The organism is Anoxybacillus sp. LAT27 (assembly GCF_022030075.1).
Lineage (GTDB): Bacteria > Bacillota > Bacilli > Bacillales > Anoxybacillaceae > Anoxybacillus > Anoxybacillus kestanbolensis.
Genome location: NZ_JAIWYK010000063.1, coordinates 1 through 95,064, shown reverse-complemented (window position 1 = coordinate 95,064; position 95,064 = coordinate 1). Strand labels below are relative to the sequence as shown.

104 protein-coding genes, 1 pseudogene and 1 riboswitch are annotated in these 95,064 nt (G+C 43.3%); of the genes and pseudogenes, 81 read left to right on the top strand and 24 right to left on the bottom strand.

Going from position 1 to position 95,064, the window contains the following annotated elements; all coding sequences use genetic code 11:
* The coding region (locus LD028_RS04500; protein WP_237811074.1) for a transposase at nt 1-211 on the top strand (211 nt) is incomplete at its 5' end.
* Nucleotides 212-313: 102 nt separating this feature from the next.
* On the opposite strand, the gene LD028_RS04495 is transcribed toward LD028_RS04500, so the two are convergent.
* On the bottom strand, nt 314-931 hold the full coding sequence (locus tag LD028_RS04495) for a hypothetical protein (RefSeq protein WP_370642767.1): 618 nt from the start codon (nt 929-931) through the stop codon (nt 314-316).
* 101 nt (nt 932-1,032) lie between these two features.
* Nucleotides 1,033-1,692, bottom strand: a complete 660-nt coding sequence (phoU, locus tag LD028_RS04490) for a phosphate signaling complex protein PhoU (protein ID WP_006321631.1) — start codon at nt 1,690-1,692, stop codon at nt 1,033-1,035.
* Between the two features lie 139 nt (nt 1,693-1,831).
* Nucleotides 1,832-1,876: riboswitch (PreQ1 riboswitch) on the top strand.
* A gap of 76 nt (nt 1,877-1,952) precedes the next feature.
* Here phoU and queC point away from each other — a divergent pair.
* From queC to LD028_RS04455, 7 genes and pseudogenes are all read left to right on the top strand, one after another.
* On the top strand, nt 1,953-2,618 hold the full coding sequence (queC, locus tag LD028_RS04485; RefSeq protein ID WP_077429833.1) for a 7-cyano-7-deazaguanine synthase QueC: 666 nt from the start codon (nt 1,953-1,955) through the stop codon (nt 2,616-2,618).
* Complete coding sequence (queD, locus tag LD028_RS04480) at nt 2,615-3,052, top strand: 6-carboxytetrahydropterin synthase QueD (protein WP_006321633.1); 438 nt, start codon at nt 2,615-2,617, stop codon at nt 3,050-3,052. Before queC ends, queD begins: the two co-directional genes overlap by 4 nt.
* Entirely contained in the window at nt 3,052-3,774 is a 723-nt protein-coding gene (gene queE / locus LD028_RS04475) for a 7-carboxy-7-deazaguanine synthase QueE (protein ID WP_237811073.1), read from the top strand. Before queD ends, queE begins: the two co-directional genes overlap by 1 nt.
* An 18-nt stretch (nt 3,775-3,792) precedes the next feature.
* Nucleotides 3,793-3,960, top strand: a complete 168-nt coding sequence (locus LD028_RS04470; RefSeq protein ID WP_370642766.1) for a tunnelling fold family protein — start codon at nt 3,793-3,795, stop codon at nt 3,958-3,960.
* 178 nt (nt 3,961-4,138) lie between these two features.
* A complete protein-coding gene (locus LD028_RS04465) occupies nt 4,139-4,294 on the top strand; it encodes a hypothetical protein (protein ID WP_237811072.1) in 156 nt (51 codons plus the stop codon).
* A gap of 127 nt (nt 4,295-4,421) precedes the next feature.
* Nucleotides 4,422-4,751 (top strand): annotated as a pseudogene (queF, locus tag LD028_RS04460) (preQ(1) synthase); the annotation flags it as partial.
* A gap of 117 nt (nt 4,752-4,868) precedes the next feature.
* A complete protein-coding gene (locus LD028_RS04455; protein WP_035020359.1) occupies nt 4,869-5,558 on the top strand; it encodes an oxidoreductase in 690 nt (229 codons plus the stop codon).
* 15 nt (nt 5,559-5,573) lie between these two features.
* Here the strand turns inward: LD028_RS04455 and LD028_RS04450 are convergent, their stop codons facing one another.
* On the bottom strand, nt 5,574-5,750 hold the full coding sequence (locus LD028_RS04450) for a YkvS family protein (RefSeq protein ID WP_003396733.1): 177 nt from the start codon (nt 5,748-5,750) through the stop codon (nt 5,574-5,576).
* 88 nt (nt 5,751-5,838) lie between these two features.
* Nucleotides 5,839-6,198: a hypothetical protein gene (locus LD028_RS04445; protein WP_237811071.1), complete on the bottom strand. Its 360-nt coding sequence runs from the start codon at nt 6,196-6,198 to the stop codon at nt 5,839-5,841.
* Between the two features lie 148 nt (nt 6,199-6,346).
* Here LD028_RS04445 and LD028_RS04440 point away from each other — a divergent pair, with 148 nt between their 5' ends.
* On the top strand, nt 6,347-6,541 hold the full coding sequence (locus LD028_RS04440) for a hypothetical protein (protein ID WP_035020361.1): 195 nt from the start codon (nt 6,347-6,349) through the stop codon (nt 6,539-6,541).
* Here the strand turns inward: LD028_RS04440 and LD028_RS04435 are convergent.
* Nucleotides 6,468-6,992 (bottom strand): sigma-70 family RNA polymerase sigma factor, encoded by a 525-nt coding sequence (locus LD028_RS04435; protein WP_237811070.1) that lies wholly within the window; start codon nt 6,990-6,992, stop codon nt 6,468-6,470. The genes LD028_RS04440 and LD028_RS04435 overlap by 74 nt on opposite strands.
* 256 nt (nt 6,993-7,248) lie before the next feature.
* Between LD028_RS04435 and LD028_RS04430 the strand changes: the two genes are divergently transcribed.
* Both LD028_RS04430 and LD028_RS04425 read left to right on the top strand, forming a co-directional pair.
* The gene (locus tag LD028_RS04430; RefSeq protein ID WP_237811069.1) at nt 7,249-7,491 is read left to right on the top strand and encodes a YueH family protein; all 243 of its coding nucleotides are present in this window, start codon (nt 7,249-7,251) and stop codon (nt 7,489-7,491) included.
* Nucleotides 7,492-7,509: 18 nt separating this feature from the next.
* A complete protein-coding gene (locus LD028_RS04425) occupies nt 7,510-8,763 on the top strand; it encodes an ATP-binding protein (protein WP_237811068.1) in 1,254 nt (417 codons plus the stop codon).
* Between the two features lie 12 nt (nt 8,764-8,775).
* Here LD028_RS04425 and LD028_RS04420 read toward each other — a convergent pair whose 3' ends face one another.
* Entirely contained in the window at nt 8,776-9,378 is a 603-nt protein-coding gene (locus tag LD028_RS04420) for a nitroreductase family protein (RefSeq protein ID WP_237811067.1), read from the bottom strand.
* Between the two features lie 116 nt (nt 9,379-9,494).
* On the opposite strand from LD028_RS04420, the gene LD028_RS04415 reads away from it, so the two are divergent.
* From LD028_RS04415 to LD028_RS04395, 5 genes are all read left to right on the top strand, one after another.
* Nucleotides 9,495-9,803 carry a winged helix-turn-helix transcriptional regulator gene (locus LD028_RS04415; RefSeq protein WP_006321642.1) on the top strand — a complete coding sequence of 103 codons (309 nt, stop codon included), beginning with the start codon at nt 9,495-9,497 and terminating at the stop codon, nt 9,801-9,803.
* 57 nt (nt 9,804-9,860) lie between these two features.
* Nucleotides 9,861-10,064: a DUF1659 domain-containing protein gene (locus LD028_RS04410; RefSeq protein WP_004891408.1), complete on the top strand. Its 204-nt coding sequence runs from the start codon at nt 9,861-9,863 to the stop codon at nt 10,062-10,064.
* Between the two features lie 12 nt (nt 10,065-10,076).
* Nucleotides 10,077-10,292: a DUF2922 domain-containing protein gene (locus tag LD028_RS04405; RefSeq protein WP_237811065.1), complete on the top strand. Its 216-nt coding sequence runs from the start codon at nt 10,077-10,079 to the stop codon at nt 10,290-10,292.
* A 66-nt stretch (nt 10,293-10,358) separates the two neighbouring features.
* Nucleotides 10,359-10,502 (top strand): YvrJ family protein, encoded by a 144-nt coding sequence (locus tag LD028_RS04400; RefSeq protein WP_009361115.1) that lies wholly within the window; start codon nt 10,359-10,361, stop codon nt 10,500-10,502.
* 81 nt (nt 10,503-10,583) lie between these two features.
* On the top strand, nt 10,584-11,876 hold the full coding sequence (locus tag LD028_RS04395; RefSeq protein WP_237811064.1) for a globin-coupled sensor protein: 1,293 nt from the start codon (nt 10,584-10,586) through the stop codon (nt 11,874-11,876).
* Between the two features lies 1 nt (nt 11,877).
* On the opposite strand, the gene LD028_RS04390 is transcribed toward LD028_RS04395, so the two are convergent.
* Nucleotides 11,878-12,042: a hypothetical protein gene (locus tag LD028_RS04390; protein WP_237811063.1), complete on the bottom strand. Its 165-nt coding sequence runs from the start codon at nt 12,040-12,042 to the stop codon at nt 11,878-11,880.
* 112 nt (nt 12,043-12,154) lie between these two features.
* Here LD028_RS04390 and LD028_RS04385 point away from each other — a divergent pair, with 112 nt between their 5' ends.
* The 7 genes from LD028_RS04385 to mnhG are packed head-to-tail and all read left to right on the top strand — an operon-like array spanning nt 12,155 to nt 17,840.
* Nucleotides 12,155-14,539 carry a Na+/H+ antiporter subunit A gene (locus tag LD028_RS04385; protein WP_237811062.1) on the top strand — a complete coding sequence of 795 codons (2,385 nt, stop codon included), beginning with the start codon at nt 12,155-12,157 and terminating at the stop codon, nt 14,537-14,539.
* Complete coding sequence (locus tag LD028_RS04380; RefSeq protein ID WP_006321648.1) at nt 14,536-14,958, top strand: Na(+)/H(+) antiporter subunit B; 423 nt, start codon at nt 14,536-14,538, stop codon at nt 14,956-14,958. The genes LD028_RS04385 and LD028_RS04380 overlap by 4 nt, the downstream gene beginning before the upstream one ends.
* Nucleotides 14,958-15,290, top strand: coding sequence for a Na(+)/H(+) antiporter subunit C (locus LD028_RS04375; RefSeq protein WP_237811061.1), 333 nt, complete (start codon nt 14,958-14,960; stop codon nt 15,288-15,290). The genes LD028_RS04380 and LD028_RS04375 overlap by 1 nt, the downstream gene beginning before the upstream one ends.
* Nucleotides 15,283-16,755 carry a Na+/H+ antiporter subunit D gene (locus tag LD028_RS04370; protein WP_237811060.1) on the top strand — a complete coding sequence of 491 codons (1,473 nt, stop codon included), beginning with the start codon at nt 15,283-15,285 and terminating at the stop codon, nt 16,753-16,755. The genes LD028_RS04375 and LD028_RS04370 overlap by 8 nt, the downstream gene beginning before the upstream one ends.
* 5 nt (nt 16,756-16,760) lie before the next feature.
* Nucleotides 16,761-17,237 (top strand): Na+/H+ antiporter subunit E, encoded by a 477-nt coding sequence (locus tag LD028_RS04365; protein WP_171700778.1) that lies wholly within the window; start codon nt 16,761-16,763, stop codon nt 17,235-17,237.
* Nucleotides 17,234-17,509 carry a Na(+)/H(+) antiporter subunit F1 gene (locus tag LD028_RS04360; RefSeq protein WP_237811059.1) on the top strand — a complete coding sequence of 92 codons (276 nt, stop codon included), beginning with the start codon at nt 17,234-17,236 and terminating at the stop codon, nt 17,507-17,509. Before LD028_RS04365 ends, LD028_RS04360 begins: the two co-directional genes overlap by 4 nt.
* Nucleotides 17,493-17,840, top strand: a complete 348-nt coding sequence (gene mnhG, locus LD028_RS04355) for a monovalent cation/H(+) antiporter subunit G (protein WP_006321653.1) — start codon at nt 17,493-17,495, stop codon at nt 17,838-17,840. Before LD028_RS04360 ends, mnhG begins: the two co-directional genes overlap by 17 nt.
* Nucleotides 17,841-17,853: 13 nt before the next feature.
* Here the strand turns inward: mnhG and LD028_RS04350 are convergent, their stop codons facing one another.
* The gene (locus tag LD028_RS04350) at nt 17,854-18,615 is read right to left on the bottom strand and encodes an alpha/beta fold hydrolase (protein WP_237811057.1); all 762 of its coding nucleotides are present in this window, start codon (nt 18,613-18,615) and stop codon (nt 17,854-17,856) included.
* Between the two features lie 171 nt (nt 18,616-18,786).
* Between LD028_RS04350 and LD028_RS04345 the strand changes: the two genes are divergently transcribed.
* On the top strand, nt 18,787-19,824 hold the full coding sequence (locus LD028_RS04345; RefSeq protein ID WP_237811055.1) for a C40 family peptidase: 1,038 nt from the start codon (nt 18,787-18,789) through the stop codon (nt 19,822-19,824).
* An 11-nt stretch (nt 19,825-19,835) separates the two neighbouring features.
* Here LD028_RS04345 and LD028_RS04340 read toward each other — a convergent pair whose 3' ends face one another.
* Nucleotides 19,836-20,639, bottom strand: coding sequence for an HAD family hydrolase (locus tag LD028_RS04340; protein ID WP_237811053.1), 804 nt, complete (start codon nt 20,637-20,639; stop codon nt 19,836-19,838).
* A 193-nt stretch (nt 20,640-20,832) separates the two neighbouring features.
* Here LD028_RS04340 and glcT point away from each other — a divergent pair, with 193 nt between their 5' ends.
* From glcT to LD028_RS04295, 9 genes are all read left to right on the top strand, one after another.
* Nucleotides 20,833-21,678: a glucose PTS transporter transcription antiterminator GlcT gene (glcT, locus tag LD028_RS04335; RefSeq protein WP_006321658.1), complete on the top strand. Its 846-nt coding sequence runs from the start codon at nt 20,833-20,835 to the stop codon at nt 21,676-21,678.
* Nucleotides 21,679-21,923: 245 nt separating this feature from the next.
* Nucleotides 21,924-23,936: a glucose-specific PTS transporter subunit IIBC gene (gene ptsG / locus LD028_RS04330; RefSeq protein ID WP_237811052.1), complete on the top strand. Its 2,013-nt coding sequence runs from the start codon at nt 21,924-21,926 to the stop codon at nt 23,934-23,936.
* Nucleotides 23,937-24,019: 83 nt separating this feature from the next.
* Nucleotides 24,020-24,292 (top strand): phosphocarrier protein HPr, encoded by a 273-nt coding sequence (locus LD028_RS04325; RefSeq protein ID WP_006321660.1) that lies wholly within the window; start codon nt 24,020-24,022, stop codon nt 24,290-24,292.
* Nucleotides 24,292-26,007, top strand: a complete 1,716-nt coding sequence (ptsP, locus tag LD028_RS04320; protein ID WP_237811051.1) for a phosphoenolpyruvate--protein phosphotransferase — start codon at nt 24,292-24,294, stop codon at nt 26,005-26,007. Before LD028_RS04325 ends, ptsP begins: the two co-directional genes overlap by 1 nt.
* Nucleotides 26,008-26,148: 141 nt before the next feature.
* Entirely contained in the window at nt 26,149-28,128 is a 1,980-nt protein-coding gene (locus LD028_RS04315; RefSeq protein ID WP_237811050.1) for a methyl-accepting chemotaxis protein, read from the top strand.
* 125 nt (nt 28,129-28,253) lie between these two features.
* On the top strand, nt 28,254-29,498 hold the full coding sequence (locus LD028_RS04310) for a sensor histidine kinase (RefSeq protein WP_237811049.1): 1,245 nt from the start codon (nt 28,254-28,256) through the stop codon (nt 29,496-29,498).
* Entirely contained in the window at nt 29,495-30,778 is a 1,284-nt protein-coding gene (locus LD028_RS04305) for a GGDEF domain-containing response regulator (protein ID WP_237811048.1), read from the top strand. The genes LD028_RS04310 and LD028_RS04305 overlap by 4 nt, the downstream gene beginning before the upstream one ends.
* A 4-nt stretch (nt 30,779-30,782) precedes the next feature.
* A complete protein-coding gene (locus LD028_RS04300; protein WP_237811046.1) occupies nt 30,783-31,550 on the top strand; it encodes an SDR family oxidoreductase in 768 nt (255 codons plus the stop codon).
* A 15-nt stretch (nt 31,551-31,565) separates the two neighbouring features.
* Nucleotides 31,566-32,432 (top strand): NAD(P)-dependent oxidoreductase, encoded by an 867-nt coding sequence (locus LD028_RS04295; RefSeq protein WP_237811045.1) that lies wholly within the window; start codon nt 31,566-31,568, stop codon nt 32,430-32,432.
* A 9-nt stretch (nt 32,433-32,441) separates the two neighbouring features.
* Here the strand turns inward: LD028_RS04295 and LD028_RS04290 are convergent, their stop codons facing one another.
* From LD028_RS04290 to LD028_RS04280, 3 genes are all read right to left on the bottom strand, one after another.
* Nucleotides 32,442-33,593, bottom strand: coding sequence for an aminotransferase A (locus LD028_RS04290; RefSeq protein ID WP_237811044.1), 1,152 nt, complete (start codon nt 33,591-33,593; stop codon nt 32,442-32,444).
* A 112-nt stretch (nt 33,594-33,705) separates the two neighbouring features.
* Nucleotides 33,706-33,945 (bottom strand): IDEAL domain-containing protein, encoded by a 240-nt coding sequence (locus tag LD028_RS04285; RefSeq protein ID WP_237811043.1) that lies wholly within the window; start codon nt 33,943-33,945, stop codon nt 33,706-33,708.
* A 281-nt stretch (nt 33,946-34,226) separates the two neighbouring features.
* The gene (locus LD028_RS04280; RefSeq protein WP_012575481.1) at nt 34,227-34,376 is read right to left on the bottom strand and encodes a hypothetical protein; all 150 of its coding nucleotides are present in this window, start codon (nt 34,374-34,376) and stop codon (nt 34,227-34,229) included.
* A gap of 179 nt (nt 34,377-34,555) precedes the next feature.
* Between LD028_RS04280 and LD028_RS04275 the strand changes: the two genes are divergently transcribed.
* Complete coding sequence (locus LD028_RS04275) at nt 34,556-35,812, top strand: ATP-binding protein (protein WP_237811042.1); 1,257 nt, start codon at nt 34,556-34,558, stop codon at nt 35,810-35,812.
* Here the strand turns inward: LD028_RS04275 and LD028_RS04270 are convergent.
* Complete coding sequence (locus LD028_RS04270) at nt 35,809-36,390, bottom strand: TetR/AcrR family transcriptional regulator (protein WP_237811041.1); 582 nt, start codon at nt 36,388-36,390, stop codon at nt 35,809-35,811. The two genes, LD028_RS04275 and LD028_RS04270, sit on opposite strands and share 4 nt — an antisense overlap.
* A 146-nt stretch (nt 36,391-36,536) precedes the next feature.
* Between LD028_RS04270 and LD028_RS04265 the strand changes: the two genes are divergently transcribed.
* From LD028_RS04265 to LD028_RS04210, 12 genes are all read left to right on the top strand, one after another.
* A complete protein-coding gene (locus LD028_RS04265) occupies nt 36,537-37,175 on the top strand; it encodes a glycoside hydrolase domain-containing protein (RefSeq protein ID WP_237811040.1) in 639 nt (212 codons plus the stop codon).
* Between the two features lie 70 nt (nt 37,176-37,245).
* Nucleotides 37,246-38,151 carry a chemotaxis protein gene (locus LD028_RS04260; protein ID WP_237811039.1) on the top strand — a complete coding sequence of 302 codons (906 nt, stop codon included), beginning with the start codon at nt 37,246-37,248 and terminating at the stop codon, nt 38,149-38,151.
* 16 nt (nt 38,152-38,167) lie between these two features.
* Nucleotides 38,168-39,778: a diguanylate cyclase gene (locus LD028_RS04255; RefSeq protein ID WP_237811038.1), complete on the top strand. Its 1,611-nt coding sequence runs from the start codon at nt 38,168-38,170 to the stop codon at nt 39,776-39,778.
* Between the two features lie 2 nt (nt 39,779-39,780).
* Nucleotides 39,781-40,821: a HEAT repeat domain-containing protein gene (locus tag LD028_RS04250; protein WP_237811037.1), complete on the top strand. Its 1,041-nt coding sequence runs from the start codon at nt 39,781-39,783 to the stop codon at nt 40,819-40,821.
* A complete protein-coding gene (locus LD028_RS04245; RefSeq protein WP_237811036.1) occupies nt 40,814-42,199 on the top strand; it encodes a glycosyltransferase family 2 protein in 1,386 nt (461 codons plus the stop codon). The genes LD028_RS04250 and LD028_RS04245 overlap by 8 nt, the downstream gene beginning before the upstream one ends.
* Entirely contained in the window at nt 42,196-45,390 is a 3,195-nt protein-coding gene (locus LD028_RS04240) for a hypothetical protein (RefSeq protein ID WP_237811035.1), read from the top strand. Before LD028_RS04245 ends, LD028_RS04240 begins: the two co-directional genes overlap by 4 nt.
* Entirely contained in the window at nt 45,390-45,764 is a 375-nt protein-coding gene (locus LD028_RS04235) for a response regulator transcription factor (protein WP_006321266.1), read from the top strand. The genes LD028_RS04240 and LD028_RS04235 overlap by 1 nt, the downstream gene beginning before the upstream one ends.
* Nucleotides 45,748-48,636: an ATP-binding protein gene (locus tag LD028_RS04230; RefSeq protein ID WP_237811034.1), complete on the top strand. Its 2,889-nt coding sequence runs from the start codon at nt 45,748-45,750 to the stop codon at nt 48,634-48,636. Before LD028_RS04235 ends, LD028_RS04230 begins: the two co-directional genes overlap by 17 nt.
* Nucleotides 48,637-48,713: 77 nt before the next feature.
* A complete protein-coding gene (locus LD028_RS04225; protein ID WP_237811033.1) occupies nt 48,714-50,180 on the top strand; it encodes a spore germination protein in 1,467 nt (488 codons plus the stop codon).
* The gene (locus LD028_RS04220; RefSeq protein ID WP_237811032.1) at nt 50,177-51,277 is read left to right on the top strand and encodes a GerAB/ArcD/ProY family transporter; all 1,101 of its coding nucleotides are present in this window, start codon (nt 50,177-50,179) and stop codon (nt 51,275-51,277) included. The genes LD028_RS04225 and LD028_RS04220 overlap by 4 nt, the downstream gene beginning before the upstream one ends.
* Nucleotides 51,274-52,386, top strand: coding sequence for a Ger(x)C family spore germination protein (locus LD028_RS04215; protein WP_237811031.1), 1,113 nt, complete (start codon nt 51,274-51,276; stop codon nt 52,384-52,386). The genes LD028_RS04220 and LD028_RS04215 overlap by 4 nt, the downstream gene beginning before the upstream one ends.
* Nucleotides 52,387-52,479: 93 nt before the next feature.
* Nucleotides 52,480-54,057 (top strand): putative bifunctional diguanylate cyclase/phosphodiesterase, encoded by a 1,578-nt coding sequence (locus LD028_RS04210; protein ID WP_237811030.1) that lies wholly within the window; start codon nt 52,480-52,482, stop codon nt 54,055-54,057.
* Nucleotides 54,058-54,288: 231 nt separating this feature from the next.
* Here LD028_RS04210 and LD028_RS04205 read toward each other — a convergent pair whose 3' ends face one another.
* The gene (locus LD028_RS04205; protein ID WP_006321275.1) at nt 54,289-54,729 is read right to left on the bottom strand and encodes a YkyB family protein; all 441 of its coding nucleotides are present in this window, start codon (nt 54,727-54,729) and stop codon (nt 54,289-54,291) included.
* A 111-nt stretch (nt 54,730-54,840) separates the two neighbouring features.
* Between LD028_RS04205 and LD028_RS04200 the strand changes: the two genes are divergently transcribed.
* Genes LD028_RS04200 through crcB form a run of 4 tightly spaced genes read left to right on the top strand, consistent with a single transcriptional unit; the run spans nt 54,841 to nt 59,169 of the window.
* The gene (locus tag LD028_RS04200; RefSeq protein WP_237811029.1) at nt 54,841-56,352 is read left to right on the top strand and encodes a Ppx/GppA family phosphatase; all 1,512 of its coding nucleotides are present in this window, start codon (nt 54,841-54,843) and stop codon (nt 56,350-56,352) included.
* Between the two features lie 2 nt (nt 56,353-56,354).
* Complete coding sequence (locus LD028_RS04195) at nt 56,355-58,442, top strand: RNA degradosome polyphosphate kinase (RefSeq protein ID WP_255706424.1); 2,088 nt, start codon at nt 56,355-56,357, stop codon at nt 58,440-58,442.
* A gap of 11 nt (nt 58,443-58,453) precedes the next feature.
* The gene (locus LD028_RS04190; protein WP_237811028.1) at nt 58,454-58,840 is read left to right on the top strand and encodes a fluoride efflux transporter FluC; all 387 of its coding nucleotides are present in this window, start codon (nt 58,454-58,456) and stop codon (nt 58,838-58,840) included.
* The gene (crcB, locus tag LD028_RS04185; RefSeq protein ID WP_237811027.1) at nt 58,837-59,169 is read left to right on the top strand and encodes a fluoride efflux transporter CrcB; all 333 of its coding nucleotides are present in this window, start codon (nt 58,837-58,839) and stop codon (nt 59,167-59,169) included. The genes LD028_RS04190 and crcB overlap by 4 nt, the downstream gene beginning before the upstream one ends.
* Here crcB and LD028_RS04180 read toward each other — a convergent pair.
* The gene (locus LD028_RS04180; RefSeq protein WP_004891329.1) at nt 59,164-60,012 is read right to left on the bottom strand and encodes a metallophosphoesterase; all 849 of its coding nucleotides are present in this window, start codon (nt 60,010-60,012) and stop codon (nt 59,164-59,166) included. The two genes, crcB and LD028_RS04180, sit on opposite strands and share 6 nt — an antisense overlap.
* A gap of 145 nt (nt 60,013-60,157) precedes the next feature.
* Here LD028_RS04180 and fadH point away from each other — a divergent pair, with 145 nt between their 5' ends.
* The 9 genes from fadH to LD028_RS04135 all read left to right on the top strand — a co-directional run bounded on the left by fadH (nt 60,158) and on the right by LD028_RS04135 (nt 66,425).
* Nucleotides 60,158-60,913, top strand: a complete 756-nt coding sequence (gene fadH, locus LD028_RS04175) for a 2,4-dienoyl-CoA reductase (RefSeq protein ID WP_237811026.1) — start codon at nt 60,158-60,160, stop codon at nt 60,911-60,913.
* A 99-nt stretch (nt 60,914-61,012) separates the two neighbouring features.
* Nucleotides 61,013-62,221, top strand: coding sequence for an EAL domain-containing protein (locus LD028_RS04170; RefSeq protein WP_077429790.1), 1,209 nt, complete (start codon nt 61,013-61,015; stop codon nt 62,219-62,221).
* Nucleotides 62,222-62,263: 42 nt separating this feature from the next.
* Nucleotides 62,264-62,497 (top strand): hypothetical protein, encoded by a 234-nt coding sequence (locus tag LD028_RS04165; protein ID WP_091704731.1) that lies wholly within the window; start codon nt 62,264-62,266, stop codon nt 62,495-62,497.
* 99 nt (nt 62,498-62,596) lie between these two features.
* On the top strand, nt 62,597-62,836 hold the full coding sequence (locus LD028_RS04160; protein ID WP_003396622.1) for a YkuJ family protein: 240 nt from the start codon (nt 62,597-62,599) through the stop codon (nt 62,834-62,836).
* 61 nt (nt 62,837-62,897) lie between these two features.
* On the top strand, nt 62,898-63,356 hold the full coding sequence (gene cbpB / locus LD028_RS04155) for a cyclic-di-AMP-binding protein CbpB (protein WP_237811025.1): 459 nt from the start codon (nt 62,898-62,900) through the stop codon (nt 63,354-63,356).
* Nucleotides 63,357-63,418: 62 nt separating this feature from the next.
* Complete coding sequence (gene dapD, locus LD028_RS04150) at nt 63,419-64,126, top strand: 2,3,4,5-tetrahydropyridine-2,6-dicarboxylate N-acetyltransferase (protein ID WP_006321308.1); 708 nt, start codon at nt 63,419-63,421, stop codon at nt 64,124-64,126.
* Nucleotides 64,127-64,168: 42 nt separating this feature from the next.
* The gene (locus LD028_RS04145) at nt 64,169-65,299 is read left to right on the top strand and encodes an N-acetyldiaminopimelate deacetylase (protein ID WP_237811024.1); all 1,131 of its coding nucleotides are present in this window, start codon (nt 64,169-64,171) and stop codon (nt 65,297-65,299) included.
* Nucleotides 65,300-65,301: 2 nt separating this feature from the next.
* Nucleotides 65,302-65,760: a TlpA family protein disulfide reductase gene (locus LD028_RS04140; RefSeq protein ID WP_237811023.1), complete on the top strand. Its 459-nt coding sequence runs from the start codon at nt 65,302-65,304 to the stop codon at nt 65,758-65,760.
* Complete coding sequence (locus LD028_RS04135) at nt 65,760-66,425, top strand: potassium channel family protein (protein WP_237811022.1); 666 nt, start codon at nt 65,760-65,762, stop codon at nt 66,423-66,425. Before LD028_RS04140 ends, LD028_RS04135 begins: the two co-directional genes overlap by 1 nt.
* Nucleotides 66,426-66,458: 33 nt before the next feature.
* Here the strand turns inward: LD028_RS04135 and rnjA are convergent, their stop codons facing one another.
* Nucleotides 66,459-68,126 carry a ribonuclease J1 gene (gene rnjA, locus LD028_RS04130; RefSeq protein WP_237811021.1) on the bottom strand — a complete coding sequence of 556 codons (1,668 nt, stop codon included), beginning with the start codon at nt 68,124-68,126 and terminating at the stop codon, nt 66,459-66,461.
* Nucleotides 68,123-68,338, bottom strand: coding sequence for a DNA-dependent RNA polymerase subunit epsilon (locus LD028_RS04125; RefSeq protein WP_006321313.1), 216 nt, complete (start codon nt 68,336-68,338; stop codon nt 68,123-68,125). Before LD028_RS04125 ends, rnjA begins: the two co-directional genes overlap by 4 nt.
* A 649-nt stretch (nt 68,339-68,987) precedes the next feature.
* Between LD028_RS04125 and LD028_RS04120 the strand changes: the two genes are divergently transcribed.
* Nucleotides 68,988-69,881 (top strand): hypothetical protein, encoded by an 894-nt coding sequence (locus LD028_RS04120; RefSeq protein ID WP_237811020.1) that lies wholly within the window; start codon nt 68,988-68,990, stop codon nt 69,879-69,881.
* A 176-nt stretch (nt 69,882-70,057) separates the two neighbouring features.
* A complete protein-coding gene (locus tag LD028_RS04115) occupies nt 70,058-70,834 on the top strand; it encodes a Cof-type HAD-IIB family hydrolase (protein ID WP_077429541.1) in 777 nt (258 codons plus the stop codon).
* 27 nt (nt 70,835-70,861) lie between these two features.
* On the opposite strand, the gene def is transcribed toward LD028_RS04115, so the two are convergent.
* Nucleotides 70,862-71,416, bottom strand: coding sequence for a peptide deformylase (def, locus tag LD028_RS04110; protein WP_237811019.1), 555 nt, complete (start codon nt 71,414-71,416; stop codon nt 70,862-70,864).
* 384 nt (nt 71,417-71,800) lie between these two features.
* Here def and pdhA point away from each other — a divergent pair, with 384 nt between their 5' ends.
* The 5 genes from pdhA to LD028_RS04085 all read left to right on the top strand — a co-directional run bounded on the left by pdhA (nt 71,801) and on the right by LD028_RS04085 (nt 76,949).
* Nucleotides 71,801-72,907 carry a pyruvate dehydrogenase (acetyl-transferring) E1 component subunit alpha gene (gene pdhA, locus LD028_RS04105; protein ID WP_006321318.1) on the top strand — a complete coding sequence of 369 codons (1,107 nt, stop codon included), beginning with the start codon at nt 71,801-71,803 and terminating at the stop codon, nt 72,905-72,907.
* Nucleotides 72,908-72,910: 3 nt separating this feature from the next.
* Nucleotides 72,911-73,888, top strand: a complete 978-nt coding sequence (locus LD028_RS04100; RefSeq protein ID WP_004891307.1) for an alpha-ketoacid dehydrogenase subunit beta — start codon at nt 72,911-72,913, stop codon at nt 73,886-73,888.
* A gap of 48 nt (nt 73,889-73,936) precedes the next feature.
* A complete protein-coding gene (locus LD028_RS04095; protein ID WP_237811018.1) occupies nt 73,937-75,217 on the top strand; it encodes a dihydrolipoamide acetyltransferase family protein in 1,281 nt (426 codons plus the stop codon).
* A 4-nt stretch (nt 75,218-75,221) separates the two neighbouring features.
* Complete coding sequence (gene lpdA / locus LD028_RS04090) at nt 75,222-76,634, top strand: dihydrolipoyl dehydrogenase (RefSeq protein ID WP_237811017.1); 1,413 nt, start codon at nt 75,222-75,224, stop codon at nt 76,632-76,634.
* Between the two features lie 78 nt (nt 76,635-76,712).
* Nucleotides 76,713-76,949 carry a hypothetical protein gene (locus LD028_RS04085; protein ID WP_041638619.1) on the top strand — a complete coding sequence of 79 codons (237 nt, stop codon included), beginning with the start codon at nt 76,713-76,715 and terminating at the stop codon, nt 76,947-76,949.
* On the opposite strand, the gene LD028_RS04080 is transcribed toward LD028_RS04085, so the two are convergent.
* Nucleotides 76,937-77,317 carry a DUF1885 family protein gene (locus tag LD028_RS04080; protein WP_237811015.1) on the bottom strand — a complete coding sequence of 127 codons (381 nt, stop codon included), beginning with the start codon at nt 77,315-77,317 and terminating at the stop codon, nt 76,937-76,939. The genes LD028_RS04085 and LD028_RS04080 overlap by 13 nt on opposite strands.
* Nucleotides 77,318-77,444: 127 nt before the next feature.
* Here LD028_RS04080 and LD028_RS04075 point away from each other — a divergent pair, with 127 nt between their 5' ends.
* Both LD028_RS04075 and LD028_RS04070 read left to right on the top strand, forming a co-directional pair.
* On the top strand, nt 77,445-77,738 hold the full coding sequence (locus LD028_RS04075) for a DUF3055 domain-containing protein (RefSeq protein ID WP_055440226.1): 294 nt from the start codon (nt 77,445-77,447) through the stop codon (nt 77,736-77,738).
* A gap of 132 nt (nt 77,739-77,870) precedes the next feature.
* Entirely contained in the window at nt 77,871-77,984 is a 114-nt protein-coding gene (locus tag LD028_RS04070; RefSeq protein WP_003395198.1) for a GapA-binding peptide SR1P, read from the top strand.
* Between the two features lie 119 nt (nt 77,985-78,103).
* On the opposite strand, the gene LD028_RS04065 is transcribed toward LD028_RS04070, so the two are convergent.
* On the bottom strand, nt 78,104-79,570 hold the full coding sequence (locus LD028_RS04065; protein WP_237811013.1) for an aminotransferase class I/II-fold pyridoxal phosphate-dependent enzyme: 1,467 nt from the start codon (nt 79,568-79,570) through the stop codon (nt 78,104-78,106).
* Nucleotides 79,571-79,756: 186 nt separating this feature from the next.
* Between LD028_RS04065 and LD028_RS04060 the strand changes: the two genes are divergently transcribed.
* The 5 genes from LD028_RS04060 (at nt 79,757) to LD028_RS04040 (ending at nt 83,692) form a co-directional block, all read left to right on the top strand.
* A complete protein-coding gene (locus LD028_RS04060) occupies nt 79,757-80,716 on the top strand; it encodes an NAD(P)H-dependent flavin oxidoreductase (protein ID WP_237811012.1) in 960 nt (319 codons plus the stop codon).
* A 264-nt stretch (nt 80,717-80,980) separates the two neighbouring features.
* Nucleotides 80,981-82,261, top strand: a complete 1,281-nt coding sequence (gene iscB, locus LD028_RS04055; RefSeq protein WP_006321333.1) for an RNA-guided endonuclease IscB — start codon at nt 80,981-80,983, stop codon at nt 82,259-82,261.
* A gap of 60 nt (nt 82,262-82,321) precedes the next feature.
* Nucleotides 82,322-82,591: a UPF0223 family protein gene (locus tag LD028_RS04050; RefSeq protein WP_237811076.1), complete on the top strand. Its 270-nt coding sequence runs from the start codon at nt 82,322-82,324 to the stop codon at nt 82,589-82,591.
* Between the two features lie 79 nt (nt 82,592-82,670).
* Nucleotides 82,671-82,859, top strand: a complete 189-nt coding sequence (locus tag LD028_RS04045; RefSeq protein WP_006321341.1) for a hypothetical protein — start codon at nt 82,671-82,673, stop codon at nt 82,857-82,859.
* Nucleotides 82,860-82,909: 50 nt separating this feature from the next.
* Nucleotides 82,910-83,692, top strand: coding sequence for an inositol monophosphatase family protein (locus tag LD028_RS04040; RefSeq protein ID WP_237811011.1), 783 nt, complete (start codon nt 82,910-82,912; stop codon nt 83,690-83,692).
* On the opposite strand, the gene LD028_RS04035 is transcribed toward LD028_RS04040, so the two are convergent.
* Complete coding sequence (locus LD028_RS04035) at nt 83,693-83,875, bottom strand: DUF5325 family protein (protein WP_237811010.1); 183 nt, start codon at nt 83,873-83,875, stop codon at nt 83,693-83,695.
* A gap of 104 nt (nt 83,876-83,979) precedes the next feature.
* On the opposite strand from LD028_RS04035, the gene typA reads away from it, so the two are divergent.
* The 3 genes from typA to LD028_RS04020 are packed head-to-tail and all read left to right on the top strand — an operon-like array spanning nt 83,980 to nt 86,408.
* On the top strand, nt 83,980-85,815 hold the full coding sequence (gene typA / locus LD028_RS04030; RefSeq protein ID WP_006321348.1) for a translational GTPase TypA: 1,836 nt from the start codon (nt 83,980-83,982) through the stop codon (nt 85,813-85,815).
* 12 nt (nt 85,816-85,827) lie between these two features.
* Entirely contained in the window at nt 85,828-86,130 is a 303-nt protein-coding gene (locus tag LD028_RS04025; RefSeq protein ID WP_006321349.1) for a YlaH-like family protein, read from the top strand.
* On the top strand, nt 86,127-86,408 hold the full coding sequence (locus LD028_RS04020; protein WP_237811009.1) for a hypothetical protein: 282 nt from the start codon (nt 86,127-86,129) through the stop codon (nt 86,406-86,408). The genes LD028_RS04025 and LD028_RS04020 overlap by 4 nt, the downstream gene beginning before the upstream one ends.
* A gap of 29 nt (nt 86,409-86,437) precedes the next feature.
* Here the strand turns inward: LD028_RS04020 and LD028_RS04015 are convergent, their stop codons facing one another.
* The gene (locus LD028_RS04015) at nt 86,438-86,638 is read right to left on the bottom strand and encodes a YlaI family protein (RefSeq protein WP_004891284.1); all 201 of its coding nucleotides are present in this window, start codon (nt 86,636-86,638) and stop codon (nt 86,438-86,440) included.
* Nucleotides 86,639-86,730: 92 nt separating this feature from the next.
* Between LD028_RS04015 and LD028_RS04010 the strand changes: the two genes are divergently transcribed.
* A complete protein-coding gene (locus tag LD028_RS04010; RefSeq protein ID WP_171699736.1) occupies nt 86,731-87,186 on the top strand; it encodes a pyridoxamine 5'-phosphate oxidase family protein in 456 nt (151 codons plus the stop codon).
* A gap of 19 nt (nt 87,187-87,205) precedes the next feature.
* On the opposite strand, the gene LD028_RS04005 is transcribed toward LD028_RS04010, so the two are convergent.
* Nucleotides 87,206-87,790 carry a YhcN/YlaJ family sporulation lipoprotein gene (locus LD028_RS04005; RefSeq protein ID WP_237811008.1) on the bottom strand — a complete coding sequence of 195 codons (585 nt, stop codon included), beginning with the start codon at nt 87,788-87,790 and terminating at the stop codon, nt 87,206-87,208.
* A gap of 109 nt (nt 87,791-87,899) precedes the next feature.
* Between LD028_RS04005 and LD028_RS04000 the strand changes: the two genes are divergently transcribed.
* Nucleotides 87,900-89,231: a PhoH family protein gene (locus LD028_RS04000; RefSeq protein WP_237811007.1), complete on the top strand. Its 1,332-nt coding sequence runs from the start codon at nt 87,900-87,902 to the stop codon at nt 89,229-89,231.
* 23 nt (nt 89,232-89,254) lie between these two features.
* Here LD028_RS04000 and LD028_RS03995 read toward each other — a convergent pair whose 3' ends face one another.
* Entirely contained in the window at nt 89,255-89,749 is a 495-nt protein-coding gene (locus tag LD028_RS03995) for a molybdopterin-binding protein (RefSeq protein ID WP_237811006.1), read from the bottom strand.
* Between the two features lie 140 nt (nt 89,750-89,889).
* Here LD028_RS03995 and LD028_RS03990 point away from each other — a divergent pair, with 140 nt between their 5' ends.
* From LD028_RS03990 to pyc, 3 genes are all read left to right on the top strand, one after another.
* Nucleotides 89,890-90,180, top strand: a complete 291-nt coding sequence (locus LD028_RS03990) for an Fpa/YlaN family protein (protein WP_004891276.1) — start codon at nt 89,890-89,892, stop codon at nt 90,178-90,180.
* Nucleotides 90,181-90,254: 74 nt separating this feature from the next.
* On the top strand, nt 90,255-91,460 hold the full coding sequence (gene ftsW, locus LD028_RS03985) for a putative lipid II flippase FtsW (RefSeq protein ID WP_077429526.1): 1,206 nt from the start codon (nt 90,255-90,257) through the stop codon (nt 91,458-91,460).
* Between the two features lie 64 nt (nt 91,461-91,524).
* Nucleotides 91,525-94,965, top strand: a complete 3,441-nt coding sequence (gene pyc / locus LD028_RS03980) for a pyruvate carboxylase (protein ID WP_237811005.1) — start codon at nt 91,525-91,527, stop codon at nt 94,963-94,965.
* The last annotated feature ends 99 nt before the right edge of the window (nt 94,966-95,064 follow it).

Sequence of the window (95,064 nt, the reverse complement as noted above, 5' to 3'; positions counted from 1 at the left end):
ACACCAAGCCAAAGTGATTGTGGTAGACCCAACATACACATCCCAAACATGTCCAAAATGCGGACATACAGCAAAGGCGAATCGAAATAAGAAAACGCACACGTTCTGTTGCCAAACATGCCAATATACATCAAACGACGACCGAGTTGGTGCGATGAATCTTCAACGAAAAGGAATCGAGTACATCGTTGAAGAAACAACAAAAGCATGACTTTTGTTGTTGGGTAGCTGTCAACCTGCCCTGATGCAACCCCAAGTGAAGGAAGGAGGATAACATCCGCTTGCACTTCTGGGGAGTTGCAAGCCCACGACTTTAGTCGTTGGGTAGTTGACTGACTGCTTCTAGTATTTCAAATACAGCTTGTTTAATGAGAGGAAGATCTGCGATGTCATCTTTCGTGGCCATACGTTGTTCGATGCTGGCGATATCATCTTTTGTAGCCATACGTTGTTCGATGCTGGCGATATCATCTTTCGTAGCCATACGTTGCTCGATGCTGGCGATATCGTCTTTCGTGGCCATACGTTGTTCGATGCTAGTGATATCATCTTTTGTCGCCATGCGTTGTTCGATGCTGGCGATATCATCTTTCGTAGCCATACGTTGTTCGATGCTGGCGATATCGTCTTTTGTCGCCATGCGTTGCTCGATGCTAGTGATATCGTCTTTCGTGGCCATCGTTTGTTCAATATGTTCGATACGCTTGTCCATGGCAGCGATATCGTCTTTTGTGGCCATACGTTGTTCGATGCTGGCGATATCGTCTTTCGTGGCCATGCGTTGCTCGATGCTCGCGATGTCATCTTTCGTAGCCATCGTTTGTTCGATATGCCCGATACGCTTGTCCATGGCGGCGATATCGTCTTTTGTCGCCATGTGTTCGCGCAATGATGCGAGCTCATCGAAAATACGTTTGAGCATATCACCCATGTTTACTCACCTCCCCCCGACACGATTATATCATCATCGACAGGAAAAATCGACGAATGAAAACGTGCCTCAAATCATATAAAGATGAGGCACGTTCAAGTTTAATAATTCAAATCAATACGAATTCCTTTGACGCTATATAAAATATTTTCAGCGATGTTTGTCACATGGTCGCCAGCGCGCTCTAAATTGCGCGTCACAAACGACAATTGCGTAATTTGGTTTGTAAACTCAGGTTTTTCGCTCATTAAGTCGATTAATTCTTGAATAATTTTTCCTTGCAACTCATCTACGCGATCGTCTTCAAGCGCGATGCGTTTCGCTTCTTCAATATCATCGTTATGGAACGCATGAAGCGCATGATCTAACATTTCATTGACGATTGCTGCCATTTCAGGAATGTGAACGATCGGTTTCACGTGTGGCTCTGTGCCGATAAATTTCACCGATTTGGCGATATTAACCGCAATGTCACCAATACGTTCGACATCCGATGAAATTTTGAGGGCGACAATTAACCGCCGTAAGTCAGATGCGACCGGTTGTTGTTTCAAAATCGTCATAATCGCCAGTTCGTTAATTTCTCGTTCAAGCTCGTTAATTTTTTTATCGTTTTCAATAATTTCATCCGCTTTTGCGATATTTTGTGTTTTTAACGCTTCAATCGATTCATGGAGCGCCTGTTGAGAGGCAGATACCATTGTCATTAATTTTTCTCGTAGCTGTTGAAGTGCAGCGTCAAAAGTAGAACGTTTTGTCATGTTGAATCACCTAACTTTTTTGTTGTTATTATATCCTGAAAACCGTTCACAAATAAAGCATAATTTTTTTATAGAATGAATATATGTTTTATGGTATATTGTTAGGCGTACAATTGAAGAAGAATTCTACGCTGCTGGCGTAGGAGAGGTTCTAGAACACCCTCTATAAAAAAACTAGGGATCGCTATGTCCTTAGGGGGTATAGCGTTTTTGTTTTAGAACGCTCTTTCTTCTTACGATGTTAGAAAGGAGAGCGAAAGATGAAAAAGGAAAAAGCAGTTGTTGTTTTCAGCGGTGGCCAAGATAGCACAACGTGTTTATTTTGGGCGAAAAAACATTTTGCTGAAGTGGAAGCGGTGACGTTTGACTATAACCAACGACATCGACTTGAAATTGACGTTGCCGCTTCGATTGCTAAAGAGCTGAATGTACCCCATACGGTGCTTGATATGTCGCTATTAAATCAGCTCGCACCAAATGCGCTTACAAGAAGCGATATAGCAATCGAGCAAAAAGAAGGACAATTGCCGTCCACGTTTGTCGATGGGCGCAATTTATTGTTTTTATCATTTGCGGCGGTGCTGGCAAAACAAAAAGGGGCACGTCATCTCGTGACAGGGGTGTGCGAAACGGATTTTAGCGGCTATCCGGACTGTCGCGACGTATTTATTAAATCGTTAAACGTGACGCTAAATTTAGCGATGGATTACCAATTTGTCATTCATACGCCGCTTATGTGGCTCAATAAAGCGGAAACGTGGAAGCTTGCAGATGAGTTAGGTGCGCTTGAGTTCGTGCGCAATAAGACGCTCACGTGCTATAACGGCATCATCGCTGACGGGTGCGGCGAATGTCCAGCGTGCGTGTTGCGCAAACGCGGTCTTGACCAATATATGAATGAAAAGAAAGGAGCAAATGTGCGATGATTCAACAAATTTATCCGCAAGTCATTCATCCGTTTCGCTATGAGCTAAATAAAGATATGCAAATTGCGGCGGCGCACTTTATTCCACATGAAGCGGCCGGGCAATGTGCGAACATGCACGGACATACGTATTTTATCAACATTACCGTTGCTGGTGACGAGCTGGATGATTCCGGTTTTTTAATTAACTTTCAACAGTTAAAAAAACTCATCCACAATCGTTTTGACCATACGTTAATGAACGATCATACCGATGTATTTAGCAACACGCAGGCGGAACATTTTCCGACGACAGAAGTCGTAGCGCGCAAAATTGCTGAAATCGTGCAACAACATTTAGACACGTTGCCAAACAAACCGACGTGTGTCCAAGTGTTTGTGCGGGAGTCCCCGACAAGCTATGTCGTATATCGTCCGAAAGCAGGGAAACAATAATGGAGCGCATTCCCGTCATTGAAATGTTTGGACCAACGATTCAAGGAGAAGGGATGGTCATCGGACAAAAAACGATGTTCGTGCGCACCGCCGGATGCGATTATCGTTGTCGCTGGTGCGATTCATCGTTTACGTGGGACGGTTCTGCAAAAAATGAAGTAAAGCAAATGACGGCTGAAGACATTTGGCAACAGCTGAAACAACTGGGTGGTGACCGTTTTAACCACGTGACGATTTCTGGAGGTAACCCAGCGTTATTAAAAGGACTTCGTGCTCTTATTTCATTATTAAAAGAACATAACATACGCATCGGCTTAGAAACGCAAGGGAGCGTATGGCAAGATTGGTTTTATGACATTGACGATTTAACGATTTCACCAAAGCCGCCAAGTTCAAATATGAAAACAAATTTTACAATGCTTGATATGATAATGGAACGACTTACAGCGCATCGCGGGCATGTGAGCTTAAAAGTTGTCGTGTTTGACGATGAAGATTTTGCATACGCCAAACATGTGCATCAACGCTATCCAACCGTCCCGTTTTACGTACAAGTCGGAAACGATCACATACACGAAGCGGATGATGTTACGCTTCGCCTTCAATTATTGCAAAAACTTGAATGGCTCGTTGACAAAGTAGTACAGTCTAAAGAGATGAACAACGTCCGCGTCTTGCCACAACTACACACGTTATTATGGGGCAATCGCCGCGGCGTATAAATAAAGGAGGAAGGAATCATGAGAAAAGAAGAGGAATTACAAGGCGTCACACTTCTTGGCAACCAAGGAACGAAATATGTATTTGAATATAGTCCTGACATTTTAGAAGTGTTCGACAACAAACATCCAGATCGCGATTATTTTGTCAAATTTAACTGTCCGGAGTTTACGAGCTTGTGTCAATGAGGGCACACTTCAGTGGTGACACTGTCGGCTAAACCTTGTGAATTCAGGGGAAGAGAAAAAGGATGGGAATTATCTGAATTTTTATGTACAATACAAGCATAGGAAAAACTTTAGTAAAATTTACAAATGTTTGCGTTCTGCATGTCATCGCAATATCCATCGACAAGAGAATTATTATATGAGAATTCAAGAAGAGAATCGTCTTATCCATTTATTAGAACCCTATTTCTCCAACCCTGAGCCAAGCCTTAAAGAAGAAAGGGCAATGTATGCAGCCTTGTTCTTTAAGGAAGGTGCAGAGACTATCGAAATCACTTTATCACGAAGCGAGTAAAGGTAGTGATAAAGGAAGAGAGTAGAGTACACCACGAAGTATCGTGGTGGAAGCGCAAGGGTTCTTATTCGATATCGCAGTCGAATAAGAATAAGATATAGTCCACCTGCTTTATAAAAAGCAGTTGCCTAAAACCGGACAGCCAGATTTTGCTACTATTTACATTAGTTACATTCCTGATAAAAAATGTGTCGAAAGTAAGTCGTTGAAGTTATATTTATTTAGCTTCCGCAATCATGGTGATTTCCATGAAGATTGCGTCAATATTATTATGAACGATTTAATTCGCGTCATGGAGCCGCGCTACATTGAAGTATGGGGCAAATTTACACCGCGCGGCGGCATTTCGATCGACCCGTATTGCAACTGGGGACGCCCAGGAACAAAATATGAACAAATGGCGGAATATCGCCTATTAAACCACGATTTATATCCAGAAAAAGTCGATAATCGTTAATGAGGCTGGCTTATAAGCCAGCCTTAAAAAATTCACAAAAGATAGCTAGTTTTTTTTCGCAAACGGGTATATAATGACAAATTGTTACGAACCTTTTTTCGTTTGGGGGGTCTTCATTTGAGACAGAGAACGGCTCTTGTGATCGGGGCAAGCGGATTAGTCGGAGGAGAACTTCTCCAACGATTGCTTCGTTCAGAGCATTATGAGCGAGTGACGGTGTTTGTTCGAAAGCCGATGGCATGTAAACACGAAAAATTACAACAAGTCATCGTCGATTTTGACCGAATTGAACAATATGAAGAATATTTTCATGTGGACGACGTATTTAGCTGTTTAGGTACGACGATGAAAAAAGCAAAAACAAAACAGCAATTCATTAAAGTCGATTACGAATATACGTTACGTGCCGCAAAACTAGCAGAAAAATGCCATGTTAAAACGTTTTTATTCGTTTCTGCGATCGGCGCGCACCCGCATTCGATGTTTTTTTACAACCGCGTCAAAGGAGAAACGGAAGAGGCGTTGCAGCGACTGACGATTCGCTCGCTTCACATTTTCCGACCATCGTTATTAACAGGAGAGCGACAAGAATTTCGCCTCGGCGAAAAAACAGCGGAATGGCTATGTTCCGGTTTTTCATTTGCATTCGTTGGCAAATGGGAAAAATATAAACCGATTGCAGCTAAGCAAGTGGCGGAAGCGATGTATCGTGCCGCGCTTTCGGAAAAGCAAGGTGTATATATTTACGAATGTAGCGAGATGAAAGGGCAATGTGAACAACAAAGAGGGCTGTCTCATCAACAATAAGCAGCCCTCTTTTCATTACTCAACAATTTTGTAATTTTTATGGTTGACGACCGTCCGTTCTTGCAAGTCGAGTTCTTTATAGTTTTCCATGTACGTTAAATCGACAATGACGGAATTTTCGTTTACTTTTTCAACGATCCCCCGCAACCCATTTTTAAATTCAATGACGTCGCCAATTTGCGCTTTTTTCATTGAAAATCCCCTTTACTTTTGAATTTTTAAACCTTTTTTCTATTTTGCATGATTTTTCCTCGTTCGTAAAGGGCATTTTCAACTATTTTTAACGCTGTGGCCCATACGGCATTGGCATTGGTGGCCACATCGGTGCACCGCAACCGTCTGGCATCATTTGTGGCATCGGCATCGGTTGCATTTGTTGTGGCATCATTTGTGGCATCGGCATCGGCTGCATTTGTTGTGGCATCATTTGCGGCATTGGCATCGGTTGCATTTGTTGTGGCATCATTTGCGGCATCGGCATCGGTTGCATTTGTTGTGGCATCATTTGCCCCATTGGCCACATCGGTCCCATCGGCATACCACAACCGCAATCGCCCGGTATCATTTGTGGCATTTGTTGTGTTTGTTGTGGCAGTTGTTGATCAGCGCGAAACGGGTCATACATATTCCAGTCATTCATTGTCCATCTTCCTTTCTTTCATTTAGAATCCACCAACATTGTATGTGCATTTTTTATAGACGTGTGTCAGTATTACAAAATTAGGCATTCGCACATCGTATTGACATGTATAGTGAAGCGCGTTAAAACAAAGAAAGGAGGGATAACGATGACTGAACAAGAAGCAAAGCAACTGATTGAACAATTGCGCACACGAAACATTCCGCATGCGCTTGTAAAAAAAGAACATTTTTTAACGTTTCGTCATGTGCTCGTCCAACAAGAAGATTTTAAACATTTTCGCGGCGTAGCACAGCGCGGTGGCGATGTCGTGTATTACTACATGGATCAGCCGCGCAGTTGACGTATGGCTTCAACTTTTTTACAGCAGACATGCGCCATTGTTTGACGGCATTGACGGTGACGCCTTCTTCAGCGGCAATTTGTTTGAATGTTTTCCCTTCGATTACATGGCGAACGAGCCATATTTGCTCGCGTGGCGATAAATAAGACAACGCATCCTGAATGAACATGTCCGACAAAAAATCGACATTTTCTGTTAGTACGTAGTCATCTAGCAACGGAACGTATTCGTGTTTCGTTTCTTTCCGTAGCTGTGATACGATGCGCCAACGAATCATTTTAAACGCAAACGTACAAAATGAACCTTTCGTTTCGTCGTATCGTTCATATGCTTCCCAAAGCGCGATCAAACCGATTTGCACATATTCATCGACATGACGACGAATATGTAATTTGCGAATGATGTAAAAAATAAGTGGACGATATTGTTCAACAACCGTTTCAAACGACATATATATCCCTTTCTCAAAGGCGCGCCTTCACGTATTCCGCGGTTACATGTAGCTTATCAAACATGCCTGCGTTGCGCGAAAGAGAAAATAGAAAAAAATGCCCCGTTTATGTTAGGCATACGCAGCGTTTCCCTTAAGGAAATACAGAAAATGAGGGGGAGAAAGAGCGGAAAATGGTGCATTTGCCTAAAAAAATGCTTTGAACAATGGGAATTTTTTGTGTTATGATAATAAAAAATGGAAAGGCTTGAGCAACATGAAAATAAGAAAAACAATGATTGATTCACCATCTTTGCAACAAAACGTGTACATTTACGAAAATAAAAAAGAACAATATATCGTTGTCGCCATTCCTTATTTAGAATGGTCGATCCATGTCACTTATGACGATTTAGCAAATATTGAATTACGCTTGCAACAATCGCTTGCGAACGTATTAGACGAAGAACATGTGTCGCCACTTGCGATGAAGCTCGCGCAATGGATGAGAGAAATGTAAGGAAGGTTTCGTTGCTAGATGAAATACGCTGTTTCCCTGTATGTCGTTGTAAGTATCGCTTGGATTGTATTGACAGACTTTTATGTAGAACGGTTACCGATTCCACCACATATGAAACCGTACGTTCAGACGTTCAAAGGTGCACTTTTTGTTATTTTATCTGCGGTATTTATGTATATCGCTTTAAAAAAACATCGCCAATTAAAACAAATGAGCGAAAGCGAGAAAGAATTGTTAACGCTCATTCATGCGATGCCTGATTTCGTATCATTTAAAGATGGACAAGGCCGTTGGTTAAGGGTTAACGATTTCGGTTTAAAACTGTACGGGCTTGAGCACGTCGATTACAAAGGAAAAACCGATGCCGAGCTTGCGGAATACACTCCTCATTTTCGCGAAGCGTTGCTTTATTGCATTGATTCCGATGAAGAAGCGTGGCGAGCAAAAGCAGTAACGCGCGCAGAAGAATCGTTTCCGATGCCAAACGGTGAAATGAAAACGTTTGACGTCATTAAAGTGCCACTATTTCATGAAAACGGCAAACGCAAAGGACTTGTCGTCATCGGACGCGACATTACACAACAAAAAGTTGCTGAGCAGCTGTTGTTGAAAAAAGAAAAGCTATCGGTTATTGGAGAGTTGGCAGCGGGTATCGCCCATGAAATTCGCAATCCGTTAACGTCCATTAAAGGCTTTTTACAAATGATGAAAGAGACGAAAGAAGTAGACGAACGTTTCGTGCAAATTATGTTAGATGAAATTGAACGTGTCAACCAAATCGTCAGCCAGTTGCTCGTACTTGCGAAACCGCAAATGAAAGCGTATAAACCGCTCGCTTTGCACGATGTGCTCGAATATGTCGTCGGGTTGTTTACGTACGAAGCGATTTTACAAAACGTACAACTAAAATACGAGCCGCGCACGTCCGCCGTCGTATACGGAGATAAAAATGAACTCATCCAAGTGTTTGTGAACGTCGTGAAAAACGCATTAGAAGCGATGCCAAGAGGGGGAGTGCTCACCATCTCCGCCAAAGATGAAGCTGACTGCGTGTATGTCACCGTCGAAGATACAGGAAAAGGTATTGAACAAGAGCGTTTAAAACATATCGGCGAACCGTTTTATACGTTAAAAGAAAAAGGGATGGGGCTTGGCTTGACGATGAGCATGAAAATCATTCATGAACATAAAGGTACGATGCAAATAGAAAGCAAAGTCGGCAAAGGGACGCGGGTTCAGATCGTGTTGCCAACATATAAAGACCCGTCTTAAAACGGGTCTTTTTTACTCCGCCCATGTCGTCAATTCGTTGATTGGCAAACGAGATGACGGATGGGCAGGTGCGCTCGCTTTTCCGATCGTAATTAGCATGACAGGAACGTATCGGTCTGGAATATGGAATGTTTTCATCAATGCTTGTGGGTCAAAACCGCCGATGGCGCATGTGTCGAACCCTTCTGCTTTGGCAGCAAGCATCAATTGCATCGCAGCTAACGATGCGTTTGAGAATGCTGCATCGCGTGCATATTGTGCGTTTGTATAGGCGTTTTCAATTTGCTTGGCAAGCGTCTCTTTGATTTCTTTTGTCATTTTTCCTTGTGCAACGAGCGGATCATACACCGCATCTGTTTTTTTATTCGCTTGTAAATCGCCAAGTACCGCAACGACCGCAGACGTCTCGACGATTTGTTGTTGATTGTAAGCGATCGGAAGGAGCTTTTGTTGCGCTTCTTTTCCGTAGAAGACGACGAAATGCCAATGTTGCAAATTCCAAGCAGAAGGCGCCTTGCCTGCTAACTGCAACAGTTTCGTTAATTGTTCTTTCGAAATTGTTGCAGTTGGATCATATTTTCGAACGGATTGTCGTTGTTCAATAACCGAAAGCATATATATCCTCCTTTTATACATACAAAAATATCTTTACTTACTTTTTATCAGTAACAATATTTATGTTAATTTAGTTACAATAAGTTTGTCAAATTTCATGCATAGGGTGATGATTGATGGAACATTCACACGTCTGTCCGAAAATCGAAGCGGCATTTCAGTTGCTTGGTAAGCGATGGAATGGACTTATTATTCACGTTTTATTTCGCGGACCGCTTCGCTTTAAAGAATTAGCAGAGAGTATTCCAGAAATTAGTCAAAAAATGTTAACGGAACGATTAAAAGAGTTGGAAGAAGAACGCATTGTCGTTCGTCACGTATATCCTGAAAAGCCTGTGCGCATTGAATATGAATTAACGGACAAAGGGAAAGATTTGCACATTGTGATGGAAGCTGTGCAAGCATGGGCAGAAAAATGGATGTAGTCCCTAACCTTTTACGCTCGTCGTTGCGATAGTAATAAGTGAAAGGAGGGGAGAGACATGCTTCAACGTTCTCAACTTCGCTTAACGTTTGAAGTCGGTGTGACAGAAACGGGCAAACCGCTATATAAAAACAAAACGTATACGATTAAACCGAACGCAACGGAAAGCTCGCTCGTCTCTGTGGCCCAAGCGCTTGCCTCTTTGCAAAGCGCTCCGCTCGTTCACGTGTATCGCAACGATGTGCATGTATTAGGTGAATAGGAGGGATAATGAATGAAAACGCTTGAATTGCAGTTTGTGAATGAAGAAGGAAAGACGGTTCGCTTAAGCGTTGATGCCCCGCGCGACGATGTGACAGAAACACAAGTGGCTAGCGTGATGGACGTGATCATTGCAGCAAACGTCTTTTCATCAAGCGGAGGCGACTTGATTGCGAAAAAAGGAGCGCGCCTCATTGATACAACAGTGACAGAATGGACGTTTGCGTAAGCCGTTTAGGTGCCCTCATGTAAAGGGCACCTTATTATGTATATGACAGCGAAAGGGATGAGAAAGATGGAAGCATATTTGTCGCTTCTTTCCGATGTCGGTTTTCCGATTGCGGTCACATTTTATTTACTGCATCGGATTGAAGGAAAATTAGATGCGGTCATCGACTCGATCCGCACGTTAGGCGAACAATGGAAAGCACCCAACTAAATGGGTGTTTTCTTTTTATTTTTTGTCTGATAACATAAACATATATGCAACGTGTTTATATCATTTAAGGAGGGCCAAACATTGTTTAAACGAAAACAAGACGAGCGTGATGTACAACTAGAAGCGATTTTACAAATGGAAGAAGAGCCGATTCGCCTAAACGGTGAAACGATTGAACGGCAGCTCGCGCTTATCGGCATGACGACAAAAGATATCGCGATTTTACGCTATGTTCAGCCATACATCGAAGCAAACATTGCGCGCATCGTTGACGCCTTTTACGGCGCGCTTCAAAAAGAAAGTCACTTACTCTCGATTATTGAACAACATAGCTCGATTGATCGATTGAAGCAAACGTTAACGGTGCACGTAAAAGAAATGTTTCGTGGAAACATTGACGAAGCGTTTATTGAAAAAAGACGTCGTGTCGCCCAAGCGCACGTACGCATCGGGTTAGAGCCGAAATGGTACATCGCTTCATTTCAACATTTACTTGAGGAAATGTGGGAAATCATCGGAGAACATTTTGAACGTTCGGTGTATGTGCGCGCCATCATGAAATCCGTCTCGAAAATGTTAAACGTCGAACAGCAACTTGTTCTCGAGCAATACGAGCGGGAAAATGAGGCCCTTCGTCTACAAATGGAAGCGTTAAAACAACAAATGAAAGAGCAAGTGAAATTGTCGCTACAACAGCTAAGTCATGTGTCAGATGAAGTAAGCGCTTCCGTTTCATCATTAAACGAACAAGCAACGAGCATTTCGCAAGCCGCTCAAGAGGCATCGGCGGTAGCGATGGAGAGCACAGAAAAATCGATGCAAGGAAAACAACAGCTGCAAACGCAAGTCGAAAAGATGGCACAGATGAACGAAAAAATGAAACAAATTGAAATGAATATGGACAAACTACAACAAGCGATGAAAGAAATTGAACATATCGCTTCCCTCGTTACATCGATTGCCGATCAAACGAATATGCTCTCGTTGAACGCGTCCATCGAAGCGGCGCGCGCTGGGGAACACGGGAAAGGATTTGCGGTCGTTGCTAATGAAGTGCGTAAACTCGCTACGCAAACGAAACAATCCGTTGCAGATGTCGCGCGCGTATTAGACGACATTCATCATCATATTATGGCGATGTCGCAATCGCTTGAACAAGCATCGCTTTCGGTGACCGAAAGTACAAATGGAATCGAAGCGGTATATACGTTTTTTGACGAATTTGCATCAGCGCTTGAGAAAATTTGTCAATATAACGTGCGCATTGACGATGAAATGAAAGCATGTGTACAGTCAGTAAGGGAAATTTATGAAGCGATGACCCACGTATCTGCTTCCGCTGACGAGTTGGAAGGGCTAGCAAGCGAACTGTAGGCTATTTTGTTCGCTTCTTCTCCTTTTCTATTTTTCGAATATATTGCCGCGGTTGAAACGGCTCGACATGCCTTTCGTTTACGGTTGCGTAAATGGAAGGCTCTATTTTTTTTGCTTCAGCTTCATAGTCATGGACGATCATGGCTAACATAAAGAAAAGAACCATTACAATTCACCTTCGCTCACTTTTTACTATATATGTTGAAAAAAATGAAACTTTTTATACATACTGTTCGTATAAAAAAGAGGATTGTTATGTTAGAAGGGGGTTGATTGTTTTGCCGACATTACATATCGCGATGTTTGCGCCGTTTTTGCTGGCGTTATTCGTTCCATTTTTGCACAAATTCATTCGTTCGCTTCATGTCGGATGGTTTGTTTTGCCGTTGCCGCTTGCGCTATTTGTCTACTTCCTATCTTATATGGATAACGTGCGTCAATACGATGCAGTGCGCGCAACGTTGCCTTGGATTCCGTCGCTTCATATTTCATTTGACGCATATGTCGACGGATTAAGCTTACTATTCGCATTATTAATTACAGGCATCGGTTCGCTCGTCGTTCTTTATTCGATTTATTATTTACAAAAAGGAAAAGAACCGCTCGGAAACTTTTACGTCTATTTGCTTTTATTTATGGGTGCGATGCTTGGCGTTGTGCTTTCTGATCATTTAATTGCGCTATATATGTTTTGGGAACTGACGTCCATTTCTTCATTTTTATTGATCGCTTATTGGTTTAAACGCGATCGTTCGCGCTATGGGGCGCAAAAATCGATGCTTATTACGATGTTTGGCGGGCTGCTTATGCTCGGGGGATTTGTTGCGCTTGCAATCGCAGGTGGAACGTATAACATTCGTGAGCTTATGCATACACCATTAACGGAACATCCGCTTTTTATCCCCGCTCTTGTCCTTATTTTGTTTGGCGCTTTTACGAAATCAGCGCAATTTCCGTTTTACATTTGGTTGCCTGATGCGATGGAAGCGCCAACGCCTGTCAGCGCCTATTTGCATTCTGCCACAATGGTGAAAGCAGGAATTTATTTAATTGCACGTTTGACACCGATTTTTGCGGTTTCATCTGTTTGGGTTTGGACCATCGCGTTCGTCGGGCTTGTGACGTTATGTTGGGCGTCGTTTTTAGCATCGAAACAAACGGATTTAAAAGCGATTTTAGCGTATTCAACGGTCAGCCAACTCGGTTTAATTACATCGCTTTTAGGGATTGGGGGACTTTCATTTCATTATGATAGCATGGGAGAAAATGTATTTATGGTTGCTGTGTTAGCTGCCATTTTCCATTTATTTAACCATGCGACATTTAAAGGAAGTTTATTCATGGTCGTCGGAATCGTCGACCATGAAACAGGTACGCGCGACATTCGCCGTCTCGGTGGTTTAATGACGATTATGCCGATGACGTTTACGATTGCGCTCATTGGCTCGCTGTCGATGGCAGGGTTGCCACCGTTTAACGGCTTTTTAAGCAAAGAGATGTTTTTTACTGCGATGTTGCGGGCGAAAGACGTTGCTAGCTGGGCGGTTTTGTTGCCTGTCGTTGCATGGATCGCAAGCATATTCACATTTTTATATAGTGTCCTTTTCGTGAGCCGAACGTTTTTCGGGGAATATAAGCCGCATTTATTGAAAAAAGAAGCGCATGAAGCGCCGTTCGGCATGCTTATTGCGCCTATCGTGTTAGCGTTGCTCGTCATTTTCATTGGCTTTGTGCCAAACGTATTGTCCGACTCCGTATTAGCTCCGGCCGTATATGCGGTGTTATATGGATTGTTTGCACCAAATGAAGCGCTTGATGTGCACATTTCTCATTGGCATGGCTTTACGCCAGAGTTGTTTATGACGATCGGCGTGTTATTGTTTGGTTTAGTGTTATATCGTACGTTTCCAAAATGGAAAAAAATATATTATCGTTTATCCGAACGGATGTCGCTTAACTTTTTTTACGATCAATCGTTCGTCTGGATGGAAAGAGGCGCTCGTTCATTTATATCGCGCGTGATGAACGGCTCGATACGCACGTATTTAATGTATATTTTTACATCGCTCGTTGTCTTACTTTTATTTACGATCGGCTGGCATGAACAATGGCACATCGATTTAAGCCGTTTAGCACACGTTCGGGTGTATGAAGTCGTTTTGGCGATAGGGATTTTGGCAGCAACAGTCACAACCGTTATCGCTAAATCACGTTTAACAGCCATTGTTTCATTAGGAGCTGTCGGCTATGCAGTCGCGCTATTTTTCGTATTGTTTCGTGCACCAGATTTAGCATTGACCCAGCTTGTCATTGAAACGATTTCTGTCGCTTTATTTTTACTTTGTTTTTATCATTTGCCAAAATTTACGCAAAAACAAGAAAGCGTTCGCTTTCATTTAGGCAACGCGCTCGTTTCGCTTGCGGTTGGGATCACGATGAGTATCATTGCCTTTTTAGCGTATGCAGGAAAATATTTTGATTCGATTTCACAATATTATGTCGACAACACGTATGAAAAAGCGGCTGGAAAAAATATGGTGAACGTCATTTTAGTCGATTTCCGCGGCTTTGATACGTTGTTTGAAATATGCGTATTAGCTATCGCCGCCTTAGGCATTTATGCGATGGTCAAATTGCGGCTTGCGAAGGAGGAAGAACGATGAAGCGAAACGATGTCATTTTACGAACGACAACCGCGGTCGTCACCCCGATCATCGTCTTGTTTTCCGTCCAGCTCTTTTTTGCAGGCCACTATTATCCAGGTGGTGGATTTATTGGAGGATTAATGACAGCTGGGGCAATCGTATTGTTGCTTTTGGCGTTCGACATTGAAACGGTTCGAAAAATGGTTCCGATTAATTACAAGTGGCTTGTCGCCATCGGATTGTTGTTTGCGGTCGGAACGGGCATGAGCAGCATGTTTCTTGACCGCCCGTTTTTAACGCATGCGTATCAATACGTTCATTTGCCGTTGCTTGATCATACATCGCTTCATACGGCTGTCTTGTTCGACTTAGGGGTATATTTTGTCGTTGTCGGCGTGACGATGATTATCATTGAAACGATAGGAGAGAGCGACTAATGGAATTGCTTATGATTGTCGTCATTGGCTGTTTATTTGCCGCCGCAACATATTTGTTGCTCAGCAAAAGTTTGCTTCGCATCATTATCGGCACAGGCTTGCTTAGCCATGGCGCTCATTTGTTATTGTTGACGATGGGCGGGCTAAAAGTAGGAGCCCCGCCGCTTTTAGGAGAAAAAGCGGAGCGATACGTCGATCCGCTTCCGCAAGCGCTCATTTTAACAGCGATTGTCATTAGCTTTGGCGTTACCGCATTTTTCTTAGTGTTAGCATACCGTTCATACCAAGAAATTGGAACAGACCATATGGAAAGGATGAAGGGAGATGAGTAACCTTCTACTTTTACCCATTCTCATTCCGCTTGTGACAGCAATCGTGCTCATTTTTTTTCCGAAGCACGTCTTTTGGCAACGCGCTGTTTCGTTCATTGCGACAGTTAGTTTAATTGTCGCAAGTAGCACATTGCTTTATCGTGTCCATACAGATGGCATTCAAACGTTAAACATCGGCAATTGGCCCGCGCCATTTGGCATTACGCTCGTATCGGATTCGCTATCTGCTTTGCTTGTGTTGACAACAAGCATCATCGCGCTTGCTTGTTTAGTGTATTCGTTTTATGCGATCGGACATAAACGGGAAACGTTTTATTACTACTCGTTTTTTCAATTTTTAATTGTCGGTGTGAACGGAGCGTTTACGACCGGTGATTTGTTTAACTTGTTCGTCTTTTTTGAAGTGATGCTTATGTCTTCATACGTGTTGCTTGTGCTTGGCGGCACGAAAATTCAATTGCGTGAAACGATTAAATACACGCTTGTGAACGTCATTTCATCTGCATTGTTCGTCGTGGCGGTTGCGTACTTATATGCGGTGACCGGAACGTTAAATATGGCACATTTAGCCGATCGCATTAACGCTTTAGGCTCATCGCCCATTTTAACCGTCATTGCCGTGTTGTTTATTATCGTATTTGGATTAAAAGGCGCCATTTTCCCGCTATATTTTTGGCTTCCCGGTGCATATTATGCCCCGCCGACACCGGTGCTAGCGCTCTTTGGTGGGTTGTTGACGAAAGTAGGCGTATATTCGATTCTCCGTACATTTACACTTTTATTTACGCATGATGCGGCGTATACGCATACGTTGCTCGCTTGGCTTGCGCTCGGGACGATTATCATTGGCGTCATCGGCGCAGTCGCCTACAACGATATGCGCTACATCGTTATTTACAACATTATTGCAGCGGTCGGTGTCATGATTTTTGGCATTTCCATCATGACGCCTGAAAGTTTAGAAGGGACGATTTTTTATTTGTTGCAAGATATGGTCATGAAAGCGATGCTCTTTTTATTCGTTGGCATCATTTTTTCCATTACTCGTTCAAACGACATTCGTTCGTTTTCCGGGCTGATCACATCGTATCCGCTGCTCGGCTGGGCGTTTTTTATCGCGGCATTGTCGCTTGCGGGCATTCCACCATTGAGCGGATTTATCGGCAAGTTGCTCATTGTAAAAGCAAGCTTCGATGCGCAGCTCATCTTTGAAGCGATCGTTATCTTACTGTCGAGTTTGCTTGTGCTATATTCGGTTATGAAAATATTTATGAACGGTTTTTGGGGCGAGAAAAAAGGATTTGAACAAAAGCAAGTAGACGGACGATTGTTTCCGGTGTTGTTTTTACTTGTTTTATCTGTTGCATACGGCATCGGCATCGAATTTGTTCGTCCATTTGTTCTCGACGCAGTAAACGTGTTAGTCGATCCGGGTATGTACATTGAAGCGGTGTTAAAGGAGTAGAGAACATGGCATTTCAAATTTTATTAAACGTCATTTTAGCGTTTGTATGGATGTTTTTAACAGTTTCGTTTGACGGAGCGTCATTTCTTGTCGGGTACATGATCGGGCTGTTTATCATTTTCATCTTGCGTCGCTTTTTCCATTCGCGCTTTTATCTCGTTCCGGTGTTTGTCATCATCAAATTGCTGTTCATTTTTTTCAAAGAGCTCATTTTATCAAACATCGCCGTAGCGAAAGTCGTTATGCAACGTTCGTTAACGATTCAACCTGCCATTTTTGCTTTGCCGACGGAATTAAAAAAAGAGTGGGAAATTACGGTGTTAGCGATGCTCATTACATTAACACCCGGCACGCTCGTTTTAGATGTATCAGATGATGGAAGTACGCTATATATTCACGCGTTAAATAGCCCAGATGTGCACGAAGCAATTGAAAGCATTAAACAATCGTTTGAAAAAACGATTATGGAGGTGAGCAAATGATGTTAAACATCGCTCTCGTCATCTTGTCATTCGCTATGATCGGTTTTTTATATCGCGTCGTTAAAGGCCCAAGCACAGCCGATCGTATTATCGCGCTCGATGCGATGGGCATTACGCTTGCGGGGATCGTTGCGATCGTTTCGATGTTGTTAAATACGAGCGCGTTTTTAGACGTCATTTTGCTTATCGGCATTTTAGCGTTCGTCGGTACGGTCGCATTTGCCAAGTTTTTAGAGAAAGGGGTTGTGATCGAACGTGGGAACGATCGCTAACGCGCTTGTTGTTGTTCTTATTTTGCTTGGGGCGGTACTTACACTTTTATCGGCTGTCGGTGCGATTCGTTTGCCAGATGTATATACCCGCAGCCACGCGATCAGTAAAAGTACAACGCTTGGCATTATGTGCATTTTACTCGGGGCGTTTTTGCATTTTTTAGTGGAAAACAACCACTTTAACTCACGCTTATTGCTTGGCATCGTGTTTATTTTTATGACATCTCCTGTGGCGGCGCATCTTATTAGCCGTGCGGCGTATTACGCGAACGTGGAGCGGTGGGAAGGAACGGTGCGTGACGATTTAAAACAAAAAGCTGGCGGAAAATAACCGTCAGCTTTTCTTAAGCAAAATACGAGCGAATGATCAGGTTAAGCTCTCGATGGTGTTTCGTCGGAATTTGATGTCGTGCCCCGTCCACATAGACGATGCGAACGTTACGGGCGTGTTGTTGAAAAATACGACCATATGCATGGACGTAATAATCGCGAGCGCCGTATATCAATAAAATCGGGCAACGAAGTTCATGTAATCGGTCGGTTGATCGATAATGAAGTCCTTTGACATACATCTCGTACAAATGCTTACGGTCCGATAACCGCACGTAATCGGCGATCATTTTTCGCTCTTTTTTCGTTACACCGTGCGCGTTGCCAAGGATGTTTGCAAGAAGGGAAATTCCATGCCATTTTACCGCATAAATACCCATTAAAAATTCTCCGTACAATAGCGGTGTACATACTTCCGAAAACCCACCGATTAATATAAGTGCTTTCACTTGATGCGGATATTGTAATGCAAAATGTTGGGCGATCGAGCCGCCGTTTGAATAGCCACAAACAATCGCCTCTTTCAGTTCGAGATGATGAAACAACTCATGCAAATCGCTTGCTAATATGTCCATTGTGATTGGCTTATTTCCTTTTCCGCTTTTTCCATTTCCTCTTAAATCGTATGTGACGATTTGAAATGAAGAAGAAAGTTCGCGCTGACGATGAAACGTTACACTTCCCATGCCGGGTGGATGGATAAATACGATCGGCGTCCCACTTCCTATCGCTTCATAGTACAAAGGAACGGAATATTCGACAAATGTATAGGGCATCTCGTATCTTCCTTTCATTTTTATACGAATAGTATGCGAAAAAAGCCCGATCATTTATGCTTATTTCAACTTAATGGAAAAGCAGTATAAAAGTATACGGTTAATAGATTGATAGTTTCATGTTATTATATGGGCAAGGAAGCGCTTCAAAAAAGGAAGGAGTTTGGGACGATGAAAAAAACGATTGTAGCAGGAGCGGTATTATCGACATTATTTTTAGGTGAGAAAGCGGTAGATGCCGCACAATATACAGTAAAATCAGGCGATTCGTTATGGAAAATTGCCCAAACGTTCCGCACATCAGTGAATGAATTAAAAACGTTAAATCGGTTAACGTCAGATACGATTTTTATTGGACAAGTGTTACAAGTACCTGATGCACAAGCAACGGCGGCAACAACACAACCGGCAAGCACAACAACGCAAACAACACAGCCAACAAACGCAACGACATATACGATTCAAAGCGGCGATACGTTATCTACAATTGCTAAAAAATTCAATACAACGGTGATGCGTCTGCTTGAACTGAATCCAACGATTACCGATGTCAACCGCATTTATGTGGGACAAGTATTAAAAGTACCGACAGCAACAAATACCGCAACAAATACACTCGTGTCACCGGCGCCAACGCCAACAACGTCGCAAACATCAGCGCCAACACAGACAAATAGCGCAACAAAACGATATATCGTGCAGCCGGGAGATTCATTATCATCCATTGCGAAAACATTCCAAACGACAGTCAATGATTTACTTGCCCTAAATCCGACGATAACGAACGTTGATTTTATTCGCGTTGGACAAACGATCAACGTACCGCTTTCATGGGAAGAGCGAGCGAATGCGATTATTGAAACAGGGAAAAAATACATGGGAGCGAAATATTTATTCGGTGCACCAACGACGCGCACGGACGTGTTTGACTGCTCGTCATTTACGTACCGCGTATATAGCGAAAACGGCATCACATTGCCGCGTACATCGCGCGAACAAGCGTTGGTCGGTACTGAAGTGCCGCTCGCAAGCGTGCGAAAAGGGGATCTAATCTTCTTTGATACAGATGGCGATGGCGTCATTAACCATGTGTCGATCGTTGCAGATAGCGAAACATTGCTGCATGCCGCAACGAGCACAGGGGTTGCGTTTGCAAATATGAAACCATATTGGGCGCCGCGTGCGGTGAAGGCTGTTCGTTTATTTTAAAAAGATGCCTCTTATGCTTGAGGCATCTTTTCATTTATAGATAACACCGTGTCAATCGCTTCATGAACAGAGGAAACGATGTAACGGGCTTCTTTTTTTACTTGTTCGGGCGCATGCGACATAACGAAACTATGTGGAGTGAGGCGAAACATCGGAATGTCGTTAAATGAATCGCCAAAACAAGCGACTTCTTCCGGTTGAATGTTGAGATGATTCATTAACAACCGAAGCGCCTCGCCTTTACTAATTTGTTTTGGCATAATATCTAAACAGCGCGGTTCAGAAATGAACGTATCGACGTAAGGTGCCCACGTTTCGTTTACGAATCGTTCAAATGAGGCGACGACATGTTCTTCACCGATCACGGTAATTTTTGATGGCAATATGTCACGCCCAATCGCTGCAAGCATATCTCCTTTTTCAACAATATCGAAAAATAATCGTGCTTTCATTTGTTCCATTTGTTCCGTTTTTGTTTCGACAAAGCTCGTTTGTTCGTTACATACGAGCACGATCGCTTCAAGTGTGCGCGCTTGTTCATAAATGGAACGGGCAAGCGCTGGGTCAAATGTGCGCTGATGAAGAAGATGATGGTCGCTTGTGTATACGAATGCCCCGTTTTGGCTAATGCGGTGTGCGTCATGTCCAATGTCTTTTAGCACTTCTAAAATTTCGTTATCCATCCGTCCCGAAGCGACTGCAAAATCGATGCCGCTTGTTATGGCGCGAACGACCGCCTTACGATCTTCTTCTTTTACACGACGGTCATAACCGAGCAACGTTCCGTCTAAATCGGTGACGATAAGTCGAATCATGTTGGCAAACTCCTTCCATTTTATGATGAACAAAAGTTTACTTGAACGAAGGCGTTTATGCAACTAAAATGTTTTTCTGTCAAAAAACATTCACAGCTGTCTTGTCAAAATACGACGTATTTCCATTGACGGAACTTTGTTCGTTTCGTAACATTGAAAGTAATGTAAACGTTTTTAAAGGGGCGAACTAGACGTGGAACAATCGTTTCGCATTGAAAAAGTATTAAACAACAACGTGCTCATTGCCTCGCATCCAACGTACGATGAAGTTGTATTGATCGGCAAAGGCATCGGATTTGGCAAAAAGAAAGGGGACGTCATTGAGCAAAAAGACGTCGAAAAATGGTTTATTTTAAAAAATGAACGGGAACAAGAGCAATATAAAAAATTGTTGCCGCATGTCGATGAAGAATTTATCGGCTTAATGAACGACATCATTCACCACATTCAAAAGCGAACGAACAGCTCGCTGAACGAACATATTCACGTTGCGTTAACGGATCATATTTTGTTTGCGATTAAGCGATTAGAACAAGGGATGGACATTAAAAATCCATTTTTAGTTGAAACGAAAAGTTTATATCCGCTTGAATACGACGTAGCAACGGAAGTCGTCAACATGTTAAATGAACGGTTGCACATTCAACTGCCGGAAGGAGAAATTGGTTTTATTGCTTTACACATTCATAGTGCATTAACAAATCACCAACTGTCCGAAGTGAACCAACATTCACAGCTCATTTCCCGCCTCGTGTCCGTTGTTGAAGAACAGCTCGACATTCGCATTGATCGTGAAAGCATTCATTATTTACGATTTGTTCGCCATTTGCGCTATGCCATTGAGCGCGTGAAAAAAGGCGAAAAAATTGAAGAGCCAAAAAAATTATCAAACATATTGAAAGAGACGTATCCACTATGTTATAATTTGTCGTGGAAGCTCATAAAAATTATGCAGCAAACGTTGCAGCTTCCGGTAGATGAAGCAGAAGCGGTATATTTAACGTTGCACTTGCAACGGCTAACTGGTAAAAGTGAATAAATGGGCACTTATCTTTACGTGTTACTGATTCGATCAGGCATGAGTAAAGAAGGCAAAAAAAGTGGTGTAACGATAAAAGTCGTTACATAGTACCCTTTTTATGTCGTTCTTTGCTTATGCCTTTTTGTTTTCCCTTATTTGCAAATGCTTACATTCGTTAGACGTCTAACAAATCGCTTCATCTACTTTTCGTACATGAAAATAACGTTTGTTGCAAACGTTAACATGATGAAGGAGGGTTTTATATGAAAAAAGCGTTTGGTACGTTGCAAAAAGTTGGTAAAGCGCTTATGCTTCCGGTTGCGATTTTACCAGCTGCGGGGATTTTGCTTGCGTTCGGTAACGCATTACAAAACCCAGCATTAATTGAAAAAATTCCAGCGTTAGAAACAGGCTGGGTCGAAATGGTTGCGAAAGTGATGGAGCAATCGGGTGGTATCGTATTTGCGAACTTACCGCTTTTATTCGCGGTCGGGGTTGCCGTCGGATTAGCTGGCGGTGAAGGTGTTGCTGGTTTGGCGGCGATCATCGGTTACTTAGTGATGAACGTAACGATGAGCGTTATTTTAGGTGTCACATCTGACCAAATCGGAACAGACCCATCGTTTGCGAACGTCTTAGGTATTCCGACGTTGCAAACAGGAGTATTTGGCGGAATTATCGTCGGTATTTTAGCAGCGTATATGTATAACAAATACTTTAACATTGAATTGCCATCTTATTTAGGTTTCTTTGCAGGTAAACGTTTCGTTCCAATTGTCACAGCGGCATCGGCATTAATTCTTGGTATTGCGATGACGTGGTTATGGCCGCCTGTTCAACATGGCTTAAACGCATTTTCACACAACATGATTGATGCGAACCGTACATTAGCTGCATTCATTTTCGGTGTCATCGAGCGCGCATTAATTCCGTTCGGTTTACACCACATTTTCTACTCACCATTCTGGTTTGAGTTCGGTCAATACGTGAACAAAGCAGGTGAACTTGTACGCGGTGACCAACGCATTTTCTTCGAACAAATTAAAGACGGTGCTGAATTAACAGCAGGTACGTTTATGACAGGGAAATTCCCGTTCATGATGTTCGGATTACCAGCTGCAGCGCTTGCGATTTATCATGAAGCGCGCCCAGAAAACAAAAAAGTTGTTGCAGGTATTATGGCATCTGCCGCATTAACATCGTTTTTAACAGGAATTACAGAACCAATTGAGTTTTCATTCTTGTTCGTTGCGCCAGCATTGTTTGCGATTCACACGATTTTCGCAGGACTATCGTTTATGCTTATGCATATGTTAGATGTAAAAATCGGGATGACGTTCTCTGGCGGTGTCATTGACTACTTATTATTCGGTGTGTTACCAGGTCGCACAGCTTGGTGGCTCGTCATTCCAGTCGGTCTTGTGTTTGCGGTCATTTACTACTTCGGATTCCGCTTTGCGATTCGCAAATGGGATTTAGCAACACCAGGTCGTGAAAAAGAGACAGCAGAAACAACAACAACAGCAGACGCAGGCGATCTTCCGCACGAAATTTTAGCGGCGCTTGGCGGAAAAGAAAATATCGCTCATTTAGATGCGTGCATTACACGTTTACGCATATCTGTCAACGACATTCAACATGTTGATAAAGATCGTTTAAAAGCGCTCGGCGCAGCAGGAGTACTAGAAGTTGGTAACAACATTCAAGCGATTTTCGGACCGAAATCAGACATTTTAAAAACACAAATTAAAGACATCATGGAAGGTCGCGTACCGACAAAAGCAGTAGAAAAAGCAAAACCAGTAGTACAAGCGACAGGCGAAACAGAACAAGTCGCATCGCCATTAACAGGAAAAGTCGTTCCGCTTTCTGAAGTGCCAGATCAAGTGTTTTCAACAAAAATGATGGGTGACGGTTTTGCGGTTGAGCCAACAGATGGTACTATCGTATCGCCAGTAGACGGCACGATCGTCAACGTCTTCCCAACAAAACACGCGATCGGCATTCAATCAAAAACAGGTCGTGAAGTGCTCATCCACTTTGGCATTGACACAGTAAAATTAAACGGCCAAGGATTTGAAGCGCTTGTTTCTGAAGGAACAGAAGTGAAAAAAGGACAACCGATTTTAAAAGTCGACCTTGCATATGTGAAACAACATGCGCCTTCTATTGTTACACCGATTATTTTCACAAACTTGCAAGCAGGAGAAACGGTGAACATCACGAAACAAGGAACAGTAACAAAAGGCGAAGACGTTGTCGTCGTTCAAAAATAATTTACTTGCAAAATGCGTCATTTTTCGGTAAAAAAACATAGAGGGTTTTCGCCCTCTATGTTTTCAAAATAAAAAGTGAGGAGATGAACAAAATGCAAAAAACGTTTAAAGTAACTGCAGAATCTGGTATTCATGCCCGTCCAGCAACGATGTTAGTTCAAACAGCAAGCAAATTCGATAGCGATATTCAATTAGAGTACAACGGCAAAAAGGTAAACTTAAAGTCGATTATGGGTGTCATGTCTTTAGGTATTCCACAAGGTGCGCAAATTACAATTTCAGCTGAAGGTAGCGATGCAGCAGACGCGATTAACGCATTAACAGAAACGTTAGCAAAAGAAGGATTAGCGGAGTAATGAAACGATTACAAGGGATTGCTGCATCGAATGGCATTGCCATTGCGAAGGCGTACCGTTTAGAACATCCCGATTTAACGGTTGAAAAACAAACGATTGAAAACCCAGCTGAACAAATTAGTCGCTTTCAACAAGCGCTCGCCAAAGCAAAAGAAGAACTTGAAGTCATTCAAGCGCACGCACTAAAAGAGCTTGGCGAAGATAAAGCAGCCATTTTCTCCGCCCATTTACTCGTACTAAGCGATCCAGAACTCGTCCAAGCCGTTGAACAAAAAATTGAACAAGAACGCGTCAATGCCGAATTTGCGCTCCATGAAGTCGCATCGATGTTTATTGCGATGTTTGAAGCGATGGATAACGAATATATGAAAGAGCGTGCCGCTGACATTCGTGATGTGACAAAGCGCGTGCTTGCTCATTTATTAGGTGTAACCATCTCTAACCCAAGCATGATTACGGAAGAAGTCGTCATTATCGCGGAAGACTTAACGCCGTCTGACACAGCGCAATTAAACCGAAAATATGTGAAAGGTTTTACAACAGACATTGGCGGTCGCACATCGCACTCTGCTATTATGGCGCGCTCGATGGAAATTCCAGCTGTCGTCGGAACGAAAGAAGCGACAGCGGTAATTCAAAACGGCGATATCGTCATTATTGACGGGATTGACGGGGAAGTGATCGTTAACCCAACCGAAGAAACGATTGCCGAATACGAACAAAAACGTGCTGCTTTTGCTGCTCAAAAAGCAGAATGGGCAAAGCTTGTTCATGAAAAAACGACAACAAGCGATGGACATCACGTTGAGCTTGCGGCAAACATCGGAACGCCAAACGATGTCGAAGGCGTGCTTGCAAATGGTGCAGAAGGTATCGGTTTATATCGTACCGAATTTTTATACATGGGCCGCAACGAATTGCCGACAGAAGACGAGCAGTTTGAAGCATATAAAACGGTATTAGAAAAAATGGAAGGAAAACCGGTTGTCGTTCGTACGCTTGATATCGGTGGCGACAAAGAACTGCCATACTTGGACCTTCCAAAAGAAATGAACCCGTTTTTAGGTTTCCGTGCCGTTCGTCTTTGCCTAGATATGCAAGAGATGTTCCGTACGCAACTTCGTGCGTTGTTGCGCGCAAGTGTTTACGGAAATTTAAAAATTATGTTCCCGATGATTGCAACGTTAGACGAATTCCGTCAAGCAAAAGCCATTCTTTTAGAAGAAAAAGAAAAGCTTGTGGCTGAAGGTGTGGCAGTATCAGACGACATCGAAGTCGGGATGATGGTTGAAATTCCAGCTGCTGCTGTACTAGCGGATCAATTTGCGAAAGAAGTCGATTTCTTCAGCATCGGAACGAACGACTTAATTCAATATACGATGGCGTCTGACCGAATGAACGAACGCGTATCGTATTTATATCAACCGTACAACCCAGCTATTTTACGCCTCATTTATAACGTCATTGAAGCGGCGCATAAAGAAGGAAAATGGGTTGGCATGTGTGGAGAAATGGCAGGCGAACAGCTTGCAGTACCGATTTTATTAGCGTTTGGCTTAGATGAATTTAGCATGAGTGCGACATCGATCTTACGTGTTCGCTCTCAATTAAAGAAACTTTCGAAGCAAGAAGCAGAACGAGTGAAAGATCACATTTTATCGCTTGCAACAGCAGAAGAAGTCGTTCGTTTCGTGAAAGAAACGTTTAACTTATAAGAACCGATTGCTTCGGTTCTTTTTTTATGGAAAAAAATCAGTACAAAACGGTCATAGACATCAGAAAGCGAACCTTTTATAATAAAACTACAACTTTATTAATTTTTCGACAACATTCGACACAATGAAGGGGGAGACACCGTGTTTCGTTCATTAACGATGAAACTTACTGGTTTAATGGCATTATTATTAGTGATTGCACTCGTTGCTTCACAAACGGTCAACTACGTGCAAATGGCGTCTGTCATGAAAGATGATGCAAAAGTGCGTGCAGAGTCGCTTGTGACAGAGCTTGTTGACGATATTGAACATAGCTTTGATAGCCAAGAAGATGCGCTAAAGCAATTTAGTGAAACGAAATCGTTTCAAGCGTTTACAAAAACAGAAGATGCTCAACTTTGGCAAGACATCGACGGACAGCTCGCTACGTTTTTAAACATTCATAAAAAAGTGCAATTAGCTTATATCGGCACAGCAAACGGTAACATGTATACGACGCCGGCTGTCGATTTGCCGCCAGATTTTGACCCAACGACGCGTCCGTGGTATAAAGCGGCTGTCGCTTCACCAGATAAAGTCATTTGGACGGAATCGTACGTCGATGCGGTAACAAACGATTATATCGTCACAATTGCTAAAGCGATTGTTGAAAACGGTCAAGTGATCGGGGTCATCGGTTTAGACGTATCGTTAAATACGCTTGCTGAAACGGTGGAGCAATCTCGCGTCGGCTATAACGGCTATCCGGTGTTATTTGACCAAAACAAATTTGCGATCGTTCATCCACAATACAAAGGAAAAGATATGTCCGACCATCCGGTTGTAAAAACGATGTTTGCTAAAGAAAAAGGGGCGTATGAGTACGAACAAGATGGTGAAAAGCGATTGTTGTATTTTGCGACGATTCCAAAGTTGAATTGGAAAGTCGGTGCGGTATATAAAGAAAAAGACTTATTAGCGACGTTAACGACGATCGGAAAAGCATCGTGGACAGTTGTCGTCATTGCAACGATTCTTGCCTCGCTTCTTATTTATGCGGTGTCGCGTTCAATCGTCAAGCCGATTATTCAACTGAATGAGCGTATACAACAAGTGGCGACAGGCGATTTAACGGTGCATGTTGAGCCGAAAGGAAACGACGAAATCGCCCAGCTCACAAGCCACTTTAACGAGATGGTATCACATATGCGCTCGCTCATTGGTGAAGTCGATCGCTCCGTTGCAGAACTTGGCAGTGCTGCAGATCATTTAAGTGCGGTATCAGAAGAAACGATGGCGACGAGCGAACAAGTGACAACGGCAGTGACCGATATTGCAAAAGGGGTATCGGAACAAGCGAGCAATTTAGATGCGATGAACGATCGCATGAACGATTTATCTGAAAAAATGGGTACGGTCACGCAATCGGCAGAGCGTGTGAAACAACTTTCTGACGAAACGAAAGAAGCAAGCTATATGGGCATTGAAAAGTTAAATGTGCTTCAAGCGAAATCAGCGGAATCGCAAAATGAATTGCGCTCCGTTGAAACGGTCATTACTGATTTAGGGGCAAAAATGAACCAAATCGGTGCGATTATTCAAACGATTACTGACATTTCTGCGCAAACGAACTTGTTGGCGTTAAATGCTTCGATTGAAGCCGCGCGCGCAGGAGAGCATGGCAAAGGATTTGCGGTCGTGGCGGAAGAAGTGCGCAAACTTGCAGAACAATCAGCGCAAGCGACAGAACAAATTCGTCAAACGATTACGTCCATTCAAGAACAAGCTGCTCTTGCGACCGAAGCGGTTGACCATACGAAACAAATGAACGACCAGCAACAAGCGGCGGTGAACGAAACAGCTGAATCGTTTATGCATATCGCAACGATGATGGAACAATTAACGTCAGCAATTGAACATATTTTTACACAAATTCACGACGTGAACGAAAATAAAGAACAAATTGTGGCAGCGCTCCAAAACTTAGCGGCGATCTCCGAACAATCGGCAGCATCAGCTGAAGAAGTATCTGCTTCATCCGAAGAACAATTAAAAGCGTTAAGCACCGTCACAGAAGCAGCAGAGCGACTAAACGATATGAGCCGTTCGCTCCAACAATTGATCCATCGTTTCCGTGTATAAAGCTAGGCATCACGCCTGGCTTTTTTACATGTCCACAACAATTTTTCTTGATTTTTTTTTACGTGAGAATTACGATAAATTTAGTATAAAAGACCTATATTTGTTCGTTTTTGGAGGAGAGGACAATGGATCGCTCGCTCATGGCGGCGTTAGAAAGTTTGCGCATTGCGCTTCATGTGACGCGTGTTGCGATCTTTCGCTTACATACAACAGATCAAACGTATATACTGCAACGCATTTACTATATTCAAACGCCTTCTTTACATCTCCTTCCTCGCAATGAACTTGTGCTTCAAACGGAACAAGTCCATTGTTTAGCTCATTTATATGACGGAAATGTATTTGTTGGGCATACAGATGAATTAGATGAAAACGTGCGCACCATTTTTGAAGAACAAAGCATTCAGTCGTTTATGATTGCCCCGATTTTTATTCACGACGAACGGTGGGGGTTTTTAAGCGTTGTCGATTGTGAGCGAAGACGTGTGTTTTCGGCGCATGAACGCGCCATTTTTTGGGCGCTCGCGCGGACGATTGGCGAGTCGATGAAACGGGAACAAGAGCTAACCGAACTGCAACAACTTAAACAAAAGATGGAACAAATGAACGCGACGTTACAGCAAAAAATTGCTGAAGAAGTGCGGAAAAATCGCGAAAAAGATTTTATGTTAATCGAACAATCGCGCTATGCAACGATGGGAGAAATGTTACGAAACATTGCGCATCAATGGCGGCAGCCGTTAAACGTGCTTGGCTTGCTGTTGCAAGATATACAAGAAGCATATGCGTATGGGGAACTGAATGAGGCGTATTTGCGTACGTCCATTCAAAAATGTCTCATTCAAATTCGACATATGTCCCGAACGATTAACGACTTTCGCAATTTTTTTCACCCACATAAAGAGGCAACGTATTTTCGCCCCATTCAAGCAATTCGCCAAGCGTTAAAAATCATTTCAGCAAGTTTAGATCACTACGACATTCATTTGCACGTTCAAAATCGGACGCGAGCGCGTATATATGGTTACCCGAATGAGCTGAGCCAAGTGCTCATTAATTTGTTGACGAATGCGTGCGAACAATTTGTTGCGCGTGACGTAGCACGACGTATCATTTGTGTTCGTACATATGCGAACGACTCATTCATTTACATTCAAGTGAAAGATAACGCAGGTGGCATCGATGAAACGATTCTTCCGCGCATTTTCGAACCGTATGTGACGACGAAGAAAAACGGCACCGGCCTTGGACTATACATGTCAAACATGATCGTCACAAAAATGGGAGGAGATTTGCTCGTTTCATCCTCAAACAAAGGAGCAACATTTACGATTCGCATGCCGCGAAAGGAAGGGGAAAAAGAGAGATGATTGCGGTACAAACAAATGTCAAAGTGTTATATGTCGAAGATGAGCCGGGCGCACGCGACATGTTAACGCGTCTACTTAAGCGGCGCATTCGTGAAGTAAAAGTAGCGAAAAACGGACAAGAAGCGCTCGAACTGTTTACAACATTTCATCCTGATATTGTCATTACAGATATTAAAATGCCGATATTAAACGGATTAGAGTTCATTCGTCGTATTCGTGAAATGGATAAACATGTGCAAATTATTATTACGACCGCGTATGACGATAACGACTTTTTCATTCGCGCGATTGAATATGGCGTCAACCATTTTATTTTAAAACCAATTGACCATGAAAAATTTTTGCAATCGTTGCAACATTCTATTTATCAGCGTCAGCTCGAGCAAGAGCTGGAAAAACAAAAACAATATACGCGCACGATTATCGATTTCCAAGAAAACTTAATATGCATTTTAAATGATGAACGATTGCTTGATTGCAATTTATCGTTTCAACATTTTTTCGGTCAAGAACAACTAAAACAGTTGCGCGCTGGACGAACGCACGTATGCGATTATTTTGTCCACGAACCCGGCTATTTTTATATCAAAGGAGAAAGGCGGTGGATGCGCCCGCTTATCGACCGCACCATTCCGTTTTTGAAAGTGAAAATGTGCAAACAGGCGGAAGAGCACGTATTTTTAGTAAAGGCGACATCGTTTCCAGATGAGCCAAATTCATACTTAGTCGTATTTACCGACATTACGGCGCTTGAAGAAGAAAGTAAACGAAACGAATTTTTAGCGACGAAAGATCCGCTTACAAAAACGTTTAATCGTTTAAAATTTGATGAATTTTTTACACGTGAAATTCATCGAGCGAAACGATATAAACATACGTTTTCCATCATTTTGTTTGACATCGACCATTTTAAAAAAGTGAATGACACGTACGGCCATGACGTCGGTGATCTCGTGCTCGTGCGCATGTGTGAAGCCATTTCGAATCGGTTGCGCGACTGCGATATACTGGCGCGTTGGGGAGGAGAAGAATTTATTATTTTAGCGCCTGCCACGTCACAAACAGGTGCGTATCGTTTAGCAGAAGCGCTTCGCTGTCTTGTAGAAACGGTTCATTTTCCGACAGTCGGGCATATTACATGTAGCTTTGGCGTGTGCGAATACGAACAAGGAATGACAAAAGAGCAAATGGTCAAACGGGCGGATGAAGCGTTATATGAAGCAAAGCGCACAGGAAGGAATCGCGTCGTCGTTAGCGAATGTATATGTCGAGGGGAGTGATGAAATGAAAACAGCGATTGTAGCCGCATCAAGCAAAGGGCTTGGAAAAGCGATTGCGACAAAACTCGTTTCGCAAGGTGTAAACGTCATGCTTGCTAGCCGTGACGAACGAAAGCTACACGATGTTACCGAACAGTTAAATGCGCTCGGAAAAGGAAAAGCAGCATATACGGTAACAGACGTGACGGACAACGCAATGATCGAACGATTAGTCGAAAAAACAGTAGAAACATTTGGCGACGTTCATTTGTTAGTCAATAACGCCGGCGGTCCGCCGACGGGGACGTTTGCGACGCTAACAGACGATGATTGGCAACAGGCGTTTGAGTTAAATTTATTGAGCTACGTGCGAATGATTCGCACAGCATTACCACATTTGAAAAAAACGAAAGGGAAAATCGTCAACATTGCCTCATCGTCCATTAAAGAGCCGATTCCAGGTTTGCTTCTTTCCAATACGTTTCGCCTCGGCATTGTCGGCTTAACGAAAACGCTCGCCCAAGAGCTTGCCCCATACGGTATTCTAATTAATACTGTTGCACCGGGGCGCATTGCGACTGAACGCGTTGCTTACTTAGACGAACAAAATGCGAAAAAGCTCGGCATTCGGAAAGAAGAGCTAGAAGCGCGCATGAAAGCGACCATTCCGCTCGGGCGTTACGGCACGCCAGAAGAATTTGCGAACATCGTCGCCTTTTTATTATCGGATGACAATACGTATATGACCGGTCAATCGCTTTTAGTCGATGGCGGCATGGTCAAAGCGATTTAGAATGGGGAGAGGAACGTGCAAACAATCGGTTTTATCGGGCTTGGTGTCATGGGAAAAAGCATGGCGCGAAACTTGCTTCGGGCAGGTTATCCGCTCGTTGTATATACGCGCACAAAAGAAAAGGCGGAAGATATATTAGCGGAAGGAGCTATATGGAAAGAAACGGTGAAAGACGTTGCCGAAGCGGCGGACGTCGTTATGACGATGGTTGGTGAGCCGCAAGATGTGGAGCACGTATACTTTGGTGATGACGGCATTTTAAAACATGCGAAACGTGGTGCGTATGTCATTGATTTTACGACATCTAAACCGTCGCTTGCGGTGCGCATTTATGAGGCGGCAAAAGAAAAGGGAATATTCGCTCTTGATGCGCCTGTCTCAGGTGGGGACATTGGGGCGCGCGATGGGACGTTGTCCATTATGGTTGGCGGCGATAAAGAAGCGTTTTCCGCATGCATGGCGTTTTTTTCGCATATCGGAAAAAATATCGTTTGGCAAGGAGAAGCAGGGGCAGGGCAACATACGAAAATGTGCAACCAAATTGCGATTGCGACAAATATGATTGGCGTATGTGAAGCGCTTGTGTATGCCGAAAAAGCAGGATTAGACCCCGAACGCGTCTTGCAAAGCATTTCGCAAGGCGCCGCATCGAGCTGGTCGCTGTCTCATCTTGCGCCACGCATGCTTGCTGGCGACTTTGCTCCGGGCTTTTACGTAAAACATTTTATTAAAGATATGGGCATTGCGCTTGCAGAAGCGGAAACGCTCGGTTTATCATTGCCGGGCTTAAAGCTTGCGAAACAGTTGTATGAATCGCTTGCTGAACGGGGAGAAGAACAGAGCGGGACACAAGCGTTATACAAATGGTATAAAGAATGGTAAAAGGTGCTTTTAGCGAGCACCTTTTTTTATGTACGATTCCATGCGATCCAGCCCTTTTTCTAGCTCTTCCATCGAACAAGCGTATGAGATGCGCACGTATCCTTCGCCGTATGTCGAAAACGCACTTCCAGGCACGACCGCGACTTTCGCTTCTTTTGCTAGCTGTAATGCAAAGTCAAAAGATGACTGATGAAACTTTGCAATGGAAGGAAAAATGTAAAACGCTCCGTTCGGTTTTTGGACGTCAAAGTCCATGGCACGAAGGCGATCATATACATATGTCATTCGTTCCGCGTATTGCTTTTTCATATCGTTCGCATCGTTCATTCCGACCGTTAACGCTTCTAGCGCTGCTCGTTGCGCAATGGATGTGGCACATGAAACGTTATATTGGTGCACTTTTACTATATGTTCAACAATCCATTTTCGCGCAAATAAAAACCCGATGCGAAATCCTGTCATCGCATGCGATTTGCTTACGCCGTTAATGACGATCGTTTGATCAGGAAGCCATGTCGCAATCGACTCGTGTTTCCCTGTAAACACAAGTTCGCTATAAATTTCATCGGAAATGACCCAAATTGGTTTGTCTTTTACAAGTGCAGCGATTTGTTTCAGTTCATCGCTCGTTAACGTCATTCCTGTCGGATTAGACGGATACGGCAATACGATGCACCGCGTCCGCTCGGTGATAAGCGGTTCGATGTGCTCGGCTAACAGTTTAAAGCCGGTTTCTCGCGTATCGACATATACAGGTGTTGCCCCACATAAACGAATAATCGGTTCATATCCTGGATATACAGGGGCAGGGAGAATGACTTCTGCTCCTTCCGTTAAAATGGTACGAAACGCAATATCGAGCGCTTGGCTTGCGCCGACGGTAACGATCACTTCATCGGGGGTATAGCGCAGTCCATATTTCGTTTCAACAAAGCGACAAGCGGCTTCACGTAACGGCAAATATCCCGCATTATGCGTATAAGAAGTAAACTGTTCATCAAGCGCCTGTTTTGTCGCTTCTTTAATATGATCGGGGGTCGGAAAATCAGGCTGTCCAATCGTTAATGAAATGATGTCTTTTTCTTGGGCAACGAGATTAAAAAATTGCCGAATGCCAGATAGTTGAATATGTTGCACACGTTCATTCATCGGAAGCATCATCGTCTTTCACCTTTCTTCGTTTTTTTCTATTAAACAATAAAAGGTGAACGTTTCGCAATGTGTTTTGCTGAAAACGTTCACCTTATGTGCTGTCCTGTCGTTTCACAGTCGATCATGCGTGCATACCCTCCAAGTGACGATAACGATCTCGAAGTTCATTGTATTGTGTGGAGAGGGTAAGAAACAGTGCCTTATCCCGTTCCTCAAGCGCTTTGTCGATGTCGCGCATCAACCGATCTCTTTCAAATTGAAACAACGCCTGTTCGATTACGAATTGCGCAGCTTCCTTATAACCGTTAGCGAGATCGTGCGGCTGCGATACGAGTGTCATGTCATTGTATTTTTCAAACATGTTTCATTCCCCCTTAGTGAGAAGAATACTCTCCTCCCTTTTCTACATTATAAAGGTTTTTTTGTAAATTGTAAATAAAATTCCGAAAAATAAAAACAAAAAAATAAAAGCTGACAAACGCCAGCTTTTTAAACATAAGGATGTATAAAATTTCAGATTCATGTCTAGCTCCAAGCGCCATCGGCTCGAGTCGCTCCGTCCCACACTGCGGCGGCGACAGCCTCCTCGGTGGGACTTGTGCGCTCTTCGCCGATAGGCAGGCGCTTTTCGCTTTTCTTATATTAATAACCGTAGTCCCAGTCGATTTCTTCATCGTGCCAAAGAACTGCTTCTGTTTCTTCGTCTACCACTTCTTCAAGTTGTTCTTTTTCTACATCTTCTAAAATCGTGACCGTATGATCTTCTTCAAAAAGAATGGCTAACCCTTTCATGTTGACACCTTCTCTTTTCGTGTTTTTTTTCACAATCATTGTAACGCGCCATATTTGTCCACGTCTATCATGTTCATAAAGCTGTCAATATGTTTATTTTTTCTGAAAATAAAAACGAGTGTAGTCGTCCTTCTTCTTATGTTACAATACATGTGGAACAACCATCATGGAGGCATCACATGTTTATTGCTGTTATTAAACCACTCGTTGTCAATATTACCATTTTATTTTCGCTCATTTTTAATGCGAACTTATTTTTTCCATTCCGAAGAAAAATGGTACTGACATGGAAACAAAAAATGATGTACGGTGTTGTGGCATCGTTCACCGCTATATTGTGTATGATGTATCCGATTCAGCCGTTAGCGGAAACGAATTTCGATTTTCGCATGATCGTCATTTTAGTGACGACGTTATATATTGGAAAAACAGCGGGGTTGCTATGTACATTAACGGTCATCGTCAGTCGTTCCATCATCGGTGGTCCGTTTGCTTTTGCGGGTATTACCGTATCCGTCTTTGCATTTATCGTCGGCATGTTGTTTCGCTCATCTTTTTTTAACGTCAAACGAAAAATATTATATGGGCTTATGATCGTTTTGGTTTACCTTATTTTGTATGTTGCCACGATTATATACGCTGTTCCACCTCTTTCTTGGCGATTTTATATCATCTACTTCGTCTTTTTTATTGCGATGTTTATCGCGCTCGTCTACGTCATTGAACGGCTTATTCAATTTAACGAACAGTTTGACGATATGATTTACGTCGATAAACTAGCGACGGTAAGCGAAATGGCGGCATCGTTCGCTCACGAAATTCGCAATCCACTTACAACGGTGCGCGGGTTTGTCCAATTTTTAAGCCAAGATACGACCGACGAAAACGTAAAAAAATATGCCCCGATCATTTTAGAAGAATTAGATCGAACGAATGAAATTATTACCGAATATTTGTCACTTGCAAAACCGGCGCCATTTCAACTGCAAAAAGTGAACATCGATGACGTTTTACATACGTCCGTTCATTTGTTAAGTCCGCTCGGGACAATGACGAACGTGTCGTTGCAGCTATATACGGAAGGGAAAAGCGATGTGTATGGCGATGAACATTATTTAAAACAAGCGCTATTAAACGTTATGAAAAACGGAATAGAAGCGATTGAATACGGCGGGCTTGTGACGATTTATAAAACAGTCGATGAAAAGGAAAAAGAAGTCATTATTACAATTCGTGATACCGGAAAAGGAATGACGGAAGAGCAGTTGAAAAAAATCGGGTTGCCGTACTATACGACAAAATCGAAAGGGACAGGGCTCGGCAGCATGATTACAGCCCGACTCATTCGCGAAATGGGAGGAACGATTACATACGAAAGCCGATTGAACGTCGGAACGACTGTCACGATCACGTTGCCATTGTATGAAGGGGATTAGTCCCCTTCTTTTTGCATATAGTCGATAAACATTGTAATCGTATCGATCGTAAACGTTGACAACGGTTCATGTAAGTGCGAAAACATCCATAATTTTAATGCTCCGAAATATAATTGAATCGTTATTAAAGCAAGCGCCGCGGAAGGTCGCCCCGTTCGAATGTCCCCGCATCGTTTTCCTTCTTCAAATAACTGTGTCAGCATATCGATGAATGAAGTGAGCGGAAGCGATTGTTTTTGTTTCGTCGTATAAATATGCACCATTGATTTTGTTACTTCTTTTCCGAGTTGCTCGTGCATGGCGGTCAGTTCATGAAATAGCTGAACCATTTGTTTGCGCCAATGCTCATGTTCATTTTTTTTCATTTTTTCATAGACGCGTTCCATATGCGAAAAAAACACGCTTTGTAGCACTTCTTCTTTCGTGCGAAAATAATTAAAAAATGTTCCTTTCGCCACACCAGCTTCATTCGTAATTTGCAAAACGGTCGTTTCATCGTACCCTTGTGTTTGAAACAATTGAAGGGCGGTTTGTTGCAATAATATTCTCGTTTGTTTTTTTTGTCTCTCTCGTTTCATCATAAATCCCCCGTGATGTTCATCTATTTTTATTATAGTGATTTTTACCTAGGAATAAAGTATTATTCGATAAAGATGAAAGTTTTGTTTAGACATGTATCGTTCGCATATATATGGAAAGAAACGAAAAAAGGGGGAATGGATGCATGTGGGGCGTTGATTCAGCAGCAAAAGTGACGGAAGCGTTGTTTACGTGCGTGCGCCAACAATATGGTTTTCCACAATTTTGGGGAAGATACGTAACGACTGTGCCGAACGTATCGGACGGGTTAACGAAAGAAGAAATTGCTTTTATTCGAGGATACGGCATAAAAATTGCCCCGATTTACAATGCGTTTCGTGAAGCGACACAATACGAAAAAGGAAGAACGGCGGCAAGAAATGCGATTTTTCATGCACGAAGACTCGGTATTCCGAAAAATAAAGTCATTTTCGCCAATATTGAAGATGAATTTGACGTTGACGCGGCATGGATTCGCGCCTGGGTCGATACGTTTTATCCGAGCGGATATCGCCCAGGCATATATGCCAATCCGACGAAAGGAGCGTTCGGAGAAGCATATTGCGAAGCGGTAAAAAACGACGAACGTGTGGCACAACAAACGATGATATGGAGCTCGTATCCTCGTCCGGGGACGACGTCGGCAACAAAAGCGCCAACGTTTCGTCCAAACGTCCCGAACTGTCGCGCAAACGTTTGGATGTGGCAATACGGGCGCGATGCTGACCGTTGCGCCATTGATACGAACGTGGCAAACCGGAAAATAAGCGACTATTTATATTAAAAATATTTTTCGTCCGCTATAAGAAGTATGATAAAATAACAGTAAATGATGTCGTAATGGAGGATGCTTTATGGAAAATAAAAATGGAATTTTATTAGAGAGCGGGACGAATGAACTAGAAATTGTCGAATTTTTAATTGGCGATAACCGATTTGCCATTAACGTCATTAAAGTGAAAGAAATTATTCATCCGATCGCACCGACAAAAGTGCCACATGCTCATCCGTATATTGAAGGCATTATTGAATTGCGCGGCGAGGTGCTTCCGCTCATCGATTTAGCGAAAGCGCTCGGCTTTGGGCCATCGAACAATCCAGCGCAAGATAAATACATTGTCGCACAGTTCAATCAACAAAAAGTGGTGTTTCACGTCCATAACGTCACACAAATTCATCGCATATCATGGAAACAAATCGAAAAGCCATCACAAATGTATCAAGGATTAGAAAGCCAAATTATCGGTGTAGTGAAATTAAACGGAAATATGATTTTACTGCTCGACTTTGAAAAAATCGTTGTCGACATTAACCCGCAATCCGGCATTAACGTTGAACGTGTGAAAAAACTTGGCAAACGCGAACGTTCGAACAAAAAACTAATCGTTGCCGAAGATTCTCCGCTATTACGCAAACTGCTTCACGATACGCTCGCTGAGGCGGGATATGTATACGTCGAATTTTTCGAAAACGGGGAAGATGCGTTCAACTATTTACAAGCGATCGTGCAAAAAGGAAAGCCGATCGAAAGCGAAGTGCAGTTAGTCATTACCGATATTGAAATGCCGCAAATGGACGGCCATCATTTAACGAAACGCATTCGCGAAGATGACAAATTAAAACATTTGCCTGTCATCATTTTCTCCTCTTTAATTACAGACGATCTTCGCCATAAAGGCGAGCGCGTCGGAGCGACAGCGCAAGTAAGCAAACCTGAAATTGCTGAACTTGTCCAAATGATTGATCAACATATTTTATAAACAGTAGGGGATCGCTATGGATCGTTATGAAAAATATCGCCAACATTTTTTAAAAAATATTCGCAAACGATTAGAAGAATGGGAAACGGTCGATGAAATCGCTCATCAAGACGTTTATCGCCTCCTTCACTCCATTGCGGGCACAGCAGCGATGATCGGCATGACCGATATCGGAAACTATGCGCGTCAGTTAATGGAGCAATGGGGCGAAGATGAAGAAAAGAAATGGAAATCGTCAGACGTGAAAGAGCGGCTCACCCCGCTTTTTCAGCTTTGTTACGAGCAACAAATAAGTGACGTCGCCCATAGCGAACAAGAAACAAAACAAGGCGACGAACCGACGATTTTGCTTATTGATGACGATCCGTCGTTTTTAATGTATGTGAAAGAACAACTTGAACAAAACGGGTGGTACGTTGTAGCGATTGCCGATCCGGTAAAAGCGGTCGCGTCGTTTTATGATGTTCGTCCAGATTGCGTCGTCATCGACATTCATATGCAAACGAAAACAGGATTTGAAGTATTAACGTTTTTAAAAGAAAAATTAAAACAACAATTCGTTCCGATGATTATGGTCAGCATCGATGACCGAAAAGAGACGCGCATGAAAAGTTATCAAATGGGTGCAGATGACTTTATTCCGAAGCCGTTTGCGATCGATGAATTTATTGTGCGCATTCATAGGCAACTTGAGCGAAAACAATTAATTGATGAGCTGCTTTTGTTAGATGAATTGACGCATGTATATAACCGAAAATATTTAAAACAAGCGTATGAACAATTGAAAAGCGATTGGCATCGTACGCATGAACCATTTTGTTTAGCGGTGCTCGATCTTGATCATTTTAAACGAGTAAACGACCAATACGGGCATTTAATTGGCGACGTCGTTTTAAAGCAATTTGCGCAATTTTTAAAAACAAACGTTCGCGCACGTGACATTGTCATTCGCTTCGGGGGCGAAGAGTTTATCGTTTTATTGCCAGCAACCGATGCGGGCGAGGCGCTTCTTGTGTTTGAACGATTGCGCGAACAATTTGAACGCATTCCGTTTCAAAGTGGAGAAACGACGTTTTCGTGTACGTTTTCGACAGGCATCGTCGAAGTGAACGATCCTTCGAAACCGATCGGGCATTGGATCGAGCTTGCCGATTCCGCGCTATACAAAGCGAAAAATACGGGAAGAAACTGCGTTGTACTTGCGAAACAACAAGAAACATCGCTTCGTCGGACGGTGAAAGTGGCGATTGTCGATGATGATGCGATTGTGCGCGCCATTGTGGCGGACATCGTGCAAAAAATGTTCGCGAAAGAAAAGGTGACGCTTGATTTACGTACGTTTCGAGATGGTGAGCAGTTTACGACGTCTGAGTGGCATCAAGGAAAAGAGCCATGCCTCGTCATTTTAGACGGCGTTATGCCGAAAATGGATGGACTTGAAGTGTTACAACAACTGCGTAACCAAAAAGACTCGTCGCGCTATAAAATCATTATGCTAACCGCAAGAAAAAGCGAAAACGATATTGCACGCGCGCTTGAGCTTGGAGCAGACGACTATATGACAAAACCGTTTAAGCTACTTGAACTTGAAGCAAGAATACGCCATATGTTAAAGAGGATGAATTAGTTGTGTTTAACCAACTCGTTTTGTTTGCTTGGATTGTCGCTACTTTATTCCTTCTTTTGTGTGCGATTTTCCTTTATTTAGTTGTTAACAAAAGAAAAGATTATAAATGGAAACAAGAAGTGGAGATATACAAACAAAGATATGAATCGGCGCTGTTTCGCTTTTTAGCTTACGGTGAAGAACAAATCGCCCCTCCATCGTCGGCTGCGCAACATGTAGCAATGATGGAATTATTGGATCATTTTTTGCGTGTACTTGCGAACGAAGATGTAAAAGCACGCGCGATGATGTTAGCGGAAACGTATTTTGTCGATTATTTACGTGAACAGCTTCAACATCGTAGGCTTGGAAGAAGAATGAATGCCCTTTTTTTTATTGAAGATTTTTATCTTCGTGCGCTCATTCATGAGTTAGAAGCGATGTATGAACAAAAACAGCTAACGATGATGGAAAAGCGCCAACTATTAAAAATGTTTGCGCTTTTTCGCCATCCGCACGTATACGAATATATGAAACAAACAGACGATTCATTTACACAGTTTGACTACCGTCTTATTTTATCGCGTATGGATGACGATACGTTTGCGAAATTGGTTGATCATTTTTTTGATTGGAACGAAAAAATACAATACGCCATCATTGATATGATTGGCATTATGCAAAAATTAGCGCACATTCCGTTTTTGCGCACATTGCTTCAACATAAACAAAGCGAATATCGCATTCGTGCGTTAAAGGCGCTAGCAGAAATAGCATTTCCGCTTGATGCGGAACAACTGCGCCCACATTTACAATCGCCTATTTGGCAAGAGCGGTTAATGGCGCTACGGCTTTGTGCGCGAACGGTAAAAGAAGAGCTCATTGAAACGATTGAACAACTGATGAAAGATCGCATGTTTGCGGTGCGCTCGCAAGCGGCCGAAGCGTTGTTGCGCATGCCAAACGGGTTGGCGATGCTCGAACGAATCGCCCACACATCAGACGATCCGTACGCGCGTGATATGGCGCGCGAATGGTTAGAAAGAGGGCGGGAATATGATTAAACTCATTGCTATGTTCGTTTTTTTCTTTATGATCGCGGTCATTTTGTTTTATACGTTTTTGCTGATCGTCTCACTCATTCAATTACGGCGTATGTACGAACTAGACGACTGGGAACCGTACGAAGAAATGCTTGATGTCAGTTATACGAAACCCGTTTCAATTTTAGTGCCCGCTTACAACGAAGAAGCTGGTATTTTTGCGACGGTGCGCTCCCTTTTAAGCATCGAATATCCGGAGTATGAAATTGTCGTCATTAACGACGGCTCAACAGACGATACGTTAGAGCGGTTGAAACAAGATTTCGACCTTGTTGAAATAAAGCGTGTCATTCGCCAACAGTTAAAAACAAAACCGATTCGTGCGGTATATCGCTCCCGTAAGTTTTCCCACTTGTTTGTCATCGACAAAGACAACGGCGGCAAAGCCGATGCGTTAAATGCCGGCATTAATTTTTCATCTTATCCATACGTTTGCTCCATTGACGGCGACTCTGTCATTGAACGTCGCGCCTTTTTAAAAGTGATGAAACCGATTATTGATTCAGATGAAGACATCATCGCCTCTGGCGGAAGTGTGCGTATCGCCAACGGCTGTGACATCGAGAAAGGGGAAGTCATTCGCATCGCTCTTTCCCGTCAACCGCTCGTTGTCATGCAAGTGATCGAATATTTGCGTGCTTTTTTAATGGGACGTATCGGACTAAGCCGCCACAATTTACTGCTCATCGTTTCAGGCGCTTTCGGCGTTTTTTCAAAACAATGGGTCATTCGAGCAGGCGGATATGCGCATACCGTTGGAGAAGATATGGAACTTGTCGTTCGCCTTCACCGCATGATCAAAGAAACAGACGCCGATAAAAAAATTGTATACGTGCCCGATCCGGTTTGTTGGACGGAAGCACCGGAGTCGCTATCAGATTTGCGCAAACAACGGCGTCGTTGGCATCGAGGCTTGTTTGAAAGCCTGTGGCTTCATCGCCGCATGTGGTTTAACCCGCGCTATGGCACAATTGGACTCATTTCGATGCCATATTTTTTACTCATTGAATTTCTCGGTCCTGTCGTCGAGTTGGTTGGCTATATTCTCGTCATCGTGGCACTCATTTTAGGTGATGTGTATATTGAATTTGCGATTTTACTATTCCTCGTTTCCGTTTTGTACGGTTCGCTTTTTTCCATGGCTGCCGTATTGTTAGAAGAATGGACGGTTCGTAAATTTCCAAACGTTTCAGATATTGTGCGTCTCTTTTTTTATTCATTAACCGAGACGTTATGGTATCGTCCGCTTACGGTGCTATGGCGCTGTGAAGGAATTGTTGATGCGCTGTTAAAACGAAAAGGATGGGGAGAAATGAAAAGAAAAGGTGTGTCAAAATGATGAAACGACAACGATGGCTCATTGTATATATCGTATGTATTTTTCTTGCCATTTCTTCGCCATATTGGTTGTGGAAAATAAAGCGTGAAACGACGCTAAATGTGCTTATTGTGAATAAAACAGTTCCCGATCATACGTATCGTGAGCATGAAGGGCTCGTTTGGTTATTAAACCAACAAAAATATGTGAAACCAAACGGGGAGCGCTACAAGTTAAATAGCGATTACGTCGGTTTTGTGCCGAAAACAAAAAAAGAACGGCCGTGGCCGACGTCGCTCGAATCGTACGATGTCATTTATGTGGCGGATACGTATGGTGTATATGAAGATGATTTCACATCGGAGAAAGAGAAAGGGAAACGTTCACCGAAAGTGTATGGCGGGTTGACGGAACAAGAAGTGAATCGCTTGCACGATGCGATGTTTGCAGGAAACAAAACGCTTATTGCGGAGTTTAACTCGTTTGCGAGCCCAACGGATCGAGCTGTTCGTGAAAAATTTTATGCGTTATTAAACGTCGAATGGACGGGCTGGATTGGCCGCTATTTCCCGAAGCTTGAAGATGACGAAGTGCCTGTTTGGGTGAAAGAAAACTATGAAAAACAGTACAATCAAAGCTATACATTTACAGGCCCGGGCTATGTATTTGTTGACGAATACGACCGGCTTGTCATTTTAAATAAAAACGAAATCGGAAAACAAGGGGTGCTATTTACTCCGACGAAAAAAGGAGAAAAAGAGCTTAGTATTAGCAGTTCGACTCCATATTCCTATTGGTTTGATATTGTTAAACCGTTACACGACGAAGAAGTGTTAGCAACATATACGCTTTCGTTATCGAAAAGTGGAAAAGAAAAATTACAGGCGATTGGCTTGCCGGCGATGTTCCCGGCGATCGTTCATCACGAGAATGCGCGTTATGAGGCATATTATTTTTGCGGCGACTACGCCGACCAACCAGATGTACCAAACATATATCAAACGGTCGGCATCGACATATGGCGGAAATGGACGACGCGCCACGATCCAAACAGCACCGTTTCGTTTTATTGGAAAGCGTATGTTCCAATGATGAAAACGATTTTAAAACAGGCGTCTAACGATGACAAGCAATGGAGCGAGCGTGCGATCGCCAAAACAGACGACGGCATTCAGCTCGCTGGTCGCGTTGGTGAGCAATATATACAAATTTACAAAAATGGCAAATGGGAAAATATGTTGTTGAAAGGGGTCAACATGGGCATCGCAAAACCGGGTCATTTCCCGGGTGAAACAGCGATTACGAAAGAAGAATATTTTCGCTGGTTTAAACAAATTGGGGCGATGCATGCGAATGCCTTACGGGTGTATACGATTCATCCACCTGCGTTTTATGAAGCGTTTTATGAATATAACAAAATCGCAAAACAACCGTTATATTTATTTCACGGTGTTTGGGTCAACGAAGAAACGTTTTTACGAACAAACGATGCGTTTGCGAAAGACAATACAGATGAATTTGTCGCCGAAATGAAACGAACGATTGACATTGTGCATGGACGAGCAACGATTCCTCCTCGTCCGGGGCATGCAAGCGGTGTGTATAAGCACGACATTTCACCATATGTGCTCGGTTGGATTTTTGGTGTCGAGTGGGAGCCGACCGTCGTCCATGCGACAAATACGAAACATGCGGGCTTGTCAGATTATAAAGGGGCGTACGTGTATACAAAAGGTGCTTCCCCGTTTGAAATTTGGCTCGCACGCATCATCGACGAAGCGGTTGCATACGAGACGAAAACGTACAACTGGCAACGTCCGGTCAGCTTTACAAACTGGGTGACGACCGATTTATTAACGCATCCGAGCGAGCCGTTAGAGAAAGAAGATTTCGTATCGGTGAATCCGAACGTGATTTATGCGACAAATGCCATGCATAGCGGCTTATTTGCGTCATATCACATTTATCCGTATTATCCAGACTTTTTAAACTATGAGCCGAAATACGTCAATTATATCGATCATCGCGGTGAGAAAAACAACTATGCAGGTTATTTGCACGATATGAAGCAAGTGCATCGTATGCCAATCGTCGTCGCGGAATTTGGTGTCCCTTCATCGCGCGGCATGACGCACCGCAACGTATACGGAATGAATCAAGGGTTTCATTCCGAACAAGAGCAAGGGTTAATAAATAAAAAATTATTTGAAGATATCGTCCACGAGAAGATGGCGGGCGGATTTATTTTCACATGGCAAGATGAATGGTTTAAACGAACGTGGAACACGATGGACTACGACAATCCAGATCGTCGACCGTTTTGGTCAAACGCGCAAACGAACGAACAGCAATTCGGTCTATTAAGCTTTGACCCTGCACCAGACGAAACGAAAATGATGAAAGTCGATGGGCGAAAAGAAGACTGGGCATTGCAAAAAATCGCTCCAGCATTTCAGCAAAACGACCGTGCGCTATATATGACAAGCGACGAACGATACGTATACATTCGTTACGATACGCCGATCGAACGAAATAAAGACGTCTATATATTATTTGACACGATCAACAATCAAGGACAATCAACGATTCTCGATGTGCCAAACGTCCGAACAGAAGGCGTTGACTTTGTCCTCCATTTACGCGGCGAAAACGAAGGGCGATTATGGGTTGATAGCTACTACGATTCGTTTTATTATCATTACGGACATGTATTACAAATGATCGAGCGCCTGCCGTATGCGCACAAAAAAAATAACGGCGTGTATCATCCGATTCGCCTCACATTAAACAAAAAACTACAAATTAAAGGAAAGACGTATCCGTTCGATTTTTATGAAACAGGTATCATGACGTTCGGTACAGCTAATCCGAACGACGAAGCATACAATTCATTGACGGACGTGAGTGTCAGCAAACAAAAAGACGGATATGAAATTCGCATCCCTTGGGCGCTTCTTAACGTAAAAGACCCGAGCATGCACGAAGTGATGGGAGATATGTGGCAAGGTGGACTAACAAGCAGCAAAACGATTAACGGCATTCGCATCGGCGTATATGAAAAAGAATTTTCATATCCGACCCATTTAGATCCAAACCGTTTTTATCTCTACACATGGGACGGTTGGGAAGAACCGACATATCACGAACGGTTGAAACGTTCATATGACATTGTAAAACAAACATATAAAAAAGCAGAAGGAGAGGGAAAATAATGGCGAAAATTTTACTCGCTGAAGATGAAGAAGTGTTGCGCATGCTCGTTGTCGATACGTTAGAAGATGAAGGGCACGACATTGACGAAGCGTGCGATGGAGAAGAAGCGATCGAAATGATTAAACAAAACGATTATGATTTAATTTTACTCGATTATATGATGCCAATATATACCGGGTTAGAAGTTATTCAACAAGTGCGCCAAATGCCCGATAAAAAGCATGTAAAGATTATGATGCTATCGGCAAAAAGCCAACAAGCCGACCAACAGCGCGTGCTTGATGCTGGGGCGGATTACTTTATGGCAAAGCCGTATAGCCCGTTAGAACTTGTGCAACGAATCGAGGCGATTTTACATGGAGAAGATGCGTAACTACTTGCGAAAAAGTTTAGCACGACAATTTGTCGTGCTTGTAACAACCTTTTTAGTCGTCTTTGTCATCGGGGCGGTATCCGTTTTCGTTTATCAGTCGACGTTAACAGCATCGTTTGAACAAAAAAAGGAACAAATCGAAACGAAAATGAAATATGCCCAAGAAATCGAACGGGCGTTTAACCAAGCGTTTTCCGATGCCCGCGGCTATTTAGCGTTCAATCGAAAAGAATTTAAATTAAGTATTTTTCGCGAACAAGAACATGTGCAAACGGCGCTTGATGCGCTCGAACTTGCCGCTACAACAAAAGACGATACGCAATTTATTTTAAAGGCGCGTCAGTTTGCGAGCTACTATTTTGGTGACCTCGTTCCGCAAGCAATCGAAGCGTTTGAAAACGGCAATATCCAAAAAGTCATGAGCTTATCGGAAAACGGTGGCACAGCAACGATTGAACAGTTTCAATTTCAAATGAAAACGTATAAAAATAAACTAACCGAACAGCTTGATGAAGAGTTTCAAAAGTTGCGTAACGATCAAACGACCGCGCAAACGGTATTTGTTTTGTTTATTTTTGTGATTTTAGCTAGTTTAATTACAATCGCGCGCATCATGATGAAAAAAATCGGAAGACCGCTTAATGAACTTGCGAAAGTGGCGGAAAAAATTGCAAACGATGAACAAGTTGTATATGACATGCACGAAACGACAAATCGCGAAGATGAAATTGGAAAACTCGCAAATGCTTTTCAAAAAATGTTAACGAGCATTCAAGAAAAAGAAGAAAGTTTAATGGCGCATAACGAAGAATTGCTTGCGCAACAAGATGAATTAGAAATACAACAAGCCGAGCTTGAACAAGCGCTTGAAGCGATGCAAGCGCGCGAAAAAGAGTTAAAACGGCATAACGATTTCATTCACGGATTATCAAGTTCACTCGACAAACAAGACGTATTACAAAGTATTGTGTTTAATATGGCACGCGTCATGGAAGCCGATCGCGGCATGATCGTATTAATGAACGATGAGAAAACGCATGCGTCATTCGGTTTATCAGAAAGCGGCGTCGAGCAGTTTTTAACGTATATATACAACGGTTTGCATCAACGATTGTTCGAACAAAAAAAGCCGTTCATGTTAAAGCGGGAACTGACCGCATCTGAAAAAGGATATCATGAAGAAACGATGTTCGTACATGATGTTTTTTTACCTGTGTTATCGAATGAAAATGATGTGCAAGCGATTTTAGTATTTAGCCGTTTTGGTGGACCGTTTTCAGATGAGGATATTCAAGAATATGTCGGGTTAACGAAACAAATATCGATTTCGCTCCAAAAAATTGCGCTATATGAACAGTCCGAACAGGCGCGCGAGACGGTGCAGCATATTTTAAATACGGTGCAAGAAGGCATTCATTTCGTTGACAGCGAAGGTCATAGCGTCATGGTGAATAAACAAATGGTCGCCTTGCTTCAAAAAGAAACGATTGCCGAGCTTGAAGGGGCAAGCTATGAACAATGGTCGCGCGACTTAGTGGAACAGTCCGATGCAGGCAAAAAGCTATGCGACTATTTACAAGCTATTATATTTAACGGCGATGAAGACCATGAGCCGTTTGTGTACCATTTACCGCAAAAACGAAAAGTGATGCAAGTATATGCTGAACCGTTATATCGCAACGGTGAACGGCAAGGAACGGTATTCGTTCATCGCGACATTACGAAACAGTTTGAAGTCGACCAAATGAAATCGGAATTTGTTAGCACCGTCAGTCACGAATTGCGCACGCCATTATCAAGCGTGCTCGGCTTTACTGAACTGATGTTAACGAAAGAATTAAAACCTGAACGGCAAAAAAAATATTTAACGACCATTTACCAAGAAGCGAAACGGTTAACTGCGCTCATTAACGACTTTTTAGATGTGCAACGGATGGAATCAGGAAAACAAACGTACGATAAAAAATACGAAGATATCGTTTCGATTATTGAAAACGTCATCGAAACGCAAAAAGGGAGTACGAAAATCCATCAGTTTCATGTACAAAAAGAAACGAATAATACGATTGTGCTTGGCGATCGCGATAAACTCGCTCAAGTGTTCACGAATTTAATTAGCAATGCGATTAAATATTCGCCAGAAGGCGGAAATATTACGGTGCGCGTTTACGAACGAGGCAACCGTTTATGCGTCGATGTACAAGATGAAGGATTAGGCATTCCAGAAGAAGCAATCCCGAATTTATTTACGAAATTTTATCGTGTCGACAACTCCGACCGTCGTCGCATTGGTGGAACAGGGCTTGGACTGGCGATTGTAAAAGAAATTGTAAAAGCGCATGAAGGGGAAGTAAGCGTCACGTCCGAATTGAAAAAAGGAAGTACGTTTACCGTATCGCTTCCGCTCGTTGTCCTCGCGAATGCCAAAGAAGAAGAACACGACAATAACGACAAGTACGCACAGGCGCACGTCATTATTGTTGAAGATGACGAAAATTTAGCGGCGTTGTTAGAAGCGGAATTAAAAGATAGCGGTTTTCGTGTGAAACATGTGAAAGAAGGAAAAGAAGCGATTGCGCTTATCGAAAAAGAAAAACCAGATGCGGTCGTTTTAGATATTATGTTAGAAGAACAAGACACATCCGGTTGGGACGTATTAAAAGCGTTAAAGCAAAACGAACAGCTTTCCGATATTCCAATTATCATTTCTTCTGCATTAGAAGAGCGAGAAAAAGGAATGGCGCTCGGAGCGACAAGCTATCTCGTCAAGCCGTACCAGCCAAGCCGATTATCAAAAACGATTTTACAAACACTGTTAAATAAAGAACGACAAGGCGAAATTTTTGTTCCACTAAAAGAGGAGGCCAATTAAGGCTTCCTCTTTTTTGTATAAAAACAGACTGTTATTGCAAACTAGTAAAAAACGAAGCGGAAGAAAAAGGGGACAACATGATGTGGTTTACGAAAGAAAATCGAGTCGATAATATCGCAAAACTGCTTGCCGATTCGCCAGATTTTATGTGTCGGCGCATGCGATGCAGAGGAAAAAAGGTGGACGTGCTCTTTTTAAGCAACTTAATTAATCACGATCATCTCCACCAAAACGTGCTCGCCTTTATTCAAAAACAAGAAGACGTATCCGTCGAACAGCTCGCCCGTTGTTTGCCGCTTGGCGCCATTCGCATATGCGAAACAGAAGAAGAAATGGCATCGGCTATACGTGATGGATGGGCGGTCATCTCTATCGAAAAAGAAAAGCGTGCGCTTGCCGTCAATATCGCACAACAAGTGGAACGGTCGCTAGAAAAAGCCGAGACGGAGTCGCTTGTCCTCGGTCCGAAAATGTCATTTACTGAATCGATTGATACGAACATTCGTATTTTACGTCAAAATGTGACGGATGAAAACTTAGTAACCGAAAAAGTGATGATTGGCGCTCGTAATCAATTAGAAGTGCGCGTTGTATACATTCGAGATATTGCGGATGAAACGAACGTTCAAACGATTAAACAAAGATTATTAGAACTACATCTCGATGAAGTCACCGATAGCTCTGTATTAGCTCAACTGTTAGACGATCACGCATATACCATTTTTCCACAATATTTATTAACAGAACTTCCTGACCGACTAGCGTACAGCTTAATGAAAGGGCGCATCGGCATTTTTGTAGATCGCAGCCCGACAGTCATCATTTGCCCGACGACGTTTTTCAGCTTTTTTGAAACGACAGAAGATATTTATTTACGTTGGACGATGAGTACCGTCTTGCGCGCCATTCGCATACTTGGCATTTTCGCGTCCATCTTTTTATCACCGTTGTACGTTGCGGTCATTACGTATCATTACGAAGTGATCCCGTCTGCGCTGTTATTGACGATTGGGGAATCGCGTTCGCGCGTCCCGTTTCCCCCTGTCATCGAGGCGTTATTTCTTGAATTTATGATTGAACTGTTGCGTGAAGCAGGGGCGCGCTTACCGACAAAAGTCGGTCAAACGATGGGTATCGTCGGCGGTATCGTCCTTGGACAAGCGGCGGTCGATGCTGGTTTTACGAGCAACGTGCTTATTATTATCGTGGCATTAAGCGCACTCGGTTCGTTTACTGCCCCAAGCTACGAAATGGGAGCGACGATTCGCATTTTACGCTTTCCGATTATTTTACTCGCAGCGCTTTGGGGGCTTGTCGGCATATTTATCGGCGTCAGCCTTTTGCTTATTCATCTATTAAAGCTCACGTCACTTGGACGACCGTACTTGTCACCTGTTTATCCGTTTCGTTTGGCGGACATCAAATATGCGCTCATTCGCCTGCCGCAAAAATTTTATAGCGAACGTCCGAAAACGAACCGCCCGCAAAACTCCCGCCGTTTTTCATGGCGGGAGGCGATGAAACGAAAGGATTTGGATGAATGATGAAAACGCCAAAAGAACGGCTATCCATTAATGCGTATCTCGTTTTTTTTCTCGTTCATACCGCACAAATCGGGCTTGGCATCGTCGGTGTGCAGCGCGTCATTTTCGTCGAAGCGCGTCAAGATGCATGGATTGCTGTGTTACTTAGCGGGTTATGGATTCATCTCATCGTTTTCGTCATGTATCGAACGTTAAAATTGACAGAACACGATAATCTTTTTTCCATTCATACGTTCGTTTACGGACGCGTGCTCGGCTGGATCGTAAATGCCGCGGTCGTCGTTTATTTTTTAATGGCGTATACGTCTATTTTACTCGGGTATGTCGAAATGGCGTTAACGTGGATGTATCCCGATTTTCCACTGTGGGGCGGCACACTTATTTTAGTCGTTTTAACGGTATATGCGCTATATGGCGGAGGATTTCGGCTTGTGGCAGGCGTCAGTTTTTTAACATTTTTTATGACGATTTGGATTGTTATCGTCGCTTTTCAACCGTTAAAATATGCCGAATGGATTCACTTATTGCCCATTCTCGAAGCGACGCCGAAACAAATGGCAAACGGCGTATTAAAAACAGCATATACGATGCTCGGATTTGAAGTGTTATATATTATCTATCCGTTCGTCAAAGAAAAAGACCGCGTCCACCGTTACGCCCAGCTTGGCGTTTTACTGACAACGTTTCTCGTCGCTGTCGTGACGGTCATCGCCATCGCCTTTTTCAGCCCGAAACAACTCGATGTTACCATTTGGGCGTCGTTGTCAATGTTTACGATCGTAAAATTTCCGTTCATTGAGCGATTTGAATATGTCGTCATTCCGCTTTGGTTGCTCGTGATCTTACCAAATTTACTCATGTTTATGTGGGCGATGACGCGCGGTGGAAAAGCGCTTTTTCACATAAAGCAAAAATATTTGCTGTTTGTCTTTGCTTGTGTTGCCTATGCGCTCGCTTTATTTTTTGAAAAACGCGCAACGATTAATGAATTTATCGACAAAGTCGGGTATTACGGATTCGGATTTAGCTTTATTTATCCGTTTTTCCTATATATGTTTGTGCGCATAAAAAAATGGGCGAAGGGGAGTACCAAATGAAATGGATGATCGTTTGTATGTTGTTATTAAGTGGTTGTGTGTCACCGCGCGTGTTAGAAAGACAAGGTATTATTACCGCTACCAGCTTTGATAAAAAAGGAAAGTTGTATGAAGGTGGTTCAGTGATGCTTTCGTTTCAAACATCGGGTTCGTCGATGTCCGAAGTGATCGAAGCGACAAATAAAACGAGCAAAGGACTTCGCCAAGATTTAGAGGCGCAAACGAGCCACGACTTAGGTTCCGGACAAATTCGCGTCATTGTATACGGGAAAGAACTCGCGGAGAAAGATGGCATTTTCACGCTAACCGACACGCTCCAACGCGATGCCAATATCGGTTCGCTCGTTTATTTAGCGATTGGTGAACCGAACGCAAAACAAATGATTAAAAGTACAAAACACGAAGATACACCGGACATCGGAACGTATTTATATCGGCTCATTGAAAAAAATTTACGTAGCGAATCGCTATTAGCAGCCACGTTACATGAGTTTATTCATAGTTACTACGACGTCGGCAAAGACCCTGTCTTGCCTTGCTTGTCGTTGCGTGACGATAAGCCGATTATTGAAAAAGTTGCGCTATTTCGCGGCGACAAGTTTGTCGGCACGGTACGTCTCGATGAAAGCTTTTATATAAAAATGTTAGCGTTAGAATATAATACAGGATTAAAAAATATTACGGTGCCACGCGAAGCTGTTGGACCGTTGTTATTGAACAAAAAAGGAAAAAAAGTGAACATTGTCATAAACGAAATTCGCACGAAACGAAAAATCAAACTTATTAGCCAAAAGCCTGCCCCCCATTTTCGTATAACGGTAAAGATGCAAGCGGAAATTTTAGAGATGTCCGAGAAAATAAAGCCGATTATGCAAGCGAACATTCACGTTTTGGAACGCGCGATTGCAAAGCAAATGGAAAAAGAAATCGAGCAGTTATTAGCGAAATTACAAGCGTACAAAACCGACCCGATCGGTTTCGGGCAAATATATGACCATTCGGTACGGAAATTACAGTTAACGGATAAAAAGTGGTTGAAATTATATGAAGATGCTCGCTTCGATGTCGATGTCCATGTATCCATCTTACGAACAGGAACAATTGACTAATTTGTATTTCTGCGTGAAAAGCTATTTTCAATCATCATGACGTATGGTTTAATAAAAAGAGGAGGGAAGAAAACAAAAAGCGAGGATTACAACATGAATGAACAGCAGTTTCTGTACCAACACCCTCCATTGATGAAATGGGAGGCCGTTGGGCAACAGTTTGATCAATACAACATTTTTTTTATTACCGATGAAGATGGAACAATCGTATATATGAACGACACGCTGATGAAACGATTGTCCAATCGTTATCGTGTCGCGCAACAGTTTGTTGACTGTGCACATGAAGCGATCAAGGCGTTACATATAAGCGATGCGTGGCGCGGGAAAACGATTGTTGATCGTCGTCCGGCATACGTGCACGTTTATGCGTTTCGTTCGTATCTCATTTGGACAGGATGCTTTTTATACGATCATGACGATTCCGATATATTAACAGGAGTGCTGTCGTACGAGGCGTTTCTCCATCTGCTTCGCGAGCGCATGAATAAACGCGAGCCGTTTGCGTTACTGTCGCTCAATTTAGATCGTTTTAAATTTATTAACGATTTAATCGGATATGAATACGGAAACGAATTGTTAAAACAAGTGGCGGAGCGATTGCGTCGCTATGAAAATGGCATCGTCGCAAGACAAGCACGCGATCAATTTTTTCTCGCTTTTTATACGATTGACCGAAACGAAATACGACACATGATTCGTGACGTCATCCAAATATTTTCGACCCCATTTCAACTAACAGACCAAGAATTGACGATCACACCGAGCATCGGAGTAAGTGTATTTCCAGATGATGCAACCGATTGGACGACACTTCTATCGTTTGCCGATTTAGCGCTCGAAATCGCAAAGGAAAACGGGGGAAATACGTACTGTTTTTATACGAACGAATTAAAAAAGACGAACGAAGAAAAATTGTACATTCAACATAGCATTCGCAAAGCGTTAAAACAAAACGAATTTACGCTTCATTACCAACCGATCGTCGACATTCAAACAGGCGATATTGTGGCGGTCGAAGCGCTGCTTCGCTGGTTTCATCCGAAGCGCGGCTGGATTTCGCCAGCAACATTTATCCCAATTGCGGAAGAAACGAATTTAATTCAACTGATCGGCGATTGGGTGTTACGAAACGTATGTGAACAAAGTAAAAAATGGAAAGAAAAAGGGCTACCGCACGTGCAAATTGGTGTCAACGTTTCCATTAAACAATTTTTGCAAGCCGACTTAGTGAAACATATTGAACATGTGCTCCGCACGTACGATTTAGACCCGTTTTGTTTAAAATTAGAAATTACCGAAAGTATGGCGATGCATCATATCGATTACGTCCTTGCGCAGTTGCAGTCGTTAAAAAATTTAGGATTGCAGCTCGCCGTCGACGATTTCGGGACAGGCTATTCTTCATTAAACTATTTAAAAAAATTGCCGGTTGACATCATTAAAATCGACCGTTCGTTCGTGCAAGATATGGTAAAACATTCATATGACTTATCGATCGTGCGTGCGGTTATTCAAGTGGCACACAGCTTACAAATGAAAGTCGTCGCTGAAGGAGTGGAGACAGAAGAACAGCTTGCGATTTTAAAACGAGAAGGATGCGACCGCGCCCAAGGCTACTACTTCAGCAAACCGCTCGCTGCCGAACAATTCGAACAATTAGTCCAATAAGAAAAGCGCAAAGCGCCCGCTTATCGGCGAAGATCGCATAAGCCCCACCGAGGAGGCTGTCGCCGCCGCAGTATGGGGCGGAGCGATTCGAGCCGATGGCGCTTGGAGCTAGACAGCTCCCCACCCAGCCCCAGAACTCTATACTTTCTTTCACAAAAGGGCGATCTCATTAAGAGGCCGCCCTTTTGTGTCATACAATAAAATATGTCCATTGTTTACGTGAGCTTGTCCTTAGCGAAACGTTTTCCCGAACCGATGCGGACGCGACCAATCGTACCGTTTCGGTTTCGGCTCTACGTCTTCCGGTGAAATGCCTGTATACGCTTGTAATAATCGTTTGGCTTGAGACAACGGCATTTTAACAACAGGGTTGCGATAAGAATCGTCCAACGTACCGAGATGAGGCAAATGCTTGAAGTCTTCTTTTGTTGGAGGTATGTGGAAGTAATACGCACCGATCGCCACAAGCACATCCGACTTTTGCTGGCTGTACTTCGGATTTCGGGAAAAGTGAAGCCCAACTTTTTTCGCTTTTCCTTCTTCGAGCATTTTTTCAATCGTTTTTTTCTTCAGCAAATACAAGTAAGAAGGATTTAACGCCGTTTTCGCATGACGGTTGACAGTAAACAGTGCGACCGATAAGTTTTCGACGGTGCATTCGACTGTTTCCATATTTACTCAACTCCTTTTTATTTTGGTACACTTATATTATACACGATCGTTTATGTTTTTGGAAAATTTTCAATTTATTTTTTTCCATTTCACGATAAGGGGGGATTCCTGTTGAAATACGGCATTATTGATATTGGCTCAAATACGATGCGCCTCGTCATTTATGAACAAAGTAAAAGCGGTCGTTTACGAGAAAGGGAAAACGTAAAAATTGCCGCCCGTTTGCGCAATTATTTAACAGAAGATGGTGTGTTTACAGAGGAAGGGCTACGTGTGCTTTTAGATGGGCTTTTGACGTTTCAAGACGTAACGCGCTTTCATCGCCTGCACGATGTGAAATGCGTCGCGACCGCCACAATTCGTCAAGCGCGCAATCGCGACGACATCGTTCGCATCGTTGCTGAACGGACCGACTTTCGTATTCGTATTTTATCCGAATACGAAGAAGCATACTACGGTTTTTTAGCGGTCATTCAATCGACATCGTTTTACGAAGGGATTACGATTGATATCGGCGGTGGAAGTACGGAAGTGACGTATTTTTACAATCGTGAACTTGTCGATTATCATAGCTTTCCGTTCGGTGCGTTATCGCTAAAGCGCGAATTTGTCGCTGGGGATGTTCCGACGGATGAAGAATTACAAACGTTGCGGGCATACGTTGAAAAGCAATTTCAATCACTTCCATGGCTAAAACAACGAAAACTTCCGATCATTGCGATTGGTGGAAGCGCCCGCAACGTCGTACAAGTGCATCAAATGCTCCAAAACTACCCGATTGCCGGCATTCATCAATATGAAATGAATCGCGAACATATCGTTCAAGTGAAAAAATATTTGCGTGCTCTTACATTTGAACAACTACAAAAAGTCGAAGCGTTGTCGAAAGATCGGGCCGATTTAATTATTCCAGCGGTTGAAGTGTTTCAAACGTTATACGAAACAGTCGATGCGACGACGTTTATTTTAAGCCGAAAAGGGTTACGTGACGGCATTTTTTACGAACAGTTTGGACCGATTATTTTTCCCAGCGTATTAGATGAAAGTTTTTTTGAATTAGCCCAAGACTACGAAGTAAATACAAACCACGTGCAGCACGTATTAAAACTAGTCATTCAACTGTTTGAACAAATGCGTGCGCTCGCTCTTTTTCCATTGACGGGAGAAGACCTCGTTTTATTAAAGCGCGCTACTCACGTGTTTTATTTAGGACAATATGTCGATGAAGAAGCGAGCAGTCAACATACGTTTTACATTTTAGCCAATCGAACGATCGACGGCTTAAGCCATCGTGACCGCGTACAGCTCGCGCTTGTCGCTTCGTTTAAAAATAAAACGTTGTTCAAACAATACGTCCAGCCGTTTCACACATGGTTTACACGCGCAGAACAAAAAAAGCTTCGTTTTCTTGGCTCCCTATTAAAATTTGCTTACAGCTTAAATGATACAAAACGAAATATTGTCAACCGTCTGCAACTTGAACTTCAACAAGAAACGATCGTTATACACATTTTTTGTAATCAATCATTTAAAGCGGAGGAGTATCAAGCCGAAAAACATAAAAAACATGTCGAAAAAATGTTAAAACGCCCGATTCAATTACAGTTTCATTTGGAGGGATAAAGATGGATTTAAGCCATCCGCGTTATTACAATAACCGCGAATTAAGTTGGCTTGCGTTTAACGAACGCGTTTTGCAAGAGGCGATGGATAAGCGTAATCCACTATTAGAACGATTAAAATTTTTAGCGATTTTTAGCTCGAATTTAGATGAGTTTTTTATGGTGCGCGTGGCCGGCTTAAAAGATCAAGTGAAAGCTGGTTTTAATAAGCCAGAAAATAAAGCGGGATTAACGCCGAAAGAACAGTTAAAAAAAATTGCGAAAAAAACGCATGAGCTTGTGAAATGGCAGTATGACATGTACAATCGAACGTTATTGCCGATGCTACGTGCTGAAGGGGTACATTTGCTTGCCCCAAATGAATGGAACGACGAACAAACAACGTATTTGCAGTCGTATTTTATGAAAAACATCTTCCCGGTGTTAACGCCGATGGCGGTCGATGCGTATCGCCCGTTTCCGATGTTGTTAAATAAAAGCTTAAATTTAGCAATCGTTCTTGAAGATGATGAAGAAGACGAAGACGATCGGAAAAAATTAGCGATCGTTCAAGTGCCGTCCGTGTTAAGTCGTTTCATTCCTTTGCCGGCAAACAACGACACGCACATGTATGCGCTATTAGAAGACGTCATTACGACGTTTATTCATACGCTATTTAAAGGCTACAACGTTTCGTCTGTCACGCAATTTCGCATTACGCGCAACGCCGATTTAACGATTCACGAAGAAGGGGCGCGCGATTTATTAAAAGAAATTGAAAAAGAGTTAAAAAAGCGAAAATGGGGCGCAGCGGTGCGGCTTGAAATGAGCAAAAAAGGGTTTGATGAGTGGGTGCTCGATTATTTGCTAGACGAACTAGAAATTCATGAAAAAGATGTATACAAAATCGACGGTCCGATTGATTTAACGTTTTTGTTTTCGTTTTATCATGAAGTAGCACGATACAAAGAACATCTCGTGTTTCAAACGCTCATTCCGCAACCGCCAAAAGATTTAGATGATGAGGAAGACATATTTGAAAAAGCGAAAGAAAGAGATTTATTGTTCCATCATCCGTACGAGTCGTTTGAACCCGTCATCGACTTTATTTCCGATGCGGCCGATGACCCTCATGTGTTGGCGATTAAACAGACGTTGTATCGCGTCAGCGGCGACTCTCCCATTATTGAAGCGCTCAAACGCGCAGCCGAAAACGGGAAACAAGTGACCGTTCTCGTTGAATTAAAGGCACGGTTTGATGAAGAAAATAACGTGCAATGGGCGAAGGAGCTTGAAAAGGCAGGGTGTCACGTCATTTACGGCATGACGCATTTAAAAACGCATAGTAAAATTACGCTAATCGTTCGGCAAAAACATGGAAACATTGAGCGATTTGTTCATTTAGGTACAGGCAATTATAACGATGCGACTGCCAAAGTGTACACCGATTTCGGTTTCATTACCGCAAACGAACAATTTGGCGAAGATGCGACAAATTTTTTTAATTATTTAAGCGGCTATATGGAAAAGCCTGAGTTTCATCATTTAGTCGTCGCTCCGTTTGATTTACGACAACAATTTTTACAACTGATCGATGAAGAAATTCGTTACCATAAACAATACGGCGACGGACGCATCATCGCGAAAATGAATTCGCTGACGGATAAACAGCTCATCATGAAGTTATATGAAGCGTCACAAGCAGGGGTACAAATCGATTTAATTGTGCGGGGGATTTGTTGTTTGCGTCCACAAATGAAAGGAGTAAGTGAAAATATTCGCGTTCGCAGCATCGTCGGCCGCTTTTTAGAACATAGCCGCGTTTATTATTTTCATCATCATGGAAAAGAACGCGTCTTTTTATCGTCCGCCGATTGGATGACGCGCAATATGGATCGCCGCATCGAAATTTTATTCCCGATTTTCCGTCAACAATTAAAAGAGCGGCTTATTGAGGTGTTACACATTTTGCTTTCTGATAACGTCAAAGCGCGCGAACAAAATGAAGATGGCGAGTACGAATATGTGAAACGAAAAGAAGACGAAGAAGAAGTCGATAGCCAAATGATGTTGTTTCAAATGGCGTATGATGTCGCAGACGATGAAGAGTAGGAGATGATTGAATGAAAGAAAGTGGAGCAGTCGCCATTGGGGGAGCGTTCGGAGCGTTATGCCGATACGGCGTTGCGCTTCTTTTCCCGGTTCTTACATTTCCGTGGGGAACGTTGTTTGTCAATTACATCGGTTCGTTTTTGCTTGGCGCGTTGACGTCTTACGTCGGAAAAAGAAAAATGGCTGAATGGTTGCGGCTTGCGATCGGTACAGGATTTTGCGGCGGATTGACGACGATGTCGACGTTTAGTAAGGAAACGGTCGTGTTATGGCACGAACATATCGGATTAGCGAACATATATGTGTTTGCTTCTTTCGTTGGTGGCTTGCTTTGTTGTTATGTGGGCGTATATGTCGGAGAACGGATGGGTGCAAGAAGCGTAGGTGAGGCGTCATGATGTATGTCGCGCTTGGTGGCGCGTTAGGGGCGTGGTGTCGGTACAAGCTTGGCATATGGCTGATGCGTTGGACGAAACAGTCACCTGTGCCTCTTTCCATTTTATTTATTAACTGGCTCGGTTCGTTTGGGCTCGGTATCGCGCTTGCCCACGACGTCCAGGCGGTCGGAGTGACGGTCGGATTTTGCGGCGCGTTTACGACGTTTTCAACATTTAGCGTCGAAGCCATTCAACTCTTATCGCATAAAAAATATAAAGAAGCGCTTCTTTATATCGGCGCTTCAATCGTTGGGAGCATATGTTTATGTCAAGCCGGGTTGATGTTATGACCCGGCTTTTAACGTAAACAACGTAAGTTCTGGCGGCGTTAAAAAGCGAAACGGCATGCGCGTCGTACCAAGTCCGCGATTGACATACAATGTGAGCTGCCCGATGTCATAAAATCCTTCAACATACTGTTTCGCAAGCGGAGGGGTTACGAGCGGGCCGATCCACGGCAGTTGAATTTGTCCCCCATGGCTATGACCAGACAATTGAAGATGAAACGGATAGACGCTCGCTTGCGTCACAAGGTCAGGTTCATGAATTAAAGCGATCGTATACGTTTCTTTCGGCAACTGTTGCACCGTTTTGGCGAAATTAGGCTTACCGAGCATAAAATCATCTAACCCCGCGATCGCAATGCGTTCATGTCCTCGTTCAATCGTTACCCATTCGTTGACAAGTAGTCGAAATCCGCTTGCTGTCATCATTCGTTTATATATGTCTGTTCCGTATCCGCCATGGTCGTGGTTTCCGTAAATGCAAAATTTCCCTAGTGGAGCGTGAAGTTGGGTGAGCAGCGATGTAATCGCATCGACATGTTCATATTGATTCGGTTCATCTAGTAAATCTCCTGTAAAACAAATGACATGCGGATCGAGATCATTCATTCGTTTCACGACCCGTTGAAAATGGTCAACAGAATAATGATACCCTAAATGCACATCGCTAAACTGAAGCAGTCGGCATCCGTCAAAGCTTTTCGGGATGAGCGGATGGACGACATCGTATCGCCGTACCGTCAACTGTTGCGGTTCTACATACTTTGCGTACATGTATCCGGCAGTGGAAAGCAAAGCTCCTTTGACGAATAAAGAAAAAATCGTTTTAAAAAAATCTCGTCGTTTCATTCGCTTCAACCTTACATATGAAATGTTCTTCACCCATTATAAAAGAAAAAAGTTCATAAAAACAGCAAAAACAATGTTAAAAATTTTCGGAATATATAGTACAATAAAAATGAATGAATAACCATTCATAAAAGGGGATGAGGAAATGAACGGAAAAGTCATTATTGTGACAGGCGGTTCAAGTGGCATGGGGAAATATATGGCGAAGCGTTTTGCGAATGAAGGGGCGCATGTCGTCATTACAGGAAGACGAAAAGAAGCGCTTGACGAAGCAGCAAATGAAATAGGCGGAAGCGTATTGCCGATCGTGATGGACGTACGCAAACCAGAACTAGTTGCGGCGATGGTGAAAGAAACAGATGAGCGCTTCGGAAAAATTGATGCGTTAATTAACAATGCTGCCGGCAACTTTATTTGCCCAGCCGAAAAGTTATCCATTAATGGTTGGAATAGCGTCATCGACATCGTCCTAAACGGCACGTTTTATTGTAGCCGAGAAGTGGGGAACTATTGGATTGAAAAAGGACAAAAAGGGTCGATCATTAACATTGTCGCTACATATGCGTGGGGAGCAGGAGCGGGCGTCATTCATTCCGCATGTGCGAAAGCAGGCGTGTTGACGATGACGCGCACATTAGCAGTCGAATGGGGGAAAAAATACGGCTTTCGCGTGAATGCCATCGCGCCAGGTCCAATTGAGCGAACAGGCGGGGCAGAAAAGCTTATTTTATCAGAGGAGATGGAAAAACGTGTGAAAGATAGCGTGCCGCTCGGGCGCTTCGGGACGCCAGAAGAAATTGCAGGTGTCGCCTCGTTTTTACTTTCTGATGCGGCTGCCTACATTAATGGGGAATGCATTACCGTTGATGGCGGGCAATGGCTCAATCAACATCCGTTTTAAAGCGACGTTTATTGGCGTCGCTTTTCTTTTGTTTCCTAACAAACACTTTTATTTTTCTTATGATATAATGGTTGAAAAAACGGGGGAGGAGGCGTCGTTTTGGATGCGCTAGACATTTTAACACATATCGATCAAGTCGTCCCGCATTATCAGCCGATTTTTAGTGCTGATGAGCAGTGCATCGTTGGATATGAAGTGCTCGGTCGCTTTCAACAAGATGGTGAAGTTATCAGCCTCGGTCCATTTTTTCACGACGAAACAATTCCAGAAGAGTTTCGTATGGAAGTCGATGTTGCCATAACGACGAAGGCGCTCGAACAGTTTGTCAACGAACAGCCAGCATCGCTTATTTTTATCAATCGTGACGCAAACGTGTTAATGCTCGATCGAGGCGAATCATTTTTACAATTACTTCTTCCATATAAAGAAAAAGGATTGCGATTAAACCAAGTCGTCCTTGAAATAACCGAACATCATTTCAAAGGCGACATTCAACAGCTCGGGCACGTATTGACGTATTTGCGTACATACGGCATTCAAATTGCGGTTGATAACATCGGAAAAGAAAGCAGCAATTTAGATCGCATTCGTCTGTTGGCGCCCGATTTATTAAAAATTGATTTACATTCGTTGCGCACGTCAACCGTATCGTACGATGATGTGCTGTATTCGATCTCGCTTTTAGCGCGCAAAATTGGCGCAACGCTTTTGTATGAAGAGATTGAAAACGCATTTCAACTGCAATACGCGTGGCGAAATGGGGGAAGATATTATCAAGGCTATTATTTGCACGAACCTTCGCCATCATTTCTTCCGAAAGACTTATTAAAAGAAACGTTGCGCAATCAGTTTCATACGTTCATTCAGCACGAAAAAAAGAAACTGCAAACGTTGTATGACATTTCCGAACAGTTTCAAGCGCGCATTTCCGAGCTCGTTTCTAAATATAAAAAAGCGTCATCGTTTAACGAACTCATTTCTGCCTTAGCCAAACAGTTAAGCGATTGCAGTTTTCGCATTTACATATGCGATGAAGACGGATTTCAACAGTCCGCAAACATATTTAAGCAAGGCGAAACGTGGGAGTTACAGCCCCAATACGAAATGAAAAACTGGAGTTGGCGTCCGTACTTTTTAGAAAACATTATTCGCATGCGCTCACGCAAGCGCGGCATTTTATCAGATTTGTACAGCGATATTGAAACAGGTGAAATGATTCGCACATATTCGTATCCGATTGATGAACACCATTATTTATTTATCGACTTAACGTACGAGTATTTATTTGAACATAACGCCCATTTGTAATAAAACGTCGCTTGCGGTGGAAAAGTAAGCTTGAGGTGAGTGATGATGGACACATTTTCTTGGATGCTTTTACTGATCGCAAGCGGGGTATTAGTTGGGGGATTTGTGTATACGTATCAAGTTGGCAAGCGCCAAAAAACGCAAGGCGAATACGACACGAGCGTTGGTGAGAAAGTGGCAGCTCATCCGTATGTACGCAATCCGGTATTTATTGCTTACATCGTGTTTGTCGCTCTTTTGCTCGGTTATATTGCATACGTCGCGCTTCAAACGTAAGCCCGCTATGGTGGGCTTTCGTTTTTGTTTACTTTTTCCGCGAATATTGGTACAGTAGTGAATAGTCGTTGAAATACGTATCGGAAAGGAATGAACGTCATGTCGCAATTATTAGGCATTATCCAACGTTTAATTAGCTTGCAAGAACAAAAAACAGGAACGAATGAGGCACCACAACGTAACTTCGAAGTGAACGGTGAAAAAAAATGTAGCGTCACATATTACGAAAAAACGAACACGTTCGTATTAGAAGTGTACGAAAAAGGCGAGAAGCCGAAGTCGTATCAGTTTGACAACATTGATATGATCGCCATCGAAATTTTTGATTTGTTGAATTAAGTCTTCACCTACTGTGAAGGCTTTTTTTTGCGCTTTCCCATATCGAAACGAACATGGTACAATGACAAATGGGGATTATATTGTGAAAGGCGGAATGACGATGCAACAACCATCGCTCGTTGAACTGATGATTCCGTCCGATAAAGTGGCGCACGTGCAAGTAGGGAATCATTTAGAACACGCATTATTAGTATTGACGCGCACAGGATATTCAGCCATTCCTGTGTTAGATATGACGTACAAACTACAAGGGCTCATTAGTATGACGATGATTATGGATGCGATTTTAGGCATTGAACGCATCGAATTTGAGCGGTTAGAGACGATGACAGTCGAACAAGTGATGCAAAAAAATATGCCGCGTTTACATGTGAACGATTCATTTTTAAAAGCGTTGAAGCTGCTTATTGACCATCCGTTCGTTTGCGTCGAAAACGATGACGGCTACTTTGTAGGGATCGTGACGCGTCGAGAAATATTAAAGCGGTTCAATCGCTCGATGTACGAAAAGCGACAATAAGCTTGTCACCGTTTGTTTCATTTGTTAAAGTAAAAAAATAAAACGACAAGGAGGAACTTCAAATGATGATGGATGCAAATGAAATTATTTCGTTTATTCAAAACAGCAAAAAGAAAACACCTGTGAAAGTATACATAAAAGGAGACATTGCCGACATCGATTTCGGTCCGAGCGCGAAAACATTTATTACAGGTCAGACAGGCGTCGTATTTGGCGAATGGGCAGACATTGAAGCGGCACTTGAAGCAAACAAACATAAGATTGAAGACTACGTCGTTGAAAACGACCGCCGCAATTCAGCCATTCCGCTTCTTGATTTAAAACATATTAAAGCGCGCATCGAGCCGGGAGCAATCATTCGCGATCAAGTGCAAATTGGGGACAATGCCGTCATTATGATGGGTGCGGTCATTAACATCGGTGCCGTTGTTGGTGAAGGTACGATGATTGATATGAATGCGGTGCTCGGCGGACGGGCGACAGTAGGGAAAAACTGTCACGTTGGGGCAGGCGCTGTGCTTGCCGGCGTCATCGAACCACCATCAGCAAAACCGGTGATCGTAGAAGACGATGTGATGATCGGAGCAAACGCCGTCATTTTAGAAGGTGTCACAGTCGGGAAAGGTGCGGTCGTTGCCGCTGGTGCGATTGTGACAGAAGATGTGCCGCCATATACGGTCGTTGCTGGCGTACCGGCGCGCGTCATTAAACAAATCGACGAAAAAACAAAAGCAAAAGTAGAAATTAAACAAGAACTTCGTCAACTATAAAGCGTGGATCGATTCCACGCTTTTTTCAAAAGGAGGATCGAAATGTTTATAAACATTCGCCGCGATTTGCATCAAATTCCCGAACTCGGCTTTCAAGAGTTTAAAACACAACAATACATATTAGACTATCTTGCCACCCTTCCGTCTGAGCGACTGCAAATCAAAACGTGGCGCACAGGTATTCTCGTGCGCGTTCATGGCACTGCACCAACGAAGACGATCGGTTATCGCGCCGATATGGACGGATTGCCAATTGACGAGCAAACAGACGTTCCGTTTCGTTCAACGCATGAAGGACGCATGCACGCGTGTGGACACGATATGCATATGGCGATTGCGCTCGGTGTGCTTACTCATGTTGTTCATCATCCCATTCGTGATGACATGCTGTTTATTTTTCAACCAGCCGAAGAAGGACCGGGCGGGGCGCTTCCGATGTTGGAGAGCGACGAAATGAAACAATGGATGCCCGATATGATCCTTGCTTTGCATATTGCTCCAGAATATCCGGTCGGAACGATCGCAACAAAAGAAGGGTTATTGTTTGCGAACACGTCCGAACTGTTTATTGACTTAATCGGCAAAGGAGGGCATGCCGCGTTTCCGCATGAAACGAAAGATATGGTCGTTGCGGCAAGCTCCCTTATCATGCAACTGCAAACGATCGTCTCACGCAACGTCAATCCGCTCGATAGCGCTGTTATTACAGTTGGCAAACTAACGAGCGGAACGGTACAAAACGTTATCGCTGAGCGCGCACGGCTTGAAGGAACGATTCGTACACTTTCACCAGAAGCAATGGAAAAAGTGAAAGGGCGCATTGAAGCGATTGTGCGCGGCATCGAAGTCGCTTACGCTTGCCAAGCGCACATTGATTACGGTTCGATGTACTATCAAGTGTACAACGACGAGACGTTAACGAACGAATTTATGCAATTTGTTGAGAAAGAAACAAATGTACGCCTCGTTCGTTGTCAAGAAGCGATGACGGGCGAAGATTTCGGCTACATGCTTGCGCGCATTCCTGGTTTTATGTTTTGGCTCGGGGTGCAATCTCCGTTCGGCTTACATCATGCGAAATTAAACCCAAACGAAGAGGCGATCGATGTTGCCATTCAACTGCTTACTCGTTACGTCACTTGGAAAGGAAATCATAAAGTAAAGGAAGAATAATGATGAAACTACGAGAACTTATGCCATCACTAGACGGAGCAACACTTGTACTCAACGGAAATGTCACGCGTGAACAGCTTATTGGAAAACCGACGCTCATTCATTTTTGGGCGGTCAGTTGCCATCTTTGTAAAGAAGGAATTAAACAAGTAAACGCATTTCGCGATCGCTATGAAGGAGAATTACACGTCATTTCTATTCATATGCCGCGACGCGATGGTGATGAGAACGTGGAAGTTGTCCAACAGCTCGCCAAACAATACGGCATTACCCATCCGCTTTTCATTGACAACGACCATCGGTTAAAAGAAGCGTTTGATAATCGCTGTGTGCCGACGTACTATATATTTGATGCAGATGGTCATTTTCGCCATTACCAAGCAGGAAGCGGTGGAATGAATATGTTAGAAAAACGAATTATTCGCGTCATTGATGAATATCGAACAAGAGGGGATTTGTGATGAAGAAGAAAGAGTTTGCCGTCATCGGTCTCGGACGCTTTGGCGGTAGCGTTTGCCGCACGTTAAGCGAACAAGGCATGGAAGTGCTTGCGATCGATACGAATGAAGATAAAGTGAACGAATACGCATCAATTGCATCGCAAGCGGTCGTTGCGGATTCAACGGATGAAAATGTTTTAAAAAGTTTAGGCATTCGTAACTTTGACCACGTCATCGTTGCCATCGGAGACAACATTCAAGCGAGCATTTTAACGACATTAATTTTAAAAGAGCTTGGCGTTGAAAAAATTACAGTGAAAGCAACGAACGATTATCATGAAAAAGTGTTGAAAAAAATCGGTGCTGACCACATCGTCCATCCCGAACGAGATATGGGCGAACGGATTGCAAACAATATGATTTCAAACAACGTGCTCGACTATTTAGAACTATCCGATCGCCACAGCATCGTTGAAATTGTCGCAAACGAACGACTGCACGGTCATTCGCTCCTTGAATTAGACATTCGCGCCAAATACGGCATTAACATCGTGGCGATTAAACGAAACAACGACATTATCGTATCACCGCTTGCATCAGAAGTCATTTACGAAGGGGACATTTTAATCGTCATCGGTGCCGATCAAGACATCGACCGCTTCGAGAGGGAAGCCGTTGGAGAATAAAGAAGAAGGTGTCCAAACGGGCACCTTCTTTTTTTACACTTCCATAATAATCGGTAAAATCATCGGTTTTCGCTTCGTTTTTTCGTATAAAAACGGCGCGAGTGTGTCGGTAATTTCTGTTTTAATGTCCGACCATTGATTTGTTCCTTGTTCGAGTAACTGTTGTAAATGTTTCGCAATAAGCTGTTGTGCATCGTTAATTAAATTGCCCGATTCACGCATGTAGACGAATCCGCGTGAAATGATGTCTGGACCTGCGGCAATTTTCATTTCTTTCATGTTGATGCTTATCACAACAATGACTAATCCTTCTTCCGACAAAATGCGGCGGTCGCGCAAGACAATGTTGCCGATATCGCCAATGCCGCTTCCGTCGATATAGACGGAGCCAGATGGGATTTTGCCGACGATGCTTGCGCCTTCTTCGCTAATGCCGAGCACTTCTCCGTTGTCCATAATAAAGCAATTTTCTTCTGGTACACCGCAATCGACAGCAAGTTTTACATGCATTTTTTGCATGCGATATTCGCCGTGAATCGGCATAAAATATTTCGGTTTCATGAGGCGAATCATTAATTTTTGTTCCTCTTGTCCGCCGTGACCAGACGTATGAATGTCGCTAAGCGGTCCGTGAATGACTTCCGCTCCTGCACGCGCAAGCATGTTAATGATGCGATTGACGCTTACTGTATTGCCCGGAATTGGCGAAGATGAAAAGACGACCGTATCGCCCGGCACAATTTGAATTTGGCGATGTGACCCGTTGGCGATGCGCGATAACGCCGCCATCGGCTCACCTTGGCTTCCGGTGCAAAGAATCGTCACGCGATGAGCAGGAAGGCGGTTAATTTGTGAAGCGTCAACGAACGTATCTTTCGGGCATTTAATGTAGCCGAGCTGTTGACCAATTTCAATCGCTGCTTCCATGCTTCGTCCGAATACCGCAATTTTTCGATTGTTTAATACAGCGGCTTCGGTGACTTGCTGTAAGCGGTGAATGTTGGAAGCAAACGTCGCAAAAATAATGCGTCCTTGTACTTTTCGGAAAATATCGTGAATGCTTTCGCCAACGCGTCGCTCAGACATCGTAAAATGCGGAATTTCGCTATTTGTACTGTCGGACAACAAACAAAGGACGCCTTCTTTTCCGATTTCAGCCATCTTCGTTAAGTTGGCTGGCTCGCCAACAGGCGTAAAGTCGAATTTAAAATCGCCCGTATGCACAATTTGCCCGACCGGCGTTTTGACGACAATGCCGTAGCTATCTGGAATGCTGTGCGTTGTCCGGAAAAATGTCACCGCTGTTTTTCCGAACGAAATGACGTCGTCTTCTTTTATTTCGATCAGTTTCGTTTGGCGAAGCAATCCGTGTTCTTCTAATTTGTTGCGAATGAGCCCAAGCGCTAATTTTCCGCCGTAAATTGGCACGTTCACTTGACGAAGCAAATACGGAATGCCGCCAATATGGTCTTCATGTCCGTGCGTAATAAACAATCCTTTAATGTTTTCTGCGTTTTTCACTAAATAGCTATAATCAGGAATGACGTAATCAATGCCGAGCAATTCATCTTCCGGAAACTTAATGCCGGCGTCGATGATGATGATTTCATCTTCATACTGCACGCCATATGTATTTTTTCCGATTTCGCCTAGACCGCCGAGGGCGAAAACGCCAACTTGTTTGTTTTTCAACATGTTCATTGTTCAATCTCCAATACGTGAAAATCAGGATTTTGTTGCTCGTACGCTAAATGCGCCCCTTCAAGCGGTTGAATGTATTCAATATTGATATGACGGTCTTGTAATTTTCGGCGCACATCTCGCTCGCTTTCCGCTTCGATGTAGAGCGTCTTCGTTTTTTCTCTTACCGGCACTTCATCGATCGTTTCTTGATAAAACACTTTAAAAATCAACGTTCATCTCTCCTTATGTGTAATGTTGCTTTTTTTATTATACCACACTTCATCGTTCCCTTTTAGGAAGTGAAGCGATGTGTAGCTCCGGCCGCTTTCCGCTTTTCCTATTATATATAAAAAGTGTAGAATAGGAAACAAAATTGAAAAGAAGCCCTTCGATTGAAGGGCTCGTACAACTAGGCAATGGATTTTTTACGCAACAGTTCTTTCCATTGTTTGAGCAGCTTGCGTTTCAACTTTTTCAACATGACGCATCACTCCTCACTTTTATTGTATCCGATTTTGATGGAAAGTAAATGTCTGATCTATTATTTATTATAAGAAGATCATCGACAAATTTTGCATGGGAAAATATACATGGTTCTAATCTATTCACTGCCGTATGCATGGCGAACAATATGTTTTCTTAAATAATCATGTACTTATACGTATGCCGAATTTGAGTGGAGTTCTGGAGCGAATTCTTTCTGCATATGCTAATTATACTCATATGAAAACGGGATGGAGTTCTTCATTTAGTGTGTCGATGCCACTAGGAGCGTCGATTTCTGTTTCGGGAACAACCAGTTACGTACAAATACCAAATGCTGCAGTTTCTTTTACGAGATAAAACTATATTGCAAATGATATCGTGAAGGGTGGCTTGTTGTTGAAACGAATCGTTATTTATTTTTTGTTGTGTACAATGCTAGCTGGATGTAATTATCAGGGAATACATTTGCAGGCTCAGCAGTTGGATGAAAAAAAACAAGGTTTTGATAAAGAAGAGGTCGAAAGCTTCATCAGAGAGCCGAAAAAGGTGAATCATGCAATTAACCCACAGTTAAAAAACAAAGATATTGTGAATTTATTTTTGCTCGGGTTGACGAAAGAAGAAATGAAACACATGGATAGTGAGGAGTTGCACTTCTTTAGCAATAAAAGTTCAATAAATAAATGGAATAACCTAAATGAGCAAGCGTTGAGAGACATTTTCAAAAAGCAGACAAATGATCAAATCATTCAATGTGATCTCTATAAGCAGATGTTATGTACCGCATCGACAATTTACACGGTTCAAAAAAAGAAAGTGATGGAATTGACGATGTCTATTTCTTTGCTCAATCGAGAAGAGCCTCGATATGCTGTCGTTTTATCATATAAATGGCTTACAAATCCGCAAGAAAAGAAGGCAAATTTTTACGGAGTTTTGACAACGGAAAATGCAGTCGTAGATTATCGTGAATTTTACAGCTATTACAAAACATACAAGGACGCATCTCACATCAGCGCAAAACATTATAATAAGCCTTATCAATCTTCTGTTATTGGCTATGCCATAAAAAATTTTTTGAACAAGGAAAATAGTCGGCACTTCGGTTATTTGTATGCTGAAATCGTACCCTCAGATCGTACGCATAAATATATTGATGTTGAAGGATTTTATATACATGCTGATGAAGATCACTCGTTTTCTTTTCAAGATGTCCTTGATGCGGGTGTGAATGATGATATGGTGATGTTCAAGTCTCCGATTACCCGAATTGCAATCAAAAAGTGACGAATGAAGTGAAGTTGAGGGAGCGCTTAATCAAAAGCGCTCTCTCCTTTTGATATTTGTATGAAGAATGCACTTGTTTTTAACTTGTGGTGAAGAGATTGTTAACCAATTTATTGACAATATTGCGTAATTCCGTTACGGTAAGTTTGTGAACTTTTACACGAGGAGCGAGAAGCATGGAGAGAAAGATCGTCTTTTTTGATATTGACGGAACGTTGTTAGATCATGATAAACAGTTGCCGGAATCGACATATGAAGCGATACATGAATTAAAAAAACAAGGGGTATATGTAGCGATCGCCACCGGAAGAGCGCCGTTTATGTTTGAATCGTTGCGAAAGGAGCTTGACATTCAATCGTTTGTCAGCTTTAACGGACAGTATGTTGTTTTTGAAGGGGAGGTCATTTACAATCAACCGCTTGATCGCAAGCAACTTCGTTCATTAAAACAAATGGCACGCGACAATGACCATCCGCTTATTTTTATGGACGCCGACACGATGCGTGCAAGTGTAGCCGATCATCCGTACATTCATGAAAGCATGGGAAGTTTAAAATTTACTCATCCACCGCACGATGAAACGTATGATGAACGAAACGACATTTATCAAGCGCTTTTATTTTGTAAACCAGAAGAAGAACAGCCGTACATTCAATCGTTTCCGACGTTTCACTTCGTGCGCTGGCATGCGGTGTCAACGGACGTATTGCCGTATGGCGGATCGAAAGCAGAAGGAATTAAAAAAATGATGAACGAACTTGGCATTCCGCGCGAAAACGTTTATGCGTTCGGCGATGGGTTAAACGATACAGAAATGCTTCGCTTTGTCGGCACAGGCGTCGCGATGGGAAATGGGCATGAAGAAGCGAAAAAAGTAGCTGATTTCATTACAAAACCGGTCGATGAAGACGGCATTTTATTCGGCTTACGTCAGCTCGGATTGTTGAAATAAAAGGTGTCCGCAATGGACACCCTTTTTTTAACGTTCAATCGGGAGAGCGCCAGCTGGCACGTCGTACGGATTTTGTTTATTAATATGGTCATAAAACATAATGCCGTTTAAATGGTCAATTTCATGTTGAAATACGATCGCAGGCAATCCTTTTAAACGCAGTTTCACCGTTTCGCCTTCAAGCGTCGTTCCGGTGACGGTAATGCGCATATAGCGCGGCACGTAACCCGGAATTGCTTCGTCTACAGACAAACAACCTTCTCCGCTCGTTAAATAGCACATCTCAACCGAATGGCTCACAATTTTCGGATTAAATAACGCATAGCTATGCAACGTTCCTTTTTCATCCGTCACATGCACCGCAATCATTCGTTTCGAGACGTTAATTTGTGGGGCAGCTAAGCCAATGCCTGGACGAAGCCCGTATGTTTTCGCTAGCTCAGGATCTTGGCTCATTTTTACATATTCCAATAAACTCGCTAAAATGCGGCGATCTTCTTCAGAAGGGGGAAGGGGAACTTCTTCCGCTACTTTTCGTAACGTCGGATGCCCATCTTTAATAATATCTTTCATCGTAATCACGTCGTTTCACTCCTTCATACATAAAGTAGACTACGTTTTATTATGGGCGATCATGCACAAAAGTGCAATCGGCTGACGAAACATACATAAACACGTTGTAAAACAGAAATAATACAGATTGAAAAAAATAAGTATAACAGATTCATAACACAGTTAAAATTTTCTAAATTTCATTTTTATATAGAACGTGTCAAGCAAACTGATTGACGAGCGTTGTCGAAAGGTGTAAACTGAAAGATGTAAAAAAACAGTTGTATTAATCGTAATTGCTTTTTTTATTAATACAGCTTTTCATACACAAGCGTAGTAAAAACAAATCGTTTTTGGGCAAATTAAAAGGTGCATCATTTTACGTGTTGAAAAAGAAAGGATGAGGTGAACAACATGGGTAAAAAGCCCCTATTTGATGTGAAAAAGCAACTTGAAAAAGTCGCTGAGCAGTTCCCGACATTTCAAATTTTAAACGAAGAAGGCGAAGTCGTAAACGAAGCGGCGATGCCTGATTTAACAGATGAGCAATTGAAAGAATTAATGCGTCGCATGGTATATACGCGCGTACTTGACCAACGTTGCATTTCGTTAAACCGTCAAGGACGTCTCGGCTTCTATGCGCCAACAGCAGGACAAGAAGCGAGCCAATTAGCGAGCCATTTTGCGTTAGAAAAAGAAGATTTCATTTTACCGGGCTATCGTGACGTTCCGCAAATGATTTGGCACGGTTTACCGCTTTACCAAGCATTTTTATTTTCACGCGGACATTTCCATGGCAACCAAATTCCTGAAGGCGTCAACGTGTTACCGCCACAAATCATTATCGGTGCCCAAATTATTCAAACAGCCGGCGTTGCGCTCGGCATGAAAAAACGCGGCAAAAAAGCGGTTGCGGTTACATATACAGGTGACGGCGGTGCATCACAAGGGGACTTCTACGAAGGAATTAACTTCGCAGGGGCATTTAACGCGCCAGCGATCTTTATCGTTCAAAACAACCGTTTTGCGATTTCCACACCAGTCGAAAAACAATCTGCGGCAAAAACAATCGCACAAAAAGCAGTAGCAGCTGGTATTCCGGGCATTCAAGTTGACGGAATGGACCCGCTTGCCGTGTATGTCGCAGTTCGTGACGCTCGCGAGCGTGCAATTAACGGCGGAGGACCAACATTGATTGAAACGCTTTGCTTCCGCTACGGTCCACATACGATGGCAGGAGACGACCCAACGCGCTATCGTTCAAAAGAGCTTGAAAACGAATGGGAGAAAAAAGATCCGCTCGTTCGCTTCCGCAAGTTTTTAGAAAACAAAGGATTATGGAGCGAAGAAGAAGAAAATCGCGTGATCGAACAAGCGAAAGAAGACATTAAAGAAGCGATTAAGAAAGCGGACGAAACACCAAAACAAAAAGTAACAGACTTAATGTCGATCATGTACGAAGACATGCCAGCGTTCTTAAAAGAACAATACGAAATCTACAAAGAAAAGGAGTCGAAATAAGCCATGGCGCAAATGACAATGATTCAAGCAATCACGGATGCGTTGCGCGTAGAAATGCGCAAAGACCCGAACGTTCTTGTGTTCGGTGAAGACGTCGGTGTAAACGGCGGGGTATTCCGCGCGACAGAAGGATTGCAAGCGGAGTTTGGCGAAGATCGCGTATTCGACACACCGCTTGCAGAATCAGGAATTGGCGGTTTAGCGATCGGTTTAGCGTTGCAAGGATTCCGCCCTGTGCCTGAAATTCAATTTTTCGGATTCGTCTATGAAGTGATGGATTCCATTTCTGGTCAAATGGCGCGCATGCGCTATCGTTCTGGCGGCCGCTTCCATGCGCCAATTACGGTTCGCTCGCCATTCGGTGGTGGCGTACATACGCCAGAATTGCATGCTGATAGCTTAGAAGGGCTTGTCGCACAACAACCAGGATTAAAAGTTGTCATCCCATCGACACCATACGATGCGAAAGGCTTACTCATTTCAGCGATTCGCGACAACGACCCTGTCATTTTCTTAGAGCATATGAAATTGTACCGTTCGTTCCGTCAAGAAGTACCAGAAGGCGAATATACAATTCCAATCGGAAAAGCAGACATTAAACGTGAAGGAACAGACGTATCTGTCATCACATACGGTGCGATGGTACATGAGTCGTTAAAAGCGGCAGCAGAACTTGAAAAAGAAGGCATCTCTGTTGAAGTTATTGACTTGCGCACCGTTCAACCGCTAGACATTGAAACGATTATCGCATCTGTTGAAAAAACAGGTCGTGCTGTCGTTGTACAAGAAGCACAAAAACAAGCAGGTATTGCGGCAAACGTTGTAGCAGAAATTAATGAGCGCGCGATCCTTAGCCTTGAAGCGCCAGTGTTGCGCGTTGCGGCACCAGATACAGTATATCCGTTCTCGCAAGCAGAGCCAGTCTGGTTGCCAAACTTTAAAGATGTGATTGAAACGGTGAAAAAAGTAATGACGTTTTAATGGAGGGGGCGTTCCCCTCCCCATTTAAGAAATAGGAGGTTGAAATCCATGGCATTTGAATTTAAATTACCGGACATCGGTGAAGGGATTCACGAAGGTGAAATTGTCAAATGGTTTGTAAAGCCGGGCGATGAAGTAAACGAAGACGACGTGCTTTGCGAAGTGCAAAACGATAAAGCAGTTGTCGAAATTCCATCTCCAGTTAAAGGGAAAGTATTAGAAATTTTAGTGAGCGAAGGAACAGTTGCGACGGTCGGTCAAACGTTAATTAAATTTGATGCGCCAGGATACGAAAACTTAAAATTTAAAGGCGATCATGGCGATGAGCCAAAAGTAGAAGAAAAGAAAGAAGAAGTGAAACAAGAGCAACCAGCTCAAGCGCAACCGAAAAAACGCGTCATCGCGATGCCATCTGTGCGTAAATATGCACGTGAAAAAGGTGTTGACATTCGCCTCGTACAAGGAACAGGCAAAAACGGTCGCGTATTAAAACAAGATATCGATGCGTACTTAGCAGGCGGTGCAGCGCCACAACCAGAAACGAAAGCACCACAAGCAGAAACAGTTGCGCCAGCACAAGAACAAAAAGCGGCACCAGCACCACAACCAGTTGTTCTTGAAGGCGAGTTCCCAGAAACACGCGAGAAAATGAGCGGTATTCGTCGCGCGATCGCCAAAGCGATGGTGAACTCGAAACATACCGCACCACACGTTACATTAATGGACGAAGTCGATGTGACAAAACTTGTTGCGCATCGGAAGAAATTTAAAGACGTGGCAGCGCAAAAAGGCATTAAGTTAACGTTCTTACCATATGTCGTTAAAGCGTTAACGTCTGCGCTTCGCGAATATCCAGCGCTTAACACATCCATTGACGATGCAACAGAAGAAATCGTTCATAAACATTACTACAACATCGGAATTGCAGCGGACACAGATAAAGGCTTGCTCGTTCCGGTTGTGAAACATGCCGACCGCAAATCGATTTTTGCGATCGCAAAAGAAATTAACGAGCTTGCGACAAAAGCGCGCGAAGGCAAATTAATGCCAAACGAAATGAAAGGTGCAACATGCACAATTACAAACATCGGTTCAGCAGGCGGTCAATGGTTTACACCAGTTATTAACCATCCAGAAGTAGCGATTTTAGGTATCGGCCGCATTTCAGAAAAACCGATCGTGCGCGATGGTGAAATTGTTATCGCTCCAGTATTAGCGTTGTCATTAAGCTTCGACCACCGCATGATCGACGGTGCAACTGCACAAAATGCGTTAAATCACATTAAACGTTTATTAAACGATCCTGAATTATTATTAATGGAGGCGTAATGCGATGGTAGTAGGCGATTTCGCAATTGAAACAGAAACTCTCGTCGTTGGTGCAGGTCCCGGCGGTTACGTCGCAGCGATTCGTGCGGCGCAACTCGGCCAAAAAGTAACGATCGTTGAAAAAGGAAACCTTGGTGGAGTGTGCTTAAACGTTGGATGTATTCCATCGAAAGCGCTCATCTCTGCCGGTCATCGTTACGAAATTGCAACACATTCACAAGATATGGGTATTTTTGCAGAAAACGTAAAAGTCGACTTTTCAAAAGTGCAAGAATGGAAAGCTGGCGTCGTGAAAAAATTAACGGGTGGCGTAGAAAGTTTATTAAAAGGAAATAAAGTCGACATTGTGCGCGGCGAAGCGTATTTCGTGGACGAAAATACCGTTCGCGTCATGACAGAAAATAGCGCGCAAACGTACAAATTTAAAAACGCCATTATCGCAACAGGTTCTCGCCCAATCGAGTTGCCAACGTTTAAATTTTCAAAGCGCGTGCTTGATTCAACTGGTGCATTAAACTTACCTGACATTCCAAAATCGATGGTCGTCATCGGCGGCGGGTACATCGGTACAGAATTAGGCACAGCATACGCAAACTTCGGAACGAAAATCACGATTTTAGAAGGTGCAGATGAAATTTTATCTGGCTTCGAAAAACAAATGAGTGCCGTCGTTCGTCGCCGCTTAAAGAAAAAAGGAGTAGACGTCTTTACAAACGCGCTTGCGAAAGGTGTCGAAGAGCGTGAAGACGGCGTAACGGTAACATTTGAAGTAAACGGCGAAACGAAAACGATTGACGCGGAATACGTGCTTGTCACAGTCGGTCGCCGTCCGAACACAGAAGAAATGGGACTTGAACAAATCGGCATTAAGATGACAGAACGCGGATTAATTGAAATCGACAAACAATGCCGCACGAGCGTACCGAACATTTACGCGATCGGTGACATCGTGGCAGGTCCACCGCTTGCGCATAAAGCATCATACGAAGGGAAAATTGCGGCGGAAGCGATCGCTGGCCATCCGTCTGAAATTGACTACTTAGCGATTCCGGCTGTCGTCTTCTCTGACCCTGAATGCGCGTCTGTCGGTTACTTTGAAAAACAAGCGATCGAAGAAGGCATTGACGTCATTACCGCAAAATTCCCGTTCGGTGCAAACGGCCGTGCCCTTGCGTTAAACGAAGCAGACGGCTTCTTAAAGCTCGTCTTAACGAAAGACGATGGCGTCATTATCGGTGCACAAATCGTCGGTCCGAACGCATCGGATATGATCGCAGAGCTTGGCTTAGCGATCGAAGCAGGCATGACAGCTGAAGATATCGCCATGACGATTCACGCGCATCCAACGCTTGGAGAAATTACAATGGAAGCGGCAGAAGTGGCGCTCGGTAGCCCAATTCATATTATTAATAAATAAAAGAGGATGGCTTAGCCGTCCTCTTTTTTCATGATTTTTTCCTTACGATCATATGATGTTTGTAAGGGGTGTATGAACATGTATATCGTCTTTTTACTTCAATTACTCATTTGGAGCTTATTTTCACTTGTTGAATGGAGATCGGCCCACGATCATTTTATTTTTAAAGCGTTGTTGTTTGTCATGTTTATGTATGTTGCTTTTTTGCTTGCGCTTCGGTTTCGTTTAACGAAAAAGCGCGCATGTTGGACAACCTTATTAACGATTGCCGTCTATTTCGTTTGTCGTCAGCTTTTTTGGGATTATCGTTTGTAATAATACATCACTCGCCCGTTAAATAAATGCAGTTTCCCTGCCATTCGTTTAGCGAAAAATTTACATAGTTCATTCGCTTTTCCTTTATCGCCATGCGTCGCTTGTTTTGGCAAGACAAACTCGACCGCACGCTCATGCACGCGACATTCAATCATATGATAGCGGTCATTTTTTCCAACTAATACAATGCGGTCTTCTTTCATGACGATGTCATACGGGAAAGCGGATTCCGCGTAGTCCCAAGCGAGCTGTTCGCCCGTTTTGCGCGCGATGTCGCGAAATTGTTCGAGCAGTTGTTTGCATTGTTCTAACGTCACCGTCTCCCACGTTGATGCAGGGACAAGTTCAATCGTAGCTGTATGAGCCATTTTTTTCACCTCAAACATGTTGAAATCACTTTCATTGTATCATGGATATATATAAAAAAACAAATAATTGCGAAAATATAAACGATGCGGTATAATGAATGTTAACCTATTAGAAGGAGGGAATGATATGTTTGAAAAATTGTATGATGAGCATGAAAAAGTGAAAGTGAGGTTTGTCGGCTTTACGACAAAAGACGTCCGTTACGATTTTGGCATCGTTTATACGAATATGTTTTTTGGCAAACCACTTGTCATCTGTATGCAAACAGGCCGCTCCGCTCTCCTCGACCCGAAAGACATCGAAGACCACGACTATTTACAACGTACGTTCCGCATCGACACGAAAGAACAAGCTGAAGATTTAGCGGAATTTTTCTCAGACATTTTACCAACGACACCTTATGCTGAACAATATGAGTAAGAGGCGTGAAGTACGTCTCTTTTTTTGTTTAAATATGTCATACTAATTCCTATTGACAAAACAAATATGACATATTATTATGAAATCAGTAAAACGTTTTCAAACATTTCAAAGGAAAAGGGGTTATCGGGGATGGGTACAATTGTATGCCAAACATGCAATGCGACAATCGATCATTTTGAAGATGAAAAAGTAACGGTATTGTACGGTCAATGTTGCACATGCGATTGTGAAGACGAGGAATAACATATAGAACGGAACGAGCTTTTGGGGGATGAGGAGACATATATAGAGGGAAGGGATCGGCATAGCCGGTCTCTTTTTATTGATGAAAAAAGCGGAACTCCACACGAGCTCCGCTTTTTTCATTTCTGATGTTCTTTAATGACGCGCAACGTTCGCAACGTATCGTCTTCCGGGCCTTGCACCGGCAGGCCGACTTCGATATTTTTGCGAATGTAATTTAAATTTTCTTCCGTAATAATTTCACCTGGAATAAAAATTGGAATGCCAGGTGGATAAACCATGACAAACTCAGCAATAATGCGCCCTGCCGATTCATCAAACGGCACGACTTCCGTTTCTGCATAAAACGCATCGCGCGGGGTGAGCGCAAGCACAGGAATATCTGGTAAAATCACTTCCGCTTTTTTCCCGACTTCCGCTTGATGGCGAAATTCATTCGATAAATGACGAAGCGCATCAACTAATACGTTCGTTTCCTGCTCCGTATCGCCCGGTGTAATAATACATAAAATGTTATATAAATCCGACAATTCGACTTCAATATTGTAGCGTTCACGCAGCCATTTTTCCACGTCGTAGCCAGTGAGTCCAAGCTCTTTGACTGAAATAATGAGCTTTGTCGGATCGTAATCAAACGTTGCTTCTGTCCCGAGAATTTCTTTTCCGACGCAATATAAATAGTCGATATCGTTAATTTGCTTCCGCGTTTCATTTGCCAGGCGAATCGCTTGTTCCGCAAGCTCATGTCCTTCTGTCGCAAGCCGTTTGCGCGCCACATCGAGCGAAGCGAGCAATAAGTAAGATGTTGATGTCGTCGTTAACATGCTTAAAATCGCTTGCACGCGCTTCGGTGACACAAGCCCTTCTTTCACGTTTAAAATGGAGCTTTGCGTCATCGACCCGCCTAGTTTATGCACGCTCGTCGCTGCCATATCTGCCCCTGCTTGCATCGCTGATAGCGGCAAATCTTCATGAAAGTGAATGTGCACACCGTGCGCCTCGTCCACAAGAACAGGAACGCCGTATGCGTGCGCAATGTCAACGATGCGCTTTAAGTCGCCAGCAATGCCAAAGTATGTCGGGTTAATGACGAGCACCCCTTTGGCGTCGGGATGTTGCTTTAATGCCGCTTCTACCGCTTCTGGTGTAATGCCGTGCGAAATGCCGAGCTCTTTATCAATTTCAGGATGGACGAAAATCGGTGTCGCTCCTGAAAAGACGATGGCAGACATAACGGATTTATGCACGTTGCGCGGAACGATAATTTTATCGCCCGGTCCTGCGACAGACATGACCATCGTCATAATCGCGCCGCTCGTCCCTTGCACAGAAAAAAACGTATAGTCCGCCCCGAACGCTTCCGCCGCAAGTTCTTGCGCGCGTTTAATCATTCCTTTTGGCTGATGTAAATCATCAAGCGGACCGATATTAATTAAATCGATCGCTAACGCATTTTCTCCAATAAAGGAGCGAAACTGCTCGTCCATGCCTGCTCCTTTTTTATGGCCAGGAATATGAAATTGAATCGGATTTTTCTTTATATGCTCTAACAGTCCGGTAAATAACGGTGTTTCATACTGTGACAATTTCGCTGTACACCTCTTTAACTTGGATTTACATAAAACAAAGTGAATTATAGCACTTCTTTATACGTTTGCAAAGATGGTTTTTTTGCTTAAAAATCAAAACGATTGCATATTTCTTCATTTATTGTTTGTGAAGGACTTTTCTTTATAAGTGAAGAATAATAAAAAGTAAAGGGGGAATGGGTTGTGAATTGGAAAACGAGAGTAACGGAGTTGTTAGGTATTCGTTATCCGATTATTCAAGGAGGTTTAGCGTATTTAGCATATGCCGATTTAGCGGCGGCGGTTTCGAATGCTGGGGGACTAGGGCAAATTACAGCGATGTCGCTTGAGACACCTGATGAGTTGCGAGAAGAAATTAAAAAAGTGCGCGAAAAAACGGACAAACCGTTTGGGGTTAATTTTGCGATTGGACAACATGGGCGTCCGTTTGCGCACATGCTTGAAGTAGCGATTGAAGAAAACGTGCCGGTCATTTCGATGACGGGCGGAAATCCAGCGCCTATTTTTGAACAGTTAAAAGGCGTATCTGTGAAAAAGCTTGTGCTCGTGGCGGCGGTGCGCCAAGCAGTGAAAGCAGAGGAGCTCGGCGCAGATGCGGTTATGGTTGTCGGTCAAGAAGGAGGCGGACATCTCGGCAAACACGATATCGGAACGTTCGTCCTAGTGCCGCGCGTCGTCGATTCCGTATCGATTCCTGTCATCGCGTCAGGCGGCATTGGCGACGGGCGCGGACTGATGGCTGCCCTTGCGCTTGGAGCGGAAGGCATTGAAATGGGCACGCGCTTTATTGCGACAAAAGAATGCATTCATGCCCATCCTGTGTATAAACAAATGCTCGTGGAACGCACAGAAAGCGACACTGTTGTCATTAAACGATCGCTCGGTGCCCCTGCGCGCGCTTTGTTAAACGAATGGACGGAAAAAATTTTACAGTTTGAACAAGAAGGAAAAGGATACGAACAACTAAAAGAGTACATTAGCGGAAAAGCGAACAAACGATTTATTTACGACGGTCATACAGAAGAAGGATTTGCATGGGCGGGACAAGTGATCGGGCTCATTCGCGATGTACCGACCGTTAGCGAACTTTTTGCGCGCATGATCAACGAGGCGGAACAAATTCGCGCACGTTGGGCAAACTAAAACGAAACAGCAAACAAAGAAAGGTCAACAACCCAACGACTAAAGTCGTGGGCTTGTAAGCCCCATGTTGACCAGACCAAGGTTTGAAACAGAGCCTACGTTATAGATGTCATGACACGGTGGGGTGCTTCTCCAGCCCTACCCCCTGTCGTGCAAGATTAAACAAGCGTGGTGGGTGGCGCTAGTGTCTTGCACATAACAAGCATCTATAACATGGTCGAGGAGAATATTACCTGCTTTATGCAGAGGAAAGGGGAATACCCTATGGTTTTTGTGTTAGACACAAATAAGTGTCCGCTTGCTCCTTGTCACGAAGCAGTTGCGAGAAAGCTGTTGAAACAAGGGAAGGCAGCGATCTACAAACGCTATCCATTTACGATTATTTTAAAAGAAATTGTCGATAATTTTCGACCGAAAACACCGTATCGGCTCAAAATCGATCACGGAAGCAAACACACAGGACTTGCGATTTTGCGAGGACAAGAAGTGGTATGGTTAGGGCAACTTGACCATCGCACAGACATCAAGGAAAGAATGGATAAAAGGCGCGCTTTCCGTCGAGCAAGACGAAATCGAAAAACTCGATACAGAAAACCACGTTTTCTTAATCGTAGGAGAAAAGACGGGTGGTTGCCGCCATCACTAGAGAGTCGCGTGCAAAATATCCAAACATGGGTTAACCGCCTAAAGAAGTTATGCCCCATTGGGTATATATCATACGAAAATACCAAATTCGACACGCAACTCATGCGAAATCCTGAAATCAGCGGCATTGAGTATCAACAAGGCACGCTTCAAGGATACGAAGTAAGAGAATACTTGCTTGAAAAGTTTGGGCGGAAGTGTTGTTATTGCGGAAAAGAAAATGTTCCACTTGAAGTGGAGCATATCATTCCAAAATCGAGAGGTGGAACAGACAGAATAGATAACCTCTGCCTTGCGTGTCGAGATTGCAACCAAAGAAAAGGAAGTCAAACCGCAGAAGAATTCGGGTATCCACATATTCAAAAAATGGTCAAAAAAACGCTAAAAGACGCAAGTGTAGTGAATGCCACTCGATGGAAAGTGTATGAAGTGTTAAAACAAAGCGGATGCGAAGTAGAGTGTGGAACAGGCGCACGAACGAAAATGAATCGTATTCGTTTAGACTTGCCGAAAACACACTATTTTGACGCTTGTTGTGTAGGCGAAAGCACGCCACTCCAATTGCATTTCAAAACAAAAGAAGCATTATTTATCAAGGCAAAAGGACGCGGAAGTCGCTCTCGCACAAATCTTGATAAGTATGGCTTTCCAAGAGGATTTTTGGCAAGACAAAAGTTCTTCTTTGGCTTCCAAACAGGGGACATGGTTAAGGCTGTTATCCCAAGAGGGAAATATCAAGGCGTTTGGTTTGGCGAAGTATCATGCAGAAAGACTGGAAGTTTCGATATTAAAGGTAAGGACGGTAAACGTATCGCACAAGGAATAAATTATAGATATGTCCAAGTCATTCAGCGATTCGACGGATACACATATCGAAGGGAGGGAATGAACATTGCGTAAGGTGCAATTCCTCCCCGTGCCTAAAGGCAGGGGCTTCCTTGCGTAAGTTTCGTGAACATCATGAAATATGCTTATCCAATTGATTACAGTTGGTCAACCGAAGAAATCATCGACGTTATTAAATTTTACGAAGGTGTTGAACAAGCGTACGAACAAGGGATTGAGCGAGAGCAACTCATGAACTTATATCGCCGCTTTAAACAAATCGTTCCAAGCAAAGCGGAAGAGCGAAAACTATGCGATGAATTTGAAAAAGTAAGCGGCTATTCCTCTTACCAAACAGTTAAAAAAGGAAAAGAGTTGTCCAACGGAGAGATTGTGAAAATGTAAAGTTGCATATCCCCCTTTCGCTACATAGTATATAAAAAAGAATTTTCAGAAAAAACAAGAGCGGAAGGGGTGCACAAATGTGAGAAAAACAGCCGATGGATTTAAAAAAATGGATGGAGAACGCCGAATAAAAGTATTAAAGCTCGAAGTTGATTATGAACTAGCCACCCTTTATGAAGCGATGTTAGAAAATAATGAAGCGAAAAAAAATGAATGTAAACGAAAACTCGAAAGACTGCGCCAAGAACTTATTCGTCTGTCGAACTGAAAGGCGGCAAACGCCGCCTTTTCTACATAAATATATGCAGGAGGTTTTTTATGTGGAACGAAATTGATCAACATATGCAGCATTGGATTCGCGAAGCAGGGGAACGCATACGCGATGCGTTTCAAACGAAACTAAAAATCGAAACGAAATCAAGCCCGTCCGATTTAGTAACAAACGTCGATCGCGAAATTGAACAATTTTTTATTGAACGCATTCGCCAAACGTATCCGACGCATCGCATTTTAGGAGAAGAAGGGCTCGGCGATACGCTTGAAGCGCTAGATGGTATCGTTTGGATTATCGACCCGATTGACGGAACGATGAATTTTATTCATCAACAGCGCCATTTTGCGATTTCTGTCGGGGTATTTCAAGACGGTGTCGGCATGCTTGGCTACATATACGATGTGGCGTTTGACGAGCTATATTACGCCCAAAAAGGAAAAGGGGCGTTTTTAAACGGCACGCCGCTTCCACCGCTTGAGAACACGACGCTTGAACGTTCAATCATTTCGCTAAATGCAACGTGGGTGACAGAAAACCGCCGCATCGATCCACATGTGCTAGCCCCGCTTGTGAAAAAAGCGCGCGGCACGCGTTCATACGGTTCTGCGGCACTTGAGATGGCGTACATCGCATCAGGTAAACTGGATGCGTACATTACGCTTCGGTTGTCGCCGTGGGATATTGCTGGTGGGATGGTTATTGTTGAAGAAGTAGGCGGCGTGGTGACAAATTTGTACGGTGAGCCGCTCAATATGATTGAAAAAAGCTCGGTGTTTGTTTCAAAACCGGGATTGCATGAAGAAATACTTACGATGATCAAGCGCTAACTATCGCTCGTTAGCGCTTTTTCTTTTTTTTAGTGAAAACCCAAGCCCCATCACGCCAAAAAAGGCAATAAGCGAACCGACGATCGCTGGCACATGTCGATAAGCGATCGCAATGCCGATGCCGATCATCATCGCTGTCGCTAGCAGCGCGATCATAAAAAAAAGCGGTTGAAATTTATTCATATGTTTTCCTCCTCTTTCCTTTAGATTACAACAAAACATTCCGCTTTTCTACTATGTTTGTGCTATAATAGACGCGCAATGTTGAAAAATAGGAGTTGAAACCATTGAGAAACGATATTCGCAACATCGCGATTATTGCGCACGTTGACCACGGAAAAACGACGTTAGTCGACCAATTGCTTCGCCAATCCGGCACGTTTCGGGCGAACGAACAAGTGGAAGAACGGGCGCTTGACCGCAACGATTTAGAGCGTGAACGAGGCATTACGATTTTAGCAAAAAATACAGCCATTCAATACAAAGGCACGCGCATTAACATTTTAGATACGCCGGGACATGCCGACTTCGGTGGAGAAGTCGAACGCATTATGCGGCTCGTTGATGGGGTGTTGCTCGTCGTCGATGCATACGAAGGATGTATGCCACAAACGCGCTTCGTGTTAAAAAAAGCGTTAGAACAAAACTTAACGCCGATTGTTGTCGTTAATAAAATTGACCGCGAATTTGCGCGCCCACACGAAGTCGTCGATGAAGTGATCGATTTATTCATTGAGCTCGGGGCATCAGAAGACCAGCTTGAGTTTCCGGTCGTGTACGCTTCAGCGATTAACGGAACGGCAAGTTTAGATGCAGACAAACAAGACGCCGACATGACGGCGCTATTTGAAACGATTATTGAGCATATTCCGGCTCCAATCGACAATAGCGATGAGCCGCTTCAATTTCAAGTCGCCCTTCTCGACTATAACGATTACGTCGGTCGCATTGGAATCGGCCGTATTTTCCGCGGGCGCATGCAAGTGGGACAACAAGTCGCCCTTATGAAGCTAGACGGCTCTGTGAAAACGTTTCGCGTCACAAAACTGTTTGGCTTCCTCGGATTAAAACGCATCGAAATTGAAGAAGCGAAAGCGGGCGATTTAGTGGCTGTTTCCGGCATGGAAGATATTAACGTAGGTGAAACAGTATGTCCGCTTGACGCGCAAGAAGCATTGCCTCCGCTTCGCATTGACGAACCGACGTTACAAATGACGTTTCTTGTGAACAATAGCCCGTTTGCAGGACGAGAAGGAAAACATGTGACCGCAAGAAAAATTGAAGAACGTCTTCGTTTACAGTTAGAAACAGACGTGTCGCTTCGCGTTGAGCCGACCGATTCGCCAGATGCATGGATCGTGTCAGGTCGTGGGGAGCTTCATTTATCGATTTTAATTGAAAATATGCGCCGTGAAGGTTTTGAACTGCAAGTATCAAAGCCAGAAGTCATTATGAAAGAAATCGATGGCGTCATGTGCGAGCCAGTTGAGCGTGTACAAATTGACATTCCAGAAGAATATACAGGGGCGATTATGGAGTCGCTTGGGGCGCGCAAAGGAGAAATGATCGATATGATCAATAACGGAAACGGGCAAGTGCGCCTTATTTTCCTCGTGCCTGCGCGCGGATTAATCGGCTATCGGACGGAATTTATGTCGCTTACGCGCGGATACGGTATTTTAAACCATTCGTTCGACAGCTATCAACCTGTCATCCAAGGGCAAATTGGCGGCAGACATCAAGGGGTACTCATTTCGATGGAGACAGGAAAAGCGACGGCTTATGGCATTATGCAAGTCGAAGATCGCGGCGTTATTTTCATCGAGCCGGGAACGGAAGTGTATGAAGGGATGATCGTTGGCGAACATAGCCGCGACAACGATTTAGTCGTGAACGTATGCAAAATGAAACATGTGACAAACGTTCGCTCATCGACAAAAGAACAAACGGTGACGATGAAAAAACCGCGTCTCATGACGTTAGAAGAAGCGCTCGAATATTTAAACGACGACGAATATTGCGAAGTGACGCCACAATCGATTCGCTTGCGCAAAAAAATATTAGATAAAAACGAACGCGAAAAAATTGCGAAAAAGAAAAAACTCGCTGAGCAAAAGAAATAGGGGGAAGTCGTCATGGATGTGATCGGTCGCCTGTCATTTTTCGCTTCGCTATACAACGTGCACGAACAGCCGATAACAGGGATGTGGTTGTTGTACGCGACGATCGTCGTGTTAGCGATCATTGTGTATCGTCTCGGCTTTGCGCGTAAATTACCGATGTTAAAAAACGTCGTCATTTATACGCTACTTGTGCTCGGCTGTACGATTTTAACGTTTTTTGCTGTCTTTTTACCTGTGGCGGAAGGATTGCTTGTCGCTGCCGTCGTATTAATCATTTATAAATGGCGTCTTCGTCGCGAGGGGGAAAATGCGTGAAATTACAAGATGCGGTATACAATTGGCTGACAATTAAAGTGGTTGCGCAGGCGCGCCCAGATGATACGGCAGCACAAGAGACGGAACAATTTTTTTCTGATTTGTTGCGTGAAGATCATGCGATTGAGGAAATCACATATACAAAAGAAGATGACGTATATACGGTCGCGTTCACTGTAAACAACGAATCACGCACGTTTCGCTTTCCAGCCGAGCTCGTCGAAACGATGCTCGATCAAATCAATCGCGAACCTGAAAAATATGTCAATTACGAATAAGCGCCCACGCTTCGTGCAGGGCGCTTTTCTTACCATTCTGTTTCATGTTTGCTCGTGCGGAAAAAGCGAAATTTGCCCGTTGCAAGCCGTTCTTTTGTTTTTTGCGCAATGCGCTCATGGCACGTTTCACACATATACGTATGAATCGGGCGATTGCGCAATCGTTTTGCAAGCAACGTTTCATCGTTTAACGTATCTATTTTTTCACAAAGAATGCATCGTACTCTCATCGTCAAACCTCACATGTTTTTTAAAAATTAGTATATCATATCATTTGAAAGTGTGTGAAAAAAAGGTATGATAAAAATAAGGAGGGATACATATGCCAAATGCGGTAGAGCCAACATTAATTGAACCGTTGTTCCAAGCGTTACAAAAAGAACGCTATGTCATTGTATGTACGATTGACCACGAAACAGGTGCACCAAATGCAAGTGCGATTTCATGGGTGTATGCGCCTGCCCCTGACAAAGTATATTTTGCGGTCGATCAACGTTCCCGCATCGTTGCGAACGTGAAAGCGAATCCAGCGATTTCGATCGTTTTAATTGCCAACGAATCGACTTACTCCATTAGCGGAAAAGCGCACGTGAAAGTTGAAAAATTAGAAAACGTTCCGTTGAAGCTTGCCGCGGTTCAAGTCGATATTGAAGAAGTGCGCGATGTCATGTTTTACGGAGCAAAAATTTCCGTCGAACCGAAATACGAAAAAACGTACGATGCACAAGCTGCAGCGAAACTTGATCAACAAGTGATGAGCGCATTAAAACAAGCATAAGCCGAGCAATACGCTCGGCTTATTTCATATGGTCGTTTGATTGTTTTTGTTGTTCGTTTTCGAGTTGCTGTTGTTCACCATCGTTTAGCTGCTTGTCGTTTTGTCGTGTTGAGCGCGGATTTTTCGTTTGAAGAAAGTCGCTCGGAATTTCAGGCATGACCCGTCCAACGATGGCGGCGAGTTCATCCATAAATCCTTGAATTGGCTTTCCTTTCTCCACTTGTTTTTGAATGGCTTTTAACCTCGTATTCAAATCCGCATCAGCGATGACGATCGCATTCGCCCCGTACGGATCTTTTTGTAAGCTCTCCACGACGGAATATTTCACCGTCCCCACCCGTGACGGATCGAGTTTAGCGTTGACGTCGATGCCGACTAACGCATATTTCCCGACAACTAATACGGTCGCATCGTTGACATTCGGCACGCTGCTCGCAAGATGAGCGAGATGACGGGCAATTTGTTGTCCTGATTTATTGACGATTTTTTCATTTGTCGTATTTTTCACATGAATGAGCGAATCGCGATCGTTCGGCTGTGTTTGTTGTCCGCAGGCGCTTATAAAAAGCAACATGAAGATGATGATATATTTCAATCGTTCCACCCCTTTTCGTCTTTAACTTTATTTTGCAAAACTTCTTCTATCTTTATACGCCCGTTCATATATATGAACAACAATCCCGTCCAACGACGGTTGTCAAGGGGGAAAAAGCGTGAGCAAAAAAATATACGTATTAGATACAAACGTATTGTTACAAGACCCGTATTCCATTTTTTCCTTTCAAGATAATGAAGTTGTCATCCCGGCTGTCGTGTTAGAAGAAGTGGACTCAAAAAAGCGATATATGGACGAAGTAGGGAGAAACGCTCGACAAGTGTCGAAAATTATTGATAACTTAAGGAAAAACGGAAAATTGCATGAAAAAATCCCGCTTGATAACGGTGGGGTGTTGCGCATTGAATTAAACCATCGCTCCTTTCAGCAGCTCCAAGAAATTTTTGTAGAAAAAACGAATGATAATCGCATTTTAGCTGTGGCGAAAAATTTATCGTTGGAAGAACAAACGAAAGAAAATGGACGTCCGGTCATTTTAGTGAGCAAAGATGCGCTCGTGCGCGTCAAAGCTGATGCGATTGGGCTTGAGGCGGAAGATTTTTTAAGCGACCGCGTCGTGGAAATTGACCATATTTACACCGGCTTTTTAGATTTGTACATAAGTCCAGAACATTTGGCGCGCTTTTATGAAAAAGGTGAGCTTGTGCTGTCAGAAATTACAAACCACCCGTTTTATCCGAATCAGTTTATTATTATGAAAGATGCGCTTGGCGGTTCGTCATCAGCGCTTGGGATGGTTGATCATACCGGGAAAAAAGTACGCAAACTCATCTTTCATTACGATCACATTTGGGGCATTCGTCCGCGCAACGTGCAACAAACGATGGCATGTGAACTGTTGCTTCGCACCGACATTCCGCTCGTGACGCTCATCGGAAAAGCAGGAACAGGAAAGACGTTGCTGGCGTTAGCGGCAGGATTGATGCAGACGGAAGATTTACGGCTATATAAAAAGCTGCTTGTCGCCCGCCCGATTGTACCGGTTGGAAAAGATATCGGCTATTTGCCGGGGGAAAAACAAGAGAAATTACGCCCGTGGATGCAACCGATTTTTGATAACTTACATTTTTTATTTGATACGAAAAAGCCGAGTGAGCTTGATGCGATTTTATCGGGCATGGGGTCGATTGAAGTCGAGGCGCTTACGTATATACGCGGCAGAAGCATTCCAGAGCAGTTTATTATTATTGATGAGGCACAAAACTTAACGAAACATGAAGTGAAAACAATTTTAACGCGCGTCGGGGAACGAAGTAAAATTGTATTAATGGGTGATCCTGCCCAAATTGATCATCCGTATTTAGATGAATATAATAACGGACTCACATACGTCGTCGAAAAGTTTAAAGACCAAAAAGTCGCCGGGCACGTGCGGTTAATTAAAGGGGAGCGCTCGTCGCTGGCGCAGCTTGCAGCCGATCTTTTATAAGAAAAGAGGCGAAGCGCCTCTTTTCACTCGACGATAAACGCCCGCACGTGTGTGATCGGATTGTCGCGATTAGAGCCGTCGCCGAAATAAATATGGACAGGTCCATCTTCTTTGAGTGGTTTGCCTTCTTTTGCAAAACATAATAACAGCTCATATGCTTCCGTAAGTGGGATCGTCGTATCACCGTTTTCTGTGACGATAGTGACACGTGTTGCATCGTCGTTCGGTTCCGCGTTGCGCAAAAACGGGGCGAACGGCATGCCGAACGTGCCTGTTAATATTTTTTCTTTTTCAAATTGTTTTTCTGTTTGCAACGTTGGAGGGGACACAGCTCCTTCTTGAATTTCGCGATCCCAATATGCTGAAATTTTTTGAATGTCGTCGCTGTCTTCTCGTTGTTCTATTTCTGGATGGCATGTAAAATAAGTATGTACATCTACTTTGCGATCGTCAAAAATCCACACGCTCGGGTCGAGTGTAATCGTAAACTTAACGTTCCCTTTGATGATCATGATCATTTTTATTCCCCCTATCTCGTTTCCATTATATGATGGAAGCGCTTATTTGTAAAACGAATCGTCCGAGGCGTGATGCTTGCATTTTTCTCGTATTCACGATAAGATGAAAAAACAGGAACGTACGGAACGGAGGGGTCAACGTGACGCCTGAAGTGGCGATAAACTTTCGAGAAAGAGCCTATTCGTTATTGCAAGCGGATGCGGAGAAAATTGTGAAGCTGATTCAAGTGCAAATGGATCATTTAACGATGCCGCAATGTCCGTTATATGAAGAAGTGCTAGATACGCAAATGTTCGGGCTATCCCGTGAAATTGACTTTGCGGTCCGCTTAGGGCTTGTCGATGAAAAAGATGGGAAGGCGATTTTAGACCGACTTGAGCGGGAGCTTTCGGCATTGCATGAAGCGTGCACGAAAAAGAAGAAAAAATGACAAAAACTCAAACGAATTTCGTTTGGGTTTTTTCTGTTTTGTAGTACAATGCAAGTAAGAAAGAGAAAAGGAAGATGGAGCAGATGCGCTTGAAAACGTTTTTGAAATATCATGATTATCCATTAATCATCTCGGTGCTGTTATTATCGTTGTTCGGGCTTGTCATGGTATATAGCGCGAGCATGATTACTGCAGTCGTCCGCTTTCATACAACGAGCGATTATTTTTTCAAAAAACAAACATGGGCGTGGATGATTGGTGTCGTCGTTTTTTTATTGACTGCATTTGTTCCGTATAAACATTATGCGCGCAAAAAGTTTTTGCAATTCATTTTTTTCGTTATGCCTTTGCCGCTCATTTACGTTCTTTTACTTGGACATACAGTGAACAATGCGACAAGTTGGATTAAACTCGGTCCGGTTAACGTTCAGCCCGCAGAGTTTGCAAAAATTGGATTAATTGTATATTTAAGCGGGGTGCTTGCAAACAAACAAAAAAAGCTACAAACATCGCCGCAAGAGGTGCTTTTTCCGATTTATTACATGCTGTTTATTTGCTTGCTTATTTTTTTACAGCCGGACGTTGGAACGATGGTGATTATCGGAGTCATTTGCGTGGCGATCATCTTTTCTTCTGCGGCAAGCAAACGCCTGTTAATGAAACAGTTTTTATTGTTCAGTTTGATCGTTGGACTCGTTGCACTCATTTCTGGTCCGTTTATATACGATCGAGTATTTACAAAAGAGCGACTATCACGCATCGACGGCTTTTTACATCCGTTTAAGTATGCAGATGATGAAGGATACCAACTGACCAACTCGTACATTGCGATCGGAAATGGAGGATTAAAAGGGCTTGGACTTGGACAAAGCATTCAAAAGTACGGCTATTTACCAGAGGCACACACCGACTTCATTATGGCGGTCATCGCGGAAGAGCTTGGGTTATTTGGTGTTTCGTTCGTCCTTCTTTTATTGTCGTTTATCGTCTTGCGTGGTTTTGTTATTGCGAGAAAATGTCACGATGCATTTGGCAGTTTATTAGCCATTGGCATCGCAACGATGATTGGCTTTCAAGCGTTCGTCAACCTTGGAGGGTTAACGGGTATTATTCCAATTACAGGGGTCACGCTCCCATTTGTGAGCTACGGCGGTTCTTCGCTCGTTTTACTTATGATGTCTGTGGGAGTGCTTGCCAACATTTCTGCTGTCGCAAACTACGAAAAATATAAAACAGAAAAACAAAACAATATTCAAAAAAATCACGTTTCTTTTTCGTAATCCTATTTACAAATACAGAAAATTCGTTATAGTTTTTATATAAAGAATAGGGGGAGGATTGCACATGAGGCGTATTGAAAAAATACTTGTCGCTAACCGCGGTGAAATTGCGATTCGCGTCTTTCGTGCGTGCAACGAGCTTGGCATTCGCACCGTTGCCATCTACTCGCGCGAAGATGCTGGATCGTACCATCGTTATAAAGCGGATGAAGCGTATTTAGTTGGGGAAGGAAAAAAGCCGATTGAAGCGTATTTAGATATCGAAGGCATTATCGAAATTGCAAAAATGCACGATGTTGACGCAATTCATCCGGGATACGGATTTTTATCGGAAAACATCGAGTTTGCGAAACGATGCGAAGAAGAAGGAATCATTTTTATCGGACCGCGAAAAGAGCATTTAAATATGTTTGGCGATAAAGTAAAAGCGCGCCACCAAGCGAAACAAGCGGGCATTCCGGTCATTCCGGGAAGCGATGGCCCGGTGCAAAGCTTGGAGGATGTCGTGCGCTTCGGTGAGACGTACGGTTATCCGATGATCATTAAAGCGGCGTTAGGCGGTGGTGGTCGCGGCATGCGCATCGTTCGCTCGCAAGCGGAAGTAAAAGAAGCGTATGAGCGCGCTAAATCGGAAGCGAAAGCCGCATTTGGTAGCGACGACGTGTATGTCGAAAAATTAATTGAAAATCCAAAACATATTGAAGTGCAAATTTTAGGCGATGCATACGGCAACATCGTTCATTTATACGATCGCGACTGTTCCGTTCAGCGCCGTCATCAAAAAGTCGTGGAAGTTGCGCCAAGCGTGTCGCTCTCTAAGGAGCTTCGCGAAGAAATTTGTGAAGCGGCAGTCAAACTTATGAAAAACGTGCAATACGTGAATGCAGGAACGGTCGAATTTCTCGTTTCTGGCGATGAATTTTACTTTATTGAAGTCAACCCACGCATTCAAGTTGAACATACGATTACCGAAATGATTACCGGTATCGATATCGTTCAGTCGCAAATTTTAATTGCGGAAGGGTATGCGCTACATAGCGAAAAGGTCGGCATTCCGAAGCAAGAAGACATTCATGTTCACGGATATGCAATTCAGTCACGTGTCACAACAGAAGATCCGCTAAATAACTTTATGCCAGATACAGGGAAAATTATGGCGTATCGCTCAGGTGGTGGTTTCGGTGTTCGCTTAGATACCGGAAATAGCTTCCAAGGAGCAGTCATTACCCCGTATTACGATTCGCTATTAGTGAAAGTGACGACGTGGGCGTTAACGTTTGAACAAGCGGCGGCGAAAATGCTACGCAACTTGCGTGAGTTTCGTATTCGCGGCATTAAAACGAACATCCCGTTTTTAGAAAACGTCGTGCAACATCCAAAATTTTTAACAGGGGAATATGATACATCGTTTATTGATACGACGCCAGAGCTGTTTATTTTCCCAAAACGAAAAGACCGTGGTACGAAATTGTTATCGTATATCGGAACGGTGACCGTAAACGGATTTCCGGGCATCGGAAAAAAGAAAAAGCCGGTCTTTGACCCGCCGCGCATTCCGAAAGTGAACCATATTGAACCGATGCCAAAAGGAACGAAACACATTTTAGATGAACAGGGAGCCGACGGACTCGTTCAATGGATTAAACAACAAAACCGTGTATTGCTTACGGATACGACGTTTCGTGATGCCCATCAATCGCTTTTAGCGACGCGCGTGCGCACAAACGACTTGTTGCGCATCGCTGAGCCGACGGCGCGTTTATGGCCGCAGCTATTTTCGATGGAAATGTGGGGCGGGGCGACGTTTGATGTCGCATATCGCTTTTTAAAAGAAGACCCGTGGGAGCGCCTCATTCAATTGCGTGAAAAAATTCCGAACGTTCTGTTTCAAATGTTGCTTCGCGCTTCCAATGCTGTTGGGTATAAAAACTATCCAGATAACGTCATTCGTGAGTTTGTTGCGAAATCAGCCGAAGTAGGCATTGACGTATTCCGCATTTTCGACAGTTTAAACTGGGTGAAAGGGATGACGGTTGCCATCGATGCGGTGCGTCAATCTGGAAAAGTGGCGGAGGCAGCCATTTGCTATACAGGCGATATTTTCGATCCGACGCGCACGAAATATAATCTCGACTACTACAAAAACTTAGCAAAAGAGCTTGAACAAGCAGGTGCGCACATTTTAGCGATTAAAGACATGGCAGGGCTGTTAAAGCCGCAAGCGGCGTATACGTTCATTTCCGCTTTAAAAGAAGTCGTCGATATTCCGATTCATTTGCATACGCACGACACGAGTGGAAACGGCATTTACACATATGCCAAAGCGATCGAGGCAGGAGTAGATATTGTAGACGTTGCGGTTAGCTCGATGGCTGGTTTAACGTCCCAACCGAGCGCCAACACGCTTTATTATGCGCTAGAAGGAACGGAACGTGCCCCGGAAGTCGATATCGCATCGCTTGAAAAACTGTCGCGCTATTGGGAAGATGTGCGCCAATATTATGCTGACTTTGAAAGTGGCATGAACGCACCGCATACGGAAGTATATATGCACGAAATGCCGGGCGGACAATATAGCAACCTTCAACAACAAGCGAAAGCTGTCGGTTTAGGAGATCGTTGGGACGAAGTAAAAGAAATGTATCGCCGTGTCAACGATTTATTTGGCGATATTGTCAAAGTGACACCGTCATCGAAAGTTGTCGGTGATATGGCGCTATATATGGTGCAAAACAATTTAACCGAACAAGACATTTACGAACGCGGGGACACGCTTGACTTCCCGGATTCGGTTGTCGAATTATTTGAAGGCTATCTCGGTCAGCCGCATGGCGGATTTCCAGAAACGTTGCAGCGCATTATTTTAAAAGGGCGTGACCCGATTACCGTTCGTCCGGGCGAACTGTTAGAGCCGGTCGACTTTGAGAAGTTGCGCGAAGAGTTATATCATATCGTTCAACGTGAAGTGACCGACTACGACGTGTTAGCTTATGCGCTCTATCCGAAAGTGTTTGTGGAATATGCCCACACCGTCGAACAGTTTGGTGACGTATGTGTGCTAGATACACCAACATTTTTATACGGGATGCGTCTCGGTGAAGAAATTGAAATTGAAATTGAAAAAGGAAAAACGTTAATCGTCAAGCTTGTTGCGATCGGTCAGCCGCAAGCGGACGGAACGCGAGTCGTTTATTTCGAACTAAACGGCCAGCCGCGCGAAATCGTCGTGAAAGATGAAAGCATTAAGACAACTGTCGTTTCGCGTGTAAAAGCGGATCGTAACAATCCGAACCATATTGCTGCAACGATGCCAGGGACGGTTGTAAAAGTTCTCGTTGAAAAAGGGGAAAAAGTGAAAAAAGGCGACCATTTAATGATTACCGAAGCGATGAAAATGGAAACGACCGTTCAAGCACCGTTTTCAGGTGTTGTAAAAGACATTTACGTCCAAGGCGGCGACGCCATCCAAACGGGCGATTTATTAATTGAATTAGCGGAAAAATAAAAGAACGAGGGGATCCCTCGTTCTTTTACAAAGTGTTGAAAAAGTGGGGAGTCAAGAAAAAGTTCACTTTCCTCGTGAATTTTTTCTTCTTTTCTTTTT

Coding starts and splice junctions, on each gene's coding strand:
- LD028_RS04190 (WP_237811028.1), top strand. CDS start 58,454: ATGAAAGAAAGTGGAGCAGTCGCCATTGGGGGAGCGTTCGGAGCGTTA.
- LD028_RS04205 (WP_006321275.1), bottom strand. CDS start 54,729: ATGGAAACAGTCGAATGCACCGTCGAAAACTTATCGGTCGCACTGTTT.
- iscB (WP_006321333.1), top strand. CDS start 80,981: ATGGTTTTTGTGTTAGACACAAATAAGTGTCCGCTTGCTCCTTGTCAC.
- rnjA (WP_237811021.1), bottom strand. CDS start 68,126: ATGAACATGTTGAAAAACAAACAAGTTGGCGTTTTCGCCCTCGGCGGT.
- LD028_RS04085 (WP_041638619.1), top strand. CDS start 76,713: ATGTATATCGTCTTTTTACTTCAATTACTCATTTGGAGCTTATTTTCA.
- LD028_RS04435 (WP_237811070.1), bottom strand. CDS start 6,992: ATGTCGTTTGAAACGGTTGTTGAACAATATCGTCCACTTATTTTTTAC.
- LD028_RS04360 (WP_237811059.1), top strand. CDS start 17,234: ATGATGTTAAACATCGCTCTCGTCATCTTGTCATTCGCTATGATCGGT.
- LD028_RS04245 (WP_237811036.1), top strand. CDS start 40,814: ATGATTAAACTCATTGCTATGTTCGTTTTTTTCTTTATGATCGCGGTC.
- LD028_RS04075 (WP_055440226.1), top strand. CDS start 77,445: ATGTTTGAAAAATTGTATGATGAGCATGAAAAAGTGAAAGTGAGGTTT.
- cbpB (WP_237811025.1), top strand. CDS start 62,898: ATGACAAATGGGGATTATATTGTGAAAGGCGGAATGACGATGCAACAA.
- LD028_RS04015 (WP_004891284.1), bottom strand. CDS start 86,638: ATGAGAGTACGATGCATTCTTTGTGAAAAAATAGATACGTTAAACGAT.
- LD028_RS04325 (WP_006321660.1), top strand. CDS start 24,020: ATGAACAAAATGCAAAAAACGTTTAAAGTAACTGCAGAATCTGGTATT.
- pdhA (WP_006321318.1), top strand. CDS start 71,801: ATGGGTAAAAAGCCCCTATTTGATGTGAAAAAGCAACTTGAAAAAGTC.
- LD028_RS04305 (WP_237811048.1), top strand. CDS start 29,495: ATGATTGCGGTACAAACAAATGTCAAAGTGTTATATGTCGAAGATGAG.
- LD028_RS04195 (WP_255706424.1), top strand. CDS start 56,355: ATGGATTTAAGCCATCCGCGTTATTACAATAACCGCGAATTAAGTTGG.
- LD028_RS04300 (WP_237811046.1), top strand. CDS start 30,783: ATGAAAACAGCGATTGTAGCCGCATCAAGCAAAGGGCTTGGAAAAGCG.
- LD028_RS04465 (WP_237811072.1), top strand. CDS start 4,139: ATGAGAATTCAAGAAGAGAATCGTCTTATCCATTTATTAGAACCCTAT.
- queC (WP_077429833.1), top strand. CDS start 1,953: ATGAAAAAGGAAAAAGCAGTTGTTGTTTTCAGCGGTGGCCAAGATAGC.
- LD028_RS04035 (WP_237811010.1), bottom strand. CDS start 83,875: ATGAATAAATTTCAACCGCTTTTTTTTATGATCGCGCTGCTAGCGACA.
- LD028_RS04050 (WP_237811076.1), top strand. CDS start 82,322: ATGAAATATGCTTATCCAATTGATTACAGTTGGTCAACCGAAGAAATC.
- LD028_RS04165 (WP_091704731.1), top strand. CDS start 62,264: ATGATGGACACATTTTCTTGGATGCTTTTACTGATCGCAAGCGGGGTA.
- LD028_RS04025 (WP_006321349.1), top strand. CDS start 85,828: ATGGATGTGATCGGTCGCCTGTCATTTTTCGCTTCGCTATACAACGTG.
- LD028_RS04430 (WP_237811069.1), top strand. CDS start 7,249: ATGAAAATAAGAAAAACAATGATTGATTCACCATCTTTGCAACAAAAC.
- LD028_RS04285 (WP_237811043.1), bottom strand. CDS start 33,945: ATGTTTGAAAAATACAATGACATGACACTCGTATCGCAGCCGCACGAT.
- LD028_RS04040 (WP_237811011.1), top strand. CDS start 82,910: ATGTGGAACGAAATTGATCAACATATGCAGCATTGGATTCGCGAAGCA.
- LD028_RS04220 (WP_237811032.1), top strand. CDS start 50,177: ATGATGAAAACGCCAAAAGAACGGCTATCCATTAATGCGTATCTCGTT.
- LD028_RS04410 (WP_004891408.1), top strand. CDS start 9,861: ATGCTTCAACGTTCTCAACTTCGCTTAACGTTTGAAGTCGGTGTGACA.
- LD028_RS04255 (WP_237811038.1), top strand. CDS start 38,168: ATGGATCGTTATGAAAAATATCGCCAACATTTTTTAAAAAATATTCGC.
- pyc (WP_237811005.1), top strand. CDS start 91,525: ATGAGGCGTATTGAAAAAATACTTGTCGCTAACCGCGGTGAAATTGCG.
- lpdA (WP_237811017.1), top strand. CDS start 75,222: ATGGTAGTAGGCGATTTCGCAATTGAAACAGAAACTCTCGTCGTTGGT.
- LD028_RS04180 (WP_004891329.1), bottom strand. CDS start 60,012: ATGAAACGACGAGATTTTTTTAAAACGATTTTTTCTTTATTCGTCAAA.
- ptsP (WP_237811051.1), top strand. CDS start 24,292: ATGAAACGATTACAAGGGATTGCTGCATCGAATGGCATTGCCATTGCG.
- LD028_RS04495 (WP_370642767.1), bottom strand. CDS start 931: ATGGGTGATATGCTCAAACGTATTTTCGATGAGCTCGCATCATTGCGC.
- LD028_RS04240 (WP_237811035.1), top strand. CDS start 42,196: ATGATGAAACGACAACGATGGCTCATTGTATATATCGTATGTATTTTT.
- LD028_RS04400 (WP_009361115.1), top strand. CDS start 10,359: ATGGAAGCATATTTGTCGCTTCTTTCCGATGTCGGTTTTCCGATTGCG.
- LD028_RS04405 (WP_237811065.1), top strand. CDS start 10,077: ATGAAAACGCTTGAATTGCAGTTTGTGAATGAAGAAGGAAAGACGGTT.
- LD028_RS04265 (WP_237811040.1), top strand. CDS start 36,537: ATGTGGGGCGTTGATTCAGCAGCAAAAGTGACGGAAGCGTTGTTTACG.
- LD028_RS04380 (WP_006321648.1), top strand. CDS start 14,536: ATGAAGCGAAACGATGTCATTTTACGAACGACAACCGCGGTCGTCACC.
- LD028_RS04365 (WP_171700778.1), top strand. CDS start 16,761: ATGGCATTTCAAATTTTATTAAACGTCATTTTAGCGTTTGTATGGATG.
- LD028_RS04135 (WP_237811022.1), top strand. CDS start 65,760: ATGAAGAAGAAAGAGTTTGCCGTCATCGGTCTCGGACGCTTTGGCGGT.
- queD (WP_006321633.1), top strand. CDS start 2,615: ATGATTCAACAAATTTATCCGCAAGTCATTCATCCGTTTCGCTATGAG.
- ftsW (WP_077429526.1), top strand. CDS start 90,255: ATGGAGCAGATGCGCTTGAAAACGTTTTTGAAATATCATGATTATCCA.
- LD028_RS04340 (WP_237811053.1), bottom strand. CDS start 20,639: ATGATTCGACTTATCGTCACCGATTTAGACGGAACGTTGCTCGGTTAT.
- LD028_RS04215 (WP_237811031.1), top strand. CDS start 51,274: ATGAAATGGATGATCGTTTGTATGTTGTTATTAAGTGGTTGTGTGTCA.
- LD028_RS04140 (WP_237811023.1), top strand. CDS start 65,302: ATGAAACTACGAGAACTTATGCCATCACTAGACGGAGCAACACTTGTA.
- LD028_RS04440 (WP_035020361.1), top strand. CDS start 6,347: ATGACTGAACAAGAAGCAAAGCAACTGATTGAACAATTGCGCACACGA.
- LD028_RS04235 (WP_006321266.1), top strand. CDS start 45,390: ATGGCGAAAATTTTACTCGCTGAAGATGAAGAAGTGTTGCGCATGCTC.
- LD028_RS04080 (WP_237811015.1), bottom strand. CDS start 77,317: ATGGCTCATACAGCTACGATTGAACTTGTCCCTGCATCAACGTGGGAG.
- LD028_RS03995 (WP_237811006.1), bottom strand. CDS start 89,749: ATGATCATGATCATCAAAGGGAACGTTAAGTTTACGATTACACTCGAC.
- LD028_RS04280 (WP_012575481.1), bottom strand. CDS start 34,376: ATGAAAGGGTTAGCCATTCTTTTTGAAGAAGATCATACGGTCACGATT.
- LD028_RS04275 (WP_237811042.1), top strand. CDS start 34,556: ATGTTTATTGCTGTTATTAAACCACTCGTTGTCAATATTACCATTTTA.
- LD028_RS04345 (WP_237811055.1), top strand. CDS start 18,787: ATGAAAAAAACGATTGTAGCAGGAGCGGTATTATCGACATTATTTTTA.
- LD028_RS04310 (WP_237811049.1), top strand. CDS start 28,254: ATGGATCGCTCGCTCATGGCGGCGTTAGAAAGTTTGCGCATTGCGCTT.
- LD028_RS04470 (WP_370642766.1), top strand. CDS start 3,793: ATGAGAAAAGAAGAGGAATTACAAGGCGTCACACTTCTTGGCAACCAA.
- LD028_RS04270 (WP_237811041.1), bottom strand. CDS start 36,390: ATGAAACGAGAGAGACAAAAAAAACAAACGAGAATATTATTGCAACAA.
- LD028_RS04160 (WP_003396622.1), top strand. CDS start 62,597: ATGTCGCAATTATTAGGCATTATCCAACGTTTAATTAGCTTGCAAGAA.
- LD028_RS04260 (WP_237811039.1), top strand. CDS start 37,246: ATGGAAAATAAAAATGGAATTTTATTAGAGAGCGGGACGAATGAACTA.
- LD028_RS04010 (WP_171699736.1), top strand. CDS start 86,731: ATGCCAAATGCGGTAGAGCCAACATTAATTGAACCGTTGTTCCAAGCG.
- LD028_RS04415 (WP_006321642.1), top strand. CDS start 9,495: ATGGAACATTCACACGTCTGTCCGAAAATCGAAGCGGCATTTCAGTTG.
- crcB (WP_237811027.1), top strand. CDS start 58,837: ATGATGTATGTCGCGCTTGGTGGCGCGTTAGGGGCGTGGTGTCGGTAC.
- LD028_RS04210 (WP_237811030.1), top strand. CDS start 52,480: ATGAATGAACAGCAGTTTCTGTACCAACACCCTCCATTGATGAAATGG.
- LD028_RS04350 (WP_237811057.1), bottom strand. CDS start 18,615: ATGCCCTATACATTTGTCGAATATTCCGTTCCTTTGTACTATGAAGCG.
- dapD (WP_006321308.1), top strand. CDS start 63,419: ATGATGATGGATGCAAATGAAATTATTTCGTTTATTCAAAACAGCAAA.
- queE (WP_237811073.1), top strand. CDS start 3,052: ATGGAGCGCATTCCCGTCATTGAAATGTTTGGACCAACGATTCAAGGA.
- phoU (WP_006321631.1), bottom strand. CDS start 1,692: ATGACAAAACGTTCTACTTTTGACGCTGCACTTCAACAGCTACGAGAA.
- LD028_RS04450 (WP_003396733.1), bottom strand. CDS start 5,750: ATGAAAAAAGCGCAAATTGGCGACGTCATTGAATTTAAAAATGGGTTG.
- LD028_RS04115 (WP_077429541.1), top strand. CDS start 70,058: ATGGAGAGAAAGATCGTCTTTTTTGATATTGACGGAACGTTGTTAGAT.
- LD028_RS04145 (WP_237811024.1), top strand. CDS start 64,169: ATGTTTATAAACATTCGCCGCGATTTGCATCAAATTCCCGAACTCGGC.
- LD028_RS04225 (WP_237811033.1), top strand. CDS start 48,714: ATGATGTGGTTTACGAAAGAAAATCGAGTCGATAATATCGCAAAACTG.
- LD028_RS04445 (WP_237811071.1), bottom strand. CDS start 6,198: ATGAATGACTGGAATATGTATGACCCGTTTCGCGCTGATCAACAACTG.
- ptsG (WP_237811052.1), top strand. CDS start 21,924: ATGAAAAAAGCGTTTGGTACGTTGCAAAAAGTTGGTAAAGCGCTTATG.
- fadH (WP_237811026.1), top strand. CDS start 60,158: ATGAACGGAAAAGTCATTATTGTGACAGGCGGTTCAAGTGGCATGGGG.
- LD028_RS04425 (WP_237811068.1), top strand. CDS start 7,510: ATGAAATACGCTGTTTCCCTGTATGTCGTTGTAAGTATCGCTTGGATT.
- LD028_RS04420 (WP_237811067.1), bottom strand. CDS start 9,378: ATGCTTTCGGTTATTGAACAACGACAATCCGTTCGAAAATATGATCCA.
- LD028_RS04100 (WP_004891307.1), top strand. CDS start 72,911: ATGGCGCAAATGACAATGATTCAAGCAATCACGGATGCGTTGCGCGTA.
- LD028_RS04370 (WP_237811060.1), top strand. CDS start 15,283: ATGAGTAACCTTCTACTTTTACCCATTCTCATTCCGCTTGTGACAGCA.
- LD028_RS04375 (WP_237811061.1), top strand. CDS start 14,958: ATGGAATTGCTTATGATTGTCGTCATTGGCTGTTTATTTGCCGCCGCA.
- LD028_RS04390 (WP_237811063.1), bottom strand. CDS start 12,042: ATGGTTCTTTTCTTTATGTTAGCCATGATCGTCCATGACTATGAAGCT.
- LD028_RS04230 (WP_237811034.1), top strand. CDS start 45,748: ATGGAGAAGATGCGTAACTACTTGCGAAAAAGTTTAGCACGACAATTT.
- LD028_RS04290 (WP_237811044.1), bottom strand. CDS start 33,593: ATGATGCTTCCGATGAATGAACGTGTGCAACATATTCAACTATCTGGC.
- LD028_RS04070 (WP_003395198.1), top strand. CDS start 77,871: ATGGGTACAATTGTATGCCAAACATGCAATGCGACAATCGATCATTTT.
- LD028_RS04095 (WP_237811018.1), top strand. CDS start 73,937: ATGGCATTTGAATTTAAATTACCGGACATCGGTGAAGGGATTCACGAA.